Raw genomic sequence first — 115,343 nt, forward strand, 5'->3', positions numbered from 1 at the left:
TTGTACGTGCCGAGAACCTGTCCAAGGAGCTTGACTTGAACCTGTTCTTCAAATATGAAGGCTTGAACCCGACCGGTTCTTTCAAAGACCGCGGTATGGTTATGGCAGTTGCGAAGGCGATGGAAGAAGGCAGCACAACGATTATGTGCGCGTCTACAGGCAACACTTCAGCAGCGGCTGCAGCTTATGCGGCACGCGGCGGTTTGAATTGTATCGTGCTAATTCCGAATAACAATATTGCGCTGGGCAAACTGGCCCAAGCGATTATCTACGGTGCCAAAGTCATTGCGATCAACGGCAACTTCGACCGGGCGCTTGAAATCGTTCGCGAGATTACAGCGAAGCACCCGATTACTCTGGTAAACTCCGTCAACCCTTACCGGATTGAAGGCCAGAAAACAGCAGCATTCGAAGTTGTCGATCAGCTTGGCGGCGAAGCGCCTGACTACTTGGCGATTCCGGTTGGAAACGCGGGCAACATCTCGGCGTATTGGAAAGGCTTCAAGGAACTGCATGCACATGGAAAAATCACTTCGCTGCCGAAGATGGTCGGTTTCGAAGCCGAAGGCGCCATGGCAATCGTGAAGGGCGAACCTATTGCTGAGCCTGAAACGATTGCAACAGCGATTCGGATCGGAAACCCGGCAAGCTGGAAAACAGCTGTTGCTGCTGCGGAAGAGTCACAAGGCCAAATCAACTATGTAACGGATGAAGAGATTCTCGATGCGTACAAGCTGATCGCACGCCGCGAAGGTATCTTTGCAGAACCGGCATCGGCGGCCTCGATTGCCGGCGTTCTTAAGCTGAAGCGCGAAGGTGCATTTAAAGGCGGCGAAACGGTAGTTTGCGTATTGACTGGCCACGGCTTGAAGGATCCTAACATCGCCATTAAGAGTGTACAAGCTGAGCCTATCGTTGTAGAAGACAACGAAGAAGCGGTTATGAATGCGATCCGTCAGCTTGAGGGAGCGGCAAAATGATGAACCGCCGGGTAATGGTAAAGGTCCCGGCCAGCACGGCGAATCTCGGTCCGGGTTTTGACACGCTGGGTATGGCGTTGTCGCTCTATACGTGGATCGAAATGGCGATCCCAAGTGATGGAAACACCGTCATTGAATTGCATGGGGACGGTCTGGAAGGTATTCCAGCCGATAAGTCCAATTTGATCTATAAAGTTGCGCAGCAGGTGTTCGAGGCTGCCGGTATGGAAGTGCCGGAGCTGCATATCGCGATGTACAGCGATATTCCGCTGACACGCGGGCTCGGCAGCAGTGCATCCGCCATTATCGGAGCGCTAACGTGTGCGAATGCGTTGATCGGCAGGCCGCTTAGCGACGATGCGCTGTTTCAAATAGCCAGTGAGCTTGAAGGCCACCCGGATAATGTCGGCGCATCCCTGTTCGGGGGAATCGTCGTCTCGGCGTGGGATGGATCACGAGCGGAGAAGGTGCGGTTAGAACCGCATGCCGATATGGACGTGCTGGTAGCCATTCCATCGTTCCAGCTATCGACAGAGAAGGCACGCCATGCGCTCCCGACTCAAATCACAATGAAGGATGCTGTCTTTAATGTAGGCAGCAGCTCGCTGCTGGTCGCGGCATTCGCAAGCGGCAACTTGGATCTGATCGCTTTCGCGATGCGAGATCGTCTTCATCAGCCATACCGGGCGGCAATGGTTCCGGGTATGGAGGAAATTCTGGATCAAGCTACGGAGCACGGCGCTTTGGGCGTTGCGCTTAGCGGAGCGGGTCCGACGCTTCTTACGCTCGTTCACAAGAACAGCCCGCGTAAGGCGGAGCTGGAGGCTTTTCTCAGTGATACCCTAGGCAAACACGGCATTCAGGCAGAGACCATGTGGCTGAAGCCTTGTGCGGAAGGTCCCGAGATCACGGTGAGCGGCAACCAGCAGGAACAATCATTCATGGAACGGATTAAAGGAGAAGTCAGGGCATGATTAGCGTAGCATGTTTGACGAAAGGCTCAACGTCTGATGAAGCAGCAAGGTACTTATTAAACGGTCATGGTGCCGATATTCACTATTCCTATCATCGTATGATTGCGGATGTGTTTCTCTCCACCGCGGAAGGCAAGACAACCTATTCTATTATTCCGATTGAGAATACGATCGACGGTTCCGTTGGTCTGCATACCGATTGGATCGTGGATGAAGTAAACCTGCCTATTCAAGCGGAATGGGTATACCCTTCCATTCAAAACTTGATTGGCGAAGCGAACGAGCTAACGACTGACGGCGAGCTCGCGTATGACAGGATCGTTAAGGTGCTCAGTCATCCCGTAGCCATGGCGCAATGTACCCAGTATCTGAAGAAACACATTCCGCATGCAGAGCTTGAGCATGTTGGCAGTACTTCGGAAGCTGTGCGCATTGTTCGCGATAATCCGGGACGCGGCTGGGCGGCAATCGGACAAGTATCGGCAGCGGCAGATAATGAATTGGCCGTGCTCGAAACAGCCGTAACCGACCATGACAATAACTTCACTCGTTTCTTGTTGGTGGGATCTGAGCCTTTTACGCTTCGTGACTCACAGAAACATAAGACGAGTATCTTGATTACGATGCCAGAGGATTATCCGGGTGCGCTGCATCAGGTGCTGTCCGCGTTCTCTTGGCGCCGGATCAACCTTTCGCGGATTGAATCCCGTCCAACGAAGAAGCAGCTCGGCAATTATTATTTCTTGATCGACATCGAAATGTCGCTGGATACGGTCCTGCTTCCGTCTGCTATTGCTGAGATTGAAGCGATTGGCTGTCAGGTGCGTGTCCTCGGAAGTTACCCAAGTTTCAAATATGCAGCCTCTGAATAGTCATGATGGCGTGATGATACGCGCAAATTCGTAATTGAAACACCCGGAAAGTTAAAGCTCTGCCTCGTCTAAATGAGGTGGAGCTTTAACTTTTTTTTGTAAGGAAGGGTGACACTCGCCCATCTCATGCATAGGATGTAGGGATTGATAACGGGCGTTTACCACGTCTGCCCAAGGCGTACAAACGTGACAGGAGGTTTTTGACGGGTGAAAATTCATATTGTCAAAAAAGGCGATACACTATACCTCATTGCCCAGAAGTATAATGTTTCGCAGGAAGAAATCATGAAACTGAATCCTACTATCACCAATCCCGACGTGATTGACATCGGAATGAAAATCAAAGTACCGACTTCTCAAACGGGAAATATGGAGTTTATGCACCAGCATGTTGTACAACAAGGTGATACATTGTGGAAACTCTCCAAAGCATGGGGGATCCCGCTCAGTGATATGATTAAAGCTAATCCGCAGCTGAAAAATCCAAACGTGCTGCTGACCGGCGAAGTCGTAAATATACCTAAGCCAGGCTCGTCACATCATATGCATGAGACGCATATGCAAAGTGGCAACAACCAACACGCAAACGGTCACCATCCGCTTCACCCTTCATCGGTGATGCAAGGCGTTCAAGGCTTGATGGGCAAAATGTCAACAGCGCCTTCGTTACTCGGCGGTAAGAAATCGACAGGTCAAAAAGCAAACACAGCGCCGGTTCCGACGCCGATGCCGGTGGCACCGGAGCAAATCGCTCCGACACCGATGCCAGAGCCGGCTCCAATGCCGATGCCGGTGCCTGAAATCATGCCTGCCGTTGAGAAGAAATATCCGGTCTACAATTCCTATGACCAGCATGTCGATTTATTCAAACAATACGGCGTTCCGGCCACTGAGGTTATGTCGCTTTATGATATGCCGAAAATGCCAGAAGCGGTATCACCGGCATCGATGGGCGGCGGCTATGGGCAGCCGACAGCCGTATCACCGGCATCGATGGGTGGCGGCTATGGGCAGCCGACAGCCGTTTCTCCGGCATCGATAGGAAGCGGCTATGGATATTCGACTCCGACAGCGGTATCACCGGCATCGATGGGAAGCGGTTATGGATATTCGACTCCGACAGCGGTATCCCCTGCATCGATGGGAGGCGGTTACGGACAGCCGACAGCGGTATCTCCGGTATCGATGGGAGGCGGCTACGGTTATCCGTCTGCTGTATCTCCTGCTGAAATGGGTCCGCAAGGCGGCTATGGCTATCCATCCGCAGTCAGTCCTGCAGAAGATATGGAATGGTGTCCGCCGGTAACATTGCCATGGGGAGCGCCAAGCTATGGTTGGGGTCCACAGGCTGTATCTCCGGCTGAAATGGGTCCGCAAGGCGGTTATGGTTTCGATCCATCAATGGTATCTCCGGCTGAAATGGGTCCTCAAGGCGGTTATGGTTTCGATCCGTCGATGGTATCCCCGGCCAACATGGGTCCGCAAGGCGGCTATGGTTACTTTGATCCATCAATGGTTTCTCCTGCTGAAATGGGTCCGCAAGGCGGCTATGGTTACTACGATCCATCGATGGTATCCCCAGCGAATATGGGTCCGCAGGGCGGCTATGGTTACTACGATCCGTCGATGGTATCCCCAGCCAATATGGGTCCGCAGGGCGGCTATGGTTACTACGATCCGTCGATGGTTTCCCCGGCTAATATGGGTCCGCAAGGCGGTTACGGCTACATGGGCGGCGGTCAAATGGCGCCTGTCGTAGCAGGAGCTTCAACAGGCAAGAAAAAATGCAACTGCGGCTGCCATGAGAAACGCGATGACGAAGTCGAGCAGTTCGAAGAAGAAGACGCTCTGGTTGCGTCCCCGAGCAAATCGGCTCCACCGCGCAAAACAAGCAAAAAAGTAGTCGTTCGCCAAACACGCACCGTGAAACCGAAACGCCGCGGAAGTTTACCGTGGATTAATCGCTAAGCGATATATCGAAATAACCCCGGAAGTCATTGCACGCATGGATTCATGCGGCGATGATGCCGGGGTTATTTTTGTGAAATGAATAAGACGGCAACATCCGTTTCGACTTAACTGATCAAAATGTGCATAATTCTCCAGCAGAGGTGAGACACTAGCAAAAAAGGTAAAAAGGGGAGTTCCCGATGATGGAATTCAGCCTCTGGAAGAAATTGAAAAAAAGGTTGCTGCGAAATCGACGGCCGATGTGGCAATTAGGCTGTCTGCTTGCTGTGACCTTTCTCTCGCTTACAAGCGTCCGTTCTGTACAAGCTATGAAGCAGATAAATCCGCCTTCCACCGGAGCAGGAACACGAAGCGTAATCGAAGTGCTGGCATCGCCTGCAGAGCAGGTGACCGTCAAGCTGCACCGTATTTTCTTATGCGGCGAAGAGATGAGCACACTTGGACAGATGACCTCGAAAGAAGCGCTTCGTTTGCTCAAGGAGCATCCGGAGTGGACGGCCGTGCTTGATACAGAGGCAGCGGTCGTTATGGAGCAGCGCATTGACGACTTATCGGAAGCCTGCAAGCAAAGCGGCTATATCAGTATGGATAAGGCAGGCAACTTAACGTTATTTGATGGCTCTCCGAAGAAGGAGAAGGTGCTGCGTACTTTTTTTCAACTGGATGTCAACTACATGGAGAGCAGCTTGCCGAAGGAACGGATCGATGAGCTGGTGAACGGGATTCGGATTACGGACAAGGACGAGTACAACAGTGTGTTGTCCACCTTCAGTGATTATGCGGTCGATCGCACGGAGAAAGTAATGAAACGAGACTTCTAACGGCTGTTCCTACCAGCCAAGCCCAATATCCGATCGGACGAGAGACGGACGCAAGCAGCGTCCGTCTTTTATGTTGTTTCGGGAGCGTTCCCGAAAGACAAAACGCGTGTTCTCATCGTGCCTATCATTTGCTATAATAGATGGAAGCCAATTTTTGATCATACTATTTTTTGGCATGGGGAGAGAAGAGGCTTGCGTGTTTTAGGGATAGATCCAGGGATTGCAATCGTTGGATTTGGTTTCATTGACAAAATCGGGAGTAAGCTGGTTCCCGTCCAATACGGCTGTATTCAAACCGAGGCGCATACTCCTCAAGAGGAGCGGCTCAAGCAGGTCTACGAATCTACTTGTGCGCTGATGGATCGCTACAAACCGGATACCGTCGCCGTAGAGAAGCTGTTTTTCAATAAGAACGTGACGACGGCATTTTCTGTCGGTCAGGCACGTGGTGTTATGATTCTGGCAGCAGCCCAGCGCGGATTGCCTGTGACGGAATACACGCCTTTGCAGGTGAAGCAGGCGGTTGTCGGATACGGCAAAGCGGAGAAGAAACAGGTGCAGGAGATGGTCCGCATGTTCCTGAAGCTTAGCGCAATACCTAAGCCGGATGACGTTGCGGATGCGCTTGCGGTGGCCATTTGCCACGCCCATTCTTCCGTTCTGATGGATAAAATTAACGGGGTGAACCGGAAATGATCGATTATGTACGAGGACGCATCGTCCATTTGGATACAGAGTTCGTTGTGGTAGATGTTCGAGATATCGGTTACCGGGTATTTACGCCAAACCCGTACGCTTTTGCCAAGAGCGATGAGCCTGTGACGATTTATACCCATCATCATGTTCGGGAAGACGCGACGCTGCTCTTCGGCTTTGCATCTCGTGAGGAACAGGCTATGTTCCGCAAGCTGCTTGAAGTGTCCGGCATTGGGCCGCGCGTGGCACTGGGAATTCTGGCAGGCGGTAAGCCGGAAACGATCGCGGCTGCCATCCAGCAAGAGAATTTGACGTTTCTGACCAAGCTGCCCGGCATCGGCAAGAAGACGGCGCAGCGGATGGTGCTTGATTTGAAGGATAAGCTTGATGCGATTCCGGGAGGCTTCAGCTTCGCAGCGGCAGGCATCGTACTGGACGATGGCGCAGACAGCGGAACGTTGTTTGGCGGCAATCCGAACTGGAAGGAAGCGCGAGAAGCACTCACGACGCTCGGGTATACGGCAGCTGAGCTGGATCGCGCATGGCAGGGCATGAAGGATGACGCGGCAGCAGATGAATCTGTGGATGCACTGATGAAACGGGCGCTGCAGCAATTGTTTAAAGGCTAGCAGAGAGGGGTAAGCGTGAATGGACGATCGGATTATTTCCGCCAACCTCATGATGGAAGATCAAGCGGTGGAGCTGAGTTTGCGTCCTCGCTATTTGGCTGAGTATATTGGTCAAACTCAAGTGAAAGAGAATCTGAAAGTATTCATCGAGGCGGCAAAGCTGCGCAAAGAAGCGCTGGATCATGTCTTGCTTTATGGTCCTCCGGGGCTTGGCAAAACAACATTATCGAATATCATCGCCAACGAGCTTGGTGTTAATCTACGAACCACAAGCGGTCCTGCAATCGAGAGGCCCGGCGATCTTGCCGCGCTGCTGACGAATTTGCAGGAAGGCGATGTCTTGTTTATCGATGAAATCCACCGCTTGCATCGGACGGTGGAGGAAGTGCTTTATCCGGCGATGGAGGACTTTGCGCTCGACATCATGATCGGTAAGGGTCCCAGTGCACGATCAGTCCGCTTGGAACTTCCGCCGTTCACATTGATCGGCGCTACGACGCGAGCAGGTTTGTTGTCCGCGCCGCTGCGTGACCGTTTCGGGGTAGTAAGCCGGCTGGAGTTCTATTCGGTGGATGAACTTGCCTTCATCGTGTCGCGGGCAGCGGAAATTCTAGGTGTCAGCGTTATTGGAGAAGCGGCGCAGGAAATTGCGATGCGCTCCCGTGGGACGCCGCGGATTGCGAACCGATTGCTGAAGCGGGTCCGTGATTTCGCACAGGTACGGAACGACGGGATTGTTACACATGAACTGGCCCAGTCGGCGCTTGGTCTCATCCAAGTGGATCCGCTCGGGCTAGACAGTATTGATCACAAGATGCTCCGTGCCATGATTTCCATCTATCGCGGCGGTCCGGTGGGACTCGATACGATAGCGGCTACAATCGGTGAAGAAAGTCAAACGATTGAAGATGTCTATGAGCCTTATTTGATGCAAATCGGTTTCCTCCAGCGCACACCGCGCGGTCGCATGGTAACGCCGCTTGCCTACCGGCATTTGGGCCTCCCTGTGCCGCAGCAGCCAGGTGCTGACGCCGATAATGGTGAGGGAGGTAGCTCCGTATAATGGCCAAGAAAGAACGCGGTACGGATGAGAGCAAACGTGAGAAGCTTATTGTCTTGTATGATGGTACCTGCAACTTATGTCTTGGCAGTGTTCGTAAGTTGAAGGAGCTGCAGTCGACTGCCGTGCTGCGATTCATTCCGGTTCAGTCGTTAGACGAAACCTATGAGACCATCCCCGGTCTGGCATCGCTTAATACGGAGACATTATTGACGAAGATGCATGTCGTCGAGGCAGATGGGACGCTGCATGCCGGAGCGGCAGGCGTCATTCGAATCATGCGTACGGTTAAAGGATTGAGATGGCTGGCTTGGCTGTACCGTGTGCCCGGTCTTAGAATCGCGGCAGATGGAATCTACCGGGTCATCGCGGCGAAACGTTATGACTGGTTCGGCCGGACCGATGACAGCTGTCACGAAGGCGTTTGTGCGTTGCCCAAAAAAGATTAATGGCGAGGGGGAATGGATGTTTTGCCGATGAAAGGCATAAACGTCGTTCATGCGAACGAATCCACAGAGCCGGCAGTGAAACGCTCAAGGCTGCCGAAGAAGATGCGAACATTTACGTTGCTGTTGACCGGAGTAATAGGCCTCTCGGTTTGGACATCTGTACCCTCCAGCGGTGCGGCTGTACCTAAACTGGATAATATACGTGTAGCCATCTTCCTGAATACCAGTAAGTATAAGCTGGATACGGCGGCATCGACCTTCAGTTCGGCTGCTGCACTGCAAGTAGGCGTTCGTCAGCCTTCCGGCGTTGTCCCGATGTTTCAAAGTGCAATCGGTGAAACGACAAGATTCACTCTTGACGATTACAAGCCACTGTTGCTGGAGACGTCCGATTATATGACGGCGTTAGCCGCATATAAACGGCTCAAGGCAATGGGAGCGGCAGGTTTCATGACAGCGGCGAACGGCTCCCGCGGTAAGGTGTATCAAATCGAAGAAGGTTCTTATGCCACTGCTGCGGAAGCGAAAGCTGCCGGAGACCGCTGGTTGAAGGATGCAACGCTGGCTGGTTATGCCGGCAAATCGAGTAAAGCAGAACTGATCGGTCCGCTTCATTTGGATACCGGTATGGTCTATGCCTCCAAAGACGAAGCTGTGAAAGCGGCGCAGGCACTCGGCTCAAGCGGGGTAGAGGCTTATGCTGCCATGAAACAGACCGGGATGGATGCAGGTGTTTATACCGTCGTAATCGGCTCAGAGAGCGATCAGACGGCGCTCGGTCAAGTCAAAGCCCAGGCGCAGAAGGTGAACAGTGCCTTGACGCTGCGGCAGACGGATGCGGCATCCGCTTATTTCGTAATCCGGGACGACTACACGACGGTTGATTCAGCTTCGAAACCGCCTGTCTCGCTCTATTCCGTACCAGCCACAGGAGCAAAGCTATGGATTTCTACAACCTCCACTACAGGCATTAAGCTGATGGAACGTTATAATCGGAGCTATCGCGGGCAGTTTGAGGTAAGCGGATTAAACAATAAGCTTGCCGTCATCAATGAATTACCGTTCGAGCAGTATCTGTATGCCGTTGTAGGCGCGGAGATGCCGGCATCCTGGCCTGCCGAAGCATTGAAATCGCAGGCGGTTGCAGCACGTACATATGCGATTTACCAGGGATTTGGCTTTCAAGTTGCACATGTCGTAGACACTACACTCAGTCAAGCCTATGGAGGCATCGGTTCCGAGAAGCCTTCAACGATTGCGGCGGTTGATGCGACAAACGGCGAAGTGGCGATGTACAACGGCAAGGTCATCGAGACGGTATTCTCATCCAGTGCCGGCGGCGTAACAGCCGATTCGAGTGAGATATGGGGCAATAGCATCGGCTACTTGAAGAGTGCGCAAAGTCCGGATTCTTCGTCGGAGAAAGGCTTGTATCAGTGGTACCGGATCGCTCTCCCGAATGGATCGGTAGGCTATATGCGAGAGGATTTGCTTGAGATTACCGATCAGAAGTCTAAGGTCGGACAACCCCTTCTGCGCGTGAATGCGGATGGTGCGAAGCTGCGTCCGATTCCGCTCATTCAAGACAATGTACCGGTCGTGGATCAGGCAAACCGTGGAACAATGGCCGTCCAACTGGAGAAAGTGCCGCAATCCAATGAAATGTCATGGGTAAGAGGAACGTATACGGCCGCAGAGCTATTGGCATTCACGAACGGTAAGCTGCAGAAGCCGATAACAGGCAAGATCGCGACACTGGAGATCAGTCAAAGCGGTCCATCGGGGCGTCCCACTGAGCTGCTAGTGAACGGAGAGAAGCTGCAGGTGAAGTATCCGGATGTATATCGCGCTGCGTTCGGAGGATTGCCAAGCACCTTGTTCAAAATCGATGAAACCGCCAGAATGACCATTGAAGGCGGCAATCATGAAGTAAGAGAACGCCCGACTTTGAATGATAACGGTACGATGTACCTCATTGGCGGAGATGGGGCAACGAAGGAATTGAAGGATCGCAATGTCTTCATCATGAATGGCGAAGGCGAAGTGCGGGCCGCGACGAAAGATCCCGGCTTCCGATTCGTCGGTTCCGGTAACGGACATGGCGTGGGCTTGTCTCAGTATGGAGCGCGCGGATTGGCAGACCTTGGGTATGACTATAAATATATAATGCAATACTATTACAAAGACGTGACGATCGTTAAGGAATGAGAACTAGTCGATGAATGTAAATGAGTTTGATTTTGAATTACCGGAACATTTAATAGCACAAACGCCGCTTGCGGACCGCACGTCCTCTCGGCTGCTAACGCTAAATCGCGAGTCGGGTGCAGTGGAGCATCATACGTTTACGAAGCTGGCGGAGCTGCTTCAGCCGGGGGATACCTTGATCCTTAACGACACTCGGGTGATGCCGGCTCGATTGATGGGGATGAAGTCCGATACAGGCGCTAAAGTCGAGCTGCTGCTGCTCAAGCAGCTTGAAGGTGACCGCTGGGATACGCTGGCCAAGCCGGGCAAGCGCTTAAAGGTTGGCGCGCAACTATCTTTCGGTGACGATGGTAACGGCCAGCCTCTGCTGCGGGCAACTGTGGTAGGGGAAGGTGAAATGGGCGGTCGCGAGATCGAGTTTCATTATGAAGGTATCTTTCCTGAACTTCTGGATCGGCTAGGAGAAATGCCGCTGCCGCCTTACATTAAAGAGCGTCTAGGCGATCGTGAGCGCTATCAAACGGTGTATGCCAAGCATGAGGGATCAGCTGCGGCACCGACGGCGGGGCTTCATTTTACAAGACCGTTTCTCGATCAGCTGGAGGCTAAAGGCGTACATATTGGTTATATCACGCTGCATGTTGGTCTTGGCACGTTCCGTCCGATGTCGGTTGATACGATCGAAGAGCATACGATGCACACGGAATACTACGAATTAAGTGAAGAAACAGCAGCAATGCTTCGATCCGCGAAGGAACGAGGCGGTCGAATTGTTGCGGTTGGCACAACTTCCGCAAGAACGCTTGAAACCGTTGCGGTTCGGTTTACGTATGAGGATATACAGGCTTGCAGCGGCTGGACAGATATTTTTATTTTCCCAGGCTACGAGTTCAAGCTGGTTAACGCATTGCTAACGAATTTCCACCTGCCGAAGTCAACGCTGGTGATGCTCGTCAGCGCTTTAGCCGGACGGTCAGCAGTTATGAATGCGTACAAGGAAGCGATTGAACGGGAATATCGATTCTTCAGCTTCGGCGACGCCATGTTTATTTACTAGGACAGAAAGAGGAAGTGCACGAGTGGCAATCACATACGAGTTAATTAAGACTTGCAAGCAATCGGGGGCGCGCCTTGGACGCGTACATACGCCTCACGGAATTATTGAAACACCCGCTTTCATGCCGGTAGGCACGCAAGCTACAGTAAAGACGATGAGCCCGGAAGAACTGAAGACGATGGATGCTCAGATTATTCTGAGCAACACGTACCATCTGTTTATCCGGCCGGGGCATGAAATTGTTCGCAAAGCGGGCGGCCTGCATAAATTCATGAATTGGGATCGCCCAATTCTGACGGATAGCGGCGGATTTCAAGTATTTAGCTTAAGCAATATGCGTAAAATCAAAGAAGAAGGCGTAGAATTCCGCAGCCATCTGAGCGGCGACAAGCTGTTCTTGTCACCTGAAGTGGCGATGGATATCCAAAATGCGCTCGGCTCCGACATTATGATGGCATTCGATGAATGCGCACCTTACCCAGCCGAATACGACTATGTTAAGAAATCGCTTGAGCGTACAACACGCTGGGCAGAGCGCTGCTTGGCTGCCCATGCTCGTCCGCATGATCAAGGATTGTTCGCGATCGTGCAAGGAGGCATGTATGAAGACTTGCGCCGTCAGAGCGCGGCTGAGTTGACTTCCATGGATTTCCCGGGGTATGCTATTGGAGGATTGAGCGTCGGAGAACCGAAGAATCTCATGTACAATGTGCTTGATTGTACGGTTCCGCTGCTGCCATCTAACAAACCGCGCTACTTAATGGGCGTAGGCTCACCCGATGCGCTGCTCGAAGGCTCTATCCGCGGAATCGATATGTTCGATTGCGTGTTGCCTACTCGAATTGCTCGCAACGGTACTACGATGACGAGCTCAGGTCGACTAGTCATCCGCAATGCGAAATTCACAGAAGATTTCGGTCCGCTGGACCCGGAATGCAGCTGTTACACCTGTACGAATTACTCCCGAGCGTACTTGCGTCACCTGATCAAGGCTGACGAGACGTTCGGAATTCGATTGACTACCATTCACAATTTGCATTTCCTTCTAGAGATGATGCGAGGCGTGAGACAAGCAATCATGGATGACCGATTACTTGATTTCCGTGATGACTTCTTCAATAAGTACGGCCTGCACGAGAACGATAAAGGATTTTAAGGAAAGGGGTGAACTAATATGGGATCAGCAGCATCTTTACTCCCGTTTGTACTTATGTTTGCGGTATTTTATTTCCTTCTGATTCGTCCGCAGCAGCGTAAATCGAAGCAGCGCAACTCGATGCTTAGCTCGCTGAAGAAAGGCGATAAAATCGTAACAATCGGCGGTATGCACGGAACAATTATGGAAATCTCGGATGACGTTGTTGTCCTTCGCGTCAACGATGCGACGAAGATTACATTTGACCGCAGCGCGATTAACACGATTACAACGAGCAGCGCGGCAGTTGCAGCAGCTCCATCTGCGCCAGTGGTAGAGAAGAAAGAAGATCAAGCAGAGAATATTAAAGCATAATCCAGCAGTACTATTGAAAGAAGCCGGAACGAGGGGGGCTATGAGTCCTAATCGTTCCGGCTTCTTTTTATTCCCTCTATGAGGGAGGGCTGACTCATAATTTCCAGCATTTGCGCACATAATGAACGTACGTGCTTGGCGCGATGGAGGTGGAGAACAGTGGGTAATTGGATGGAGATCATGTGGCGGACGTTAATGGCTGTCGTCTTCTTGCTCTTGATGACGAAGCTGCTTGGGAAACGCCAGGTTACAGAGCTATCCGTTTTTGAATATATCACAGGTATCACAATAGGTAACTTGGCAGGGTATATTTCACTTGATACGGATGCGAAATGGTACTTGGGTATGTTGTCCTTAGGGGTATGGGTTGCAGTCTCCCTTGGCATCGAGCTGCTCCAATTAAAGAGCAAGAGAGTCCGGAACTGGATTGACGGGACGCCGACAGTATTGATTCAGAAGGGCAAAATACTAGAAAAGAACTTGAAGAAAGAGCGTCTGACAACCGATGAGCTGATGCAGCAGCTGCGCATGAAAGATGTGTTCAAAGCAGCTGACGTTGAGTTCGCGATCATGGAGGCGAGCGGAGCGATCAATGTGCTCCTGAAGTCCGAGAATTTACCATTAACCCCGAAGCAGCTTGGTATTAAAGTGACACCGGAACGAGAGCCGATGGCAGTCATTATGGATGGCGTGGTGCTGACGGATCCCCTTCAGGTGAGAGGCTTTAACGAGACGTGGCTGGTCAAAGAGCTCAAGAAATCGGATCTTCGCATTGAGGATGTGTTTCTGGCTCAAATTGACGATTTCGGCACGCTGACGATTGATTTGTACGATGATAAGGTCAAACAGCCGAAGAGTCAGAATCAGGCAACACTGCTAGCCGCATTGAAGAAATGCGAAGCAGACATGGAGATGTATGGCCTGCTGACAGCGGACGAAACCGAGAAGCAGAAATATGCAGCCTGCTCTAAGCAGCTCCAGCACTTGATTGATGAGGTTAGACCGCTTATTTATCAATAAAACAAAAAGAGACCGCCGGGTACCCATGCAACCGGCGGTCTCTTTTTTGTTTATTTCGCATCCTCGCGCAGATAAGTCATATTAGCCGCAGGTACAGATCCGTTGCGACGACCACGGCGAAGCGACAAGTTCAATGCGCTTAGACGCATGCCCATGGTGGAAGCGAATGTAGCGAGCACCAGGCCGCCGCACATGTCGATCAGCCAGTGGATACCCAGGTAGAAGATTGCAAAGATAATGATTACGGCACAGATACAGCAGAACCATGCCCATCGTTTGATACCCGAGCGAACGGCCAATATCGCAAGCGTAACCGATATCGAAGTATGCAAGCTTGGGAAGCAGTTATCCAGGCCTGATAAGGCGCGGTACTGGTTCTCGAAATCCGGGAACACGTTTAACATCAGGAACGAAACGTGCGTCGGATCGTGATACCAGACTTCATTAACCGGCAGAAACAAGTAGAACGGGATCGCGATTAAATAGTTAATCATAATCGCGTAGCATAAAGCGTAAAACATGCGTTTATTTTTGCTTCGTTTGGAGTAAATTCCGATTGATGCAATGAGCATCGCTTGGAAGACGACCACGTACATGAAAGCCAGAAAAACAGTTAAATACCGATTCTCAAACGTATGTTGAAGATTGGCGACGAAGTTTCCTTCAATCGATTGAAAGAATGTAGCGAAATCATAAGTGTACGTCATATGATGTTCGATGCGCATCTCCAGCTTGTTGCAGAACAAAATCAGCATCAATGCGCCGAAATGCAGCAAATATTTGCGGTTCAGTGCCATCTCTTTGAGAAATAATCCGCCAACCTTGAACGGGTTCGTTGCAGCTCCATACCAGATTAGAAGCGTCACCGTAATGGCCGAATAGATCGCGACCGTCGTCATGTTGTCAAACAAAGTCATGATACGTTCTTTCCTCCTAAAGCACCTTCGTAATTTCAGCTCGATCTAGTATATCACAATCTATACCCAAGTGAGACCATTTCCAAAAGTGTTCACAAACGGGACAAGCTGTCAGGACCGTTTGGTGTTCACGCCGATCATCCCGCCGAATGCTCCGCAAAGCAGCGTTTCGACCAGCATTGTAAACGTTCTGCCACTGATACCGGTGTTCGTGGAAAGAAAGCTGACAAGCAGTATCAATAAGCCATAGGCGATGCCGAGCATGCCGCCATAATACCACCCACGCATTCCGGATCTTCTGCCGGATACGAAACCGCCCGCAAGGGAGCAGAAGCCGTGCACGATCAAACTGTAAAGCGGCAGCTGGGTCTCCTGCATGCTCCCCCACCTCAGCATAGTCGAGAGCAGAATAGCCCCTAAGGCCAGCCAAATGGATGCATACAAAATGCCTGCGAGCATCGGTGAAGCCATGTGCACTTTAGGAACATTTTTCATGGCGTTGATTGGTTTCATATCGCTATCCCTCCAATTATTTACGCTCGTGTTCACGATTATTACAAGATATGGTCAAGCTGATCAGAATAGTACAAGTAGGCCCGCAGCAGCAGGACCCCGCATGATTACCAAATATTCGAACATCAACCTTCGTATGATGTACTTTGCAACAGGTGACAATAGTTGTACTTTGTGCTGGCATGAAACAACTACAGCTGGCAGCGATAAATCAGCCAGATGCGAATGCGGGGTTGCAGCAGCCTCGCACTACATCCAAGGAGGGCGGCTCAAGTGGAATACTTGACACTGATGTTCCGGACGCTTCTCATCTACTTTATCGTGTTTCTCATTATGCGGCTTATGGGGAAGAGGGAAATCGGTAAGCTTTCCGTATTTGACCTCGTCATTTCCGTCATGATTGCCGAAATTGCCGTTTTCGTTATTGAGGATACGGATCGCCCGATCATGGACGGCGTAGTGCCAATGGTCTTTCTGCTCGTCATTCAGATCGTCATTGCCATCATTTCGCTGAAGAGCCGTAAGCTGCGCATTTTATTCGACGGTAAGCCGGTTGTACTGGTGGAGCATGGCAAGCTCAACCGCGAAGCGATGCGCAAACAGCGATATAATTTAGATGATCTGATGCTACAGTTTCGGGAAAATAAAACGAATATCGCGGATGTGGAGTTCGCCATATTGGAGACAACCGGGAAACTTTCCATTATTCAAAAGGATCGGCATGAGCATCACCATCGGGGGTCATCGAGTGAACAGGGTCAGGGAGGGCAAGGTCAAGGGCAGGATTCCCATTTTCCGAAGCCGTTCCCCAAAAATTATCGCTTCGAAACGCTGCCTGTGCCGCTCATTATGGATGGTGAAATTCAGAAAACGAATTTGGAGCAGCTTGGCAAAGACCGCTTCTGGTTGAATAATCAGCTGCGTCAGCGTGGAATTACAGATGTAAAGCAAGTATTCTTATGCACGATCGACCATCGGGGCAAAATCTTTCTCGACGCAAGACGGGGGAAACATCCACATAAGTAAGCGACTAACAGATGGACACCGGCTTATATACAAGCCGGTGTTTTGTTAGGATTTGAACCATCTGCCGAGATAAGGGATGCGCTCTGCATCATAGCGGTCGATGATGCGCATTAGCACCATAAGGATGAGATAGACGATAATGCCGGCTGTGCAGGCAACGAACAGGTTATGCCACAAGGCAGGCAATACTTGCAGGTTCATCACCCATAATGAGGCAGCTCCCATAATGAACATTGCAGCGCCAACTTTGAGGAAATCAAGGATGTCCATGCTGAAACCAACGGAGCGAACAACGGCAATCCAGTGCAGTACTGTAACAAGTACGATATTTACGTTGATGGCTATCAAGGCTCCGTATATACCAAGGGATGGATCTGATGCGAGCTCAACGATGAGGACAAGCTTCACAACTGCGCCTATAAAGGTGTTCATTAGAGCGGTGGCCGGTTTATCGAGCGCTTGGAGCGCTGCTTGAAGCGGAGCCTGTAAGTAGATGAATAAGCCGACAGGGGCCATCCATTGCAGCATCGGAGCAATTTCAACGTGATTGTAGAGAATACGGCAAAGCGGTTCTGCGAAGAGAACCATGACAACAACGAAGGGAGCCCCCGTTACAAGCGAGAGGCGCATCGACTGATGCAGCCGTTTATGGATCGTTGCGCGGTCGCCTTTGGCTGCTGCTTCTGAGAGGGAAGGCACAAGCGAAACGGCAAGGGAGTAAGTGAGCGCAGTCGGGAGCAAGAGAATCGGAATGATCATCCCTTGCAGGGCACCATATTGGGAAGTGGCCACGCCAACAGCAATCCCTGCCGCGAGCAAAGCACGTGCTGTCAGAATGGATTCCAAGAGGTACGATAATGAGCCGATCATCCGGCTGCCGGTTACCGGAACAGAAAGACTGATCAATCGGCGCATAACCGGAACACGTCTTTTATGAAATGGAATATGGGATTTCAAACTGCCAATGGTTGGCGCTGTACCTTGTGATGCAGTTTCAGCTTCAGAATTCTCTCTGATTACTGCGAGCTTTACTCGTTTGCGATCTATGGCATATTGCCAGAGCAGAACAACAAGACCACCGATCTCTCCGACCACTACGCCGAGCATGGCTCCGGCAGCTCCCCAGGCTAGTCCAAATGGAAGCAGCCACTTCGCGAATAACAGCGCAAATACGATGCGAATCACCGTTTCGAGCGTTTGCGAAAGGGCAGTCGGGATCATGTTCTGCTTGCCTTGAAAATACCCCCGATACACCGATGAGATGCCGATTATAAGCAGAAGCGGGCTCATCATGAGGAACGTCTGATAGACGCGCGGGTCCGTCATCAGACGTGTCGTAATCCATGGCGTCAGCCAAACAAATAAGCAGGTAAGCAGAAGTGATAGCAGCACAGTAAGGGCCATGGCCGAACGGAAGATTTGCTTGACCCGTTTGGAATCGCCCTTGGATTCGGCTTCGGCAATCCATTTCGCCACCGCAAGCGGAATCCCGCCGGTAATGATGGTGAGCAGGACGATCAAAAACGGATATCCGAGCTGGTACAACCCTACTCCCTCTGCACCTATGATGCGGGGAAGCGCAATACGCGGTACAAAGGCAAGGATACGATTCACAATGCCTGCAAGCAGCAGAATCAATGCGCCTTTAATAAAAGATTGCTTCGTCACAGTCGGTTCCTCTCCCTTTACGTTCGATCCCTATCGTTCACTTCCCATTACCAGCAAGACCTGTCCTGTTCTATCCTTATGCTTATGCGCAGCATGTCCGAATCCATGTCATTTTTTCAAGATGCCGATGGGAGAAGCAGGAATGTGAGGAGAAGACATCGAATGAATATAGGATAAAGGGCATAGTAACGTGAGGAGGTCGTGAGTATGACAGGCGAACTATTACCATTAACGAATGAAGAATGGATCGCGACCATCGAGCATTTATGTGATAGCAAAGCGGATGAATTCCGATTGATCGGTTACGAGCATGTAACGGGAAATGATATTTGGCAATGTGTGAAGGACCGGTACACCAAAACAGGCGAACCGGCCATGCATCAGGTCGTCAACGATATTTTGTCGCTGAAAGTGACAAAATTTATGAACTTTTTGACGGTAAGTGCCTATAAAGGGACCCATTTTTAACGAGTGGGCTCTTTTTTTTGACTCGTTTTTCAGGCATCGCTATAATAGGAATGTTGACACAAGAGAATTTAAGGGGGAACTGAGGGTATTATGAATCGTCTGTTAGCATTCGTACTCATCGTCGTGCTATCTGCCGGCGTAGTAGCGGGAACAAGCTCTTGGCTTTTCAACGACGTAAAACTAGGACTTGATTTGAAAGGCGGATTTGAAATCCTGTATGAAGCTCAGCCTATTGAGCCTGGCGGAAAAGTGACGAAGGAGTCTCTGATCGAGACGGCTAAGAGCCTTGAGGCACGTGCCAATGCAACAGGTGTAGCAGAGCCGGAAGTAACAACAGAGGGCAGCAATCGGATTCGCGTGAAGATTGCGGGCGTCTCTGACGAGAACAAAGTAAGGGACATCCTCAAGAAGCCTGCAGAACTGACATTCCGCAGTGCGCGCGGCTGCGCAGCTGATAAAGGATACTGCAAAGTCGAGCTTCACGGCAGCGACTTCAAACAGAACGGAGCTTCGGTTCACCAAACGAACCTGAATGCTTACGAGATTTCAATTAAGCTCAAAAGCGCAAGTCAATTCGCTGAAATCACACGCGAAATTGCTAAGCTGAGCCCGAACAACCAATTGGCCATCTACTTGGATGACAAAGAGTTGTCCGCGCCAAACGTTGCGGCAGAAATTAACAGCAACGAAGCGGTTATTACGGGTAACTACACGCGTGAAGAAGCGAATGACCTTAAAAATACAATCAACTTAGGTGCGTTGCCGCTTAAGCTGACCGAGAAATACACGCAAAGCGTCGGTGCTACGCTGGGTAAATTGTCCCTGAAAGAGACTATTGTTGCCGGTGCTATCGGTACGGTGCTGATTTTGCTCTTCATGATGCTGTTTTATCGTTTACCGGGTCTTATCGCGAGCTTCTGTATCGTTGTTTACATCTGGTTGCTGCTGCTCGGCTTCAACTTGATTGATGCGACGCTCACTTTGCCGGGTATCGCGGCCTTCATTCTCGGAATCGGGATGGCGGTTGACGCCAATATCATTATGGCGGAGCGGATTAAAGAAGAAATGCGCAGCGGCAAGAGCATCCTGTCGTCGCAGAAAGCAGGCTCCAAGAGTTCGTTCCGTACGATTATCGATGCGCACGTTACAACAACAATCGCTGCGCTCGTATTGTTCTTTATCGGTGTCGGTTCGGTTAAAGGTTTTGCAGTAATCCTGCTTCTAAGTATCGTTATCAGTATTTTGACGAACGTGTTCTTCTCTCGCCTGCTCCTTACTTTGATTATCCGCAGCGGCATTGTGAAGAAGAAATCCTACTTCGGTGTCAAGGAGAGTGAAGTACGTGCGCTTTAGTGGATTTGCAGAGGTTTCGGATCGTAAGTTCGATTTCGTGAAGAAGGCTCGATACTTCTTTATTTTCTCGATTATAATTACGGTGCTTGGTATCATTACACTGGGCGTCCATGGCTTGAACTACGGGGTCGACTTCCGTGCCGGCTCGAGCGTTGATATTGCAGTAAAGAAAGATTTGACGGGCCAGAAAGATGAGATCGAGAAGTACCTGAAAGATAATGAGTTTGGCGAACCCGGATTAACGGTTGGTACAAGCCGTGTCACGCTTCGTTTCGACGATGTGCTGACAGATGCGAAGGAGAAAGCGCTGAAGCAAGGCTTTGCCGAGAAATTTGACAAGGATGCTTCCGCCGAAGTGAATACGGTTGACGTTGAAATCGCCAAAGAGCTTCAAACGAATGCCCTATATGCGGTCCTCGTAGCGAGTATCGGCATTGTAATCTATGTCAGCATTCGGTTTGAGTGGCGTTTCGCCATTGCTGCGATCGTCGCTTTGCTGCATGATGCATTTATCGTAATCAGTTTGTTCTCGATCTTCAAACTGGAAGTGAATCTGCCTTTCATCGTGGCGATCTTGACCATTATCGGTTACTCCATCAACGATACGATCGTTATCTTTGACCGGATCCGTGAGAATTTGCGATTTGCCAAACTCAAGAATGCCGCGGATATTGCTAAACTGGTAAATGAGAGTATCTGGCAAACGTTGACGCGTTCCATTAATACGGTTATGACGGTTGTCGTGGCTGCGCTTTGCTTGCTTATCTTCGGCAGCGAGTCCATCAGACTGTTCTCACTGGCGATTTTGTTCGGTCTTGTCAGCGGTGCTTATTCATCCATCTTTATCGCGAGTCAGCTCTGGCTTGTCATGAAAAGGAAGCAAAAACCAAAAACAGCAGTCAAGTCTCCGGCTGCGTCGTAGTATGATTAGTAGAGGGTGGCCGAACCCGGCTCATCCACATGAACAAAACTTAAGCGAATATGCTTGAACAGGAGGCGTCCATGACAGCGACCCAACGTTATGCCAAAGCCGAGTCTGCCGCATGGACCGGACTTATAGGTAACGTCTGTATAGCAGTAATTAAAGGCGGAATCGGTATGTTGTCAGGCAGCAAAGCGTTACTGGCCGATGCTTGCCGTTCCGCTTCGGATGCCGCCGCCTCATTCGTCTCCTTAACAGGTGTCCGTCGATGCAGGCAGCTGGGGTCACCCCATGCACCTGTACCGGCAGCCAGAGGACGTGCGGAGGCAGCAACCGGCGTAGTGGCATCCATTCTGCTTATGATTATAGGTCTGGAAATTGGCATCTCTGCCATCAAATCCATCGCAGACGGTGTTGATGAAGCACCTGGCTGGCCTGCAGCCCTTGTCGTATTCCTTGCTTTCATTCTTAAAGAGGTTCGCTTCCCGATCAAGGAGCGGGGAGCGGACTTATATGCTTCACTTGCAGCGCTTGTCGGAACAGGCGGTGCAATGCTGGGCAAGCCGCTTGGCATGCCTGTCCTGTATTACTTGGATCCGGCAGCGTCACTGATCATCGTTGTGATCGTCTTCTCAAGCGGGTACCGGGTCGCTTCCGCTTCCGTTATGCGCAGCCGGTTTCTGGAAGTCGAACCTGCTGATATGTCGGAGCTCAAAGCTGTCGTGCTTCGCATGGAAGGCGTTATCGGCGTCGAGGTGCTTCGCGCCAGAGAGCACGGTCATTACGCTGTTGCCGATGTGGTCATCAGCGTCAATCCGCGCATTTCGGTGCTGGAGGGCAATGAGATCGCCAAGCGCGTGAAATATTTTCTGATGAAACGGTTTAGTCATATGACGGAGGTTACCGTTCATGTGGAACCGTATGATCCGGGTTATCCGTATAAAACAAATCACGATCCTAGTCAGGAACAACTACCGACGCTACTGCAATAGCAGCAGCGTTGATTTTTTTTGAGAAAAGAGGTGTCAGGCCAATTGATGCAATCCAAAACACGCTGGAGTCTCGCTTCGTTTGATTTGGAGGGAGAGGCTCGTGCAGCCGGCTTAGCGCGCAGCTTGTCCCTTTCACCGCTTGTAGCGAGACTGCTGGTTCAGCGCGGCTACGACCGCGTTGAATCTGCGCGTCAGTTTTTGAACGGGGGCATCGAATGTCTGCATGATCCTTTTCTGCTAAAGGGCATGAATGAAGCCGTAGCACGAATACGAGCGGCGGTGGAGAGCGGCGAACGAGTGAGGATTTATGGCGATTACGACTGCGATGGCGTGTCGTCAACGACACTCATGACGTATCTGTTCACGCGGCTTGAGCTGAATTTTGATTATTATATCCCCCACCGCACATTAGAGGGGTATGGTCTCAACAAAGCTGCCCTACGCGCCGCTGCTGATATTGGCGTTACCCTTATCGTAACCGTCGATACGGGCATTAGTGCGGTTGAAGAAATCGCCTATGCGAACGAGCTTGGCATCGATATTGTGGTAACCGACCACCATGAGCCGCCTCACCAGCTTCCGGAAGCTTATGCGATCGTGAATCCGAAGCAAGAGGATTGCGGTTATCCGTTCAAGGGGTTGGCCGGTGTAGGTGTCGCGTTTAAGCTTGCGCAGGCGCTGCTGGACGAGCCTCCAGTAGAATGGACGGATGTTGTCGCGTTAGGTACGATCGCCGACCTTATGCCGCTTACAGATGAGAATCGCGTGCTTGTTAGATTCGGGCTGGAGCAGCTTCGTCAAACCGACAAGCCGGGCTTTCGAGCGCTTGCCGAGGTTGGGGGCATCGAGCTGGCCTCCCTGCAGTCGTCGAATGTGGCATTTGGGATGGCGCCGCGTATCAACGCAGCGGGCAGACTCGAGCATGCGCAGCAGGCAGTGGCATTACTGACGTCAACAGATCAAGAGTCGGCAGCCGCAAGCGCGATCAGTCTGGATGTGTTAAACCGTCAAAGGCAGCTCATTGTAGAGACGATCGTGCAGGAAGCGCAGGACATGTGGACGGCCAAATGCAAAGCGGCAGCTGAAGCAGGAGTGCCGGAGCCATCCGTTATCGTGCTTGCAGGCGAAGGCTGGAACGTGGGCGTAGTCGGCATCGTGGCATCGAAGTTTATTGAGAAATACTATAAACCGACGCTGATACTCGGCATTGATGCTGAAACAGGCAAGTGCAAAGGCTCTGCTCGTTCTATCGAAGGGTATGACCTGCACGCGGCATTAACCGAATGTGACGCGCTTCTGGATCATTACGGCGGGCATCAAGCGGCGGCTGGCATGACCTTGCACCGAGACAACCTGGAAGCCTTTGAAGCACAGCTTAGCGCGCTTGCCGACAGCTGGTTGACGGAAGAAGACTGGATTCCCAAAACGATGATCGATTTGACCTGCAAAATGGAAGATGCGACGCTGCGCGTCAGGGAACAGCTCGCGCACCTGGAACCATTCGGTATCGGTAACGAAGCGCCGAAACTGCTGCTGACAGGCGTTACACTTGCCGATCGCAAAGCGATGGGGAAAGAGAGCAAGCATTTGAAACTTTCCATAAGCGGACAAGGTAAAATGCTCGATGCGGTCTGCTTCGGCAGCGGGCATTTAACCGAGCATCTGTCCCATGGTGCTGCCATCGAACTGGTCGGGGAGCTTTCAGTTAACGAGTGGAACGGGCAGCGAAAAGCACAGTTTATGGTGAACGATCTGCGTGTACCGCATGTTCAAGTCTTCGATAAACGTGCGGACGCAGGCAACGAATCGCTTCGCGCACTGAGCAAACAGCTTTCTTCAGGAAGTTACCGAGCCCCTGTAGTCCTGGTTCCAAGTGAGGCTTGGCTCGAAGCGGCTCAAGCTTCGCAAGAAGTCGTGACAGACGTATTGTTTATGACTTATGATGCCTTCATACAGCAGCAGAAGGTCGCCTGTTGCCACTTATTCGTGTTTGGCAGGCCGCAATCTGCTGAGAAGCTATCTTATGCTCTTGCAGCCTGTGAAGGACTTGAAGCCGTTCATCTTCATTACGATATAAGCCGAACCGGAGCGGCATTCCCAACCCGGGAGCAGTTCGGGGAAATGTACAAGCTGCTGCGGCGCGAATGCCCGTTGGATGAAGAGGGCATAAGTAAACAATTGGCATCTAAACTCAGCGGAATCTCCGAATCCACCATAGCGTTCATGTTAAAGGTGTTTACCGAATTGCAATTTATTCAGACCGAAGAGGGTTTTGTGAAGCTAAGCCCTGTAACAGTGAAGCGAGAGCTGTCGCATTCAACGGAGTACCGTGAAGCGCAGCGCACTGCCGAACTGAACGAAATCATCAGTGCACCGATCAAAGCGATGACCGATTGGATCACCAAAGAAGTGCAGAACTCATTATTACACCTAAACGAAGGAGTCGTTATTTCATGAATTACAAAGACTACATCCGCATCATCCCAGACTATCCGCAGCCGGGAATCCGTTTCAAGGACATCACTACGCTGACAAACAATGGTCCTGTCTACGCGCATGCCATTGATGCTATTCGGCAAGCGGTTGCCGACAAACAAATCGACCTGGTTGCCGGACCGGAAGCCCGCGGGTTCATTATCGGTGCTCCTCTTGCCGTCACGCTCGGCGCTGGATTTGTTCCAATTCGCAAGAGCGGCAAGCTGCCTGCTGAAGTCATTGAAGCCAGCTACGATTTGGAGTATGGCAATGACAAACTGGCTATTCACAAAGATGCGATCAAGCCGGGTCAACGCGTACTCATTGCAGACGACCTTCTTGCGACCGGCGGTACGATTGCGACTTCGATCAACCTCATCCGTCAGCTTGGCGGTGAAGTGGTCGGTGCAGCATTCCTGATCGAGCTGGGCTACCTGGATGGCCGTAAGAAGCTTGACGGAATCGATATTTTCTCACTAATGACGTATTAATTAACGTGAAGTCACCATGGCGCCGGACACGGAAGGGCATCCTTCTGCTGTCCGGCGTTCTCTATACCTGCCTATGCCCGCATAGCGAGAGGTTGACGGAAAGGCTTTAAAACAGGCATAATAATAGGAAAACTCGGGCGAATCTGATTATCGAAGTTAGGTTCATCACTTTAAATGATTTGGGAAGCAAAACGCGAGGCAGCGTGCTTTTCCGGAAAGGGACATTCATGGGCATAGAGCAGTTACTCGACAAAGCATCGACCTATATGAAGGAGCAAGATCTGACACGGATCAAAGAAGCATACGAATTTGCCGATCAAGCCCATCACGGGCAAGTGCGTAAATCGGGAGAGCCGTATATTTTACACCCTGTCGCCGTAGCTGAAATTCTCGTCAACATGCAGATGGATGTGTTGTCGATCATCGCTGCGCTCCTTCATGATGTCGTTGAAGATACAACTGTCCCGCTTGAAGAGGTCAGAACCCGTTTCGGTGAGGCTTGTGCCGCTGTTGTAGACGGACTCACGAAGCTGGAGAAGATTCAATTCCGCTCCAAGGAAGAGCAGCAAAACGAGAACTACCGTAAAATGTTCGTTGCGATGGCACAGGACATGCGTGTTATCCTCATCAAGCTGGCTGACCGTCTTCATAATATGCGGACGCTGAAATATCAATCCGAAGAAGCGCAGCGTCGTATCGCTTACGAGACGTTGGAAATTTTCTGTCCAATCGCTCACCGGCTCGGGATCTCGGCCATCAAGTGGGAGATGGAGGATATTGCGCTTCGTTATTTGAATCCGCAGCAATATTATCGCATCGCCAACCTTATGAAGAAGAAACGTGCAGAGCGGGAGCAATATATCGCAGATGTTATTACCCGCATCACGGAGAAGCTTGAGGATATGGGGATCGAAGGCGACATTTCCGGTCGTCCGAAACATATTTACAGCATTTATAAGAAGATGACCGCACGCAGCAAGCAGTTCACGGAAATTTACGATCTGCTGGCGATTCGGATCATCGTTGACAATATTAAAGACTGTTATGCAACGCTAGGTATCATTCATACGTTATGGAAACCGATGCCCGGACGTTTCAAAGATTATATTGCGATGCCCAAAGCGAATATGTACCAATCTCTCCATACAACGGTTATAGGTCCTACCGGTGAACCGACCGAAGTGCAGATCCGGACTTGGGATATGCATCGCACGTCCGAATTCGGGATCGCTGCCCATTGGGCTTACAAAGAAGGCGGCGTCGTTCCGGGTGGTTCATTCGAGGAGAAAATGACGTTATTCCGCGAAATCATTGAGCTTCAGCATGAAGCCAGCGATGCATCCGAATTTGTCGAATCGCTGAAGATGGACTTTTTCTCCGATCTTGTATTTGTATTTACGCCGAAAGGCGAAGTTTTCGAGCTGCCGGCCGGCGCGGTTCCGCTTGATTTTGCCTACCGGATTCATACGGAGGTCGGGAATCGCACCATTGGCTCTAAAGTTAACGGCCGAATCGTACCGCTTGATTATAAGCTGAAGACCGGCGATATCGTCGAGATTCTGACCTCGAAGCATTCCTATGGCCCAAGCCAAGATTGGATCAAGATCGCCCAATCGTCGCATGCTCGCAGCAAAATCAAGCAGTGGTTCAAGAAAGAACGACGTGAAGAAAACGTCGTGAAAGGCCGTGACAACATTGAGCGCGAGCTCAAACGTCTGGGACTTGAAGCGTCCGCCTTTATGTCGGATGCCCAGTTGCAGGAAGCGGCTTATAAATTTACGTTTAACGATATCGACGACATGCTGTCTGCTGTTGGATTTGGCGGCATTACCGCTGCGCAGATCGTTACGAAGCTGACGGAGAAAATGCGCAAGGAAGCCGAAGAGGCGAATCAAATCGAGCTTACGAATGAGATGAAGGAGATGAAATCGTCCCCTTCGCTTCGTAAAACCCGTCCGACGCACGGCGTATCTGTTAAAGGAGTAGACAATCTGCTTGTTCGGTTTGCACGCTGCTGCAATCCGGTACCCGGCGATGCGATTGTCGGGTATATCACACGTGGACGCGGTGTATCGGTTCACCGTTTGGACTGTTTGAATGTGAGCCCTAATGGAGATGGGGAAGAAGCCGCTCGCGTAATAGAGGTAGATTGGGAACAGTCTGTCGAGGCGAACTATAGCGTTGATATTGAAATTACCGGCCATGATCGTCCGGGACTGCTCAATGAAGTACTGCAGGCCGTGTCCGAGAGCAAAACAAATATTTCGGCCGTCTCCGGACGTTCGGATAAGAATAAGCTTGCCATGATCCACATGACGGTGCTGATTCGCAATATTGAGCATTTACAATCCGTGGTTGAGCGTATTAAACGGGTGAAAGATATTTATTCCGTGCAGCGGATTATGCAATAAAGGCAAATATGGTAATAAACGCAGATACTTATTATTGATTACGTTTGGGCAGGGAGAGTTTGTACGGGGATGAAAGTAGTTGTGCAACGAAGCAAACAGGCGTCTGTATCCGTAGACGGGGAAACAGTCGGCTCGATTGAAATGGGACTGATGCTGCTCGTAGGCATTACCCATGAGGATAATGAATCCGATATCCGCTGGATGGCGGAGAAGATTGCGGGCTTACGCATCTTTGAGGATGAAGAAGGTAAAATGAATCATTCCGTCAAAGACGTGGGCGGTGCGATTCTTTCGGTATCGCAGTTTACGCTTTATGGCGACTGCCGCAAAGGCAGAAGACCGAATTTCATGGCAGCGGCACGACCGGAGCAAGCGGAAGCGCTGTATGACGCATTCAATAAGCAGCTCCAATTAAGTGGACTAGCTGTGGCGACCGGCAAATTTGGAGCGATGATGGACGTGTCCTTGACCAATTGGGGACCGGTTACCTTGATTATCGACAGTAAAGCTTAACCCAAGTCTCTGTTGGTTTAAGTGTTAGAATAGCTGCGAACGGGAACACTAGCCTTAGAAGTGCACGGCTCTACTCGTGCACGACAACGGTGGAGGGATTCTCGTTATGCATCAGTCGCGTAAGGAGCAAAGTGTCGAACGGGTTTCGCGGAGGCTGCTTCATGCGGATCGCCGTGAAGCACTCATTTTCGCGGAATTGGAAGAAAATATAGAAGCCTCCGCTGACTTCGGCGGCTTCGCTGCAACGCCCAGACGTTCGCCGGTTGGCGAGCATATGTAACGGAACAGGAAGGACGGGCCGCTTCTTCGTCGAAGCGCTCCGTCCTTTGCTGTCGGTTGCTGCGGAAAAGGCGAGAAATCGCTTTATTTTTTGTAACCAAACTGTAATGTGTTTAAAATGATTCTCTAACATGGGCGGGCTATAATAAAAGCCGACCCCCTTTTTTGAATATATTATTTGATGGACCTACAACTTGTTTGTAGGTCCCTTTCTTTTGTGGAGACCCCCTAAATCCCCCTAGAAGGGGGACCCCGAGGGACCCGTCCCTCTGGACACCCGGAATTTGAATAACGTCGGAGTTACAGAGAACCACTCGCGATTATCGTTTGGGTAAGGGCGCGCTTTCGTCCCATACGGGACACGCTTTACTTTTGGCGGGGTTTATCGACCTGGTGTCCCTCACGGGACCATCATAACGTGCCGCCTCAGAGGCGCATGTGATCGGGTGCGTGCTTGTGGGCGCTTTCGTCCCATACGGGACACGCTTTACTTTCGGCGCGGGAAGGGATGGGGGTTACCAGGTGCTCGCGGCTTTGCCGCTCGCACGGTAACCTGGAGGCCCGCTCATAGCCCGCGGGGATGTTAGTGGAGGGATGGTCGCTATCGCGACCTAAGAGCGAAGGGCATGGCCACTATCGCGACCTAAGAGCGAAGGGCATGGCCACTATCGCGGCCTAAGGGCGTAAGGCATGGCCGCTATCGCGACCACAGGGCAAGAGCAAGGGCGAGGTATGTGGTGCTGCGAAATGGGCATAATGGGAAGTGGAAATGATTGTGTGTTGATCTCTTGACACACGGTGAAGTGAACGGTACAATAAAGGTTATATTATGTAGATCCGTTGAAGGGACCGATTCGTTCTACCCGCACCGATTCAGAGAGGGATTCCATGGCTGGAAGAATCCTTGGCGTGCTTGAGCGGACAGACTTCCCAGAGGACATGCGGTGAACCTGCAGGCGTTACGCTTGCTCATTAGCTGTATTGCGTAGTCGGGCGTTAACCGATTGAAGCGAATCAATTGCATTGATTCGGAATGTGGGTGGTACCACGGTAGCTTTGTATTTTACAAGCTCTCGTCCCTTTGCCTTTTTTGAGGCGGAGGACGGGGGCTTTTTTTGATGATCATCTCTGAACGCAGTACTTTTAGGGGGAATGGACATGGGCTTTCAGAAGCCTCCGGGCACGCAGGACTTTTTACCGGGCTCGGTAGAGAAATGGCAGTTTGTCGAGAGCAAAGCGCGTGAGATTTGCCGCCGCTTTAACTTCCGTGAGATCCGCACGCCGATGTTTGAAATGACGGAGCTGTATAAGCGCGGCGTCGGCGAAACGACCGATATCGTGGAGAAAGAAATGTACACCTTCACCGACCGCGGCAACCGCAGCTTAACGCTGCGTCCGGAAGGTACGGCAGGCGCGGTACGTGCGTATGTCGAGAACAAGCTGTATGGCGAGCCTGATCTGACGAAGCTGTATTATATCGGGCCGATGTTCCGTTATGAGCGTCAGCAAGCTGGGCGCTATCGTCAGTTCCACCAATTCGGCATTGAGGCGCTTGGTGCCGTAGATGCTGCGCTGGATGCTGAAGTGATTGCACTTGGCTATACGTTCTACTCCGAAGTGGGATTGAAAGACGTTCGCGTTGAAATCAATTCTGTCGGCACACCGGCTGTTCGGGCAGCGTTCCGCGAGAAGCTGCTTGGTTTCTTGGAGCCCAAACGCGAAATCCTGTGCAAGGATTGCCAATCGCGTATGGATCGTAATCCGCTGCGGGTGCTGGATTGTAAGAATGATCAGCATCATTTTGAAGGCGCGCCTTCCATTCTGGATAGCTTGGATGAAGAGTGCAGCACCCACTTCGAAGCGCTGCAAATGCATTTGACGGGAATGAACATTCCATATTCCATCAATCCACGCCTGGTGCGCGGTCTTGATTATTACACGCACACAGCCTTTGAGTACAAAGCCGAAGGCATCGGCGCCATCGATACGATCGGCGGCGGCGGCCGCTACAACGGGCTTGTGGCCGATATCGGAGGACCGGATCAGCCGGGCGTAGGTCTTGGACTTGGTCTGGAGCGTACGGTTATGCTGCTTGAGAGTCAAGGCGTGCAGCTGGCCAATTTGCATCAGGTCGATGTGTACATGGTAGGTCTTGGCGAGGCGGCTGATCGCGAAGTGACGCGTCTGCTGCACGGACTGAGAATGCGCGGTATTTCCGCGGAGCGGGATTATCAAGGCCGCAAAATGAAGGCGCAAATGAAGTCTGCCGACCGCCTTCAAGTTCGATTTACAGCTATTCTCGGCGACGATGAACTGGAACGCGGGGAGATCATGCTGAAGAACATGACGACCGGTGAACAGCAGTCTGTTGCGCTTGATCAGCTTGCTGATGAAATTTTGAAATAAAGCAACGCCCCATAATTCCATTATAAAAGGAGCCTCTAACCTATCATGATGTTAAAAACTCATTCATGCGGAACACTGACGAAAGCAGAAGTAGGACAAACGGTTACATTGAACGGCTGGGTTCAACGCCGCCGTGACCTTGGCGGAGTATTGTTTATCGATCTGCGCGACCGTACAGGAATTGTACAAATCGTATTCAACCCTGATTTCTCGGGCGATGCACTTGCGATTGCAGACCGTGCACGTAATGAATTCGTGCTTGCCGTTCGCGGTCAAGTCGTAGAACGTGATGCGGAGACGGTTAACAAAAACATCTCAACTGGCGAAATTGAAATCCGCGTGACGGAAATCGAAATTATGAATGCTGCGAAGACACCTCCATTCCCAATCGAAGATGGCGTTGAAGTGGATGAGTCGCTTCGCCTGAAATATCGTTACCTGGATCTGCGCCGCCCTGAGATGCAGAAGACGCTTCTTCTTCGCTCGAAAGCAGCTAAAGTGTTCCGCGACTACTTGGACGGTCAAGGCTTCATCGACGTTGAAACGCCGATCTTGACGAAGAGCACGCCGGAAGGCGCGCGCGACTACTTGGTTCCAAGCCGTGTTCACCCGGGCGAGTTCTTCGCGCTGCCGCAATCGCCGCAAATTTTCAAACAGCTCCTTATGGTAAGCGGACTTGAGCGCTACTACCAAATCGCCCGCTGCTTCCGCGATGAGGATCTTCGTGCAGACCGTCAACCGGAGTTCACGCAAGTCGACATCGAGACTTCCTTCTTGTCGCAGGATCAACTGCTGAACCTGATGGAAGAGCTAGTTGTTAAATTGTTCCGTGAAACGGTTGGCGTTGAAATTCCTACTCCATTCCAACGTATCACGCATGCGGATGCGATGAACAAATACGGCTCTGATAAGCCTGACCTGCGCTTTGGCATGGAGATGGAAGACATTACGGATATCGTAGCTAACAGCGACGTGAAAGTATTTGCATCCGTCAGCGCAAGCGGCGGCGTCGTGAAGGTGCTGAACGCGAAAGGCTGTGCGAGCTGGAGCCGTAAAGAGCTTGACGATCTACAGCCGTTTGCAGCGCGTTACGGCGGTAAAGGTCTTGCTTGGGTAACGGTGAAGGAAGGCGAATGGCGCGGCCCGATCGTGAAATTCTTCAAACCCGAAGAAATCGCGGCGATGACAGAGCGTCTTGGCGTAGAAGAAGGCGACTTGCTGCTGTTCTCAGCGGATAAGAAGAAAGTCGTTGCTGATGTTCTTGGTAACCTGCGTCTCAAAATCGGCAAACAGCTTGGTCTGATCGATGAGTCCAAATTCAAGCTGGAGTGGGTAGTAGACTTCCCGCTGCTTGGCTACGATGAGGAAGCGAAACGTTATGTGGCGGAACACCATCCGTTCACGCGCCCGAACGATGAAGATCTGCCGTTGTTCGAAACAGATCCGGGCGCAATCCGCGCGCAAGCTTACGACCTTGTACTTAACGGCTATGAAGTCGGCGGCGGTTCGATGCGGATCTACAAACGTGACGTACAAGAGCTTATGTTCAAAGCACTTGGCTTCTCCCTTGAAGAGGCGCATGAGAAATTCGGCTTCCTGCTCGATGCTTTCGATTACGGAACCCCACCGCACGGCGGATTTGCATTCGGATTTGACCGCCTTGTGATGCTGCTTGCCGGACGCACGAATCTTCGTGAAACGATCGCGTTCCCTAAAACGGCAAGTGCAACAGATCTGCTCAGCGATGCGCCATCCGAAGTGGATATTTCCCAGCTTCAACAGCTGCATATCCGTACAATTCAGAAGCCTGCGAAACAACCAGAAGTTGCAGCAGCCGGTGCTCCCGCGCAGCCAACTAACTAATCCAAACAGCCGGCTTTCGTCCGCGTGTAGCGGCGAGAGCCGGATTCTTTATGTTTAAAGCAGGTACAAATTTAAGCCAAGAGGTGTATTTCGATTATGCTGCACCAATTTTCACGAACGGAGCTCGCCATCGGTCCGGAAGGTCTGGAACTGATGAAAGGCAGCACGGTTGCGGTGCTCGGTATCGGCGGTGTCGGAGCTATTGCCGCAGAAGCGCTCGCACGGACAGGGGTAGGCCGCCTGATCCTCATCGACAAAGATGTTGTGGATATTACGAATATCAACCGCCAAATTCATGCACTCACCACGACAGTTGGTCAGCCCAAAGCAGATCTCATGCGTGATCGCATCAAGCTGATTAATCCGGAATGCGATGTGATTTCGCTGCGGATGTTCTACACAGAAGAAACGTACGAGAAGCTCTTCGAATATCCGCTCGATTATGTTGTGGATGCTTCGGATACGATATCCTATAAGATTCATTTGATCAAACAGTGTTTGGAGCGCAAAATCCCAATCATCTCCAGCATGGGTGCGGCGAACAAGATGGATCCGACCAAATTCCAGGTGGCGGACATTTCCAAAACCTCGATGGATCCGATCGCACGTGTCGTCCGCCAGAAACTGCGAAAAGACGGCATTAAGAAGGGCGTAAAGGTCGTATTCTCGACCGAAGAGCCGATGAAGCCGCGTGAGGATGTCACGCAGCGGATCGTGCCTGAGAATGCGCCTGAAATTCGTAAAGCACAGCAGCCGCCGTCCAGCAATGCTTTTGTCCCTCCGGTTGCGGGACTTATTATGGTGAGCGTAGTGGTGAAAGACTTGCTCGCTAATGGAGGTATTTCCTAGATGAACGCGGAACTCGTTAACAAATTACGTCTATCGCTCGATATGCGCATTGCGGTACTGGAAGCGCCTGCTCCTTCCTATGAGGAAGAGCTGGGTGTGGAGGACCACGAGCCGTTCGATGAAATGGACGCCGGCACCTATGATTTTGTCATGCTGTTCGCCAAGGACATTGCAAGCTTGAACGAACATGCGCCCAAGGCGCTTAAAGCGGTTAAGAAAGAGGGTCTCCTCTGGATCTGCTACCCGAAAGGGACGGCCAAAATACGGACAGACATTAACCGTGACCGCGGCTGGAAAGTCGTTAAGGAAGAAGGCTGGGAAGGTGTGGCACTCGTTTCGATCGATGAAACGTGGTCAGCTATGCGTTTCCGTCCAGTAGGTATGGCTCAGACTTCAGCGAGAGCAAGCCGTGCTGCCGATATCGGCCGTACGACCACGACTGCAACGAAGGAACTGGTTATTCCGGATGATGTCACTGCAGCACTTGCAGCTAAGCCGGAAGCAGCCGCTTTCTTCGCAGAGCTCGCTCCTTCGCATCGCAAAGAGTATATTCGCTGGATCAATGAAGCGAAGCAAGAAGTGACGCGTGTGAAACGCATCAATGAAATGGCGGAAAAGCTGCAGAAACAGCTTAAACGTCCATCGGATAAGTAACGCGTACAAGCCCGAATTTTGTAGGTAAATCCTACAGATTCGGGCTTTTTTAATAGGGAGTTTTGTCCCAGTCAACAAAAGTTGCCTTTGACAAACTTTTTTGTATGTGTACAATGAAAGTAGGCAACAACAGTTTCACTCCTGCATATGTGTAAGGAGTATACAATACATTTGATGTTTACATGAGGTGAGAACAATGAGTGATCAATCGGCTCCGCTGGCTCCAGAGAAAGGCTGGCGAAATCCAAGAACGTCGAATACACTGCCGGAAGTGTATCGTTCCATGAAGATTCCGAAGACGGGTTCGTGGTTTCGTAAATTTCTAGCATTCGCAGGACCGGGTTATCTCGTGGCTGTTGGCTACATGGATCCGGGCAATTGGGCGACTGACTTAGCGGGCGGCTCAAAGTTCGGCTATACGCTCTTATCCGTTATTTTATTATCCAATCTCATGGCGATTCTGCTTCAGGCACTTGCCGGCAAGCTCGGTATCGTAACAGGACGCGATCTGGCACAAGCTTGTAAGGACCATTACAGTAAACCTGTCGCTATGGGATTATGGGTGCTTTGCGAGCTCGCTATAGCTGCTTGTGACCTGGCAGAGGTCATCGGAACGGCAATCGCGCTGAATTTACTGTTTGGCATACCGCTCATTACGGGCGTCATCATAACGGTACTGGATGTACTGCTCATTCTCCTTCTGCAGAATAAGGGATTCCGATATATAGAAGCGCTTGTTATCGTGCTGATCGTGACCATCGGCGGCTGTTTCCTGGTCGAAATCTTCTGGTCGCAGCCTCAAGTAGGCGAAGTCATGAAGGGATTTATTCCGAGCACGGAGATTATTTCGAACCCGGCGATGCTTTACATCGCGATTGGTATACTAGGTGCGACAGTCATGCCGCATAATCTGTATTTGCACTCCTCTATCGTACAAACGCGTCAAATCGAACAGACCGAGCTTGGTAAACGCCAAGCGATCAAATATGCGACGTGGGATTCCACCATTGCTTTGTTCTTCGCATTATTCATTAATGCAGCTATTCTCATCATTGCTGCGGCAAGCTTCTATGCGACGGGGCATACGGAGATAGCGGAGATCGGCGAAGCATATCACCTGTTAGCGCCGATGCTGGGAACAACAGCGGCAAGCGTCCTCTTCGGAGTCGCGCTGCTCGCGGCCGGCCAGAATTCAACCTTGACCGGCACGCTCGCGGGCCAGATCGTCATGGAAGGCTTCCTGAACATCCGGCTGGCACCATGGCTGAGAAGACTGATTACGCGGCTTATCGCGATCATCCCGGCCGTTATTGTAACGTGGCTGTATGGTGCTAGCGGAACAGCGCAACTGCTTATCCTAAGCCAAGTTATCTTGTCGCTGCAGCTCTCATTTGCCGTCATTCCACTCGTTAAATTCACAAGCGATAAACAGAAGATGGGTAAGTTTGCAAATCCGCTCTGGCTTAAATTACTCGCTTGGATTGTCGCAGTCGTCATTGCGGGATTGAATCTTTACTTGCTCTACCAGACATTTTTCGGCTAATTAACGCCAATCGTATCAGAAGACCTTCTCCGAACAGGGGAAGGTCTTCTTGCATATAGGGGATGCGTAACAATAGCGAACGTTTGTGCTAGTGTGCTATGATAAGCAGGAAAGGAACGGGTGAGCGATGGATTTATTTACCTATCAGAATGAGGAACAAGCGCCAAGAGCAAAGCTGCTCGCAGACCGTATGCGCCCTCAAACGATTGAAGAATATATCGGCCAGTCCGACATTGTCGGGCCGGGCAAGCTGCTTCGACGGGCAATCGAAGCCGATCAGATCACTTCCATTCTGCTGTATGGACCACCGGGCTGCGGCAAGACGACGCTTGCGCATATTATCTCGAAACGCACGCAAGGGGAGTTTGTGAAGCTGAATGCCGTGGATGCGTCCGTCAAGGACGTACGGGAAGTGATTGAGCAGGCAAGGATCACCAAGTCGATGTACGGCCGCAAAACGATCCTGTTCTTAGACGAGGTGCATCGCTTCAATTCGGCGAGGCAGGACGCGCTGCTGCCGGCAGTTGAGCAGGGAATCATCATCTTTATTGGGGCAACTACGGAGAATCCGTTCCATTACGTGAACGGGGCCTTGCTGTCGAGATCGACGCTGTTTCAACTGGAGTCGTTGACGCGGGAGGATGCACTTACCGCCATGCGCCGGGCACTGGCAGACCGCGATCGCGGGCTTGGGTTTATGGATTTAACAGTCGAGGATGAAGCGCTGCAGCACATGGCATCCATGGCAGGCGGAGATATTCGTCGTGCCCTGAACGCGCTCGAGCTGGCAGCCGTGACGACACCTTCACAGCCGGATGGATGCGTAATAGTGACGCTGGCAGTCGCGGAGGAGTCTATTCGCAAGCCGACCATTCGTGCAGACGAATCGACACAATATGACGTGCTGTCCGCCTTCCACAAGAGCGTGAGGGGTTCCAGCGATGCTGCATTATTCTGGTTTCTCTATGCCGTAGAGAAGTTGGGCATGGATCCCATGACATTCATACGGCGGCTGATCGTAGCATGCAGCGAAGATATTGGCCTTGCGAATCCGCAAGCGATGGTTCAAGCGGTAACGGCGATGGACGCTTATCATAAGATCGGCTGGCCGGAAGCGAAGTACAATATTACGCAAGCCATTCTGTTTGCAGTGGAAAGTCCGAAGTCCAATGCCGCTGCAGTGGCGATCGGGAATGCCATGAACGCCATTGAACAGCTCGGAGCAGCCGAAGTACCGCATCACTTGCGGGATACGCATTACAGCGGTGCCGAGCGTCTTGGTCATGTTGGCTACAAGTACCCTCATGATTACCCCGGGCATTATGTGAAGCAGGTGTATTTGCCTGAGCGAATCGCGAAGAAAACCTTCTATCATGCCACCAATCAGGGGATGGAGGACAAGATTCGACAAAATCAGGAGCGGCGGAAATGACGAAAATAACAGCTGAATCCCCAAAAACGTTAGCAGGAGCTAGAAAATAGCGCATAAAGGCCGACCTTTATGGAATAAACATAACTAGAACCGCGAATACGGGCTAGAAGGTGGGATGACGGCATTTGACGTAAAGTTGCTTCATCGACTACTCTAGTATTATAACGTTTCTTTATAATTTTAAGTTCCAGAAGGAGGTGCACCTGTTCGTCGCAATTGCGGCAAACAGGGAATCGTTGAGTAGTGACCCGTTACCCATATTGTTAAACTTACTTTTAATCGTTTTACTCGTTTTTCTGAATGGTTTTTTCGTAGCTGCGGAATTTGCCATGGTGAAAGTAAGAAGCAGCCGGATTGATTCACTGGCGCTGGACGGCAACCGCCGTGCCCATTTTGCATCCAGGCTAACTGGCAATTTGGATGCGTACCTGTCGGCTTGTCAGCTTGGCATTACGCTTGCATCTCTTGGTCTCGGCTGGGTAGGTGAGCCTGCCATTGCGGCGATGATTGAGCCTGTGCTTGAGAAGTTCCATTTTAGCCCGGTTGCCATATCTACGGTTGCGTTTATTATTGCATTCACAATTATTACGGTATTGCACATTGTACTTGGAGAATTGGCTCCCAAAACCTTTGCGATTCGCAAAGCTGAATCGGTCACATTGTGGACGGCTATGCCGCTCATAGGTTTTCACAAAATCATGTATCCGTTTATCTATCTGCTTAACGGTACAGCCAACTGGATGCTTAAGCGCGTTGGTATCGAACCTGCGGCAGAACATGAATCCGCCCATACCGAAGAAGAAATTCGTATCCTGATGAAAGAAAGCCATAAATCCGGACTAATTGATAACACGGAGCTAACGCTTGTCGATAATATATTTGATTTTGCCGAAACCCATGCGCGGGAGATTATGATTCCACGTACGGAAATGACCTGTTTGTATGCTAACCTGTCGTTCGACGAGAACCAGGCCATTGCGCTTAAAGAGATGCATACTCGCTATCCGGTTTGCGACGGCGACAAGGACAATATCATCGGATTTGTCCACATTAAAGACTTACTTAAAGTGACGCATCAAGGCTTGCCCGATATTCGCACGATTACGCGTCCGATGACTACCGTGCCTGATTCCATGCAAATCAGCAACCTGCTTAAGCTGATGCAGAAGAAGAAGACTCAGATCGCCATTCTTATCGATGAATATGGCGGAACGTCCGGACTTGTAACGCTTGAGGATATCATGGAAGAAATCGTCGGTGAAATTCAGGATGAATTTGATGAAGAACGCCCCGATATCGAGCCAAGAGATAACCAATCCCATTCCATCAACGGCATGATGCTGATTGAAGAGGTAAACAGCTTCTTCGGATTGGAAATCGAAAGCGACGATTACGATACGATCGGCGGCTGGTTTTACGCACAGATCGAGAATCCTCCGTCTAAAGGCCAACGTGTCGTGCATCCGGACGGCTTTGAGTTCGTGATCGAAGAGACGGATCACTTACGGATATCCAGAATCATCATCCGCAAGCAAGGAAGCCACGTAGAAGAAGAAAGTATCGAATTGCAAGCAGAAACCGGCTAACCGCCATCATAATACTCGTAAGAAGCTGCCCCAAAAGTGCAAGATGACTTTTGGGGCAGCTTTTGTTTATATCATTTGATCAATTGTATTTTCTTATTACAGCCAGGCGCCAATTCGCGGTTAAGCCAAACAGCAGCATCAAACAGCCGACTACGAGCATAATGGCTCCGGAACCGTACTGATCTGCGTAATACGAGGACAGAACAAGACCCAAGGAAGGCGCTACACCCGTTAGTGAACCCAATGTGCCAAACATGCGGCCCTGCAGATCCTCAGCCACTTCTACGCGCAGAATGATGTTAATGAGCAAAGTACAGAAGGAAAACATAAATCCAATCAACACGATAATTGGAATTGCAGCCGCAGCGGATTCTGTTCTTGCAAGCAGCATGTAGAGCGGACCGAGCAGCATGAGATTGATCATAATCCATTTCCCGCGATGCCGCATACGGCTGCCGAGCAGCACAATCAGGCCGGAGCCGGCCATATAGCCGATCGGGATACAGGCTTCAATAAGACCGAATTCAAAAGGAGAAGCATGCCATACTTTAACGGCCATCACTTGTGTCAGCATGAAAGCAGTCATGAAGAATAGCAGCAAGCTTGGAATGAGAATCATAACCGACTTTGCGAAAGGATTGCTGCGTACGCTGCGCATGCCGTCCATAAAGGCTTCTTTGAACGTCGAGCTTGACTTGTTCATCATCGAATTATTCGGAACCGATGCGGCGGTCAGAGAACCGACGCTCCACACGAGCAAGAACGAGGCTAAATACATCAGAGCATCAATGGAAATGGCCCAAGCCCCGCCAAAAGCCGCAACGAATATTCCGCCGACTGCAAAGCCGACTGTTCGAGCGATATTGTCCGAAATATTCATAAAGCCTACTGCGCGCTGGATATGAGCTTTTCCAACGATAGGTGTGATGGAGGCTTGCAAAGCGGGGGATTGAAATAATCCCAGGATGGTAACAAGTGCTGATAAGACAGCTATGATGGCAAAAGGCGTATGAGGCAATGCAACACAGAGCGCGATGAGCAGCACGACTACAAAGCGCAGCAGATCAGCGACTAGAATGACAGTCCGCCTGTTCATACGATCGGTGACCGTGCCGGCAACCGTTCCAAGCAAAGCGCTGAGCACAAGATTGGTCACCATCATGACGGTCATCAGCTTAGCGCTGTCGGTAACGCTGAGTACCCACAGATTAATGGCGATGCTGTGGAAGGAATTGCCGAAAATCGATAAGGTATAGGCGGTAAAGAGATGAATGAATGGAAGATTGCGGGATAAAGCCGTCGATGTTGACTGTTGAGATGGTTTTGAAGCTTCGGTCGGAATGGACATAGGTTGAAGAATACCTCCTTATTATGAGTCACTTAATCGTTTAAGTAAATCGTAAAAAAATATCTATCGCACGGAAACACGAAAAACAGTTTGTTCTTCATGCATCGTCATTTCACGCTTTGAAAGCAGCATAGCCATGACTGAATAAGCAAGCTCAGCCTTGCTGCTGAAGGTAATGGGAATGATGTCGTTTCTTAGCATTTCCGGGCAACCGCATGTGCAAATAACGGCAAGTTTCTCCATGATCCCCATATTGCAGATATAATTCGCGGTGAATTCATTCATTACGATCGCCTGTTGATACGGCAGCCCAGCATGAAGCAGCGCATCAAGCTCATCCAAGTTTCCAAATATGTAAGTTGGAATTTGAAGGGCAGTCGCACAATCCGCGATGTAGTTCATATAGCCGGAATTATTGCTTTTCCCAATCAATAAACAATGTGGAGCATCAAGCGCTTCAGAAGCCTTAATCAGCGCAGCTTCATGATCATAGGTAACCTGCTTAAACAAGTTATCCGGAATCAGACTGTCTATTAGAATCAGAGGGACGCCCATCCCGAAATTCCCGGATACCGTATAGAAAATATCGTCCATCACATCGAGCAGAAACACGACGTCGAGCTTTCTTTCCGTAATGACATTCAGGGAAGCGGGATCTGTCCCGTCAAAAGTAAGCATGATCATATGGTAGCCTGCAGCTGTGAGGAGGTGCTCCAATTCACTGATGAAAGCCAACTGTTCGAAGGAGGATCGCGGCGTAAGGGATTTGCTATCGCTCTTGTTGATAAGCACACCGGCTAAGCCAGTTTTGTTCTTGATTAGCGAGCGGGCGGCTAAATTTGGCACATAGCCCATTTCCTTGGCGATTTGCAGCACTTTCAACCGAGTGGATTCCGGTATGGACTGATTGTTGGCTTTATTAATAATATAACTGACGGTTGCAACGGAGACGCCGGCTTGCACCGCAATATCCTTCATCGTAACTTTACGCATAAGTCCGAATCATCTCACTTTCATTGGAAACTGTCGCCTTAACTCGCGTTCAAGTAGTAGAATATCATATTCTGCGCTTAACTTAAACGATTAAGTGAAAATCTCCTAGCAGCACAAAAAAGCATCTCCGATCATGAAGATCAGAGATGCCGCAACACGTATAATCAAACTTACTTGTTCACAATATCAATCGTTCCGCCGCCCAGACATACATCGCCGTCATAGAAGACTACGGCTTGCCCAGGTGTAATGGCTTTCTGCGGTTTCTCGAACACGACATCACCTGTTGTGCCGTCTTCGTGCAGTGTCAATGTGACGGCTTGATCGGCCTGTCTGTACCGGAATTTCGCTGTAACCGTTATGGGTCCTTCCGGCATAACCGGAGAGATCCAGTTAATTCCGGTAGCAATCAAGCTCTTGGAATACAAACTTGCATGCTGGTCACCTTGCACGACATACAGAATGTTCTCTTTCAGATCCTTGTCCGCTACGAACCAGGGCTCGCCGTTGCCGGAGCCGCCGATTCCAAGGCCTTGCCGCTGCCCGAGCGTGTAATACATCAGGCCATCGTGACGGCCTTTCGTTTCGCCTGATTCAATATCAATCATGGGACCTGGCTGAGCAGGCAAGTAGCCGCTTAGGAACTCCTTGAAATTGCGTTCGCCGATAAAGCAGACGCCTGTGCTGTCTTTCTTCTTAGCCGTATGAAGACCGAATTCCTCGGCGATTCTTCTTACTTCCGGCTTCGGAAGATGGCCGATGGGGAACATGGCTTTCGCCAGCTGATCTTGACGAAGCGCGTGCAGGAAGTAGGTCTGATCCTTGTTGGAATCTACGCCTCTGAGCAGTTTAGCTTCCCCGTCAGCCGTTCTTTCCAAGCGCGCGTAATGGCCGGTTGCCAAGTAATCGGCGCCAAGCTCCATCGCTTTCTGCAGGAAATCGCCGAATTTGATTTCACGATTGCACATGACATCCGGGTTTGGCGTACGACCGTTACGATACTCATCGAGGAAATAAGCAAACACCTTATCGAAATAGGCTTTCTCGAAATTAACCGTATAATAAGGAATGCCGATTTGATCGCAGACGCGGCGAACATCTTCCGCATCTTCTTCAGCCGTACAATGGCCGAACTCGTCGGTATCATCCCAGTTTTTCATGAAAATGCCGATGACATCATACCCCTGCTGCTTGAGCAGCAATGCAGTAACGGACGAATCCACACCGCCGGACATGCCAACAACGACTCGAATAGAAGAATTGCTCATCTTAAATACCACCGCCTTGATAGTTCAAAGCCGTTCCGGAGAAGCATTTTCGCCGTACGACCGATTCAATTCATCTATTGTAGCATAGATTGCGCATGATTTTCATGAAAGTGTCATGGTTTTTCAACAAATTATGTTTCCGATATGTTAACATAGATATGATATGGGAATACCATGAATTGTAATCCATGATCGCTCCAGCCTTTAAATACGATATAGTTTAGCCCGGGAAGAGGTGTCGCAGTTGAAAATTTCAACCAAAGGCCGGTACGGTCTAACCATTATGATGGAGCTTGCAGGTAAGTTCGGAGAAGGTCCAACATCATTGAAGAGCATCGCAGAGCGGAATCATCTTTCTGAGCATTACCTCGAGCAGCTTATTGCACCACTGCGCAATGCGGGGCTGGTGAAGAGTATTCGCGGCGCTTACGGCGGATACATTTTGTCGAAGGAACCGCAGGAAATTACGTCGGGCGATGTCATTCGTATTTTGGAAGGGCCCATTTCGCCTGTCGATTTCACGGAAGAGGATGACCCGGCTAAGCGGAATTTGTGGCTCAGAATCCGTGATAGCATTGCCGAAGTGCTTGATTCGACAACGCTCGCTGATCTCGTAACGTATAAAGAAGAGGAGCCTCAGGACTCCTACATGTTCTATATTTAAGGATGATTGTATAATGGATCGAGTTTACTATGATCATGCGGCAACTTCACCTATGCATCCCGAAGCAGCGAAAGCGATGCTTGAAGTTATGACCGGTACTTACGGCAATGCTTCGAGCACGCATAGCTTCGGTCGTGGGGCAAGACAGCTCGTGAACCGTTCGCGCGATATAATTGCGGCCGGCATCGGCTGTACGTCCGGCGAGCTGGTCTTTACCAGCGGTGGAACAGAAAGTGATAATACAGCGCTTATTGGCGCCGCCAGAGCTGCCCTCAAACAAGGCAAGTCCCATATCATTACGTCCGCAACGGAACATCAGGCAGTGCTCCAAGCTTGCAAAGCGTTACAGCGCGAAGGATTTCGCGTGACGATTCTGCCGGTGGACGAGCAAGGCCTAGTACACGTCTCGGACGTAGAACAAGCTATCGAAGCGGATACAGCGCTAATTAGCGTCATGTATGTAAACAATGAGACCGGAACGATTCAACCGATTGCAGAGATCGGTGAACTCGCCCGGTCTCGTGGCGTGCTTTTACATGTCGATGCGGTACAAGCGTTAGGAATTATTCCGATCGATTTGCGTCAGCTTCCGGTCGACTTGATGAGCTTCTCAGCTCACAAGATTAACGGGCCTCAAGGTATTGGTGCTCTGTATATCCGTAAAGGCACGGCTGTGGAACCGTTGCTCAGCGGCGGCTCGCAAGAGCGCAAACGTCGTGCGGGGACTGAAAACATCGCAGGTATCGTCGGATTCGGCAAAGCGTTTGAACTTTCTGTGAATTCCATGCAAGAACGGAAACTTTTCATAGACAAGCTTCGTTATACATGGATAGAACGGTTGCGCGAGATTGCGGGGACAGACCGACTTATCATCAACAGTCCCGCTGAACACTGTGCTCCTCACATTCTGAATGTGAGCTTTATAGGAGTAAGCACGGAGTCGATGCTGATGAATCTGGATTTAGCCGGAATTGCGGCATCCGGTGGGTCTGCTTGCACATCAGGAGCCATCGAACCCTCGTATGTGCTCATAGCAATGAATGTTTCGCAAGAAAGACTAGCTTCCGCTGTACGTTTCAGCTTTGGTTTGGGGAATACTATGGAGGAACTCGAACTGGCCGCCAAGAAAGTTGCAACTTTTATGGAGCGCGTTCGTACTAATGCCTAGGAGGCTTTGCCATCGATGTTGCGTTTACAGCATTTGATTGGTCTTCCTGTCATCGAAATGAGTGCCGGCAAGCAAGTCGGACATGTGAAGGATGCATGGTTTGACGAGCATTGGCAGCTTGGCGGAATCATATTGGACGCCGGCAGACGGTTTCTGACTGCGATGAAATCAGTGATCTGGAAGGAAGTTATGGTTTGCGGTGAGGATGCGGTCATTATTATGAATGAAGCATCCGTACGGAAGTCCAAACAAGCCGATATTCAGCGCTCTTTTCATACCGGATCGATCCGATTGAAGGATTTACCCGTCATAACGGTGGATGGAGAACAACTTGGTCGTGTATCTGATGTTTATTTTGACGAGATACAGGGTACACAAATAGTAGGATATGAGCTGACTGACGGATTTATCGCGGATATTATGGAAGGCCGCAAGTGGCTTCCTGCTCCACGGCAAGCTGATGAGGTTATGCTTGGCGAGAATGTAATAATAGTACCGGCCGGAAGTGAGGCTTTTCTCTCACCGGTCGCAGTTTCTGAGTCGGATATAGGGAGAAATGAATTATGAAATGCCCAAATTGTAGTTCGAAGGATATCGGAAAGATCGGATCACACCAGTATTACTGCTGGGGCTGCTTCATTGAATTGACGGTTAACGGTGACAAAATGTCTGTCTATCAGGTGGAAGAAGACGGCACATTGAGCTCACTTGATGATTTGTTTTTTGAAGACGAAATGCCGCAGGTTCATGCGAACTAAGCGGAGTTTAGTGGAAGAGGCGACCTTGCTCAAGGTCGTCTTTTTTGTGTTTACGGCGATGCCGAACAATCGGAAGGATGATTTGAACAACTTGTACATATACTGACAGTAAAGGGTATCGCGAGTCGAGGGGGAGTGAAGCCGTGGAACGGTTTACGAACAACCGTCTGTTTGCATGGCTTGTCTATCTCATATTGGGGCTGACGGCTCTATATCTATTGCTGCTGCTAAAACCGATCATCATCCACATTTACGTTTTTTTGCGTGCGGTTCTGGCGCCGTTTCTGATTGCGATGATTATATCGTACGTACTCAATCCGATAGTCAGCCTTCTGAATGAACGCAAGGTGCCGAGAACGATCGCGGTGCTGCTTATTTATGCCGTTTTCTGCGCGTCGCTTGCGGTCGTGCTTGTGAACGCTATTCCGATGTTTTTGGATCAGCTCAAGGAACTGAACCGGCATATGCCGGACATCACCATGCAGGCACGGAGTATGGTCAACGACCTCAACAACTCGTCCTTTCTCCCGGAAAGCATCCGGTCCGGAATAGAGAAGTCGCTCTATAAGCTGGAGAAACAGGGCTCCGATGCCATATTTGCGTTTATCAACAATATTGGTGAAATGATTAACGTGATTTTCATTGCGTTTATTATCCCGTTCCTCGCGTTCTACATCTTGAAGGATTTCGAGGTGTTTGAACGGACGCTGCTGACTTATGTGCCTAAATCGCATCGTAAGCATGCCGTTCGATTGCTTAAGGACATCGACCATGCGCTTGGCAGCTATATTCGGGGGCAGTTCCTCGTCTGCGTTATTGTCGGTACGCTGGCCTATGTGGGCTACTTGATTATCGGTATTCCGTATCCGCTCCTTCTGGCGAGCGTCGTTGCGGTGACGAACATCATTCCGTATCTAGGCCCGTTCTTCGGCGCAGCGCCTGCGCTTATTGTGGCTTCTACCGTTTCGATCAAAATGATGCTGCTGGTGGCGGTCGTGAACTCCGTCTGCCAAATTCTCGAGGGGAACATCATCTCGCCGCAAGTGGTAGGAAGAACGCTGCATATGCATCCGTTATCCATCATTTTTGCCCTGCTGGTTGGCGGGGAGCTGGCAGGCATCGTAGGCATGATATTGGCTGTGCCGATCTTTGCCGCGGTGAAGGTTATCGTGCAGCATATCTTCGCGTATTATGTTAGGCGAAAGACGATTTGACAGACCATGCCAAAAGTCGCTATACTTATGACAATTACGCCTGACTATCAATAAAAACGTTGATGAAACCGTAGTAGGTCATAGACCGCCAAGCAGAGAAAGAATTCCTTCGCGCATGCCGATTGGGCTTCGCGTTGGCTGAGAGAATTCTAGGGGTGAAGGATGACTGAAGGCTGGTTTCGGAGTGTGAATGAACTTCACCGGATCAGACCCGTTAACGTCTGTCTAAGGAGATCGTTTGTGCCTGCTCATCGTGAGCGGCTAGGGCGATAACCAGGGTGGTACCGCGAATGATTCGTCCCTGTTTTTTAGGGGCGTTTTTTTGTTTTTATTTTAAAATTGGAGGCTGAACCGTGATGAAAGCAAGTGAAATCCGTTCTAAGTGGCTCGCATTTTTTGAGAGCAAAGGGCACAAGATTGAGCCCAGCGCTTCATTAGTTCCTCATAATGACCCTTCGTTGCTATGGATTAACGCAGGGATGGCGCCGCTGAAGTCTTATTTTGACGGCCGCGTAATTCCTGACAATCCGCGGATTACGAACTCGCAGAAGTGTATCCGTACAAATGATATTGAGAACGTCGGTAAGACGCGCCGCCATCAAACGATGTTTGAAATGCTGGGCAACTTCTCCATCGGCGATTACTTCAAAGAAGAAGCGATCACTTGGGCTTGGGAGTTTCTGACCAGCAAAGAGTGGATCGGCTTCGATCCGGAGCGTCTGTCCGTCACGGTTTATCCTGAAGATGAAGAAGCCTTCCGTTTCTGGAATGAGAAAATCGGTCTTCCGGAGAAGCGCATCTACCGTTTGCAGGATAACTTCTGGGACATCGGCGAAGGCCCTTGCGGTCCTTGTACCGAGATTTTCTATGACCGCGGCGAAGCTTTCGGCGATCTGAATGATCCGGAATGCTGGCCTGGCGGAGAAAACGAACGTTTCCTGGAAGTATGGAACCTCGTATTTTCGCAATATAATCATAATAAAGACGGCAGCTATACTCCGCTTCCGAATAAAAACATCGATACAGGCGCAGGACTGGAGCGTATCACTTCGATTCTGCAAAATGTAGACTCCAACTTCGATACGGATCTGTTCCGTCCGATTATCGATCGGACCAGCCAAATCGCAAACGTGACGTACCATACGAATGCGGACACGGACATCGCGCTGAAAGTAATTGCCGATCATATCCGTACCGTCGCGTTTGCTGTTGGCGATGGCGTCATGCCTTCCAACGAAGGTCGGGGTTATGTCATCCGCCGTTTGCTTCGCCGCGCAGTGCGTTACGGCAAAACGCTCGGTGTGGATCGTCCGTTCCTGTATGATCTGGTGAAAGTCGTTGGCGACATTATGGGCGGCCACTATCCGGAGGTTGTGGAGAAACGCGAGTTTATCGAGAAGGTTATCCGTACAGAGGAAGAACGTTTCCATGAAACGCTTTCTGACGGTTTGGCACTTCTGGGCGAGCTTGTGAAGACGGCAAAGGCTGGCGGTCAAACGCTGATCAGCGGTCCCGATGCGTTTAAGCTGTACGACACGTACGGCTTCCCGTTCGATTTGACCGAAGATTACGCGGCTGAGCACGGTATGACTGTTGACCGTGACGGCTTCGACGCTTCGATGGAAGAGCAGCGTACACGCGCACGCGCAGCTCGTCAGGACACTGGGGGCATGAATGTGCAAGGCGGGCCGCTTGCTGATTTCACCGTGAAATCGGAATTTGTGGGCTATCAGGATCTGACGCTGGAAGGCGCGAAGGTAATTGCGATCGTTAACGGAGATGCTCTAGTAGACTCGGCGGTTGAAGGCAGCCACGTACTTGTTATCCTGGATCGTACGACGTTCTATGCAGAGAGCGGCGGTCAAGTGGGGGATAGCGGTACGATTAAGGGCCAAGGATTCTCGCTGACGGTTGAGAATGTGACAAAAGCTCCGCATGGCCAGTCGGTGCATCATGCCGTTGTCTCAAGCGGTACCGTATCGGTAGGCGATCAAGTTCAAGCGGCTGTTTCCACGCAAACCCGCGAGGATACGATTAAGAACCACACGGCAACGCATTTGCTGCACCGTGCGCTCAAAGATGTGCTCGGCGAGCATGTTAATCAAGCGGGCTCCCTTGTTGAACCGGATCGACTTCGTTTTGACTTCTCGCACTTTGGCAGCATCAGTCAAGAGGAACTGACTGAAATCGAACGCCGCGTCAATCAACAAATTTGGCTGGGCACGACGCTCCAAATCGACTACAAATCGCTTGCAGAAGCAAAAGAGATGGGCGCTATGGCACTCTTCGGCGAGAAATACGGCGATGTCGTGCGCGTCGTTCGCGTAGGCGATTACAGCCTGGAGCTTTGCGGTGGCTGCCATGTTACCAGCACAGCGCAAATCGGCTTGTTCAAGCTGGTGAGCGAGAGCGGTATCGGTTCAGGTGTTCGTCGTATTGAAGCTGTAACAGGCCGTAATGCGTACCTGTACATGGAAAGCCAGCTGGATCTGTTGAAGCAAGCAGCCGCACAGTTGAAGTCGAACCTTGCAGATGTGCCGAAACGCATCGAAGCGCTGCACGGTCAAGTGAAAGAGCTGACGCGCGAGAATGAATCGCTGCAAGGCAAGCTGAGCCGTATCGAAGCGGGTTCCCTGGAATCGAAAGCGAAGGTAGTGGGCGACGTCACTCTGCTGGCTGCAGAGGTTAATGCTCCTTCGATGGATGCGCTCCGCGGTATCGTGGATGAGCTGAAAACGAAGCTGGGCAATGCGGTAATCGTGCTTGGTGCGGTTGCAGACGACAAGGTAAACCTTGTTGTAGCCGTTTCACCGGAGCTCGTGAAAAGAGGCTTCCACGCCGGCAAAATCATCAAAGAAGCAGCTGCAGCATGCGGCGGCGGCGGCGGCGGACGCCCGGATATGGCCCAAGCCGGGGGCAAAGAGCCATCTAAATTGGGTGAAGCGCTCCAAATTGCCGAAGAACTGGTTCTATCACAAACAAATGTGATATGATAAGAGTATTAAACGGCTGTTAAGCGGCTTGGAAAGTGAGGTGCTGGCGATGAATTCGATGGACAAGACAATGAAATTCGACGTGAAGGCGGAAGGGCTTCAAGCTTCCTCGAGGGAAATTATGCTGTCTGTATACGATGCGTTGCTCGAGAAGGACTATAACCCGATTAACCAGATCGTGGGTTATCTATTGTCCGGAGATCCCGCATACATTCCACGGCATAACAATGCTAGAAGTTTAATTCGCAGGAAAGAGCGAGACGAGCTTATTGAAGAACTAGTCCGTTCCTACCTGAGTCAGCACAGCAAATAATTACCTTCAAGGAAATGAGGCAATCTGTCGTATGCGTCTTATGGGATTGGATTACGGTGACCGCAGAATCGGCGTTGCCGTCAGTGATGCATTCCGCTGGACCGCGCAAGGTTTAGGCGTCGTTGAGAAACGCCGCGATAACAGCGAAGACGAAGTCATTGCCAAGCTTATGGTTGAACACGAAGTATCCGAGATCGTAGTCGGTTTACCGAAGAACATGAATGGCACCATCGGGCCGCGTGGCGAAATTTGCATCGCATTCGCACAACATTTACAGCAAAAGCTAAATGTACCCGTACACCTTTGGGACGAACGGCTCACGACCGTTGCCGCAGAGCGTACATTGCTCGAGGCAGACGTTAGCCGTAAGAAGCGAAAGTTAGTGGTGGACAAAATGGCGGCAGCGCTAATTTTGCAAAATTATCTCGATTCTAAAACGAAAAGGTGAGGGTAACGATGACAAAGGACAACATGCAGTTTGAAGAGCCGGAAATCATCTACATTCCGGATGAAGACGGCAACGAAGAAGAATTCGAGGTAGTCATGAAGTTCGAGGTAGACGGCTCAGATCAGAAATATATGATGGTGGTTCCGCTCAACGTGGATTCCGAAGACGAGCAAGACGAAGACTCCGATGAAGTCTACGCTTTCCGTTATGAGGAAGACGGCGATGATTTGAAACTGTATACCATTGAAGATGAAGAAGAGTGGAACATGGTTGAAGAAACGTTCAATACCCTTCTTGCTGAAATTGACGATAACGACTAGGATTGGGGTCCATGGGATCCATTTAGTGCCATAGTCGAAGGGAGCTTAACGCACGTGTCTGATGTAAAACGTATTTCCGTCCTGAAGGACATCTACGGTACGGAAGTGGATCTGATCGGAGAAGAAGGCGCTACGGAACCATTCCAAATTATCGCCGAATTCCAAATGGGAGACCACTCCTACGCAGGATTGCAATCGCATGACATGCAGAAAGAAGACGAAATCGCATTCTTCCGCATTACGTTCAAGGAAGGCGCCGACCCGGAGCTGGAATCCATTGAAAGCGATGAAGAGTGGGAGCTTGTTTCTGAAGCTTATGACGATTTGCTGTTCGAAGGCGAAGATCAGCCTTAACATGCACCTCTAGCTTTAAACAGGGCAGCAAGTGCCCGGTTTTACTTATAGGAGTTCGGAAGGGGCGGCGCCGACCGCCCTTTTTCCGCGCTGATATAGAAATGGAGGATAGGTCGCTTGAGAAGAGCAGAGCATCAGATTGCAGAAGATTCACCGGATGAAGGAGCCATGCGGCCCTCCGGACCAAGACGCGGACGCATAACATTCTGGGTGATCGTATCGATACTCAGCTTTATGCTGATTACCGCGGGAAGTCTTTATCTCTACATCTGGAACGGCTTGCGGCCTGCACCGGCAGGCGATGTCGTTCAAGTGGAGCTGAAGAAAGGGACATCTCCATTTCGATTTGCTGAAGTGCTCGAAGATCAAGGGGTTATTCGCAATGCATTTATTTTTAAGTATTACTTGCGTTTGAAGGATGAAGGACCGCGGTTTCAAGCCGGTGTGTACGAGCTGTCGCCGGGGATGGACAAGGATGCGATAATTGCAAAGTTGAATGCCGGAGAGACGTTAAAGGAAGAAACAATTCGTTTCACCATTCCGGAAGGGTTTACGGTTGAGCAAATAGCGGAAACACTAGATAAAGCAGGCTATGCGAAGAAAGCGGATTTCATGGCGCTCGCAGATAAGGACCAAGTATGGAGCGACGCGGATGCCGTGAAGAGCATTCCGAAGAATCCTGATCTTCGCCATCGGTTAGAAGGGTATATGTTCCCGGATACGTATGAGCTTGTGAAAGCAAGCAAGCCGGAGGATATCATCAAACGTCTGCTGCAAGAGCTGGATCATAAGCTGGATACGCTCTCTGAGAATTGGGAGGATTCGCTTGCTGCCAATAAAGTTGATTTTCATGGCATGATGACGATTGCCTCACTTGTGGAGCGTGAAGTTGTCGTGGATGCAGAACGTCCAATTGTTGCAGGCATTATCTACAACCGACTGAAGAAAGGCATGCCGCTTCAGATTGATGCGACCGTGCAATACTTGCTTGATAAACAGAAAGAACGGCTGCTTGTAGACGATTTGCAAGTGGACAGCCCCTACAATACGTACAAAGTTAATGGTCTCCCTCCAGGGCCAATCGCATCTCCGAGCTTGAAATCGATCGAAGCGGCGCTTTTCCCGAAAGAGACGGAATACTATTTCTATGTGACGAAGAAAGACGGCAGCCACGAGCATCTGTTTGCGGAAACGCTCAAGGAGCATAACCGCAACATCGAGAAGAGCAATCAAACGGCTGGACAATAGGAGGATTTACAATGGCAACAAAACCGGAGCTGCTCGTTGATGCGGGTTCTCTTGCGGATATGGAGCGGCTCATTGCTGCAGGTGCGGATGCATTTATACTTGGCGAATCCCGTTACGGGATGCGTCTGTCAGGGGAATTTGACCTAGCCCTGATGGCAGAGGCAGTGAAGCTGGCTCATTCGCATCAAGTTTCCGTGTATGCAGCGGTCAACAATTTGATGGATAACGAAACCGTGGATTCTTTGCCTGGCTACATTCGTGGTTTGGCTGAAGCTGGTGTAGACGGACTGGTATTCGGCGATCCTGCAGTACTAATGACTGCGCGCGTTGAAGCGCCGAACATGAAGCTGCACTGGAATGCGGAGATGACTTCCACGAACTACGCGACGGCGAATTATTGGGGACGCCGCGGTGCAACACGGTTCGTTCTGGCGCGTGAGCTGAACATGGACCAAGTCATCGATGTGAAATCCAATACTACGCTTGAAGTACAGGTTCAGGTGCACGGTTTGACTAATATTTATCATTCCAAGCGTCCGCTTGTTCAAAATTATTTCCAGCATCAGACGAAGGATGGGGAAACGACGGAGGTACCGGTTCATGGCAAGCGGGAAGATGGCTTGTATTTAGTGGAAACCGAACGTCCCGATGAACGTTTCCCGATCTACGAAGATGCTGGCGGAACCCATATTATGAGCTCTGATGATCTGTGCATGATCGAGAACTTACATGAACTTATGGAAGTTAATATCGATAGCTTTCGGATCGAAGGACTGTTAAAATCAATTGAGTACAATGAGACGGTCGTTAAAGCGTATCGTGCCGCAATTGATGCCTATTGCGAGGATCCGGAAGGTTATGCCTTCAACGAAGAATGGTTGGATAGCATTGTGAACGTACAGGATCCGTCCCGTGAGCTTTCGTACGGATTTTTCTATAAGGAACAAGTATATTAAACGTCACCCATGGAAGTTGTGGAGGTGAAGCAGGTGACCACAAAAACATCCCCCCGCTTTACGGGGAAGAGAAATCGTCTAGATAAACCGGAGCTGCTTGCCCCGGCAGGTAATTTGGAGAAACTTAAGTTTGCCGTTCATTACGGCGCAGATGCGGTATACATCGGCGGTCAGAAATACGGCCTTCGTTCCAATGCCGATAACTTCACCTTTGCTGAGATGAAGGAAGGCGTTGAGTTCGCGGCGCGTTATGGCGCGAAAGTGTTTGTTGCAACCAATATTTATGCCCATAACGAAGATATTAGCGGTCTGGAAGAGTACTTGCGTGAGCTGGAAGCGGCCGGTATTGCTGCGATCATCGCTGCCGATCCGATCATTATCGAAACAGCACAGCGAGTAGCGCCTAAACTCGAGGTTCATTTGAGCACGCAGCAGTCGACGCTGAATTGGCAAGCTGTTCAGTTCTGGAAAGAAGAGGGGTTGCCGCGTGTCGTGTTAGGACGCGAGACGAGCCTCGAAGAGATTTCGCAAATTAAAGCGCATGTCGACATCGAGATCGAAGCGTTCATTCATGGCGCAATGTGTTCTTCTTTCTCGGGACGCTGCGTACTTTCAAACCATTTCACCGACCGGGATTCCAATCGCGGAGGCTGCTGTCAGTCCTGCCGATGGAAGTATGATATCTACGAAGACGACCTTCAAATGGTCGGTCCTGAAGCGGATAAATTCACGATGGGCTCCAAAGACTTATGTATGATCGAGCACATTCCGGACTTAATCGAGGTTGGCGTAGACAGCTTCAAGATTGAAGGACGGATGAAGAGCTTGCATTACGTTGCTACAGTCGTGAATGCTTACCGTCAAGCGATCGATTCGTATATGGCCGATCCGGACAATTACGAGCTGAAGCAAGTGTGGCAGGATGACATTCAAAAAGCAGCGAATCGTCCGGTTAATACAGGTTTCTTCTACGATACGCCTGGACCTGAAGACCATATTTATGGACCTGAAGATAAGGCTGCGCCTTACGACTTCGCTGGCGTTGTTATTTCGTATGACGAGGCAACAGGACTTGCGGTTGTTCAGCAGCGAAATCATTTCAAACCGGGTCAAGAAGTGGAATTCTTCGGACCGAACGGTACCTTCTTTAAACAAACCGTTGGCCCATTCATGGACGAGAGCGGCAATGCACTTGATGCAGCCAGACATCCGTTGCAGCACATCGTGCTGAAGACGGAGCATCCGGTGAAACCGATGGACATGATGCGTAAACGAGTTCGTTAATAAGCATTTGGACCCAAATAATCCTAATCGATCGATCGATTAGGATTATTTTTTTTGAGAAAATATTCCCTATTTCCCTAACAATACGGAGATGTGAAGCCGATATTAAGAATAATGCGTGTATTTTGTCGATAATTGGATTTGCGTGACGTAGGCATTTAGCATCTAGTGTAAGTCAACAGACACATACCCACACGAACGCACCAGCTCCACACACGGAAAACTATCCTCAGATTAGGTGGTGTCATGAAGTGAAATTGAAGTTGAATTTGAAGAAAGAAAAGATGAAAACGCAAACAGAAGGTGAAAGTAACGGGGCGAATGTGAAAGCCTTATATTCTTCCTCCATAAATGGAATCAAGAATGTAAAGCTGACGAATCCGATTAAGTCTGTTGGACTTATGTTATTCCTTATTATTTTCAGCGCGATTCTCGTTTGCGTACTGGTAGTCGGGCTGTTCTCCTACTCGACCTCGAAGAGCATCATCAAGAATAAAGTAGCGGATTCCAGCGCGGTGGCAATTGCTCAATCCAAGGGTAAGCTTGATTTAATGTTTAAGAACTATGAAGCTTTGTCGATGCAGATACTGCTCGATAAGATTGTTCAAGACAATTTGTTGAAATACGAACAAACAACGGACGACTACGAGCGTTTCGATGTGATGAAGAAGCTTAGTGATTCTATTCAATCTTACATACTCGGCAACTCGACGATTGTCGGTGCGGCAATCATCCCAATCGGAAGTGATGCGGCTTCGGTAACGGTTGGTTCATCCAGTATCAGTACGGAAGATGCGAAAGATACGGAATGGATGAAGACGATTGTAGATGGCGGCGGTAAATTGATGTGGCTCCCCGCTCAAGTGAAAGGGTACAGCGGCAGTGCATCAGAGCCAACGATTGCGATGGGCCGTGTGATGAAGAACACGGTAACGAATGAAGGCAAATTCATTATGATCGTTGAGATCTATTTGAAAGAGTTCTCTAAACAGCTGGAGGATCTTAAGATCGGCGATAATAGCGATGTCACGATTGTCGATAGCGAGAATAAATTAGTTTACAGCAAAGATCTAGCGCAAATCGGACAACCATCCCCGATTGCGATTTCAGCGAAACAGAAATCCGGATCTACTACGCAGGAAATTGCAAGTGGAGAAGTACTTGCTATGTATAATCAATTCGCAACAGTAGACTGGAAGTTGGTTGGATCGGTTCCGGTAGCTGAGCTTGTGAAGGATGCATTGAAGATCCGGAATGCCACTTATATTATTGCGGGTATCGCTGCATTATTAGCGATTGGCATCGGTTTGCTCGTTATTCGCATGGTTGCTCTTCCGCTCGTTAGTTTGCGCAACCTGATGAACGAAGGCGAACGCGGTAACCTGACTGTTCGTTCGACGATCAATAAGAAGGATGAGATCGGTCAGCTGGCACAAAGCTTCAACCAGATGATGACGCAAATTACCGTGCTCGTCGCCCAGACGAACCAATCCGCACAGGATGTTCTTGCCACAGCAGGCGAGCTGTCTGACGCTTCGAAGAAAACGGCAGTATCTGCTCGTGAAATCGCAGTTGCAACAGAAGAGATTGCCAACGGTGCAACTAGCCTTGCGATGGAAGCGGAGAAAGGCAGCGACCTTACTTCGGAAATCAGTCAGCAAATGCAGCAAGTCATGACTGCGAATCAAGATATGGGCCAAGCTGCAAGCGAGGTGGAAAAAGCCAGCCGCCAAGGTACGGCATATATGAACAGCTTGATCGAGAAAACAGGAATGACAGAAGAAATGACGCGATCGATGGTAGAGAAGGTTGACCGCCTCAAAGAAAGCACGCGTTCCATTCGTAAAATTCTTGAAGTACTCAATAATATGACGAAACAAACGAACATTTTGTCACTGAATGCCACAATTGAAGCTGCTCGTGCAGGTGCGGCCGGTAAAGGATTCATGGTCGTAGCGGATGAAATCCGTAAATTGGCGGATCAATCCCGTCAGTCCATCGATGTTGTTGGTCAAATTACAGAAACGATTCAGAAGGAAATCGACGAAACGGTACATGTTTTGTCTGATGCTTATCCGATTTTCCAAGAGCAAATTCAGTCGGTTAAAGAAGCGAATCAAATTTTCTTGACCGTTCAAGGTCAAATGGGCGATTTCGTTGGCAGCCTAAGCTCGGTAACAGATTCCATTAGCATGTTGGAGCGCTCGCAAGTGGTTCTCTCCGAAGCAATGGGCAATGTCAGCGCAGTTGCTGAAGAATCATCCGCTACTTCCGAGGAAGTAGCATCGCTGAGCAATGAGCAAAACAGCATCAGTGAGGGACTTGTTCGACTATCCGATAAACTGGAGACGGTATCAACAGGCCTTAAAGAAACGCTTAGCCGTTTCCGTACCTAAGGAATGAAGAAAAAGCTGACATTGAGCATTCGATGTCAGCTTTTTCATTTTCACTGGCACAAACAGAAAGAGGCGGGGGACTAGCTCCCCCGCCTCTTTACGATTTCAACATATTATTAATTAATCTCGGCTCTGCGTAAAGATCATAATGTACTTGATCAGCTCTAGCAGTGAAATCAACGCAGCTGCCACATAGGTCAGTGCTGCGGCATTCAGGACTTTCGCTACACCGCGTTCTTCCTCGTTTGTAATAAAACCTTCGGAGATCATAATTTCGCGAGCGCGGCTGCTTGCATTGAACTCTACAGGCAAAGTAACGAGCTGGAATGCTACTGCACAGGAGAAGAACAAGATACCAAGTCCGATCAGCCCGGTGGCTTGAAACAGGAAGCCCGCGATTAGCAAGAAAGGTGCTACTCCGGAAGCAAAGTTAACGACTGGGAAAATTCTGTGGCGCAATGCCAGCATTGGGTAATGCACGCTATGCTGAATCGCATGGCCGACCTCATGACAGGCTACAGAAACGGCTGAGATTGAGTTCTCGTAGTAGACGGGCTCTGACAGTCTTACGACGCGGTGAATAGGGTCGTAGTGGTCAGAGAGCGTTCCAGGCACCGGTTCAACCGGTACATCATGCAATCCGTTGCGATCAAGCATCATGCGTGCGGCTTGATAGCCTGTGAGACCACTGTTAATTGGAATTTCCGACCAGCGGTTAAATGTGCCGCGAACTCTGAACTGTGCCCATACCGATAAAATGAAGGCGATGATGATAAGAAAATCCATTGGGTGAAAAAACATAAATAGTTCCCTCCATTAGTGTTGAAATTCTACATGAGGCCGCCTTTGTTAATAAGAAGCATCAAGGCTTCGACGCATGCGGCTGTTTGAGGCACCAGTCGTTTAAACACCTGCTTGGCCTGCTGAGGCTTCAATTGATTCAGGACGGGTTCGATATCCTGAACTTCACGTTGCAGCTGTTCTAGATGAAGCTGGAGCTCCATTAGCCTGCCGGACACTTGATCCTCTGTTGAGACTTTGCGCCAGCCTGCCATATTTGCCTTGATTTCATCGAGCGTATATTTGTCTTTCTTCAACTGTACTATACGTTTGAGCCGATTCAAGGTTTCATCACTATAGAGACGATAATTTTTGGCTGACCGCCGTTCGGGTTCGATAAGACCCATTGATGTGTAGAAATCGATTGTACGTGGACTTACGCCGGCTAACTTGGATAATTCACCAATCCGGTGCAGCGCATGTTCGGACAATGGAATCACCTCTCTCTTTAAAACGGTTTGGGCTTCATTCTTCTAGTACCTATGATACAGAATCTATAACCATACAGTCAAACGTAATGCTTTGACGAATTTTGTTAGTAGTAAACCTAACATGAGGCTTAGCTACTAGATTGGATAATCGTAATTTATAGGAAGGATGTGACATAGGATAGGAGAGAAAAACGTTCAAAACGCGAAGGATAAGGCGGTGAAATGGCGGTTTTGATGCCTAAACTGTGAAAAAACTTAACATTCGATTCATTTGAAGAAGCGAATGTTAGATTTTTTTCGAGAAAACGAAAAAACTGTATTGTCAAAAGTGGTACTTCTGACTATAATGACATTAAGTCTTTCCTAGCATGTCAAGAAACATTACATTAGGGAGTGGTCGTAGTGGTCAAAAAGTTGATTTTATCTTTAGGTGCTCTTTCGTTGTTATTTCCAGCAATGGCTTTCGCAGACGACCCGTCTGCAGGAACGCTGAACATGGGTTTGAACTCGATCTGGGTTCTGGTCGCAGCAGTGTTGGTTATCTTGATGCAAGGTGGATTTATTCTTCTCGAATCCGGTTCGACACGCATGAAGAATGCCGGACATATTGCCGGTAAAACAATCTTCACATTAGGACTTTGTACCTTGGTTTACTGGGCAGTAGGTTATGCATTTGCTTTCGGCGCGGATAACGCTGAGAATTCAATCAGTAAATTTATCGGATGGGGCAGTTACTTATTCGCTCCTGCAGTATCTGCAGCAGAAGGCGAAGCACTTCCTTCCACAATCTTCTTCGTATTCCAACTGGCTTTCGCCGCTGTATCGCTTTCCATCGCATGGGGCGGTTTCGCAGAACGCGCTAAGCTTTCCGCATACCTGGTCTTTACCGTATTGTTTACGGCACTGATCTATCCGGTCATTTCCCACTGGATCTGGAGCCCATCCGGCTGGTTGTTCGCTGAAGGCGCGCAAGACTATGCTGGTTCCACAGTAGTTCACTTAACGGGAGCAATTGCAGCTTTCGCAGCAACCGTACTTCTGAAGCCGCGTATCGGTCGCTTCAATAAAGATGGCTCCGCAAATGAAATTCTAGGTCATAACCAAGTATTTGGTGCTTTGTCTGTTCTTATACTATGGGTTGGTTGGTTCGGCTTTAACGCAGGCAGCGCACTCGGTGTAGGCGATGGATTCTTCGGATACGTTGCATTCAATACACAACTCGGCGCAGCAGGCGGCGCAGTAGCAGCGCTCTTGATCTCCTGGCTGGTAAACGGCAAGGCTGATATTACAACAACATTGAATGGTGCACTTGCAGGACTTGTTGCCATTACCGCAACTTGCGCATTCGTTGACCCTTGGGCAGCGGTTGTAATCGGTTTGATCGCCGGTGTTCTCGTATTCTTCAGCGCTAAATTCTTTGAGAAAATCAAAGTTGACGATCCGATCTTTGCGCTTTCCGTACATGGTGCAGCAGGGGTTTGGGGTACGCTGGCAAACGGAATCTTTGCTACGGATGTACTTGCGAAGAAACTTAACGTTGGTCAAGGCGGTATTATTGATACAGGCAACTGGCATCAAATGTGGGTACAGCTTGAATCCGTACTCGTTTGCGGAGGCTATGTACTCGTAGTTTCCTTCGTATTGCTAGGAATCATGAAAGTTGTTATGGGCCTTCGCGTTACGGAAGAGCAAGAAATTATCGGTCTTGACCTTTCCGAGCATGGTACATTCGGCTATCCGGAGCAAATGAAAAAAGCGCAACAAAGCATGTAAGCAGTTAGCACAGCCTGAATAAGTTGTTCGATATACTGACATAGGGGTGAGCACGGCATGAGCGATCCGGTTCGTGCGAAGCTGCTTACACGCATCGGGACAACCGATGATGTGGTGACGCTGCGCGGCTTGCGGGATCAAATCCACGAGCAAATGGAAGCTCTGCACGCAAAGCAGCCAATTGAACAATTTAATACGGATCTGAATGAGGTACATGACGCATTCATTCGTCGGGCGATCTCACTTTCGGAAGGGCAAATGGCACGGCTGGGGCATGGTTCCCCACCCGTGCCTTACGCGTATTTATTGTTCGGCAGCGGAGGCAGGGCGGAACAAACGCTGTCAAGTGACCAGGACAGCGGTATGATTTACGACGATCCGGAAGAGGAGTCGAAGCGGGAGCAGGTAACGGTTTATTTTCAAACCTTCGCCGAATTGATTGTCGCGATGCTTCAGAAGCTCGGTTATCCGCCTTGTGAAGGAGAGGTCATCAGCTCGAATCCGATCTGGTGCCAATCGCTCTCACAGTGGAAAGCGAAACTAGACAGCTGGTTTGAAGAGCCGGACTGGGAATGTGTCAGGTATCTTCTCATCGTAGCCGACAGTCGAATGATTTATGGTCAGAATCAGCTACTGCAATCATTGAAGGATCATTATTATACGGATATGTTAAATCACCGTGTCATCGTACGTCACATGCTTAACAATACGATGCGACATAAAGTGCTGATCGGTGTGTTCGGCCAACTGCTTAAAGAACAATACGGCACAGACGCCGGCAGTTTGGATCTGAAATACGGTGCGTATATCCCTATGGTCAATGCGATGCGATTGCTAAGTATACAAGCAGGTGTGCGTGAAACGTCGACAATTGCGCGGATTCATCGATTACGTCAGTTAGGAGTCATAACGGAAGAGGACTGTGTCATGTATACCGGCATATTTCGTCTATTCATGCGACTTCGGCTGATGAGTACGGAGAAGCGAGAAGATGGGTTATATATGAACAACGGCAAACTGCCGCATGTGAAGCTGACGAAGGAATTAATCGAGGAGCTGAAAGCCGGACTCAAAGGCGTAAAGAAGCTGCAACGCTTCGTTCAAAAGCAGGCGACGGGAAGGCTCTAGAGCAGCGGAGGGAGAACCATGAAGGAGCAAAAAAGTGTAGGCAGGATGTGGCATTTATACAAAATGGGCGGAATTACACCGGCGATTGCTTCGATGATGGGCGCTCAAAACGCACAGCAAATGGCCTTCATCCGCTCGATGTCGAAGGAGCAGCGCAAGGAATCGATTATGGACCAGCCGCTGCAAGATATGGAGGTCGTCGTCTTTGATTTGGAGACGACCGGATTCTATCCGACAAACGGGGATGAAATCTTATCGGTTGGCGCTGTGCTCGTGAAAGGGGATCAGCTTGTAGAAGGCGGAACGTTCTACAGCCTAGTAAATCCTAAACGAAAAGTGCCAAAGCATATTACGGAGTTAACCGGGATAACGAATGAGATGGCCCAGGATGCGCCGGATCTGATGCAGGTGCTTCATGATTTCATGGAGTTTGTCGGCAAAAGATTGCTCATCGCACACGCCAGCGGTCATGACAAGCAGTTTCTCAATGCCGCCCTGTGGCGGACATCGAAGGTTAATCTGACACATCGCGTGCTTGATACGATGCTGGTAGGGAAATGGCTGGACCCTAATCGGCTCACGTATAACTTGGACGACATGCTCACATTGAGCGGAATTGAAATAACACAGCGGCATCATGCGCTGGAGGATTCTCTCATGACAGCCAAGCTGTGGGTACATTATTTGAAGCGAATGCATGATCGAAATGTGATTACACTTGAGGACTTATATGCTTATTTGAGTCAACATTAACGGTGTGAAGAGACCGTTCTCCGCCCAATAGGGCTGAATAAGCGGTTTATCCATCTGTTGCAGCGAAACGATCCAATAATGAATGCCCGATTCTGAAGCATGCAGGCCATTCCAATCCGTAATACTTGGGATCGGTTCTGACAAGGGATGGGAGTGAAAGTAGCCGACAAGCGATTGTCGGTTTTTTTGCATGCCGTAATAGACCCGAATCCATTCCTCGGGATCGAACGCGAACCGATTCCTCGGCTGCTGCGACCGATTGCGAATGGCATGAATGCCCGTTACGGTCACGAGAGGCTGCCTTTCTTCCCTGATTGGACCGGTCAGTATCCCGCATGCCTCCTCTGGTAATGCCCTTACGCAGCATTCTACGAGTGCTTGATAGGCACCGGTTGTCATTGTCGCTTGAGTTAGCCCTGCTCTAGCAGCATGAGATTCTGAATCGTTAGCGGCTTTGATGAAGTTGTTCATCTACACAATGCCTCTTTTCATTTCGAAGATCATTGTCTCATTATAGCGATTCCTTTCCTTGGAAGACAATGAGCCGTTTTACTGCGTATCGCCGGCCTTCTTAGGCGGATGCACGAGGAAGATAATGATGAGAAGGGCGCCAAATGAGAGGACAGCGACAACACTGTACAGCAGAGTATCGGAACGTTTGGCCATCCAACCGAATAAGGGAGGTCCAAAAGCGACGCCGAAGAAACGTAAGCTGCTATAAAGGGAGGTGACCATTCCCCGATGCTCACGATCTACCGAGCCGGTAATGAGTGTATTCAAACAGGGAAGCAATAGTCCGGTCCCGGCGCTGCTGAGTGCCGCGAAGCCGATTAACGCATACACACTGTTATGGATGAAAGCAGCGGCTGCCAATGCCAAGCCCATCACGGTTAAACCGATGATCATGAGCCGCCGCATGAGTGCGCCGTTATTTTTGATTTTGCGGCCGGTAACGTAAGCTGTAATGACTAAGAAGAGGAGCGGGATCGCCAGAACGCCACCTTTCGCGACGCCGTCAATATTGTAGGGGGCTTCTTCTAAGACGTCGGATAGCCGGAATAAGACGCCGAACAGGATAAAGAGTCCAAGAGAGCCGGATACGAAGGCAGAGATGAGCCAGCGCCCTTTCTCCTTGAAAACCTTGGCGATACCCGCAATATATTGTTTTACGGGCGTTTTCTCTTTATTTTCTTTGGGCGGTTCCTTGATCAAGAACATCATGGCGAAGAATGACCCTGCACAGAATAATGGAAAGGCAAACAAAGGGGCATACCAAGCCATTAAGGCGAGCAGAGAACCGATAATCGGACTGATGACTTTCCCGGCTCCATTCGAGGCTTCGATTAGCCCCAATGCTTCGCTTTCGCTCCCGTCCTTGTACATGTCGCCGACTAGCGCCATTGCGATGGGAGAGGTACCTGCAGCGCCTATTCCTTGAAGCGCACGTGCGGCAATAAGCAGCCAGTAGGCATGCATAACGGCTCCTATGCCTGCAACTATCCCCGCAATTCCATAGAGAGCGAGAGAAGGCAGAATAACGGCTTTACGTGTGAAACGATCGGATAAGTATCCTGAGATCGGAATGATGAGACCGGCTGCAACCGAAAACAATGTAATAACAAGACTTGCTTGAAACCCTGAGATGCCAAGCTCCTTCTCCATATCCGGCAAAATAGGGACGAGCATCGAATTACCTAGTACGAGAACGAGCGGTACGGTTGCGAGCGCGCAGTATTCAAGCCATTTGCCTTTGCCCTGTTCACCTTGCTTTGGCTTGTTCTTACTGCCGCTGCTCGATTCGCTCGTGCGCAGCTTGCCCGGTTTCCCTTGGGACCATCTGGATTTCGTTGCTTGATTCATTAGAACAGCTCCCATGGCGAATTTGTGTCATCTCGACGGTAATGTTCCCACGAACTTGAGCATCCATTCCCAAGCGTGGTAACATGTAGGAAGGTTGTCCAAAACAAGATATTGCATACGAAAGAAGGCGCAGGGATGAAACGTTCGATCGTACTGATCGTCATCGTGCTGGTATTGGCCGGTGCCGCAGTATACCAAAATAGAGGCAAACATAACGAAGCGCTTGCCGCTTCCAGCGACATGCTCCCCAAACCGGGCTATACGGCTCCCACACTGGAGCTGCCAAACTTAACGGATCAAGCAACAGCCATCGGCGGTAAACGCGAGAAGCTGCTCATGGTGAATTTCTGGGCATCCTGGTGCTGGCCTTGTGAGATGGAGGCGCCGGATATGCAGGCATTATCGGAGAAGTATGGCGATAAGCTGGAGCTCTACGGAATCAATGCAACAAGCTTGGATAAAGAGCGTCAGGCCAGAGAGTTTGTCACCGAGCAGAAGCTTAAATTTCCAATCCTGATGGATCGTGATGGCAAAGCGACAGACTTGTACAAAGTGAACACGTTCCCTACTACACTTTTGATCGACAGCAACGGGATTGTAAGAGAGCGGATAGGCGGGGTCATTTCCAAGAGCAAGTGGGAAGCGATCATCGACAAATGGATTGATGTGCAAGAGGAGCAGCATACAGGCACATAACTACAAACAATGCGTAAAATAAAGAACGCCGTATCAGCCCATTAAGGCGGATACGGCGTTCTGCCGTTTAGTGATTGACCAATCCGAACTGTTCACGCGGTTCATCCATGGCATTATCGATCCTGGACATATTGAGCAGCGCGTAACGAATGCTGTCCACCAGCGCTTCCCAGCTTGCTTCAATGACGTTGTTCGAGACGCCGACCGTATTCCAAGTGTTCTTGAAATCTGTCGATTCCATTAACACGCGGACTTTAGCAGCCGTTGCATCCTTCTCATCAATGACCCGAACCTTGTAGTCGGATAAGTGGAAGTCGTTAATGCTTGGGTAGAACTGCTCCAGCGATTTGCGAAGCGCATTGTTCAGCGCATTAACCGGACCATTGCCTTCAGCCGCCATATAAACGGTTTGGCCTTCGACATTCACTTTAACAATCGCTTCGGCATTCATGTTGTTGCCGTTTGTTTTCTCAACGATCATTTTGAGTGATTCCAGCTTGAAAATTTCTTTCATTTCGCCGAAGGCATCGCGCAGCAGCAGCTCGAGCGATGCATCGGCACCTTCGAATTGGTAGCCTTGATGCTCCAGATCTTTGATCCGTTCCATAATTTCTTTGGTCTTGTCGTTATTCGCGTTAATATCAAGTCCGAGCTCTTGCGCCTTGGAGATGATATTGCTTTGACCGGCAAGCTCAGAGACGAGCACACGCTGCTTATTGCCGACCAGCTCTGGACGGATATGCTCATATGTCTTGGAATCTTTCATAATCGCGGAAACGTGAATGCCGCCTTTATGCGCGAATGCAGCGTTACCGACATACGGCTGTGCTACAGGCATGTGGACATTCGCGATTTCGCTGATATAGCGGGCTGTATTCGTAAGGGACTGAAGCTGATCGTCACTCAGGCAGCGATAGTTCATTTTGATTTGGAGATTCGGGATGATCGAGCATAGATTCGCGTTGCCGCAACGCTCGCCGTATCCGTTGATCGTGCCTTGCACCTGACGAGCGCCGGCCTGTACAGCTGCTAAAGTGTTAGCTACCGCAAGCTCGCAGTCGTTGTGCGTATGAATACCGATCGGTGCGTTAAGATCCATGCGGATACGTGTTACGATATCATGCACTTCGCTTGGCAATGTGCCGCCATTGGTGTCGCAAAGCACGATCCAATCCGCGCCGGCATCTTGCGCTTTACGCAGTACCGAGAGCGCGTATTCAGGGTTATGCTTGTACCCATCAAAGAAATGCTCCGCATCGAAGATCGCTTCAACGTCATTGCGTTTAAGGAAGGCAAAGGAATCGTAGATCATGGCCAAATTCTCTTCAAGCGTCGTCTGCAGAGCGGTATGTACATGGAAATCCCATGACTTGCCGACCAGCGTCGCAGCAGGTACACCGGACTCGACAATGCGCAGCAGGCTGCTATCTTGCTCTGCCAGTGAATTTTTGCGTCTTGTGCTGCCGAATGCGGTGATTTTAGCTCCCAGCTTCAAATGCTTGACACGTTGAAAGAACTCGATATCCTTGCTGTTGCTGCCTGGATTTCCGCCTTCAATATAATGAACGCCAAGTAAATCAAGCTTCTGGGCAATTTTTATTTTGTCGTCTGCGGAGAGGCTGATTCCTTCGCCTTGCGTGCCATCTCTCAGCGTAGTATCGAAAATGGAGATTGTGTTAGCCATCATTTGCAGAAGCCCCCTTCACTAGTAAATCCTATGCGTAGTCATAATTTTTTATTATAGCATTACTTGCGCGGTGCGTAAATGTTAGGTTGCCACTCCCGAAAAGCCGCAAGTTGACTGGCCTTATCGGCAATTGTATGCTGAGGTGAGAAGCGTATTTTGCGGAATAGGAGGAAGTCGGCAATGTCTGCGGATCAACAGAAACCAGCTGCTAAGAACCGGATTATTTTGCATCTGGACATGAATGCATTCTATTGCTCTGTACACGAAGCGGAGGAACCGCATCTATATAAAGGAAAGCCAACAGCGGTTGCCGGCAGCGTAGAGCTGCGCAAGGGCATTATTGTCACTTCTTCCTATGCAGCCCGCAAGCAAGGGGTGAGGACAGGGATGACCGTGCGTGAAGGAATACGCCGATGCCCGGATCTGATACTCATTCGCCCTGACTTTGATCTGTACCGCACCTATTCGCGAGGCTTCATGTCGATTGCCAGGCAATACACGCCATTGGTAGAAGCGATGTCAATCGATGAATGCTATATGGATATTACAGGCTCATCCACTTTCGGAGAACCACTGGAAATTGCGCATGCCATACAGGATCGTATTCGCAACGAATGGAACCTGCCATGCTCGGTCGGCGTCGCGCCGAATAAGCTGCTGGCGAAGATGGCCTCCGATATGCAGAAGCCGAACGGGTTCACCGTGCTCCGCATTCGCGATGTTCCGAAGCTGCTGTGGGATAAACCATGCGACTCGCTGTTTGGAATCGGGCGAAAGACAGCTGATAAACTGACGAAACTCAATATACGAACAATCGGGCAACTGGCGGAAGCCGATGAAGCCATGCTGACGAAACATTTTGGCGTACTCGGTTCTTGGATGAAATCGGCATCGCATGGATATGATCATTCGCCGGTTAATGCAGCCAGAGAACGGAACAAATCCGTCGGTCATACGACGACACTGCCCAAGGACGTGAAGGATCGCGCGGATGTGCACCGGATCTTGCTGAATTTGGCCGATCAAACCGGACGCAGAATGCGTCATCAGAAAATGATGGCATCCACCGTACAGATCGTTATCCGCAGACCGGATATGACTACGGTGAGCAGATCCATTACGCTTCCTGTGCCTACGGATTCCGCTGCAGACATCCATAAAGAAGCTTGTAAACTATTCGATAAGCATTGGCCGCTTGGCGAGCCTGTCAGGCTGCTAGGGATCACACTGCAGAATCTATCATTGCAGGAAGAAACGGCTGTTCAGCTAGACTTGTTCGAGTATAAAGAGCAGCCTAAGAAAGCCGCACTAACGAAAGCTATGGATATGCTTCGCGATAAGTTTGGCGAGGATGCCGTCCTTACGGCCGGCATGCTTGGAGACGATCCTTCGGCATTAATTCGTAACAAACGAATTAGGGGGACATCCTTGCAAACAGACGAGCATATGTTATATAGTGATGAGTGAGGGTTGTTCGCTAAAAAACCACACAATCGTAAGTTTCTTGGCTTACAATTAATAGGAGGGAATACGATGTCGAAGTTTACTTGGGTTGAAAAAGATACGTGCATAGCTTGCGGAGCATGCGGGGCAACGGCACCGGACATTTATGACTACGACGATGAAGGTCTAGCAGAGGTTATTTTCGGCAACGACGGTAATCACGGCAATACAGAAATCCCATCGGATCTATATGATGATTTGCAAGACGCGGCAGACGGCTGCCCGACGGATTCCATCAAAATCGCAGACTCAGCTTTTAACAACTAATTCTGCTAAATAGGATTGTAGAATAATCCCATTTCTTGTTTCGACAAGAGGTGGGATTTTTCTTGTTGTTTCGACATGTTTATATTGCCATATCTTCTGAAGGTGAACTAGAATAGAAGGAAGATTACTAGGAAAAATTTACTGATTTTTGCGGGATTAGGGGGAAATTATGCTCAGGCGGAAGTGGTTGATGACAACAGCCTCAGGGCTGTTAATTTGTTTGTTCTGGACGTTTCTAAGCAGCCTGGGAACAGGCGGCACGCTAGGCCGGCTAGAGTCGATTTTGCAGGATAACATTATGCAAAAGGCAGATGCGGATCGAGCTCCGAACGTGAATATCAAGCTCATCAAAATCGACCAAGCCTCGCTCGACAATTTAGGACAATTTCCATGGGACCGCGGACTCTATGCACAGCTAATCTCGATGTTGGCGGAAGCGGGTGCTAAAGCCATCGCACTGGACGTCGTGCTGGCTGAACCTGGGAATGATCCGGAGAGCGACAAGCTGATGGCAGAGACGATGAAGAAATACCCCAATGTCATCTTACCTGTCGTCTTTAACTTCAAGGCGAGACAAGATGAAGCCGGAGAGCTTGAAACGGAATCGATTTCCTATCCTGCCGAGACAATCGGAGCAGGACCTGATCAATTAGGACATATCAATGTCCTACAGGACAAAGACGGAACAGTCCGTAAGCTAACGATCGGATTGAAAGATGATAAAGGCCAAGTAATTCCGGCATTCAGTGTGAAGCTGGCCAATTATTTGTTGGACCAAGCGCATCAAATAGGGTGGAATGAGGAGAAGAAAAATTGGTATCGCGGAGAGCAGCGAATTCCGGCAGACAGCCGTAATCAAATTGCCACGGAATTCTATACGGAGCCTCGTGAAGAGATGAGCCTAGCGACAGGGTATGATTCACAGTCCTTCTTCGATGTGCTCTCGGGAAATATCCCGGCGGATTACTATCAAGGCGATGTTGTGCTGATCGGACCATTCGCACCCGGCTTGCAGGACGAGTACTTAACTCCGCTCAGCCCGACGCTGAAGATGTACGGCGTTGAGATTCATGCCAATATGATTCAGTCGCTGGTTGCCGGGAAGTTCTCAACGAAAGCAAGTCCTGTTGTGAATTACGCCTTGATCATTCTACTGACGCTGCTTGCAACGCTTTTATTTGAACGGGTTACCGGCAGGAAGGCGTTTGCCGTATATGGAGCGCTCGCAGCAGTATTTATCTTGGTGTGGATAGAGCTTTATCAGCTTAAATCATTCTTTATCACCTTTACATATCCGTTCTTGGCATTAACTACGGTCTTCATATGGTCCGTCGTCAGCCATTATATTACGGAACGAAGAGAGCGCAGCCGAGTCACGAATATATTTGGACGTTTCGTCCCGCGTACGGTCGTGGATGAAATGCTCGCTTCCGGCGAGGAAGTAACGGTTGGCGGTCAACGCCGCGACATCAGCGTTATATTCGTCGACATTCGAGGCTTTACACCGATGTCCGAGAAGCTGGAACCGGAGCAGGTTATTCAAGTTCTGAATGAATATTTGGATATTTGTACGAAGGCCGTATTCAATTGGAACGGTACGCTCGATAAGTTCATCGGAGACGGTGTGATGGCGATCTTCGGCGCACCGATATCGCAGCCGAACCATCCTGAGCTCGCTGTACGTGCCGCGCTGGAGATGAAACGCCAATCGGCGGAGCTCGAGGAACGTTGTTTGCGCGAGATTGGCGTCCCCGTTCGATTTGGCGTCGGCGTGAACAGCGGCCCTGCCGTTGTCGGCAACATAGGCTCTCAGATGCTGCGGCTTGACTATACGGCGATCGGCGATACCGTCAATCTGGCGGCGCGATTGGAGTCTAACGCGAAGCCAGGGCAAATTCTGATCAGTGAAGAAACACTGGCCCGGGTGCAGGGCAAATTCATTACGCAATCGATCGGCGAAGTGAAGGTGAAAGGGAAAGAGAAGCCTGTCCTGGTTACGGAAGTATTAGGCGAGGCAGATGAACATAGCGAAGTGGATACTACGAATAAAGAAGCGATCTAGAAGGATCAGCTGAAAGGGAGAGTAGGAACATGATCAGCACAAACTACCGCAGGCTGCTCACGATGTTATGCTTGCTGCTCGGAATAGGGCCGGCTTCATTTTTTGCAGGTGCGGGCAAGGCTTCAGCTCAAGTGATGCGCGTTACGATCGTAGATTCGATGAAAGGTTCCGTTTCTGTTCTTAAATCGGGCGGAGCTAAGCCATTCGCGGCCTTTAAAAACATGAGCTTAAATGAAGGCGACCAAATCGCAACGAGTAAAGATGGCAGTGTGGTGCTTCAGTTAGCCAGTGATGATGCGGATAAGGATACGATTACGATCGGCCCAAGCTCTCAGGTTACGTTCACGAAATTGAAGGAAGCTAGCGGCACCAAAACCAAAATGAGCGTATGGGCAGGCTCGCTGTGGGTGAAAGTAAAATCCGTTTCCAATGCGAATGATCAATTTGAAGTGGAAACGCCAACCTCGATCATGGGTGTACGCGGAACTCAGTTCTTTGTCGGCGTCAATCCGAGAACGGGGCTGACGAGCGTGTTCTTGGCAGCCGGCGTAATTGAGTCTATTACAGGTGGTATTCGTCTTGGAACAGATGGGGAGACGGAGCAAGATGATACAGTCTTGTTGTATCCGGCTCAGCAGCTAGATGAAGCGAACGATGCAGACGGAGAAGGTTTAATGACCTCCGTTTCGATCATGGATATTACAAACTTCATTAATAACGCTTCTCCGGAAATCATCAAAGCCATCCTTGAGGATGCCGCTAACATTCGCAAGGAGCAAGATGAAATGCTGGAGAAAGCGAAAAACAGCATGGATGATCCGGCGGGCAAAAATAACTTCGGCGGTACGATTAAATCGCAAGAAGATCTGCAAGCAGCAACCGATAATTTGACGAACTTGCTGTCGATTATGGCTCGCGAAGCGGTGGATAAGCAGAAGATCGATAAATCTGTCATTGATCAGATTAATAAGGATGCCAAAGAGAAGCTGCTAGACCTGAACACAGTTGCAGAACTGAAGCTTTCCGAAGCAGATAAGTTGAAGCAGAAAGCAGCTGAAGAGCTTAAGGAGAAGCAGAAGAAGCTTGGCGAAGCCAAAGAGAAGCAATTGCAGGAGCAAAAGGAAAAAATGGCTGAAGCCGTAAAGAAGGCGAAGGAACAGCAGGCGAAGCTGGCAGAAGAGAATCGGAAGGCTTTGGACGAACTAACGAAGAAGCTGGAGCTGCTTTACTTCGAGAAGCTGACTAAAGCAGAGCAGGACAAGTTTAATGCAGACCGCGGGGAAATCGCGAAAGAGCCGATTAAAGAGAATAGTTCAAGCAGCGGTACCAACAATGGTACTTCAACGAATGCGCTTGCCAGCTTGAAATTCAGTCAAATTGCTTATGCTACCTCGCCGCTCATCCTGTCCGGTCCTACGGGAGCGGTCGATCTGGAAGTCGAGTTTAGCGGGTTTAGCGAATCGCGTAAAATCAAAGGGTATCAAATTGAGATCGAATACGATGCAGGGACGGCTACTTTCGATACCGGCAGCTTTGATGGCGCATCAACTTCCCTCAATTATCGCTCCGGTGGAGGCGGTTTCGTGGTTGAGCCTGAAGGAAAGAACGTATCAGGCGCAAACAGCGTAGACGACTATCGGATCGTAGACGGCGAAACGAGCAATACGCTGGTTTATACGGTAGCGAAATTCTCAGGGGATTCTGTTCAAATCAGTAATGCCACGTCGGTCTTGAAGCTGCCGTTCCTTGTCAGAGCGATAATGCCTGGCAATGAAGAAATCGGTCCGGATACATTGGCAACGCCGGTTCACTTCCGGATCAAATCCATTACTGCTGTAGATGCAGCCGGTGTTCCCGTAGCGACTGTTAAGGGACCGGAGCTAACGCTTCAAGTGAAGCCCGCCAAAAATTGACGTAAGGGGAAAAGCAGCTCATGATCAATAAACAGAAAGCTGCCGCGCTTACACTTGCAGCGGCAGTATCGCTAGGTTCATTCAGCAGCAACCTATATGCTGCTTCATCTACATCGACGGTTGATTCCGTGCTTAGAAACAAACCGCTTTATGAGGTGTATACGGCTGCTGGCACCGGCGCTTATGAATTGACTAATGGCAAATCAACGGCAGCAGCATTTCGCGAACCTACATCGCTGCTCTATGATGCCGGCGCCGATGCCTTTCTGGTTGCAGATTCCCGCAATCAGAATTTGCGTGTTGTGACACCTTCGCAGACAGCTACTGCAGCGGGCGTTTACATCGGAGATGACGAGTTCAATTCTCCACTTGGAAGCTTGGAAGATGGTTCCGTAACGGATTCCGCATTTAATCGTCCGTCCGGATTGGCGGAAGATGCGAGCGGTGCCGTTTACATTGCAGATGCCGAGAATAATGCAATCCGTAAAATTTCGAATGAAGGTAAAGTGACAACCCTTGCCGGGAATGGAATCATTGGCTCGGCTGACGGCACAGGTGAAGCAGCGCGCTTCTATCATCCACTGGATCTGGCAGTTACAGGCGAAGGCGTCATTTATGTGGCGGATACGTTAAATCATGTCATTCGCCAAATTAAAGCGGGCAAAGTGACGACGCTGAACGCCGCTTCGACTCGGATTATCGAATATTTCCCCGGCGTAGTCGAAGGCGTCGGCGACTATGCGGACGGCCCGCTCAGCCAGGCGAAATTCAATGAACCGAGCGGCCTTGCACTAGATGCGAAGGGCAATTTATATGTAAGTGATACCGGCAATAATCGCATTCGTTATATTGATTTCAAGACGCAGACAGTTACAACGGTTGCTGGAGGCGTAACGGGTACGGCTGCCCAATATGAAGCCAAAGCTCCATACGCAGAGGGCGGTTATGCCGACGGCAAGGCAGCAGCAGCTAAATTCCAAACGCCGCGTGGATTGACCGTCACACCGGAAGGTGGCGTGCTTATCGCCGACTCGCTCAACCATGTTATCCGTTATTTGAATCAAGGCGTGGTAACGACGGTTGCGGGTACGCCAGGTGAAGAGGGCAGATCCGGCGGAGTAGCGGGAAGTGCGTCACTGAATAGGCCGACCGATGTTGTGTGGATGGGACAAGGCGCATTCGGAATTGCAGATGCAGGAAGCAATACGGTTCGAGTAGTAGTCCCGTATACGGTGCCAGCGCAATTGAAAGTTAATGGAAGCATCCATTTGCTGTATCATCAGAATGTGCTCGACTCCGATGCGGCGCCGATCATTAAGGCGGGAACAACGTACGTACCGCTTAGAGTGCTGACCGAGAAACTAGGTTTCCAAGTGAAATATTCGGGTGGATCGGCTGTTCTTGCGCTTAATGGCGTGAGCTATACGGTGAAGAGCGGCTCCGCTCGAATCGTGAAGAAGCTGCCAAGCGGAGCGTCCGAAACATTGACACTTCGCTCGGCATCATTCACATCGGACAGCAGATTATTCCTGCCGGTTCGATTCTTCGCGGAGGAGCTTGGACTTGATGTGCAGTGGTTATCCGATTCCCGATCCGTCTTGCTGCGCGATAAGAAATTTTAAGATCGTACATTAAAATTTTCACAAAAAAGCTGTGCGGTGCAAACCGTACAGCTTTTTTTGCCGATATAGTAGCTACAACAATTCGAAGAACCGGGGGTTCAGTTTCATGTTCGAGGATCAGAATGACAAATCCTATTTGAAGCGCTACGTACAGAACCATCCAACCAATCGAATGGCGTGGTATCTACTAGGCAAACAATATATGGAAGAAGGCAAGGAAGCGAAGGCCAATTACTGTTTTCTGCAGTCGGGCAGTGTGTATGAAGCCTATGAACGTAAGCAGCATGAGCTGGCTCATGATCCGAGCGCTATGATCGAGCAGTGGAACAAGAAGCGAAGGGTTAGAAATCTATTGACCCGCATCTCAATTGCCTCAGTGGTCTTTCTCGGGATCGTACTGGCAGCGCCTTTCGGGATAGCGAAGGACGAGGCAGAGCAAGAGGCCGGCAAGGATACCGCAGCTGTGCAGAGTCAAACCAATGCGAAAGATGGGCTGAGGGTTGCCTTCATCAAACCGGCAGGAACGAAGACAATAGGCATTGCGCTAGGAGCGTTGTTAACAGGTGGGGGGAATACATCCCAAACCGGATTAGCCGTTATGCTGCAGCGTGATGGGAAATGGAGCAAATGGACAGGGAAGACGCGTATATTGGCGGAGGCGAAACGGGAAACGGAGGCAGATGCTGCCGCGGTCCGTCTGCTTGATCGTCAAACCTGTGATTGCCAGCCGGGAAATACAGCCTCGGCCTACAAAGCCTACACCGAATGGAGCCGCGAGCAAGAAATGCGCTGGACGCTGGGGAGTGCGATTACGCACTATCACGAGCGTACTAAGGCTTGGCCCTCCGGTATGGATGATCTGACGCGCTCTTATCCGAATAATGTCCTGTCCGGAACATCGCCGCAGATGAAGAAGCTGTTTCCGGAGCTGCTGCAGGCAAGTAAGGATCGTGCAGCTGGTAAACCCGCAAGTGGAGGTTCGGCTTCTAATGGAGGGAAAGCCGGAAGCGAAGGCTCAAATTCCAATTCAGCCTCGCAAACCACGGCTTCCGGTTCTTCCGAGACGAAGCTCTCCGATGAACCGCTATCGATTATTGTAGATCCAGACAGCCACCAGCTTGCAGTCGTCTCCGGTGATGTTATTGTCCGCAGTTATACCGTAGGTCTTGGTGGCAAGAAGACACCATCGGGTCAGTTCTTCATCAGTGAGAAGGTGAAGAATCCGAACGGGCGGGATGACAGCGAATTCGGCAGCCGCGGCATGACGCTCTCCAATACCCTTTATGCGATTCATGGGACGGATGATCCGGATAGTATTGGGAAGGATGAGTCACATGGTTGTGTGCGGATGAACAAGAAGGATCTGGAGGAGCTGTACGATCTGGTGCCGCTCGGAACGAAAGTGGACATAAAAAGCGATGTTCTCCCCGGCGCTGCGACTCCGGCTGCTGAGCGTTTCCGCTTGAAGCCGGTGCAGGACGAGACGAACACCGCTGTTGTTTATCGTTGGTTAAGTTAGAACCAGATGCTATTTATTATCAAGAATTAGCAGCACGGCCATCACGATGACGACAACACTGAAAATTGATCCAATCCAAACGAGCGCCTTCTTATTGATTTGTTCTTTGGGCTTGCTCTTCATAATAGGGGGTCTCTTCTTGGCTTGGCTCATGTGGATCAACCTTTCTTTTACTATAAGTGGGTTTGTACCCTTATTGTAATCGTTTTCTTACCTAGATACAACTACTCTACCGGTTGTAAATAAGGGGTTTGCACGCAGGAAAGCCGCGGCAGGCTCTTTCTTTTTCCCTTCTAACACGTTAAACTGTTCGGTAGAGCTAACACGAAGAACGGAGTGAGTTACGTTGTTGTATTCAAAATTGGCCAAGCCTTATTTCTTCCGAATGGATCCCGAGAAAGCTCATCATATGGTCATTGATGGACTACATACCGCAAGCCGTGTTCCGGGAATACCGGCACTGATGCGTGCGATGTACGGTGTTCCGGAAGCGAAAGAGCTTGAAGTCGATCTGTTTGGCCTCCATTTCGCCCATCCGATTGGACTTGCGGCAGGGCTGGATAAGAATGCCAAGGCTGTCGATATGTTCGCGAATATCGGCTTCGGATTTGCCGAGGTAGGAACAGTTACACCTAAAGGACAGATCGGCAATGATCTTCCGCGATTGTTCCGGTTGCCATCCGATGAGGCGCTGATTAACCGAATGGGCTTCAATAATGAAGGTGCGGCTGCGATGGCGGCAAGACTGGCGCAGGATACGAACAGACGTATACCGATCGCGGTCAACATAGGTAAGAACAAGACAACACCAAACGAACTGGCCCACGAGGATTACCGTGCTTGCTTGCAAGCCTTATATACATACGGCGACTTCTTTGTCGTCAACATTAGTTCTCCGAACACCCCGGATTTACGGGCGCTGCAGCATGGTGATGAATTGAGACTTCTATTATCGACCGTAATGGAAGAAATGGCTGTTCAAGCAAAGAAGAACGGCGGTACGCGGAAGGCGGTTCTGGTCAAAATCGCGCCGGATATGACGGACGAGCAGCTCGGCTATACGGTTGATACCATTAAGGCGAGCGGCGTAAACGGCATTATCGCAACAAACACGACAATTAGCCGTGATGGCCTGCAGCATGCGAATGCGAAGGAAACAGGCGGCTTAAGCGGGAAGCCGTTAAAGGACCGATCAACGGAGGTTATTCGCGAGGTCTATCGACAAACCGGCGGAAAACTGCCTATTATTGGTTCAGGCGGCATCTTTACTGCTGCAGATGCATACGATAAAATTCGCGCAGGTGCAAGTCTTGTTGAAATCTACACGGCACTCATTTATCGGGGGCCGGAATTGCTGCGAGAACTTGCGGACGGGCTGAAGGATGCCTTGCGCAGAGATGGATTTAAGTCGATTAATGAAGCAGTAGGAGCAGATCATCGGTCTTAGACAGGAGGCGGCCGGATGGACGGTAGAGACTGGGGACTTTTTTTGCAGCCTTACGAGCAAGCGGTAGAAGAATTAAAGGTGAAGCTGAAGACGCTTCGCACAGAGCTAAAGAATAGGGAAGCTTATTCACCGATCGAGTTTGTAACCGGCCGGGTCAAGCGGATTTCCAGCATTTTGGAGAAGGCGAAACGGTTGTCGGTGCCAATGGAGAATATCGATACCGGCATTGAGGATATAGCGGGCATCCGCATTATGTGCCAATTCGTCGATGATATTCATCGCGTAGCGTCATTTATACGGTTACGGCAAGATTTGAAGCTTGTTTACGAGAAGGATTATATTACGAATTTCAAAGACAGCGGCTATCGAAGCTATCATATGATCGTCGAGTATCCGGTGCAAACGGCAATCGGACTCAAGCATGTATTGGCTGAGATTCAAATCCGTACGCTGGCTATGAATTTCTGGGCGACGATCGAACACTCGCTCAATTATAAATATAAAGAGAGCTTACCGGATGAGGTGCGCGGCCGTCTGAAGAAAGCGGCGGAAGCGGCATCTGTGCTGGATACGGAAATGTCGAGCATTCGCAAAGAAATTCTAAACGCACAGCGGGAGTTTGAAGAGAAGTCGAATATGGTATCCAGCGTGCTAAGCGATATTCAAGAGCTGTATTTCTTCCATCGCGTTCGTGAAGCCGTTCAGTTCCAACTGCGGTTTAATGAGCTGTGGGAGCAAGAAGACGCCTATGGAATCCGGATGCTGTCCGATGAAATTCGAACAGCCATCAATCGGGCGAAGAAAGGCGGCACAACTTAAGTGGGAACGGATCATACGTATGATGAGAGGTTCGTTCACTTTGTAGTGCTGTTTAATGTAGATGAGGATTATTTTGAATGCCATGAAGTGATGGAGGAACTGTGGCTGGAGGAGGGCCGCAATGTCCTCTATCAAGGGCTTCTTCAGGCAGCAGTTGGTCTGCATCACTTCCGTAATGACAATTTCTCCGGTGCGGTTAAGCTATTCACGCAAGCGGAGAATAAGCTTGTCCATTATCCGGACGAGCTGATGGGATTGGACTTAAAGCAGCTGCGGGCAGATATCGCCCAAAGCTTGGCACCGCTTCGTGCGTGGCAGGAGCGAGGTGCAGCGTCCTCTGGCGAGGCACCGCCTGCTTTTGCTCCATTCCGCCTTGCCGTGCTCGATGCCGAACTGCGCGAACTTACGAAAGCGCTTGCGGAAATTCCGTTGGAAAATCGTCTTCATGGAGAGGATTAATCGATGATAGAGGTTCGAGGGTTAACGAAGGTATACCGCGTCCACGTCAGGCAGCCCGGCTTTGCCGCTTCCCTGCGAAGCTTATGGCACCGGGAATACCGGGAGGTGCGAGCGGTAGACGGTATCGATTTTCATATCCCGGAGGGACAGATCGTTGGCTTCCTTGGGCCAAACGGTGCGGGAAAAACAACGACAATGAAGCTGCTAACAGGTCTTCTGCATCCGACTTCGGGTCAGATCAAAGTAGGCGGCTTTATTCCGTTTCAGCAGCAGAATGCGTTCAAGAAACGAGTGAGCCTTGTGATGGGGCAGAAAAGCCAGCTGATCTGGGACATCCCGGCCTCGGAAACGTTTCTCATTCACAAAGAAGTCTACGATATTGCGCCGGCTGACTATCGCCGGCGGATCGATTATTTTACGGAAATGCTGGATCTCTCCGCAGTAATTGATAAGCCCGTTCGTCAACTGTCACTCGGGGAAAGAATGAAATGCGAGCTGGTCGCCGCACTGCTGCACCGGCCCGATCTGGTGTTTCTCGACGAGCCGACCATCGGACTCGATGTGAATATGCAGGAAGCGATGCGCAGGTTCATCTCCTCGTATAACCGTGATTATAAAGCAACCATCCTGCTGACAAGTCACTATATGGCAGATGTATCTGCGTTATGTGAGCGGGTGCTGGTTATCAACCACGGTAAGTTGCTCTATGATGGCGCAATCAGCAAGCTCATTGATCGGTTCTCGCCGCATAAACGGATTTCCCTGGTATTAGGTGATCCGGTTGCGGCAGAAACCGTTCAAGCGGCTGTACATAGCGGCGGCGGAAGGCTTGTATCGTATGTGTATCCACAGCTCGAAGTGGAAGCACCGCGCGAGGATGTGACCGGTTTATCGGCTAAGCTGCTCACTTCTCTGCCCGTCGTCGATTTGACGATTGAGGATCCTTCCCTAGAGTCGGTCATCGGAATGGCTTATGCGAATTCAGAAGATCCGAAGCAGGAGCAGGCACAGCTGCCGAAGGAGATCGGCGTATGATGCTTGCGGCAGGGGCCTTCTGGCGTAAGTATGCGGTCGTCTTCAAAGCGGATTGGGCGATCATGATGGCCTATCGAAGCGAGAGTTTAATCTGGATGTTCGGTGCATTCGTGCAGCCTCTGGTCAGCTTGGCCGTATGGACATCACTTAGCGGCAGCGGCTCTATTGCCGGGTATCGTGCGTCAGATTATGTGCTCTATTTCTGTGCGGTGCTGGTCGTGGACCGTCTCACGCGATCATGGGACGTTTATGAGCTGGACAATGATATCCGGCAAGGGACCTTCTCCGGGAAGCTGCTTCGGCCTTTTCATCCGATCCATTGGAGTATCAATGGGAATCTCGTTTACAAAATCTTCTTCGCGGTGCTGATGATCCCGTCTTGGCTGATTCTTGCCCTGTTCGTTCCCTCGATGCGAACGACAGTCGGGCTCGGGACGTTTGGTCTTGTGCTGCTAGCTGTTGCGCTATCGTCGGCGTTACGGTTTCTGATCGGATACATGTTCGGCTTGCTTGCATTCTGGAGCAATCGGGCGACTGCAGTGTATGCCTTGTACGAAGGTGTTCATCTGTTTCTATCCGGACGGATCGCACCGTTGTCGATGTTTCCGGATTGGGTTACTTATGCGGCTAAGTATTTGCCTTTCTATGTAACAGTCGCGTTCCCTGTTGATCTGCTTACGGGTAGATTGCAAGGTGAGCCGCAGCAAATCTTAGTTGGATTCGTTCAGCAGCTGGGCTGGCTTCTCGCATTGCTGCTCTTATTCCGTGTCATGTGGCGGCAGGGACTTAAACGCTACGGCGCGTCGGGAGGATGATGGCGGTATGAGGCGAGCTTATCGATTGTTTCGAACTTTCTTCCATGCGTGCCTTGCTGAAGAATTTGAATACCGGGCTAACTTTGCCGCAAACTTAGGCTCCACTTTGTTCTCGCTAGCGATGTCGATTCTGACGGTCGTATTATTCTTCTACCGTTCGTCTTCGCTTGGCGGCTGGTCGTTTGATGAAGTACTTGCTCTTCTTGGCGTATTCAATGCGCTGCATGGCTTCGTGGAGCTGTTTCTACAGCCCAATATGTCGCGGCTGGTCGCACACATTCGGCAAGGGACCCTCGACTTCGTCTTGCTGAAGCCGGTGGACAGCCAGTTTTTCGTCAGTTTCCGGCATCTCGTGCTGTGGCGTTTCGCCGATATTGGTCTGGGGCTTGGATTGACAGGTTATGCAGTATGGCGAATAATGGGGCTGCCAAGCTTTGGCGGCGCAGTGATGTTTGGTTTGTTGTTTATGGCGTCGCTTGTTATCATCTATGCGCTCTGGACAGGCATGATGGTCATGTCCTTCTGGGCGGTTAAGGTCGATAATTTGGCGTTCTTGTTCGGTTCGTTATTCGAAACATCGCGATATCCGGTCAGCGTTTATAAAGGCGCGCTTCGATTAGCTCTCTTGTATGTCATGCCGATTGGGCTTGTGACAACGGTCCCCGCCGAGGCATTGATTGGACGTTTCGATGCCTCGCATGCAATCGGCGCTTTGCTGCTGGCGATGCTGTTTCTACTGGCGGCTCGCTTGTTATGGAAGCGGGCATTGCGGGCTTATACGAGCGCCAGCAGCTAAAATGATAGTCCCCGTTTGCGGCAGAATGCCCGCGGGGGCTGTTTTTGTTTTTACCCGGGTGTTGGTCAAGCCAGCGCCTTTATTATACAATGGTTGAAGATGATGCATGTTGGAGGCGTAAAGGGAATGGCAAAACGGATGCGGCTGGATAAGCTGCTGGCAAATATGGGGTTTGGAACGCGCAGTGAAATTAGACGTGCTGTGAAGCTGGGAAGAGTGACCGTGGATGGTGCGGTGGTCAAAGATTTCGGCTTGCAGCTTGATCCTGAAGCAGCGGTGGTACGCTTCGATGAAGAAGAAGTGATTTACCGCGAGACAATCTATGTCATGCTGCATAAACCGCAAGGCGTGGTATCGGCGACGGAGGATTCGCGAGATCGTACGGTGATCGACTTGTTGGATCCCGAGGATCGGGTGCTGCAGCCGTTTCCTGTTGGACGGCTGGATAAGGATACAGAGGGATTGCTGCTGCTGACAAACGATGGGAAGCTGGCACATGATCTGCTTTCCCCGAAGAAGCATGTACCGAAGCTATATGAAGCAATCGTGCACGGAGACGTGGATGCGCGTGATCAAGAGGCTTTCGCAGCAGGCGTGACGCTGGATGACGGCTATGAGACCATGCCGGCCGAGCTTGTTATTGGCGAGAAGGAAACCAAGGAAGACGGCATTTACAGCCGGATTACGCTGACCATTCACGAAGGGAAATTTCATCAGGTGAAGCGGATGTTCGAAGCCGTCGGCAAGACGGTTGTTTATCTTCGCCGCAATGCGATGGGACCGCTTCAGCTCGATCCGGAATTGCCGCTCGGCTCCTATCGTCCACTTACTGAAGAAGAATTAATGCAATTGCAATCCGTTCATAAGAAGGCGGATGCATCCGAAGACTGACAGAGATAAGAGAGGCTGACATAGGATGGGAACAATAAACTACGATATTATCGCATTAGATGTTGATGGAACGCTGCTAACGGACAATCATGAATTGACACCAGCCGTGAGAGAGGCCGTAAGAGAAGCTCACGCACGAGGCGCGGAAATCGTCTTATGCACAGGCAGAGGGCCGGCTAATGCATTGCCTGTACTGGATGCGCTGGGGTTATCGGGTACGATGATTACCCACAATGGCGCAGCTACGATTGATGCGGAGAAGCGTAAAGTGCTGCACCAATATAGCATTGATGCCACTGAAGTAGCCCGGTTCCGTGATTATAGCTTACAGGGCGGGCATCATTTTGACATTAATACCGCGTTTGACATGCTGGTCGAAGGGATAAGTCCGGAGGCGGCAGAGATGTACCGCAAGTACGAAGCCAAACCGGTCATGCGCGATCCGAAGGATCCGTTGCCGGATGGACTTGTGAAATTTACGTTGTTCGGCAGCATTGAAGATCTCAATCTCATTGAAGCGGAATGGAATGGCTGGGAGCATGGGCTGCAGCACATTCGCAGCGGCGACTATTTCATCGATGTTCAGCACAAAGAAGCAAGCAAAGGAACGGCACTGCGGAAGCTTGCCGAAGTGCGGGGCGTCGATCCGAGCCGCGTAATGGCGATCGGGAACTATTTCAACGATGTGGGCATGCTGAAGTTTGCAGGTCTCGGTGTTGCGGTTGCGAACTCGCCGGATGGCGTGAAGGAAGCGGCGGATGTCGTGACCCTATCCAACCAAGAAGATGGCGTTGCAGCAGCACTACAAACCTACGCGTTCGTATAACATGAAAAACCGTCGAGGGGGTTAAATCCCTCGACGGTTTTTGCATATCAGATCGTGGCTATATTCCTACAGGATTAGTACATAAACCCGCGGGATACGATGACCAGCAGTATGAAAAGTACCAGGATCACGCCAGCAGAAGTAAAGCCTCCGTGCATACCGGACATGCAAATTCCTCCCTTAAAGGTAATTTCCGGCGCCAGATTGTGCAACTTGCGGTTGGTTTTCTTGGCACTCGGTATACAGTATTGTATGAAATCCACGTCATAGCGATTGGACAGATGCCCTCGTTCTCTCACAATTGGGCATTTGTCTTAGGGAGAATGTCTTCGGTTTGAGACAGCCGTACCTGAGACAAATGAAGGCGTTACAATGCCTATAGACGTTTGCGGAATGGTCAAGTATGCTAGGAAAAACAGGTAATTAGTGGGAATGGAGGGGCCGTGCATGAACGTTACTTATAAGGAATTTGAAATTAGTGATGACAAAGAGCGCCTGAATCTCGAGACTGTGAAAAGGTTCCTGGAACAAAGCTATTGGGCAAGCAATCGCTCACTTGAGCGCGTGGAGAAGTCGATCTCCAATTCGTTAGTTTACGGGATTTACAAAGGGGATACACAAGTAGGCTTTGCCCGGGCCGTGACGGACGGCGCGACGATGTACTGGTTATGCGATGTTTTCATAGATGAAGCCTTCAGAGGCCAAGGACTTGGCAAGAAGCTGGTAGAAGCGGTAACGGAGTCGGAGCCGCTCAAGGAGCTGATGGGTTTGCTTGGCACACGTGATGCGCATGAGTTGTACGAGCAATATGGTTTCATACGGGACGGAGATCGTTTTTTGCGGAAGCCGTCTTCCTACAGCGTTTAAGGATGGGGAGTGAACATACGATTTGATTACGATTCGAACGGAAGCGCCTGCTGATCGAGAAGCGGTTCGGCGGGTGAATGCGGAAGCCTTCGACAAGAGGGAATACGAAACGAAGCTTGTAGAGTCAATTCGGCTATCTGATTCATTTATCGAATCTTTATCTCTTGTTGCTGAATCGGAGCAGGGCGTTATCGGCCATGCCTTATTCAGTAAAGCAAATATCGTGGTCGGAGAGACGAACCATGAAGTTATCGTGCTAGCGCCGATCGCGGTTCTGCCCGCGTTTCAGAAGCAAGGTGTTGGCAAGAAGCTGATCGAAGAGGGATTAACGCGCAGCCGTGAGCTCGGATATCCGGGAGTGCTGCTCATTGGACATCCGGAATATTACCCTCGATTCGGTTTCCGGCCAGCCCGTACATTTGGGCTAACGCTCAAGCAATTTGAAGTGTCGGATGACGTGTATATGGCAGTAGAATTGACCGATGGAGCCTTGCTTGCTTTAGAAGGCGGGGAATTGAGATATCCTGATGCGTTCTTCGGCAGCTAAGAACAGAAGCAGTAGACCGGCATTTATGAACGAGGTGACTTCGCGGTGGTAACTGTAGAGACGGAAGTGTTGATCGACGCGCCTATTGAGGTGTGTTTTGACTTAGCCAGAGATATCGATGTGCATACCCGCACCGTATGGCGTCATACGAAGGAGAAAGCAGTTGCCGGCGTGACAAGCGGTCCGATCGGGCTGAACGAGACGGTGACCTTCGAAGCGACGCATTTCTTCGTGAGACAACGTTTGACATCGAAGATTACGGAATTTCGTGCGCCGTATTTCTTTGTGGATGAGACGCAGCGCGGGGCTTTCAAGTATTTGCGACATGAGCATAGGCTCGAATCCCAAGAAGGCAAGACGCTTATGAAAGATAGACTAACCTTTGCCGCTCCGCTTGGCCCACTCGGCTGGGCAGTGGAACGACTCGTATTGAAGCGATACATGCGCCGCTTCCTTGAGGATCGGAATATACAGGTGAAACGCATCGCAGAAGAGCGCAGGGAGTGAACGCAATGATCTCTATGATGCCATTTCCAATACTTGAAACGTCGAGACTCCTCCTTCGCCAATTAAACGAAGCGGATGCCGGAGCGTTATATGATTATTTTAGGCTGGATGAGGTTACAGTCTATTATGATCTGGAGAGTTTCACTGATCGGCAGCAAGCCGTGGCGCTTATCGAAAGCTGGAACAACCGTTTCGATCGCTCGGAGGGGATTCGCTGGGCTGTAACTTGGAAAGAGACAGGCGATCTCATAGGAACATGCGGCTATCACTATTGGGCCAAGGAGCATTATAAAGCCGAAATTGGCTATGAGCTTCATCCTGGCTACTGGCGCCAAGGCATCATGACCGAAGCGCTGAAGGCAATTCTGGCTTATGGGTTCAAGGAGATGGAATTGAACCGAATCGAAGCGTTTATCGATCCGGCCAATGACAGCTCACGGAGACTGCTTATGAAGAGCGGTATGCGTGAAGAAGGGATAATGCGCGATTATTTCTATGAGAAGAACAGTTTCGTGGATGCGGTATTGTTTGCGGTACTGAAGCGAGATCAAGCTGTTTAGGAGGCGAGTCGTATGAGATTCATGTCCGGATTCGCGGATAACGACGGTGTGCGCATTCATTATTATGATTCGATCAATCATGCGAGTCTAGATCGCGAGCCCCTGCTTATATGTCCCGGCCTATCGGAAACGGCAGAAGAATATGTCGATTTACTCGCATATCTGCTGCCCAGACGATGTGTCGTTCTTTCTTTCCGAGGCAGGGGAAATAGCGACACGCCGGAGTGCGGCTATCATTTGGACGAGCATGCGAGTGATATCGAAGCTGTCGTTCGAACGCTTGATTTACAGCAATTTCATTTGTTCGGACATTCCAGAGGTGCTTCGTATGCGCTCGGTTACGCCGAAACACAAAATGCGCGGCATATTCTCTCCCTGCTATTAGGCGATTACCCGCCGGAGCATCGGCAAATGCCAAGCGATTGGGCTGACGCGTACATCAACGATTATTTGATCCCGTTTCAGCGAACTTCGAATATACGAACAGAAGCGGTGCGGGGCATTGGGCGAGAATCCAAGCTTGTTGCCCTTGACGCTCCGTCTGTACTGCCGGCACTTATTTTACGAGGAACACTAGAAGGATCGCTTATTAATGATTCAGATTTGCAGCGATATCATGACAAGTTCCGGCATCTTAAAGTAGAGGAATTTCATCGCTCCGGCCATGACCTCATGGGGACGGAGAGGGACGGTTGTTATGCGGCCATTCGAGATTTTATATCAGCTGTAGATTCGGTAAAGGGGTAAAATAGGATGCTTACGATTAGATTCGGTAACCAAGGTGATCTGGAGACCGCTCTGGGCTGGGATCGCCATACGCCAAAACATATCCTGTCATGGAAGCTCGATCACAAGGATATTATTATGGCAGAGCAGCAGAATGAATGTGTGGGATACATCAAGCTGGAGCATCTATGGTCACAGTTTCCGTATATCGGTTTAGTTAAAGTGGAAGAAGGACTGCGGGGAAACGGAATCGGCAAGCAAATGCTCGAATTTGTGCAGGCCCATCTCAAACAGCAAGGAGTGGCGAAGCTTTACAGCTCTTCGCAAGCCGATGAACCCGCACCTCAACTGTGGCATCGCAAAATGGGCTTTATCGAATGCGGCATTCTCAGCGGTATCAATGACGGCGGTGTCGGTGAACTGTTTTTTGTGAAGGAGCTCTAATGTTTGTGAGGGGCATGGAGGCGGTAATATGAATGTTATCATCGTAATTTTACTTCTATTCATCGTTATCTTGTTAATCGAAATAAACAGCAAGCTGCCGAAACGATCGAAACGCGATCCGGGAAAAGAAGCCTTGAACCGGGATTTGCGGGCAAGGCGCAAGCAAGAACAAGAGGACCACTAATCGTAGAGGTGATGATATGGGGACAGCTTATTCATCCATTCTTCCGGAGCATGCCGAATTTATCGCGAATCAGAAAATGTTTTTTGTCGGAACAGCCGCCGCCGAGGGTCATGTGAATCTATCGCCTAAAGGCCATGATGCCTTTCGCATCTTGACGCCTAACCAAGTGGCCTATCTGGATCTAACCGGAAGCGGGAACGAGACGAGCGCTCATCTGTCGGCTACCGGCCGCATTACCTTTATGTTCGTAGCCTTTGAAGGAAAGCCGCTCATTCTGCGATTGTATGGCACGGGACGTGTTGTTCTTCCAAGCTCCCCGGAGTGGGAGGAGACTGCAGCGCCGTTCCATTTGTATCCGGGCTACAGGCAAATTATCGTGGCTGATATTGATATTGTCAAAACCTCATGCGGCTTCAGCATCCCGTATTATTCGTACGAAGGGGAACGTGATTTGCTTCTCAAATGGGCGGTCAATCAAGGAGAAGAGAAGCTGGCGCAATATCGCGCCAACAAGAATAGTACCAGCATGGACGGCTATCTGACATCAATAGGGATGGAGTTCGCAGCAGATGAAGGATGATCATATGAGTTCTCTTAGTGATGTTCAGGCACAATCAGAGTTGGACATAGACGATGAAATTGCACTCGCGGAGCAATTGAAGCTGATATTGCGGGGGAACGAATCACTGATGCAAGATCTTCAGCTCGTTTCGAGCCTGCGGCTTCCGCAATGTTACCTTGCAGCAGGTTACATACGTAATTTGGTTTGGGATCATCTGCATGGTTACCCTTACCGGGCGACACATGATGATATCGATGTGGTCTACTTCGATCAGGAGCATCTCGATGAAGAGAGGGATGGCGAAGTTGAGCGTCAATTGGCGGATTGCACCGGGAATACGAAATGGTCGGTCAAAAACCAAGCCAGAATGCATATTCGCAATGGCAGCGCCCCTTATCTCTCAACGGAAGATGCGCTCATGCGCTGGCCGGAAACAGTCACTTCAATCGGTGCGCGATTGAATGATCGCAATCAATTGGAGCTGTGCTGCCCGAACGGTTTATCTGATTTATTCCAGATGCAGGTACGTCAGAGTCCTTATTTTGAAGATCGGGCGTATTATTTGGAGCGTATTCAGCGGAAAGCTTGGCGCACACTCTGGCCGAAATTAGTAGTTGTGGAATAAGACAATTTGGAAGCAGATGCTCAGCGGTGCGATTTTCGGTTACAATAAGTATAGTTATACGAATATACATCTAGATAGATACAGGGGTCTGACCACATGAGCATGGTAGTAAAAGGAATTATTATTGGATTATCGATTGCAGCACCGGTGGGACCCATCGGCATTTTGTGCATGAAGAGAACGATTAATCAAGGACGCCTGTACGGCGCGGTAGCCGGTTTAGGTGCGGCGACCGCCGATGGCATTTACGGGTTAATTGCCGCTTTCGGATTTGATGCGATTACGACCGGGTTAGTAGCTCAGCAGATGTGGATTCGATTGATTGGCGGGTTGTTCCTTTGTTATTTAGGCTATCAATCCTTCCGCTCCAGTGCGGCGGATGCCAACGTGGAACCGCGAAAGAGCCGTAACGTTGCAGCTGCTTACCTCACGACCTTCTTGTTGACCATTACGAATCCAATGACGATCTTATCGTTCCTCGGTATTTTCGCAGGGCTTAACATTATGGGTTCATCTACTGCGGATTCAGTAACACTTGTAGTCGGTGTTTTTGCGGGTTCTATGCTCTGGTGGTTGTTCCTAAGCGTTGTCATAGGGGCGATTAAACAAACCTTGAATGCCCGTGCCATGCTAGTGATCAATCAAATCTCGGCATCTGTATTACTGGTTTTCGGGGTCTATTCGCTCTATCAGGTTTTCTCGTCGTAGACACAAGACATGGATTTGAACAAAGCAACTAGAAGGATGATGGACCATGAACAAACTAAATGTAACATTGAAGACGAAACATCTTACGCTTCGGATGATTGACGAATCCGATACGTCGAAGGTTTATGATTTTGTCCTGCGGAACAGAGAAGCGCTCATCCCGTGGGAGCCGGTCAGAACCCATGAATATTACACAGCGGAGTATCAGAAACAGCTTATTCAAAGCGATATGCAAAGCATTCACAGCGGGCAGAGCGTGAAGTTCTGGATTTGTAGAAACGATCATCCGAAAGGGGATCTGATTGGGACGGTTACGCTTAACAATATCGTCAGAGGGGCATTTCATTCCTGCCACCTCGGGTATAGGATGGACATCGCTGAGCGCAACAAAGGGTATATGAAGGAAGCGCTGGCCCATACGATTTCGTATGCATGGCAAGAATTGAATCTTCACCGCATCGAGGCGAATATTATGCCGCGAAATACGGCTTCCCTCAAAGTCGTGGAGCAGCTTGGTTTCAAGCATGAAGGGCTGGCGAAGGATTACCTCCGCATAAACGGGAAATGGGAGGACCACATTCATATGGTGCTGCTGAACCCGTCGTGGGATGAGTGATATCGGTTAATCGAAGGCGAGAATGCATCTTAAGGGCATTCCAGTTGAAGCGGGTTTCGTGGTAAAATAAGTAGCATGTCTCCATTGGATATGTAGGAAGCGAAGGTAACGTAGAAATGCTATCACTGATGAAATCAACGCATGAACATATAGCTAATGAGCTGACGGTTTTGAACTCAAATCCGTATTTTAATTCCATTTCCAAAGATAAAGAACAGCTGACGGATGCAGACATTGCTGCTGATTTGAAGGATGCAGCACAAGTCGGAGCTGAACGATATATCATACGTGAGCAAGGAAACGACATTGGTATTCTCGAGTTTCTCATGCACAATCCCAATGATTCCTGTACATGGATTGGTCTGTTAGTCATACATGGCGCTTATCAAGGGCTAGGTTATGGGCATGCTGCATTGGAACTGTTCGATTCCATCATGCGTGAACGCGGCGTGACTTCTCATCGGCTTGGCGTATTGCTTTCGAATGCGGCAGCCCATACATTCTGGAAGCGTAATGGCTGTGTGCAAGTAAAGCCTGCCGTGCTTCCTGACGGTAAAGATATCATCATTTATGAACGAACCGTCCGTTAGTTGGATGAGAAAGAAATTATAAGACGGGAGCATACATACGATGTACAGAACGGCGACGCTTTGCTTGCTGCTAAGCTTTCTTCTGCTGCTTAGTGCCTGTACAGCCAAAGACGAACCTAATAAAGACCAAGGCCCGGTTACCGGTGAACAAATCGACTATCAAGAGACGGGCGCCAACCGCGTCATGAACGCATATGAGGAATCCATGGTCGAGGCGATCAACAAGAAACGGTTCTCTTTGGTGGAAGGCTTGCTGGACCCGGCCGGTCCCCTCTATAAGCAGCAAGAAAGCCTGGTAAGACGGCTAAGCGATAAGAATATTAAAGAAAAGCTCATTCGCTACCAAATCATGAATATCCAGAAAATCAACGGCGAATACAAGTTTTATATTATCGAGAAAATCGGCATCTATTATACGGATGGCCGTTCTTCAATAAATGAGTACAATTGGATCTATACGGTAACGGAGAACACAAGCAATAAGTCGTTTAAGGTATACAGTATTGAACGGTGGGAATAGAACGAGTCGTTAAACATAGGCGGGCAGGTGAAGGCTCCATCTGAGCTGTCTGCCTGCCTTCCTTGCAACTAAATAAGAATCGAATTACGAGGTGCAACTATCATGAGAGAACTAGCGTTTGAGAATTATACAGACCAATATTTGGAACAGGTGCGCCAAACGTACAATTATTTTGTGGAAAATACGACCGTTTCGTTTGATATGCAGCCGTATTCATTGGAGCAGATGAAGCAATTAATCGAACCGACGGCTGATATCTATCGTTCCTATATCGTGAAGCTGGATGGGCAATACGCCGGTTATGCGCTGCTCACTCAGCATAAGAAGCGCCCTGCGTTTCAGGTAACGGCGGATGTAACGATTTATCTTGATCCGGCATTTACGGGCAAGGGGATTGGACGAGAAGCGATGGTGTTTATCGAAGGGGTTGCGAGGGAGTTGAAATTCCATTCCTTGGTAGCGCTGATCTGCACCGAGAACGACAGCAGTATGGCGTTGTTTAAGAAGTTGGGCTACGAGCAAGTCGCATGCTATAAAGAAATTGCTTACAAATTCGACCGCTGGCTCGACTTGGCGTCCTTTCAGAAGATTTTGAGGTAACATATACTCGATAATGATTTGTATGGGCGGGATGCTGTGTGATTCATGGCAATCGAATGAGCATCGCAGTCAGGGCTGCGTTTATAGCCGTTATCATCCTAGCGGCTGCCGGCTGCAGCAATAAGACGGCGGATCTGGAGCAGCAGGTGGTATCGCAGCAGAAGCAGCTAACGGAATTGCAGGAATCAAACAATAAGCTCTCCGCACAGCTGAAGGCATCGGAAGGGAAAGTTGCAGCGTTAACGACTGAGAAGGAGCAGCTTACTGCGCAGGCTGGGGAGCTTATCGCACATGCTGAACTGCTTACCAAGGAAAGTAAGCAAGCGGCACTCATTGATAAGGAAATTCCAGCTGACGTGTTAGCGTTTCTATTTGATTATTTACATACCGTTCAATTAAAGCCAGATGCTTCAGCAAAAGTGTGGGAAGACTACTTTGTCGATAGCGAGAGAACCAAATGGTTTATCGATGCCATTCTTTCGCAACCGGAGCTCTCGTATACCAAGCTGACCTATCAAGGAGAAACAGTCTACAAGAAGCCGGGCAAAACGAACCGAATCATCGGTATCCATGCATTCAAGGCAGATGAGCAGGTTGACGCCTATTCCCTTTCCAATGTGAATAATACGGGCTGGAAGATTGCCGATGTCGATTAATAGGACGGATTTCATGGTGAAGAAGCTGATCGGCCTAATTACGATCCTCTATTTATTGCTGCTCTTCTATTGGATGTTTATCGGCTTTGGCCGCTCGGGAACGCAGTGGTCGGGCTATCGCTATAATCTCGTTCCGATGCGTACCATTAGACTGTATTTCGATCACGCAGACAGCTTTACACCTACGCATTGGCTGGTTAACATTATAGGTAATGTGGCGGTGTTTGTCCCATTCGGACTCTCGATTCCGTATTTATTCCGGGTTCGAATCCTGCGTCTAACGCTGCTTAGCGTCATCGTGCTATTCATACTCGAACTGCTGCAGCTGCTGCTTCATCGCGGCAGCTTCGATATTGACGATATTCTACTAAATACGGTAGGCGTGCTCGCAGGAGCGGGACTCTACAGCATGATTCGAAGGCGGGTGTGCTAGCTGTGTATAAAGCGATTTTGTTCGATTTGGACCAAACCCTGCTGGACTATAATACAAGCGAGTTCGAGTCCATGCAGAGCACCATTATGCATCATAGGCTCCCTGAACTTGCCGGCTTTGAATGGGAAAAATTCCGTTCCTTGTATGCTGCAATCAATTGGACGTATTGGATCGAGCGAACGGAGCGGAAGCTCCATATCTCGGAAGTATTGACCTATTCTTTTCGCGATACGCTCGTGCAATTGGGACATGATGACAATTTATCGATCGATTTAGCCCAGACGTATTGGGAGTTCTTCTGTTCCAACTGCCATCTTATGGACGGTACGGAAGCGCTGCTCTCCACGCTGTATGGCCGTTATCCGCTTGGCGTGATATCGAACGGTGTTGGCGAGGCGCAGCGAAAACGGCTAACGGCAGGCGGTCTTTCGCATTATTTTGACCATCTGTTCATTTCGGATGAAGTGGACTGCCGTAAGCCGGAGCGGCGAATATTCGATCTAGCCATTCAATCACTCGGTGTGAACCGGCAGCAGGTGTTGTTTGTCGGCGATTCCTTAACCGATGATTACATCGGTGCGCAGAACGCAGGAATTGATTTCTGTTATTTCAACCCCGGAAGAGGGTCGTTTGATCCGATGATTCGACCGACGTTCATGATTCATTCTTTAGCTGAGCTGCATGCACTATTGGAAGTGCCGAACGAGTAGTAGAGAGAGGAAGAGGACATCCGTGAAATTCAGACCTTGTATTGATTTGCATCATGGCAAAGTAAAACAAATTGTCGGGGAAACCCTTGGCGCGGGCAATAAGCAGGTGGTCGAGAACTTTGTATCCGAGCATGAATCGGACTATTACGCAGCTATGTTCAAACGGGACCAGCTGACCGGAGGACACGTGATCATGCTGGGCGGCGGCAACGAAGAAGCGGCTTTATCCGCATTGCGCGCTTATCCGGGCGGTTTGCAAATTGGCGGAGGCATTCACGCAGAGAATGCTGCTCAATACTTAGAAGCGGGAGCCACACACGTCATCGTAACCTCTTATATATTCCGAGACGGCGAGCTCGATATGAATCATTTGCAGCGGATTGTCTCTGAAGTAGGCAAGGAGAGGCTCGTAATCGATTTAAGCTGCAAGAAGCGGGATGACGAATGGTTTGTAGTGACCAATCAGTGGAAAACATTCAGCGAGTTCCGAGTCAATGAGTCTCATCTTCGCGAGCTGGCTCAATATTGCGACGAGTACTTGGTCCATGCGGTAGACGTAGAAGGCAAACGTACAGGTATATTGGCAGATTTGGCGCAGCAGCTTGCCGGTTGGGTGACCATTCCAACGACGTATGCCGGCGGAGCCAGGTCGTTTGAAGATTTAGAACTTTTCCGTTCGCTTACGTCAGGTAAGCTTGATATTACAATCGGCAGTGCTCTCGATATATTTGGCGGCAGTTTATCCTATGATGAAGTTGTAACCTACTGCGGCAATCGCTCGTAATAGAGGTATATTCTAACAATGAAGGAGAGGTGATCAAATGGGTTCGATGGATCCTTTTACAGCAGGCGATCGTATGTTCAGCTTCATGAGTATTATTTTTCCGTTGATGTTTCTACTTGTGTTTGGTTTGATCATCTACGGCATCATTGCCTCTATTCGTCAATCGCAGCGGAATAATAAACAGCCGATCTTGACCGTTCAAGCGAATATCGTCAATAAGCGGACGAATGTGAGAAGCAGTTCAACCCATCATCACAACAACGATGGCATTCTCAATCATTCTTCCAGCACGAGCACGGACTACTACATTACGTTCCAAGTGGAGAGCGGCGATCGCATGGAATTTGAAGTGAGCGGTCAGGAATCCGGCATGCTGGCTGAAGGCGACATCGGAAGATTGACTTTTCAAGGTACACGGTACCTAGGCTTTCAACGGTAAGTAAAGTAGGATGTAACCGATTCGATTAGAGCGGCCCGAACCTCACATGTGAGGCTCGGGCTTTTTTATTTTGCGTACTCACGTACTAACACTTTCCAAATAAAATCGCCGCAATATCACACAATTCAAACGACGATTAAGAACTTACCAAATATTTAGGTTCTATAATCAGTGTAGTGGTAATTCGAAGGAGGTATGCAATCTTGATACAGGAGAGCATGCGTATAGGTGAACAGATATGAAGCTGCTGGATTTCTATAAAGACCTGTTTGATGAAGCTACGGGTCGATTTGAACCTGTATGGCAAGTCGACGAAGACTATACGCATGGATTCCGATGGACCAAAGAAAATTACCCCATTCATGAGCAGTTTCGCATAACGGATATGGGGGATGAGCCGCCGATTGTGATGTTTTCGGTTGCATTGCCTGATATGTATGCCGAAACGAATGTGTTTGATGAGGTATACCGCTATCCGACGCACAACGAGATGTCGATTGTCATCATGAACCAGAAAATTTGGGTCAACGCCTCGTTATGTACCAGCAAGATGGAGCATTCCATATTGGGTTTTGTGCATAGCGCCAGAAGCGAGATTATGAACATATTTGATTGTGCCATATTGACAATTGACGTTGTTCACATGAAAGAATCCGAGAGATACTTGCCATAAACAACCCATTAAAACCAGTAGGAGGTTCAGACGGTGTCGAATTATATCGTAGTAGGGTTGAATGAAGAGAAGTTTGCACTTCCGATCACAGCTATTCAAGAAATCATAAAGGATATGCCGGTTACGGAGATTCCGGCTGCGAGGGCGCATGTCAGAGGGGTCATTAACCTGCGAGGGACGATTGTGCCGGTCATCGGTCTTCGATCTAAATTCCGAATGATGGAGAGTGCTCCTTCAGCTGCTTCGCGAATCGTAATCGTGCAAACACCGGATGGAGAGCCGGTAGGACTATATGTCGATCGTGTAGAACAAGTCGCTTTCTTCTCGGAAATAATGCCTACTCCGGACGGCATCGGCGGAGCGAACGCCGGCTATTTGTCAGGGATCGGGAAAATCAATGAGCAATTGGTCAGCATCCTCCACTTGCCGGCCATTCTTAATACAGGAGGTGGACTTGGATGAGTGAATCTTTCGCAATGACCTATCTGGGCGTATTCCTGGATGAATTGGAAGAACAGCTGCAGGTGCTGGATGAATCGATTCTGGAGCTGGAGAATGGCGGCAATTCGCCGGAGACCATACAAACGATCTTCCGGGCAGCACATACATTGAAAGGTTCATCCGCCGCGATGGGCTTCCACTCCATGAAAGAAGTGACGCATAAGGTTGAAAGTGTATTCGAATTGCTACGGCAGAATCGCCTGCTTGTCAGCAAGTCGCTAATCAACGTATTGTTCCAATGCATCGATTATTTGAAAGCGAAGAAAGAAACGCTGCGCAAAGGCGATTTCAATGATGAACCGATTGAAACGCTTGTTGAACTGCTTGATGGTATTATGAATGACCAGCCTGAAACGGTTAGTGTAGCGCCGGGTAATAACACGGGGAATGAAGCCAAATCGCAGCTTTTCCAAGGGTGGAGCGAATCGGAGATCGCACTTCGTAACGAGAAACAGAGCGAAGGCATTCCTTCCTACGAAGTAAGTATTACGCTGGCTGAACATGTGGACATGCCTACCGTGAAAGCGATGGTCATTCTGCGAAATCTCGGGGAGCTTGGCGAAGTAATTGGAACGACTCCGCCGATTGGCATGTGGGAGCAGGAAGAGCTGCTGCGCTCCGAACCGATTTACTTCTTGCTTGCGACGGTATCCTCGGAATCGGACATTATTCGTAAAGTAGAAGAAGCATCGCAAATCTCCGAGTTTAGCGTGAAGTCGCTGATGGTCGAAGGAGCGCAAGCTGCAAGCCCGACGAAGGTCGTGAATCAGCCCATCCTCAGCGCGGAGCAATCTACAATGGCAGGCGCATCATTCACCGGAGATCAGACGGCCGGCGCTGCGCAGTCAGATGCCAAAGTACAAATTCAACATACGGTGCGAGTAGATGTCAACCGTTTGGAGCATCTGCTTAATTTGGTTGGAGAACTGATTATCGACAACACAAGAATTAGGGAAGTGCGCAGACGGTTCGAGGAACGCTTTAAGCTGGAGCCGGAAACGGTGTTATTAGGCGAAATTACGGATCATCTGGGCCGAGTGATCGCTGAGCTGCAAGAAGGCACGATGAAGACAAGAATGATGCCGATCGAACAGCTGTTTAATCGATTCCCCCGGTTGGTGAGAGACGTTGCCGACCAATCCGGCAAAGAAGTGTCGTTTATTCTGGAAGGAAAAGAAACAGAGCTGGACCGCACACTCATTGAAGAAATCGGCGATCCGCTCATTCACATTATACGGAATGCGATTGACCATGGCTTGGAAACGCCCGAAGCCCGTGAGAAGCTTGGCAAGAACCGCAAAGGTAATCTGCTGCTTCGTGCCAGTCATCAAGAGAATGCCATCGTCATTACGCTCGCAGATGACGGACGCGGGATTGACCTGACTCGGATCAAGCAGAAAGCGATTCAGAAAGGATTTATTTCGGAAGATGAAGCGGCGCGGATGTCGGATAAAGAAATCATCGGTTTGATTTTCCACTCGGGCATGTCGACCGCGGAGCAAGTGACAGAGCTGTCAGGACGCGGCGTCGGCATGGATATCGTTCGGTCTCATATTGAGAAGCTGAACGGTATTATCAATATAGAGACAACACCCGGCGAAGGCACAGTATTTACCATCAAACTTCCGCTTACTTTAGCCATTTCCCGATCGCTGCTTGTTCAGTTGGGCAAGCATACATTGGCCATTCCGCTTACGAATGTCGTAGAAACGTTCCGGTTAACGCCGAATGATGTGCAGATCGTCAATGGTGAGGAAGTGTGCGTCGTTCGTGGTGAAATATTGCCGCTTGTCCGTATGCATCGTCGCCTAGGTACTTCGGAGAATGAGAGCAGTGCCAAAGGTTACGCCGTTATGATCGGTCTTGCCGAGAAGCGAGTTTGTCTGTACGTGGATAAACTGATCGCAAACCAAGAGATTGTCATGAAGTCATTAGGCTCCTATTTGGGACAAGTCGCCTACGTTTCCGGTGCAACCATTCTCGGTGATGGCAGAATCGCCTTAATTCTTGACGTGAATGCCGTCATTCGCGATTCCGGCGCAACGATCAGGAAGAGTGATAACAGCGAACAGCAGGCTTCCAGCCGCAAGGTTAAACTGGTTACCTTTGATTTGGAGAAGGAACATTACGCCCTTGATATCAACCGGGCCAAAGAGATCATCAAGGTGCCGTCGATCCTTAGAATGGCAAACGCTCCTGCTGAGGTGCTCGGTCTGATGAATTTGCGCGGAGAGCTGCTTCCGGTCATCGATATTAAAACCTGCTTAGGCATGTATTCTACTGAACCGGATCAGCATTCCCGGATCATTATCTTGAACGAGGATGGACGCGACATCGGTATATTGGTTGATCGCGTGAAAGAAGTACTGCACGTTCGGCACAACCAGATAGAATCAGCCCCTAAAGATTTCGCGATGATATCGGAACAATATATTGGCGGCATTTGTAAAACCGATGACCAACTTGTGATCATTTTGAAACTCGATAGAATGCTGCGGTTGAGGGGCTGGGATCTAATCCATGCGTAAATTTCTAGGCTTGATGGAACGACCGGAGAAATACGGCGTATTGGTCGTTGATGATTCTGCCGTGATGCGGCGAATGATCATAACGCTCATTGAGAAGGACCCTAAACTATGGGTCATGGGTACGGCTGCAAACGGACAGGAGGCGCTCGACCAATTGGTCGAGCTCCAGCCTGATCTTGTGACGATGGATATTGAAATGCCTGTGCTCGATGGCCTTACAACCTTGAGCCAATTAATGATCCATTATCCTATCCCCGTGATCATGCTTAGCAGCTACACCGATGAAGGGTCATCACCCGCGTTGGCGGCACTTTCGAAGGGTGCCGCAGATTTTTTTCATAAAGACACACTGTTTCAATTTCCTCACAATGAGCAAGTCGAAGAGGAATTTCTGCTTCGTTGCCATGCGGCGATCGAAGCGAAACCATTCTGGAAGAAGCTTGAGCAGGATGAATTGACTAATCGGGAATTCAAGCTGCTGCTGGAGTTTATGACTGGCTGTCTCGTTGGTGAGAATACGATTCATGAAGAATTGAACCGTACGATGAGACTCTTGAATGGGATATATGCTTCGGTGATCAAGGTTGACGGACAATTTACGTTCATGGACTTTAAAGGTGAGTTGCTTTACCGGTTTGGAAAGTCCAGCCAAAGTTTTGTCGGGCAGCCGATTGATCGTGTATTCCAGCCTGAAAATGCGGCGATTCTAAATGAGCAGTTTCAGCGGGCATGGAATGGCGATCAGTGCACCAGCTTTGAGATGGAATGGAAGAAAGCTTGTTTCCTGCTCGTTTTACGGCCTCTGCGAGTAAATGGGATTGTGAAGGAGCTTATCGGCGTTTGCTTCGAAGTGACGGATCAGAAGCGCATGGAAGAGAAGGTTCATTTTCTGCTTAATCATGATCAGTTGACAGGTCTGCCCAATCGGAATCAGCTTCAAGATGAGATGGAGCGAGTCAATACGCGGTATGATCGATTCGCTGTGATGTATTTTAATTTCGATCACTTTAAATTAATTAATGATTCTATCGGACATCAGAAGAGCGATTCCCTGCTTCAATTATTCTCGAGACGGCTGAAGCGGATTACAGATGATAAAACGATGATCATTCGGGCAGGTACTGACGACTTTATTTGCATTATTGGAGATGCCTCCGCGGAAATTACGTACCAGAAGGCGCAGAATCTATTGGATACGATTAGGACGCCGGTTATGCTCGACGGTCAAGAGATTCATATGACGGCAAGCATTGGGATCAGTCAATACCCGGGGGATCATCGAGATAAAGAGATGCTCATTCGTTATGCCCATATGGCGATGAATATCGCGAAGAGCGATGGCGGCAATCGTCTTCAATTTTATGAGCCGCGTTTCCATGAACAAATCCATCGTAAGATGGATATTGAGAACCGGCTTCGCAAAGCGATTGAACGCAAGGAGTTTCTGCTGCATTTTCAGCCCATCCTCAATGGCAGAGATCGTCTTATAACAGGCCTTGAATGTTTAATTCGCTGGCAAAGCCCGGAGCTCGGCCGCGTATCACCGGCAGAATTCATTCCGATTGCAGAAGAGACCGGACTGATTCATTCGATCGGAGAATGGGTGCTGCTGGAAGCTTGCCGGCAAAACAAACGCTGGCAGGAGGAAGGGCTGCCGCAAATTCCGATTGCGGTTAATTTATCGACGCAGCAGTTTAACGACGGTAAAATCATCGAACGCATTGAGAATATATTGAATGAGACCGGGCTGGAAGCGCAGTACTTGGTGATCGAGATTACCGAGAGTATGACGATGAATAAGCATCATGCCCTAACGTTATTGCGGAACTTGAAGAATCTTGGCGTTTCCATTGCGATCGACGATTTCGGCACAGGCTATAGCTCTCTTAGCTATCTTAGCGAGCTGCCGATCGACAAGCTGAAAGTAGATCAATCCTTCGTGAAGGGGATGGACCTGCACAATGTGAATGCCTCGATTGTAAATACCATTATTACAATGGCGGAGAACTTGAAGCTGCAGGTTATCGCTGAAGGGGTCGAAACGGAAGAGGAGTGTAAGCTGCTGCTTCAATATGGCTGCATGACGATGCAAGGTTACTTGTTTGGGCATCCGATGGGGCCGGAAGCCGTTAAAGAACTGTTGACCATGGAACAGCTTGTCTAGAGCGCAAATTAGATAGGCCGTATACGAGAAGAATCCAGTAACGGTACGTTACTGGATTCTTTGTTGTAAGGACGGCAACAGCGTATTCGTATGTTACATGATTAGTTTATAGCCAACGCCCCAAACGGTCTTAATAATTTCGGGCTGCTTCGGATTCTCTTCTATCTTCTTACGTAAATTCGTTACATGGAAATCAATGGAGCGTTCGTTAATGAAAGAATCATAGCCTCGCAAGCTATTGACGAGGGCTTCTCTGCTAAAGACTTTCCCGGGAGAGTGGAACATCAGGCGCAAGATTTCAAATTCGGAGAAGGTCGTCTCGATCATATCGCCATGGATGAGAATATGTCTGCTGTCCATATCCAAATTGATACGTTTCAAGGTATCGCCGGACAATCGGTCATTGTCCGCTTCAACAGGCTTGGGCGAGGTTCGACGAAGGACCGTTTCAATGCGGGCTTTCAACTCCTGCAAACTGAAAGGCTTGCATATGAAATCATCGGCTCCTTCGGTTAACGAATGAATCTTCATCGAAACTTTCGTTTCGCTGGAAATGACGATGATGGGGATTGTCGTAAATTGTCTAAACAAAACACAGGGATTAGCATCCTGGGTATCCGGCAGAATCAGATCAAGCACGATGAGATCCGGCGGGTCAGACTGCAGGGAAGCAATTCCACTCGCGGCAGTCGACATCCGCGTCACGTTATAGCCTTCTTCTCTTAAGTAAAGCGAAAGCATATCGCCGAAAATGATATCGTCTTCAACAATCAACAAATTCGTCAAACAATAACATCCCCTTGCAAATAAACATAGTCTTGTATTTTTCGGACAGGTTAAGTATCGTTGTAAGTATCATTATATATTGTCGAATCGTGTCAGTCTATCTCCTTTCGCGTCGAATAAGAGGAGGGAATTTCATGTATAAGGATTTATTGTTTAATTTTACCTTACTCGGCCTATGTGTTTTCCTCGTCACGCGCTTATATGTCAAACTAAAGTCCGGCTCCCGCTTGCGGCTCATTATCGTCATGGGTATTTCTAACGGCTTGGCTGCGATTCTCTTAGGCCAGTTTGGCTATGATATTGGTCATGGGATATCAGTCGATCTGAAGACGATTGCGATCTTCATAGCCGCTGAGCTTGGTGGACCGTTTGGTGCGATCATCACTTTTATCGCAATGATGGTGTTCCGAGCAGCACATGATGCCATTTACTTCTACCACATCGCCAGCGTCGGTTTCTTCATTCTCTTAATCTGTATCGTTCTGCACCGCTATGTCGCAAATTATTGGACACGATGGTGCCTGATGATCCTATCTCCCCTCCTTTGTATCCTCATTTATGATTTGTTATTTGATGCAATCACGTCTGAATCCGAATTAATGCTCTGGTCTTGTTATGTCATGTTAGGTGGTGCGCTTGTCGCGGCTTTCCTGCAATATCTGCTGAGCTCAGATGCCTATCGATCGGAGCTGCAAGGTGTCAAAACCGATTTATCCGAAATGTTGAACAATCAGCCGGGATTCTCCTTTAAGTTGATTCGCCGAAAAAACAGTTTTATCTTCTCCGTCATGGGAGGGCAGCTGCTGCCGCATATCGCATTAAAACCTTCCGATTTCTTGGGTAAATCGATAGAGGAAGTGACAGCACTCTCGAAAGAAACAAACCGGTTCCTTGAAGAGCGTTATGTAGATGCCTGGAAGGGAACTATGCAGACCTACGAACTGAGTATTGAAGACAGAATTTTCATGACAAGGCTGTGCCCCGTCTATACCCATGGTGTTGTTACAAGTGTAATTGGCTCGGTCACCGATATTACAGAGCTGAAAGCAGCGCAAAATCGAATTCAGGAGAGTGAGGAGCGCTACAAAGTTATTGTAGAGAGCTCGCAGGATTGCATCGTTAGTTTAACACCTCAGGGAGAGATTATTTCCATTAATGCTAAAGGACTGAGTGTGTTCGAATGCAATGAAATGCCGCAGCTGAGCAGTTTGCATGAAGTGCTCGATATCGAGGATTGGATCGGCTGGGACGCCAAGTTTGCAAGCGCATTATCCAACCTGCAGGTAGAAGTGTTTGAGGCAAAAATAAGAGTGAAATCAGGACAAACGATCGATTATTATGTGACGCTCTCGCCGATTGTTGGAACTGAGCTGGAGGTTGTAGGCTTGACTGCAACCTTGCATGATCTATCTGCACTAAAACGAAGGCAAGAAGCCGATCAAGCCAATAAAGCCAAAAGCCAGATTATGGCCAAGGTGAGCCATGAAATTCGCACACCGCTCAATGGGATCATCGGCCTCTCGCGCTTGCTGCTCAATACGGAGTTGTCATTTGTCCAGAAGGATTACACGGATAAAATTATAACTTCCTCGCATTTGCTGCTTGGATTGATTAACGATATTTTGGACCTTTCCAAGCTCGAAGCCAGCAAGATGATGCTGGAGCAAAACTCGTTCAATTTGGATGACATGCTCTGTGAAATTACAAATACACTCAGTGTGTTAATGGACAAAAAGCAAATTGAAATTATTTTGGATACACCTGCGGAGCTTCCGGACCTTGTGCTTGGTGATCCGCTTCGGATGAAACAGACATTGCTGAACTTATGCAGCAACGCGATTAAGTTTACGGAGCTTGGCTATGTTCGCATTCAAGTAAAGCTTGTGAAACAGACGGACAGTACATTGTCGCTTCGTTTCCTGGTTGAGGATACCGGAATCGGGTTGTCAGAGGGGCAGATCAGCAGGCTGTTTGAACCGTTCTGGCAGGGTGATTATTTAAATCAGCACAGCGGAACCGGGCTTGGCTTGTCGATTGCCTATCAGCTTGTCGGCTTGATGGGCGGGGAGCTCCAAGTGGAGAGTATGTGGGGTGTCGGCAGTAAGTTTTCGTTCATGCTGGAGTTTCCGATTGTGCAAAATTGCAACCCGGACAGCTGGGATTTGACGCTTATCGGCGGGCAGCTGCATGTCCTTGTAGTCGAGGATCATGAGGTCGCCCAAGAAAGCTTGAGTCAGATGCTGGAATCCTTCTCCTGTATTGTCAGTACGGCGAACAATTGGAACAGCATGTTCAAGAAGCTGGAAGAGAGTAATGAGGTGCTCGGCCCAATTACATGTATCGTTCTGGACATGGAAATTGACGATATGTACGGTTATTATTCTTGGGAAGAGCTAATACGCATCACTAGAAAACGAGGTATACATATGATTACGTTATCGACAGCCTATGCGAGAGAAGAGCTGCTGTCGATGATGAAGGACGATTATCCCGATGACATGCTCATCAAACCGATTAGCCGCAAAGAGCTTTTCCGAACAATGAACTCGCTTCTCTATCCATCGCTGAAGCGTCGGTCAGGCCTTAGCGATTCATTCACCGTGAAGAGCAAGTCGATCCATTTGCTGCTCGTGGAAGACAACTTTATTAATCAGCAAGTAGCTCGTGAAACACTGCTTATGCATGGTTTTCAAGTAACCGTGGCGAGTTCCGGCCAAGAAGCGCTAGAGCTGCTGGAAACGACAAATGTGGATCTGGTGCTGATGGATATTTTCATGCCGGAGATGGATGGCGTAGAGACGACCATGCAGATTCGCTGTAATGATGCTTATAAACAGATTCCAATCGTGGCTCTGACGGCTAATATGCTCAAAGAAGATCATGATACGTACATTGCGGCCGGGATGAATGAAGTGATCCTCAAACCGCTAGATAGTAACCAGCTTCTGTCCGTGATCCAGAAATGGCTGCCAATGAAGGCTGCTCCCGCAGGGATTCCGCTGGATAAATTACGAGAGCGACTGGATGGAAATACAGCCATTATGGATCATGTGCTGAAGCTGTTTAAGAAGGAATACGAACATTTTACCGGACATGCCCTCATTGATCTGGAAGAAGGAAACGTTGTGAAAGTGAAACGGGATGTACATACGTTAATTGGCGTAGCCCGTAACTTAATGGCGGACGAGCTTGCGCAAGCTGCAGCGCTATTCGAGGAGGTGTTGATCGAGGACGCGGCAAACTGCAAAGGCCAATTGCTAGAGGTTCAGCGCATATTACGCCAGACCATTGATTCCATTCCTGAAGAAGTACAGTACTAAACAGTCAACAATAGGGGGTATTGGGAATGAATATTCGTACGAAGCTGCTAGGGTCTTTTGCACTTGTTATCGTTCTGATGGTCGCACTGGGTTTGCTGGCTTATACGCATATGACGCAAACGAAGACATCTTATACGGAGATGCTGCAGGATGGGGATGTTCGCTATCAGCTCAAATCCTTGCAAAATACAATAACCGGTATGTCTAACGATGAGCGTGCTTTGTTACTGTCAAAGGACAAGCAGTTCGAAAGTGAAATCGCGGATAAGAATAAAGCAGTTGAAGATTTGCTTGCGAAGATTCTCTCCAATCCGACTTTGGATGAAGAGAATAAACAAACGATCGAACAAATCAAAGTAGTGTTCGCAAAGTTCCATACCGCTAGTACACAAACATTGGAGCTTATGAATGCGGGGAAGAGCAAGGAGGCGCTGGCGCTTCATTTCGGAGAGGAACGGTCGTCGCGCAAAGAGATTGAGAAGATTAACGATGCATTGCTTGCCAGTGTCGATGAAGAGATGGCAGCTGACGTCATTGACCGTGATCTAGAGGCGAAGACTCAAAATTTATGGATGATGAGTTTATTCGCTGCAGCGCTGCTCGCCGCAATCATCCTGGGTTTGCTGCTCACGCGCTCCATTACAAGACCGCTAAAAGTAATCAATAAGCAGCTCCGTGAAATTGCCGATGGCCGCGGCGATTTAAGCCGCGATCTGGAGATTCGTACCCAGGGTGAGCTTGCTGAACTGGCGACATCCTTCAACCTCATGATTGCGAATTTACGAATGATTCTGTCCAGAGCCATGGGTACCGCGAAGCAGGTGTCGTTCTCCTCCGTACAGCTTAGTGAGAGCGCGGAACAGACAACGCGGGCAACGGAGAATATCGTAGAAGCGACGCAGTTTATCGCTATTCGTGCAGAACAAGAACAGGAGCAGCTGGCCTCTGCTATCGACGCGATTTCGCAAATGTCCGAAGGAATCGGCAGCGTGTCGGAAGCGAATGAGGAAGTAGCCAAGCTTGCATCCGCAGCCTCCGAATCTTCTGCGCAAGGGACTCAATCTATTAAAGAAGTGCTTCATGAGATGAAGGAAATTCATGAACATGTGCAGGATGCTTCCGGAGTTATTCTATCTCTTGAGAAACAGTCCCAAGAGATAGGCGGAATTACGGGCATGATCTCAGAGGTGGCTAACCGAACGAATCTGCTAGCGCTAAATGCGTCGATTGAAGCTTCGCGTGCGGGGGAGCATGGCAGAGGTTTTGCAGTCGTTGCCCTTGAGATCCGGAAGCTGGCGGAGCAGTCTAAGGTTTCCGCGCAGCAAATTACAGAGCTGATTCAAGAGATATTAAGTCGTGTGAATCAGGCTGTTGTGAGCATGAACAACGTATCGAAGAAGGCGAGCAGCGGGCTTGTGAAAACAACACAGGTAGATCGCTTGTTTCAATCGATCGAGACGAGCATTGAAGCGGTATCGACGCGAGTTCAACATACGTCCGAGACGACGAGTGAGCTTGCGGAATCAAGCCGCAGCATTGTTCGGATGGCCGAGACCGTTGCCGCGGCGAGCAACGAAGTAGCCGCGTCTTGCCAGAACAATTCGGCGGCAACAGAGGAGCAGCTGGCTACGATGGAGGAGATTTCATCTGCTTCCTTGGAGCTGACGAAGCTGGCTGATGATTTGCATGCCGTACTTAATGGATTTAAGCTTAGTTGATCCATGGAAATGAAGTAAATCAATGACTAAGGGAGCTCTCGTAGAGAGCTCTCTTTCAGTGTAAGATAGAATCAGTTATATGACGAAAAAGCGCGAACGGAGTCGATTGGGAGCGATGAAGCTACAACCTTATAGGAGCGGAATTGAGCATTGGAGTGATGAGCTTCGTAAGCTTGACTTGATGATTACCTTTAAGCTGCAATGCAAAATCGAGCTGGAGGACGATGAGAATCCGCTGGATCCGATGCGAGGACTGCTCATTACGGATGATGAAGTGCAGCGTCTCCTTCGTACAAATGGTCAAGGTGGAGTCGGGAGCATCGGCGTACTTCCGCCGTCACTTGCCGGGATGCAAGACGAAATTACGGAGCTTAGCGCGATCATTGCTGCACGGCTCCGACTAGCCGAAGAATCCACTGGCGGCTGGCAGCCTGCATTGTTGCGACTTGCGACTCGGTTTAATCTTAATCGGTTTGAGCTGGCGGTAGTCGTTATGGCGCTTGCGCCGGAGTATAACCGGAAATATGAGAAGCTGTACGGTTATTTGCAAGATGATGTGACATGTAAGCTGCCGACAGTTGATTTGGCACTGCGGCTGTTATGCGACAACGAGTCGGAGCGCTATGCTGCAAGGACTGCCTTCCAAGCGGAGCAGCCGCTGCAGCGCTGGTTGCTTGCAGCTGATGAGGGGGATGCAACATCGACTCTCGCTCGGCCTCTGCGACTGGATGGACGAGTTGTCTCATTCTTGCTCGAAGCGGAATCCTTTGACGGACGGCTGGAAGGATGGGTCGATCGCTTTGAAGTTGAAGCGGGTGGAGAAGGGGAGGAGCTTCAACCGCTACTAATCGGGGCTTCCAAGCAAGGGGAGATGCGCAGATTTGCAGAGCTGCAAATTGAAGCAGGAAACCCGGCCGTGCTTCATCTGTATGGTGCCGGCGGATCCGGAAAGCAATTGCATGCGAAGCATTTGGCCGCATCGTTGAACCGGCCGTTGCTGCTACTGCAAGGGGATAGCCTGGAAGCCGAGCGCAGCATGCCAGTCACGGTGCTGCGTCAATTGTTCCGTGAGGCGAAGCTGACAGACGCCGTTATCGGGATTGCAGGCGGTGATCACTTCATGTCGCCGGATGGCAAGCTGGCGATGTATCGAACCGTGATGGAGCAATGGATTCGTCGAAGCGGCGGACTATTGCTGTGGCTATCGCGGGAACGTGCACATTACAGCGGGCTGCCCGTTCCGGAACAGTCAGTCATCTATCAAGTTGAGCTGACTCCGCCAACGATTGAAGAGCAGCGCATGCTGTGGCGGATCTGGGGAGAAGAGAGCGCCGCAGCTTCGGATTCGGCGGAAGCGATGGCCGATAAGTTTCGACTGTCACCGGGGCAAATCAACCGTGCTGTTCACGAAGCCAAGAGGCTTGCCGAGCACGAAGGCGCCGATTATACGGATGAGCTGCATTTCGAGCGAGGAGCTGCTGTGCAGTTGAACCACGAGCTTGAGAAGAAGGCGAAGAAGCTGAACCCGCGCTATACGTTCGAGGATCTGATCCTCCCGCACGAGCATCTTGATTTGCTTCGACAGGCTTGCAATATGATGAAGTACAGACGTGATGTGTATGGAACTTGGGGATTTGATCGGAAGCTTTCCTATGGCAAAGGACTCAGTATGATGTTCGCCGGACCGCCCGGAACGGGCAAAACAATGGCGGCAGAAGTTGCGGCCAATGAACTGCGACTCGAAGCCTACAAAATCGATCTCTCCCAGGTCATCAGCAAATATATCGGGGAGACCGAGAAAAACCTGCATGAAATCTTCAAGGAAGCCCAGCGAACGAACGCGATCCTGTTCTTCGATGAGTCTGATGCCCTGTTCGGCAAGCGATCTGAGGTAAAAGACGCACATGACAAATATGCCAACGTGGAAACCGCCTACCTGCTGCAGAAGATGGAAGAATACGAAGGCGTCTCTATTCTGGCAACGAACTTTCAGCAAAATATAGATGATGCTTTTCTGCGAAGAATCAACATTGTCGTTAAGTTTCCGTTTCCGGATGCCGAACACCGGGAGAAGCTGTGGCGTACGATGTTCCCAGCAGCGACACCGCTTGCGAGCGATGTCGATTTCGCTGCACTCGCTTCAAGAATTGAAGTCGCAGGCGGTAATATCAAAAATATCGTGCTTACGGCAGCCTTCATGGCGGCAGCGGCGGGACGCTCGGTTGGGATGCGAGAATTGGTCGCTTCCGCGCGCCAAGAACTGAAAAAAACAGGGAAAATTCTGGTGAACAGTGAATGGGACAGCTTTTTTTAATAATTGCCAGCAATCTAGTAAATTTACGTGGTCATCCGACATTTTAAACGATATAATAGGAAAATAGTTTGGTATATTTTGATGAACTTTGTTGAATATTGACGAATTACATATAAAGCCTCATACGGCGGCTACGGAGGGATAGTTATCGGGACTTATTCCGCGATCGCAGATGCCGGCGCATCGCTGCTCAAGCTGCTGCGAGAGAATATGACACCGGAGCCGGTCGCGCAATCCGAATTGATCGGAATGGCTTCCCCTGCAGACAAAGGCGACCTTGTTCTATCGCTCTATCTCTACCGAATTACGGAGAACAGCGAGGCAAGGCGCAACGAAATGCAGGCTCGGGGAAGCGGCATGATGCAATTCCCGCCGATGGCAGTAGATTTGCACTATATTGTTACTCCCTATTCAAGCGCAGATTTGCACTCCAGGACGCTTGATGAACATGTCATTATTGGACGTGCCTTACAGGTGCTGCATGATCATGCAATAATACGCGGGGGTTATTTGCAAGGGTCGCTGGCAGAAAGCAACGAAGAGCTGCGGGTAGTCGTGGAATCGCTTCCCGTTGATATTCTGACAGGACTTTGGAATTTCGGTGATATGCCTTACAAGATGTCATTGCCGATTCGAGTAGGACCGGTGAACGTAGACTCAACCAGATTGAAATCGACTACGCGCGTCGTGGAGCGTCATATCAAGCTCGAAGAGAAAGGCTAAGGAGGGCGTTTCTTTGGGAATACACAAGACGCGCTGCTCTGTAGTGCTTCTGCTGCGAGATGCATACACAGGCTTGAAGCCTGCTCCTTCTTCTGTTTCGATTCAAGTAGAAGGCTCACATTTCGCTAAACCAATTGTGAAATTGGAAGAAGGGTTATGGGTATTTACCGATCTGGTTCAGGATCCGGCTATCATCACTATCGAATCGCCGATCTATTGCAAGCAAACGCTCACGATCATATTAGCTGAGCTTAATCCGCTTGATCCGATCGTTACGGTCTCCCTGCTCCCGGGACGTTCGTATCCGCTGCCTCCTGATGCCACAGTGCTGACAGGGCGATTGCTCGGCGCAGCAGGCATGTCCCTTGAAGGCATTACCGTGCGGGCCGCTCTCTGTGACGAGCGCGGCGCGAAGGCCAGACTTACTGCTGATGCATTACCCGGTTCAACCGAGATTGAAACAGCTCCTATACTGGGGAAAGTTTCCGAAGGCGATCATTATACGATTCGCAGCAGGGAAGGTCAAGTGATAGAAGAATGCCTGCTAGCAGGCTTCGGTACGGATAGACGGAAATTCAAGTTAACCCATCCGCTTCAATTCGCTGTCCCGAGAGGTAGCTTACTGCTGCCGATTGTAACCGCCATCAGCGATGCCTCAGGCGCGTTTCGAATCGTGTTTCGTTCTCCGATGCCGAGCTCCGCATTTAAAGTTGAAGTCAGAGCAAGCTTTATGCAGCTTAAGCACGATAGCGCGCACGTCCTTCAAGCAGGGGTTAATCAGGTTCAAGATCCATTCATTCTTACATAGAGCAACATCTGACATGTGTGTAGGTTCATTGATGCCGTCCAGTGCCCGTGGGTGCGGGGTATCAGTTTATCTTAAATAAAGTTCAACAAGCGGGAGGGGCATATGGCAGAATATTTGTCGCCTGGAGTGTATGTCGAAGAGTTTGAGAGTGGTGCTCAGCCGCTTGAAGGGGCTAGCACAAGCACGGCCGGATTTATTGGTCTTGCGCAACGCGGAGCCGTGGAAGGCTTGCCGCAGCTCGTAACAAGTATCGCTGAATTCCAGCGTGTGTTCGGCTCTTACTTGTCCGAGAATGCTTTCGGATCGTATCGTTTTCTAGCTTACGCAGTCGATCAGTTTTTCACGAACGGCGGTTCACGTTGCTATGTCATGCGCGTAGCACCTTCGGATGCTAAGCCTGCCAGCAACACGACACCTGAATCGGCAATTCTTGCGCTTACTGCCAAGAACCCCGGTGCTTGGGGCAATCAGATTCGCGTTGGAATCGTTCCTTCAAGCAAAGCAAAGACACAAATTTATGAAGTGCTCGGTACGCCGGGCGAGTCGAAACGTTACCGCGTCAAGAACAATGCCGGTTTTAATCCCGGCGATGTTGTTGCATTCGATGACGGCACAGGCAAGCAATACAACCGCATCCTCTCCTCACAAGACAACCTAATCGAGCTTGAATCGCCGCTTTCCGGCGAAGCAGAAGTTGTTGACAACCAACTGCTTCCGACTAAAGTGCTTACGACAAGCGAGTTTACGATTCATATTTTCTCCGGCGACGAAATCGAGACCTTCGAGAAGCTGTCGCTGAACGTTTCCGCTGCTAACCATGTTGACAAAATTCTTGCTCGTTCCGGTATTGTTACGGCGCAAGATTTGAGCCAAGGTACGGCAGGAGAAGCTATTGCACCTTTCACTGTTATCAGTGGACTGCCGGAAGAAGCAGGCAAATACGATGTTATCTTCGGCGGTGGCAGTGATGGCTCCCTTGCTAATCTTAGCGCAGGCGACTTTATGGGTGAAGACCGCGGTCCGGGTAAGAGAACGGGTATCCAGGCGTTCATCGATAATGACGTAGTCAGCATTATGGCTGTACCGGGTGTAACAGATCCTAACGTACAACTGGCACTCGTTGCCCATTGCGAGAATCTTGGCAGCCGTTTTGCAATTCTTGATATCCCGCGCGAGAAAACAAAAGTAGCTGACGTGATGACGCACCGGAATATTTTCGATTCCAGCTATTGTGCGATGTACAATCCTTGGCTGCAAGTGTTTGATCCGCTGGACAAACGCAATATCTTCATTCCGCCATCCGGTACGGTTGCAGGGATTTACTCCCGTTCCGACCAGACGCGCGGCGTTCAGAAAGCTCCTGCCAACGAAGTGCTTCGCGGCGTAGTGGGCTTGGAAGTGCAGTACAACAAAGGGGAACAGGATATTTTGAACCCGGCCGGCGTTAACTTGATCCGTCACTTTACAGGTCAAGGCACGCGCGTATGGGGTGCACGCACCTGTTCGTCCAATGGCTTATGGAAATATGTCAACGTACGCCGCTTGTTTATTTTCTTGGAGGAATCCATCAAGAACGGCACGAACTGGGTCGTCTTTGAACCGAACAATGATCAGCTGTGGGCACGTGTACAACGGACGATTGACGCTTTCTTGACACGCGTTTGGCGTGATGGCGCTTTGCTTGGTAACAGTGCATCGGAAGCGTTCTACATTAACATTGGACGCGAAACGATGACGCAGGATGATATCGACAACGGCCGACTGGTTTGCGTAATCGGCGTCGCTCCTGTGAAACCGGCAGAGTTCGTTATTTTCCGTATCACTCAGAAAACCGGCTCCGAGTAGACGATTGGTGCAGTTCAGATCATTTTGATGGAAGGGGATAACCATGCCAGGCGAACGTAATGATCCATATCGCAATTTTAGATTCCGAATTGAAATTGAAGGCATTCAACAAGCCGGCTTCAGCGAAGTATCCGGATTTGAAGCGTCTCTTGACGTCATCGAATACCGTGAGGGCAATGAAGTCATCACGCCGCGCAAACTTCCGGGACTAGCGAAATACGGTAACATTTCGCTTAAATGGGGCGCAACAGATTCGATGGATCTGTACGATTGGATGCAGGAGTGTATTGAAGGCACGATTGAACGCAAAACCGTAACGATTATCGCCATCGATGAAGAAGGCGGCGACGTTGCTACATGGCAGGTTATTGAAGCATGGCCGGTCAAATATTCCGCACCAAGCTTTAACGGTACAGGCGCTGAAGTAGCCATTGAATTCGTGGAATTGGCTCATGAAGGCATGACACGCACAGCGTAACAGCAACGATCATACAGAAGCTTTTTGACGAGAACAAGGGATGGTTGCGGACGTATATACGTTCCGCTCATCTCTTGTTTTCCGCTTCTGCCTCGTTCATGGTGTATCTTGGCAATTCGCATTTTGATGAAAGATAACGGAGGGAACCAAGCATGGCGTTTCAAACGGAATATGAATTTGAGCTCCCTCGGGGCTATGTGGATGACAATGGCACGCTGCACAAGCGTGGGGTCATTCGGCTTGCTACTGCAGCTGATGAAATTTTACCGATGCGCGATCCGCGCGTTCAGCAAAACCCGGGTTATTTGACTGTAATTCTACTTGCTCGAGTCATTACGCGATTAGGTGATTTGAAGCATATTGATACGAAAATTATCGAGCGGCTGTTCACGGCTGATCTCGCTTACCTACAGCATGTGTACCGCCAAATCAATGATATGGAAGCGCCGAAGGTGCATACCGCTTGCCCGAAATGCGAGCATGATTTTGAGGTGGACGTGGATTTTTTGTCCGTAACGGAAAGCCTTTAACGGGCTATCCGATCGAGAAATTGTATGAGGAATCCGGCTTTATCGCGTATTACTTCCACTGGCCGCATGACGACATCATGAATATGGAGCATCGGGAGCGGCGCAGATGGTGTGAGGAAATTTCGCGAATTAACCGGAAGCTGAATGATGATTCCGATAAACCGAACGTATTTGATGTGTTTAAGAAGAGGTGACGATAGCGGTTGAGCGGTGCAGCGCATGGCGTTAATGTCGTTGGAGGCGTGTTTCGTTTCTGGGTAGAGCTCGATGGCATTCTTGCAGGCGGTTTCACTGAGGTCAGCGGTTTAGAGGCTGAGGTCGAAATCGAAGAATTCCGCGAAGGCGGCCAGAACGGTTTCATTCATAAGCTGCCAAAGTCGACCCGATTCTCACCTATTATGCTAAGACGCGGCATTACAAGCTCTAGCAGCTTATGGGATTGGTATGCGGGCGTTATGGCAGGCAAAGTGGTACGTAAGAGCGGTTCCATTATTTTGCAGCATTTGTCGGGTGAAGAGCTGTGCAGATGGAATTTTTTCGATGCCTATCCGGTCAAATGGAGCGGGCCGACATTGAATGCCTCGCAAAGCGATGTTGCGATTGAAACGTTGGAGCTCGTCCATAATGGGTTGAAGACCATTTATAAGAAGTAAATCGTATTGGAAGATAGTCAGCACGTGCAGGCCGGAAGGGGGCGAGCGAATGAGACGAGAACAGAGCGGAGGTATAAGGAAGCCACTCCAATTGCGACAAGATGGGGCAGAGGCGCATCAAGCTTTCGGAGCTGCAATCCGTGATAAGTATCGTTTCGTGCGCCGCGATCAGTGGGGACGGTTACCGTTAACGCTGCGAGAGCCTGATTCCGGTGGCGAAGCCCTTCCTCTATTGCCGCCTACGATTGTGCAGCAAATTGCTTTGAAGCTGCAGCTGCTCATGCCGCTCAATGTGCAGTGGGAAGCCAAAGAGCGCGAATGGCTGACGCTGGCGCAGAAGATTATCCGCCAGGCTGCTGTGCAAGTTAGGCAGGAGTCTGAACGGAAGGCGATTGCCAATCATGAAGCGAACGAGCGGTTGATTACGGGGTCAAACGCGACGAGAATGGATGTTCGCAATCAGGATCGTAGATCGGAGCGTACGAGAGCGGAAGTTCGCGATGTCGGTTCCGGTGCTGATGCTATGGCGAGGACTGAACAGGCTAGCGCGGAGCGGACAGGCGTGAACAACGCTCATGCATCGCAGTCGCGGAGCGATTCGTCTAGGGAGGAAGCGTCGCGGTTGGAGCGAGCTCGTGTAGAACCGGAGCGGACTGGGCATTCGAAGAGCGATGTGTCGCGGTCGGAGCAAGTTCGTTTAGAGGCGGCGCAGGCGCAAGAGGATATTGCGAAGGCGAAATCGGCGCGAGCTGAGCAGACGAAGTCGGAAGAGGCAAAGTCGGAAAAGGCGAGGTCGGAAGTGGATTTGGCTGCGCGAATACGGACCGAAGATACCCGTATAGAGCGTGCTGGGTCAGCGAGGGCCGAACTTCGAGGTTCTGATCGAGCCAGGGATGATGCTCGCGGGCGCATGTTGGATGAGCAAGTGGAGCTTGAACAGGACAATCGTGTAGCGGATTTGTTCGGCGATGTGCTGGACTGGACGGAAACGAAGAGAATGGCAGGAAGACTCCGAGCATTAGCAGCTTCTCCGGTATCCGGTCAACGTTTGGCACAGGAGAATGAAGGGAAAGCTGCTGTACTTTTGCTTCAAATTGGTTCATTGCTTAACCGATACAGCGAAACGGGAATGTCTCTCTCGCCACATAACCTTGTAAGTGAAAGGCCTAGTCCTGTCTTGAAATCTGATGACCAATCAGAGGTTGAAGTTGGAAGAGCTCGCGGAGAACTGAATTGGCAGACGCAGAAGCCGTTATGGCAGCGCGATGCCAGTGGCATGGTTTGGCGGATGACTTCTATCGGCGAACAACATCGACAGCCGAATTGGATGGAAGGTGCGGTTCGCGTATTGCTTGGGCGCATCGGAGATGCGGGATTGCCTTTAGCTGCAGCGCTGGCCTCGCGTGATCAGAAAGCGAAACAAGCACAGCCTGCGGTTCGAGAAAGACAACAAGCTGCTGCTAGAACTACTCGATCAGCCGCTATACCAATTCAAGATGCTCAACAAGCGTTGGTACCGCAAACAAAAGAGAGTAATCTAGTGGCGGGCAATAGACAAGCAGCTGCCGATACATCCAAGAAGGTGCCAAATGATGGCATAGCACTTCCCGATGGGATGCAACTGCTAATTTCTACTGCTAAGCGTGAGCGAAGACCAATTCGCAAACCGGTAACGATGACACTCCGCAGAAGGTTGGAGGAGTCTGACTCTACCAACCACGATTTGGCGGCTGAGAGGCTGTCGATGGTTCGCAGATCTTTGAAACAGCTTCATGTAGATAGGACTAATCGCTCTAATCGCACTACTGCCCTTAGGCTTTCGGATGTAACCAATCAAAATAATTCTCCGGTTCAGCAAGCGAATAGCAATAGAATTGCTGAGCGAAGAGTTCATCCTGCTTCTGAGATTATACAGCGCAGAACAGCAACCAGATTAGACAGCCCTGTTGCACTGCCTGTGTCCGGAAAGCACATCCGAGTTCTTCAGGCTGTTTCGCCTCGAACGGATACGGCGCTTAAGGATTCAGTACTTCATGAAGCTGTTCGTCGTGAGCTACAGACGGTTCATGGCAAATTGATCATCTCAGAAATGAGAAGAATCGCTCCAACGCATATCCTTCATCGTGATCGACCTATGGGGAGCCGTTCCTTCTCGGTAAATCGCGATAACCCGAAGTTGCCTGCTGTAATATCAGGTCCAGTTGAACAAGGCGCAAGTAATACTTCGGCAAACGGTTCCGAATTTAGTGCCTCTAATCAAGTCATTAGAGCAAAATCGAGCGGATCCAGTGCTATACAGAGATTCAATCTACCGAACAACTCTAAACAACAAATTTCCAGCTCTCTTACTGCCGATGAGACACCTGCAAGACAAATAAACGCAGGGCCTTCGGCAAAAGGGGCAATAACGGGTGGAGCAAAATGGGGCACGATCCTGTTTGTCAATCGCCTTCGCTTATTAACAGTGACAACTCCAACAACGCCGGGGGGCGTTCGTACGGAACGGATTGTCAATCGACTATTAGCGGGCAACAATACGGCACCGAAATCAATACATATAGATTCAGCACGCTCAGATGATGAGAAGATGCAGAACAAAACAACAGATTTCGATCGTAGAGACAAACAGCAGATCGTGGAAGCTCCATCCTTAGCTATCACAGGCAAGAAGCAAAGTAGTAGGGTACCCAATGAAGCTGAAGGACAGAACAAGCATGGAGAACCGGAGATCGGGTTGGATCGTGCTCGCGGTACGCTTGCAGAAAGAGTGAGACAAGCTGGAGATCAAGGGTTAATCCTGGTACAACGGCGGAGTTCCGCTGCACCGTCTAATGAGCAATCACCAACTTTCAGATACAGTCTACAAGCATCACCGCCTTCAAGTGTACTTAGTCAACAAGCAGTAGGTGACCAAACAGTTTCGGGATTGAAGCAATCGCAGGCTCGGGCTGCTTCTTCTAGTAAACAGAAGTTCAATGGCGGTATAGAGATAAAAGCAGCATCTGTGCGAGGTTCATTAGTTAATCGTGCTCGTAGCGCGGGAGATAAAGCGTTGGCTTTGATACAGCGCCGTCTGTCCACTCAGGCAAGTGCGATCACACCTGTCCTTGCGACGAAGCAACGGAGCATAGCCTCTTCGTCTGGCGATTCTATTCAGCAGATTCAACGAATCGTTCAACCAACTGATGCTAACAAGGCATCCAGATTGGAGCTTCAGGCTCAGGGGAAGCAAAACAGCGATGTTCGAACGAATGTGCAAGTAAAGCCCGACTCAGCTTCAATTCTATCGGCTTCGGACCCGGCTGTGACACTTGTTCAGCGGCGTGCAAATGCAGCGAGTGCAATTGACATTGAATCTGAATCTTCAGGCAGAATCGTTTATAGATCCGGTAAGTTTATGCAATCTTTCTTTACGGAGCAGCGTAACGAAACCAATCAATCCGCCGCACCTAAATTTACAGGTAGACTTGTGCAGCTTCGACAGAGGAATGTCGACCTACAAACAGGTGCCACAGCACGTGGTACCTCACGATCAATTCTTGTACAGCGCCGCCAAACGGTGCCAGTTTCGAGAGAAGCGACTCCAACGGAAGCAATCTCCGCGAGTCCGGCATCACAGGTTGTCTATCAATCGAAAACGGGGACAACGCAAAGTGGTTTTCAACCAAGAAGTCAGCTAATACAGCGACGTGCGGTTGCACAATCAGACGTTAATACTGTCCCTGAGATTCGGGGCCAAGCTCTATCGA

Annotated in this window: 110 protein-coding genes (2 of these 110 only partly in view); 97 read left to right on the forward strand and 13 right to left on the reverse strand. The window is 49.8% G+C overall.

Annotated elements, in window-relative coordinates; translation table 11 throughout:
• The 14 genes from thrC to AC6ESO_RS01050 all read left to right on the forward strand — a co-directional run.
• On the forward strand, nucleotides 1-980 hold the 3' portion of the coding sequence (gene thrC / locus AC6ESO_RS00985; protein WP_497089786.1) for a threonine synthase. It extends 94 nt beyond the left edge of the window; the window shows 980 of its 1,074 coding nt (coding positions 95-1,074); the start codon falls outside the window, past its left edge; its stop codon occupies nucleotides 978-980.
• A complete protein-coding gene (gene thrB, locus AC6ESO_RS00990) occupies nucleotides 977-1,954 on the forward strand; it encodes a homoserine kinase (RefSeq protein WP_497089787.1) in 978 nt (325 codons plus the stop codon). Before thrC ends, thrB begins: the two co-directional genes overlap by 4 nt.
• Nucleotides 1,951-2,826, forward strand: a complete 876-nt coding sequence (gene pheA, locus AC6ESO_RS00995) for a prephenate dehydratase (RefSeq protein ID WP_497089788.1) — start codon at nucleotides 1,951-1,953, stop codon at nucleotides 2,824-2,826. Before thrB ends, pheA begins: the two co-directional genes overlap by 4 nt.
• 207 nt (nucleotides 2,827-3,033) lie before the next feature.
• Entirely contained in the window at nucleotides 3,034-4,794 is a 1,761-nt protein-coding gene (locus AC6ESO_RS01000; protein ID WP_497089789.1) for a LysM peptidoglycan-binding domain-containing protein, read from the forward strand.
• 182 nt (nucleotides 4,795-4,976) lie between these two features.
• Complete coding sequence (locus AC6ESO_RS01005) at nucleotides 4,977-5,618, forward strand: BofC C-terminal domain-containing protein (protein ID WP_497089790.1); 642 nt, start codon at nucleotides 4,977-4,979, stop codon at nucleotides 5,616-5,618.
• Between the two features lie 192 nt (nucleotides 5,619-5,810).
• A complete protein-coding gene (ruvC, locus tag AC6ESO_RS01010; protein WP_494816974.1) occupies nucleotides 5,811-6,314 on the forward strand; it encodes a crossover junction endodeoxyribonuclease RuvC in 504 nt (167 codons plus the stop codon).
• Entirely contained in the window at nucleotides 6,311-6,943 is a 633-nt protein-coding gene (gene ruvA, locus AC6ESO_RS01015; RefSeq protein ID WP_494816975.1) for a Holliday junction branch migration protein RuvA, read from the forward strand. Before ruvC ends, ruvA begins: the two co-directional genes overlap by 4 nt.
• A 19-nt stretch (nucleotides 6,944-6,962) precedes the next feature.
• Complete coding sequence (ruvB, locus tag AC6ESO_RS01020; protein WP_091214847.1) at nucleotides 6,963-8,006, forward strand: Holliday junction branch migration DNA helicase RuvB; 1,044 nt, start codon at nucleotides 6,963-6,965, stop codon at nucleotides 8,004-8,006.
• Complete coding sequence (locus AC6ESO_RS01025) at nucleotides 8,006-8,452, forward strand: thiol-disulfide oxidoreductase DCC family protein (protein ID WP_497089791.1); 447 nt, start codon at nucleotides 8,006-8,008, stop codon at nucleotides 8,450-8,452. The genes ruvB and AC6ESO_RS01025 overlap by 1 nt, the downstream gene beginning before the upstream one ends.
• 27 nt (nucleotides 8,453-8,479) lie before the next feature.
• Entirely contained in the window at nucleotides 8,480-10,660 is a 2,181-nt protein-coding gene (locus tag AC6ESO_RS01030) for a SpoIID/LytB domain-containing protein (protein WP_497090464.1), read from the forward strand.
• A gap of 10 nt (nucleotides 10,661-10,670) precedes the next feature.
• The gene (gene queA / locus AC6ESO_RS01035) at nucleotides 10,671-11,717 is read left to right on the forward strand and encodes a tRNA preQ1(34) S-adenosylmethionine ribosyltransferase-isomerase QueA (protein ID WP_497089792.1); all 1,047 of its coding nucleotides are present in this window, start codon (nucleotides 10,671-10,673) and stop codon (nucleotides 11,715-11,717) included.
• Nucleotides 11,718-11,739: 22 nt separating this feature from the next.
• On the forward strand, nucleotides 11,740-12,873 hold the full coding sequence (tgt, locus tag AC6ESO_RS01040) for a tRNA guanosine(34) transglycosylase Tgt (protein ID WP_497089793.1): 1,134 nt from the start codon (nucleotides 11,740-11,742) through the stop codon (nucleotides 12,871-12,873).
• An 18-nt stretch (nucleotides 12,874-12,891) separates the two neighbouring features.
• Complete coding sequence (yajC, locus tag AC6ESO_RS01045; RefSeq protein WP_494816980.1) at nucleotides 12,892-13,227, forward strand: preprotein translocase subunit YajC; 336 nt, start codon at nucleotides 12,892-12,894, stop codon at nucleotides 13,225-13,227.
• Between the two features lie 159 nt (nucleotides 13,228-13,386).
• On the forward strand, nucleotides 13,387-14,247 hold the full coding sequence (locus AC6ESO_RS01050) for a DUF421 domain-containing protein (RefSeq protein ID WP_497089794.1): 861 nt from the start codon (nucleotides 13,387-13,389) through the stop codon (nucleotides 14,245-14,247).
• A 50-nt stretch (nucleotides 14,248-14,297) separates the two neighbouring features.
• Here the strand turns inward: AC6ESO_RS01050 and AC6ESO_RS01055 are convergent, their stop codons facing one another.
• Complete coding sequence (locus tag AC6ESO_RS01055; protein WP_497089795.1) at nucleotides 14,298-15,164, reverse strand: phosphatase PAP2 family protein; 867 nt, start codon at nucleotides 15,162-15,164, stop codon at nucleotides 14,298-14,300.
• A gap of 111 nt (nucleotides 15,165-15,275) precedes the next feature.
• The gene (locus tag AC6ESO_RS01060; protein ID WP_497089796.1) at nucleotides 15,276-15,677 is read right to left on the reverse strand and encodes a TIGR04086 family membrane protein; all 402 of its coding nucleotides are present in this window, start codon (nucleotides 15,675-15,677) and stop codon (nucleotides 15,276-15,278) included.
• Nucleotides 15,678-15,950: 273 nt separating this feature from the next.
• On the opposite strand from AC6ESO_RS01060, the gene AC6ESO_RS01065 reads away from it, so the two are divergent.
• Nucleotides 15,951-16,703 (forward strand): YetF domain-containing protein, encoded by a 753-nt coding sequence (locus AC6ESO_RS01065; protein WP_497089797.1) that lies wholly within the window; start codon nucleotides 15,951-15,953, stop codon nucleotides 16,701-16,703.
• A gap of 45 nt (nucleotides 16,704-16,748) precedes the next feature.
• Here AC6ESO_RS01065 and AC6ESO_RS01070 read toward each other — a convergent pair whose 3' ends face one another.
• Entirely contained in the window at nucleotides 16,749-18,371 is a 1,623-nt protein-coding gene (locus AC6ESO_RS01070) for a putative polysaccharide biosynthesis protein (RefSeq protein ID WP_497089798.1), read from the reverse strand.
• A gap of 207 nt (nucleotides 18,372-18,578) precedes the next feature.
• Here AC6ESO_RS01070 and AC6ESO_RS01075 point away from each other — a divergent pair, with 207 nt between their 5' ends.
• The 16 genes from AC6ESO_RS01075 to AC6ESO_RS01150 all read left to right on the forward strand — a co-directional run bounded on the left by AC6ESO_RS01075 (nucleotide 18,579) and on the right by AC6ESO_RS01150 (nucleotide 38,608).
• Nucleotides 18,579-18,839, forward strand: a complete 261-nt coding sequence (locus AC6ESO_RS01075; protein ID WP_494816986.1) for a post-transcriptional regulator — start codon at nucleotides 18,579-18,581, stop codon at nucleotides 18,837-18,839.
• A 90-nt stretch (nucleotides 18,840-18,929) separates the two neighbouring features.
• The gene (gene secD, locus AC6ESO_RS01080) at nucleotides 18,930-20,192 is read left to right on the forward strand and encodes a protein translocase subunit SecD (RefSeq protein WP_497089799.1); all 1,263 of its coding nucleotides are present in this window, start codon (nucleotides 18,930-18,932) and stop codon (nucleotides 20,190-20,192) included.
• Entirely contained in the window at nucleotides 20,182-21,114 is a 933-nt protein-coding gene (gene secF / locus AC6ESO_RS01085; RefSeq protein WP_497089800.1) for a protein translocase subunit SecF, read from the forward strand. Before secD ends, secF begins: the two co-directional genes overlap by 11 nt.
• A gap of 80 nt (nucleotides 21,115-21,194) precedes the next feature.
• A complete protein-coding gene (locus tag AC6ESO_RS01090) occupies nucleotides 21,195-22,106 on the forward strand; it encodes a cation diffusion facilitator family transporter (RefSeq protein WP_497089801.1) in 912 nt (303 codons plus the stop codon).
• Between the two features lie 45 nt (nucleotides 22,107-22,151).
• Nucleotides 22,152-24,563 carry a single-stranded-DNA-specific exonuclease RecJ gene (gene recJ / locus AC6ESO_RS01095; RefSeq protein WP_497090465.1) on the forward strand — a complete coding sequence of 804 codons (2,412 nt, stop codon included), beginning with the start codon at nucleotides 22,152-22,154 and terminating at the stop codon, nucleotides 24,561-24,563.
• Entirely contained in the window at nucleotides 24,560-25,072 is a 513-nt protein-coding gene (locus AC6ESO_RS01100) for an adenine phosphoribosyltransferase (protein ID WP_497089802.1), read from the forward strand. The genes recJ and AC6ESO_RS01100 overlap by 4 nt, the downstream gene beginning before the upstream one ends.
• A gap of 227 nt (nucleotides 25,073-25,299) precedes the next feature.
• Nucleotides 25,300-27,483, forward strand: coding sequence for a RelA/SpoT family protein (locus AC6ESO_RS01105; RefSeq protein ID WP_494816992.1), 2,184 nt, complete (start codon nucleotides 25,300-25,302; stop codon nucleotides 27,481-27,483).
• Nucleotides 27,484-27,552: 69 nt separating this feature from the next.
• Nucleotides 27,553-27,996, forward strand: a complete 444-nt coding sequence (gene dtd, locus AC6ESO_RS01110; RefSeq protein ID WP_497089803.1) for a D-aminoacyl-tRNA deacylase — start codon at nucleotides 27,553-27,555, stop codon at nucleotides 27,994-27,996.
• 106 nt (nucleotides 27,997-28,102) lie between these two features.
• The gene (locus tag AC6ESO_RS01115; protein WP_497089804.1) at nucleotides 28,103-28,276 is read left to right on the forward strand and encodes a hypothetical protein; all 174 of its coding nucleotides are present in this window, start codon (nucleotides 28,103-28,105) and stop codon (nucleotides 28,274-28,276) included.
• A 1,157-nt stretch (nucleotides 28,277-29,433) separates the two neighbouring features.
• Nucleotides 29,434-30,681, forward strand: coding sequence for a histidine--tRNA ligase (hisS, locus tag AC6ESO_RS01120; RefSeq protein ID WP_210654768.1), 1,248 nt, complete (start codon nucleotides 29,434-29,436; stop codon nucleotides 30,679-30,681).
• 45 nt (nucleotides 30,682-30,726) lie between these two features.
• Nucleotides 30,727-32,544: an aspartate--tRNA ligase gene (gene aspS, locus AC6ESO_RS01125; protein ID WP_497089805.1), complete on the forward strand. Its 1,818-nt coding sequence runs from the start codon at nucleotides 30,727-30,729 to the stop codon at nucleotides 32,542-32,544.
• Nucleotides 32,545-32,640: 96 nt separating this feature from the next.
• The gene (locus AC6ESO_RS01130) at nucleotides 32,641-33,393 is read left to right on the forward strand and encodes a tRNA threonylcarbamoyladenosine dehydratase (RefSeq protein ID WP_497089806.1); all 753 of its coding nucleotides are present in this window, start codon (nucleotides 32,641-32,643) and stop codon (nucleotides 33,391-33,393) included.
• Nucleotides 33,394-34,047, forward strand: a complete 654-nt coding sequence (locus AC6ESO_RS01135; RefSeq protein WP_497089807.1) for a YdeI/OmpD-associated family protein — start codon at nucleotides 33,394-33,396, stop codon at nucleotides 34,045-34,047.
• Nucleotides 34,048-34,243: 196 nt separating this feature from the next.
• The gene (locus AC6ESO_RS01140) at nucleotides 34,244-35,590 is read left to right on the forward strand and encodes an Nramp family divalent metal transporter (RefSeq protein WP_497089808.1); all 1,347 of its coding nucleotides are present in this window, start codon (nucleotides 34,244-34,246) and stop codon (nucleotides 35,588-35,590) included.
• A 127-nt stretch (nucleotides 35,591-35,717) separates the two neighbouring features.
• Entirely contained in the window at nucleotides 35,718-37,022 is a 1,305-nt protein-coding gene (locus AC6ESO_RS01145) for a replication-associated recombination protein A (protein ID WP_497089809.1), read from the forward strand.
• A gap of 236 nt (nucleotides 37,023-37,258) precedes the next feature.
• Nucleotides 37,259-38,608 (forward strand): hemolysin family protein, encoded by a 1,350-nt coding sequence (locus AC6ESO_RS01150; protein ID WP_497089810.1) that lies wholly within the window; start codon nucleotides 37,259-37,261, stop codon nucleotides 38,606-38,608.
• Nucleotides 38,609-38,687: 79 nt separating this feature from the next.
• Here AC6ESO_RS01150 and AC6ESO_RS01155 read toward each other — a convergent pair whose 3' ends face one another.
• From AC6ESO_RS01155 to mnmA, 3 genes are all read right to left on the reverse strand, one after another.
• A complete protein-coding gene (locus AC6ESO_RS01155) occupies nucleotides 38,688-39,956 on the reverse strand; it encodes an MFS transporter (protein ID WP_497089811.1) in 1,269 nt (422 codons plus the stop codon).
• Nucleotides 39,957-40,019: 63 nt separating this feature from the next.
• On the reverse strand, nucleotides 40,020-40,949 hold the full coding sequence (locus AC6ESO_RS01160) for a LacI family DNA-binding transcriptional regulator (protein ID WP_497089812.1): 930 nt from the start codon (nucleotides 40,947-40,949) through the stop codon (nucleotides 40,020-40,022).
• A 170-nt stretch (nucleotides 40,950-41,119) separates the two neighbouring features.
• Nucleotides 41,120-42,217, reverse strand: coding sequence for a tRNA 2-thiouridine(34) synthase MnmA (mnmA, locus tag AC6ESO_RS01165; protein ID WP_497089813.1), 1,098 nt, complete (start codon nucleotides 42,215-42,217; stop codon nucleotides 41,120-41,122).
• 244 nt (nucleotides 42,218-42,461) lie between these two features.
• On the opposite strand from mnmA, the gene cymR reads away from it, so the two are divergent.
• From cymR to AC6ESO_RS01235, 14 genes are all read left to right on the forward strand, one after another.
• Nucleotides 42,462-42,881 (forward strand): cysteine metabolism transcriptional regulator CymR, encoded by a 420-nt coding sequence (cymR, locus tag AC6ESO_RS01170; protein WP_090983150.1) that lies wholly within the window; start codon nucleotides 42,462-42,464, stop codon nucleotides 42,879-42,881.
• A 13-nt stretch (nucleotides 42,882-42,894) separates the two neighbouring features.
• Nucleotides 42,895-44,049: a cysteine desulfurase family protein gene (locus tag AC6ESO_RS01175; protein WP_497089814.1), complete on the forward strand. Its 1,155-nt coding sequence runs from the start codon at nucleotides 42,895-42,897 to the stop codon at nucleotides 44,047-44,049.
• Nucleotides 44,050-44,064: 15 nt separating this feature from the next.
• Complete coding sequence (locus tag AC6ESO_RS01180) at nucleotides 44,065-44,616, forward strand: PRC-barrel domain-containing protein (RefSeq protein WP_494817006.1); 552 nt, start codon at nucleotides 44,065-44,067, stop codon at nucleotides 44,614-44,616.
• Nucleotides 44,613-44,807 (forward strand): YrzR-like zinc ribbon domain, encoded by a 195-nt coding sequence (locus AC6ESO_RS01185; RefSeq protein WP_494817007.1) that lies wholly within the window; start codon nucleotides 44,613-44,615, stop codon nucleotides 44,805-44,807. Before AC6ESO_RS01180 ends, AC6ESO_RS01185 begins: the two co-directional genes overlap by 4 nt.
• A 143-nt stretch (nucleotides 44,808-44,950) precedes the next feature.
• On the forward strand, nucleotides 44,951-46,021 hold the full coding sequence (locus AC6ESO_RS01190) for an AI-2E family transporter (RefSeq protein WP_497089815.1): 1,071 nt from the start codon (nucleotides 44,951-44,953) through the stop codon (nucleotides 46,019-46,021).
• Nucleotides 46,022-46,377: 356 nt separating this feature from the next.
• Complete coding sequence (gene alaS, locus AC6ESO_RS01195) at nucleotides 46,378-49,014, forward strand: alanine--tRNA ligase (RefSeq protein WP_497090466.1); 2,637 nt, start codon at nucleotides 46,378-46,380, stop codon at nucleotides 49,012-49,014.
• Nucleotides 49,015-49,063: 49 nt separating this feature from the next.
• Nucleotides 49,064-49,327: an IreB family regulatory phosphoprotein gene (locus AC6ESO_RS01200; protein ID WP_090983162.1), complete on the forward strand. Its 264-nt coding sequence runs from the start codon at nucleotides 49,064-49,066 to the stop codon at nucleotides 49,325-49,327.
• A gap of 31 nt (nucleotides 49,328-49,358) precedes the next feature.
• On the forward strand, nucleotides 49,359-49,775 hold the full coding sequence (gene ruvX / locus AC6ESO_RS01205; RefSeq protein WP_090983164.1) for a Holliday junction resolvase RuvX: 417 nt from the start codon (nucleotides 49,359-49,361) through the stop codon (nucleotides 49,773-49,775).
• Between the two features lie 8 nt (nucleotides 49,776-49,783).
• Nucleotides 49,784-50,095, forward strand: a complete 312-nt coding sequence (locus AC6ESO_RS01210; protein WP_090983166.1) for a DUF1292 domain-containing protein — start codon at nucleotides 49,784-49,786, stop codon at nucleotides 50,093-50,095.
• 54 nt (nucleotides 50,096-50,149) lie between these two features.
• Nucleotides 50,150-50,449, forward strand: a complete 300-nt coding sequence (locus tag AC6ESO_RS01215; RefSeq protein ID WP_494817009.1) for a DUF1292 domain-containing protein — start codon at nucleotides 50,150-50,152, stop codon at nucleotides 50,447-50,449.
• A gap of 117 nt (nucleotides 50,450-50,566) precedes the next feature.
• Nucleotides 50,567-51,697: an endolytic transglycosylase MltG gene (gene mltG, locus AC6ESO_RS01220; protein WP_497089816.1), complete on the forward strand. Its 1,131-nt coding sequence runs from the start codon at nucleotides 50,567-50,569 to the stop codon at nucleotides 51,695-51,697.
• Nucleotides 51,698-51,708: 11 nt separating this feature from the next.
• Nucleotides 51,709-52,653, forward strand: a complete 945-nt coding sequence (locus AC6ESO_RS01225) for a peptidase U32 family protein (protein WP_497089817.1) — start codon at nucleotides 51,709-51,711, stop codon at nucleotides 52,651-52,653.
• Between the two features lie 33 nt (nucleotides 52,654-52,686).
• Nucleotides 52,687-53,937, forward strand: coding sequence for a peptidase U32 family protein (locus AC6ESO_RS01230; protein ID WP_497089818.1), 1,251 nt, complete (start codon nucleotides 52,687-52,689; stop codon nucleotides 53,935-53,937).
• A 401-nt stretch (nucleotides 53,938-54,338) separates the two neighbouring features.
• On the forward strand, nucleotides 54,339-56,333 hold the full coding sequence (locus AC6ESO_RS01235) for a methyl-accepting chemotaxis protein (protein ID WP_497090467.1): 1,995 nt from the start codon (nucleotides 54,339-54,341) through the stop codon (nucleotides 56,331-56,333).
• Between the two features lie 120 nt (nucleotides 56,334-56,453).
• On the opposite strand, the gene AC6ESO_RS01240 is transcribed toward AC6ESO_RS01235, so the two are convergent.
• Nucleotides 56,454-57,134, reverse strand: coding sequence for a zinc metallopeptidase (locus AC6ESO_RS01240; protein ID WP_497089819.1), 681 nt, complete (start codon nucleotides 57,132-57,134; stop codon nucleotides 56,454-56,456).
• A gap of 29 nt (nucleotides 57,135-57,163) precedes the next feature.
• The gene (locus AC6ESO_RS01245; RefSeq protein WP_494817014.1) at nucleotides 57,164-57,604 is read right to left on the reverse strand and encodes a MerR family transcriptional regulator; all 441 of its coding nucleotides are present in this window, start codon (nucleotides 57,602-57,604) and stop codon (nucleotides 57,164-57,166) included.
• A 402-nt stretch (nucleotides 57,605-58,006) separates the two neighbouring features.
• Here AC6ESO_RS01245 and AC6ESO_RS01250 point away from each other — a divergent pair, with 402 nt between their 5' ends.
• Genes AC6ESO_RS01250 through AC6ESO_RS01260 form a run of 3 tightly spaced genes read left to right on the forward strand, consistent with a single transcriptional unit; the run spans nucleotide 58,007 to nucleotide 61,258 of the window.
• A complete protein-coding gene (locus tag AC6ESO_RS01250) occupies nucleotides 58,007-59,377 on the forward strand; it encodes an ammonium transporter (protein WP_494817015.1) in 1,371 nt (456 codons plus the stop codon).
• 57 nt (nucleotides 59,378-59,434) lie between these two features.
• The gene (locus AC6ESO_RS01255) at nucleotides 59,435-60,505 is read left to right on the forward strand and encodes a DUF294 nucleotidyltransferase-like domain-containing protein (protein ID WP_497089820.1); all 1,071 of its coding nucleotides are present in this window, start codon (nucleotides 59,435-59,437) and stop codon (nucleotides 60,503-60,505) included.
• Between the two features lie 18 nt (nucleotides 60,506-60,523).
• Nucleotides 60,524-61,258 carry an exonuclease domain-containing protein gene (locus AC6ESO_RS01260; protein WP_497089821.1) on the forward strand — a complete coding sequence of 245 codons (735 nt, stop codon included), beginning with the start codon at nucleotides 60,524-60,526 and terminating at the stop codon, nucleotides 61,256-61,258.
• On the opposite strand, the gene AC6ESO_RS01265 is transcribed toward AC6ESO_RS01260, so the two are convergent.
• Together AC6ESO_RS01265 and AC6ESO_RS01270 are read right to left on the reverse strand one after the other, a co-directional pair.
• Nucleotides 61,232-61,729 carry a M67 family metallopeptidase gene (locus tag AC6ESO_RS01265; RefSeq protein WP_497089822.1) on the reverse strand — a complete coding sequence of 166 codons (498 nt, stop codon included), beginning with the start codon at nucleotides 61,727-61,729 and terminating at the stop codon, nucleotides 61,232-61,234. The genes AC6ESO_RS01260 and AC6ESO_RS01265 overlap by 27 nt on opposite strands.
• Nucleotides 61,730-61,807: 78 nt before the next feature.
• Entirely contained in the window at nucleotides 61,808-63,118 is a 1,311-nt protein-coding gene (locus AC6ESO_RS01270; protein WP_497089823.1) for an MFS transporter, read from the reverse strand.
• A gap of 135 nt (nucleotides 63,119-63,253) precedes the next feature.
• On the opposite strand from AC6ESO_RS01270, the gene AC6ESO_RS01275 reads away from it, so the two are divergent.
• Nucleotides 63,254-63,814 carry a redoxin domain-containing protein gene (locus tag AC6ESO_RS01275; protein ID WP_494817020.1) on the forward strand — a complete coding sequence of 187 codons (561 nt, stop codon included), beginning with the start codon at nucleotides 63,254-63,256 and terminating at the stop codon, nucleotides 63,812-63,814.
• Between the two features lie 67 nt (nucleotides 63,815-63,881).
• Here AC6ESO_RS01275 and cimA read toward each other — a convergent pair whose 3' ends face one another.
• Nucleotides 63,882-65,498 (reverse strand): citramalate synthase, encoded by a 1,617-nt coding sequence (cimA, locus tag AC6ESO_RS01280; protein ID WP_497090468.1) that lies wholly within the window; start codon nucleotides 65,496-65,498, stop codon nucleotides 63,882-63,884.
• A 183-nt stretch (nucleotides 65,499-65,681) separates the two neighbouring features.
• On the opposite strand from cimA, the gene AC6ESO_RS01285 reads away from it, so the two are divergent.
• The 14 genes from AC6ESO_RS01285 to AC6ESO_RS01350 all read left to right on the forward strand — a co-directional run bounded on the left by AC6ESO_RS01285 (nucleotide 65,682) and on the right by AC6ESO_RS01350 (nucleotide 81,475).
• Nucleotides 65,682-66,968, forward strand: a complete 1,287-nt coding sequence (locus AC6ESO_RS01285) for a DNA polymerase IV (protein ID WP_497089824.1) — start codon at nucleotides 65,682-65,684, stop codon at nucleotides 66,966-66,968.
• 66 nt (nucleotides 66,969-67,034) lie between these two features.
• Entirely contained in the window at nucleotides 67,035-67,271 is a 237-nt protein-coding gene (locus tag AC6ESO_RS01290) for a ferredoxin (RefSeq protein WP_090977858.1), read from the forward strand.
• Nucleotides 67,272-67,461: 190 nt separating this feature from the next.
• Nucleotides 67,462-69,333, forward strand: coding sequence for a CHASE2 domain-containing protein (locus AC6ESO_RS01295; protein WP_497089825.1), 1,872 nt, complete (start codon nucleotides 67,462-67,464; stop codon nucleotides 69,331-69,333).
• Between the two features lie 29 nt (nucleotides 69,334-69,362).
• Complete coding sequence (locus AC6ESO_RS01300) at nucleotides 69,363-71,246, forward strand: FecR domain-containing protein (protein WP_497089826.1); 1,884 nt, start codon at nucleotides 69,363-69,365, stop codon at nucleotides 71,244-71,246.
• Between the two features lie 20 nt (nucleotides 71,247-71,266).
• Complete coding sequence (locus AC6ESO_RS01305) at nucleotides 71,267-72,868, forward strand: NHL domain-containing protein (protein WP_497089827.1); 1,602 nt, start codon at nucleotides 71,267-71,269, stop codon at nucleotides 72,866-72,868.
• Nucleotides 72,869-72,974: 106 nt separating this feature from the next.
• Complete coding sequence (locus AC6ESO_RS01310) at nucleotides 72,975-74,387, forward strand: L,D-transpeptidase (protein WP_497089828.1); 1,413 nt, start codon at nucleotides 72,975-72,977, stop codon at nucleotides 74,385-74,387.
• A 346-nt stretch (nucleotides 74,388-74,733) separates the two neighbouring features.
• A complete protein-coding gene (locus tag AC6ESO_RS01315; protein ID WP_497089829.1) occupies nucleotides 74,734-75,834 on the forward strand; it encodes a quinone-dependent dihydroorotate dehydrogenase in 1,101 nt (366 codons plus the stop codon).
• Between the two features lie 15 nt (nucleotides 75,835-75,849).
• Nucleotides 75,850-76,653, forward strand: coding sequence for a GTP diphosphokinase (gene yjbM / locus AC6ESO_RS01320; protein ID WP_494817027.1), 804 nt, complete (start codon nucleotides 75,850-75,852; stop codon nucleotides 76,651-76,653).
• Nucleotides 76,654-77,112 carry a DUF309 domain-containing protein gene (locus AC6ESO_RS01325; RefSeq protein ID WP_494817028.1) on the forward strand — a complete coding sequence of 153 codons (459 nt, stop codon included), beginning with the start codon at nucleotides 76,654-76,656 and terminating at the stop codon, nucleotides 77,110-77,112.
• A 3-nt stretch (nucleotides 77,113-77,115) separates the two neighbouring features.
• Nucleotides 77,116-78,147 (forward strand): ABC transporter ATP-binding protein, encoded by a 1,032-nt coding sequence (locus AC6ESO_RS01330; RefSeq protein WP_497089830.1) that lies wholly within the window; start codon nucleotides 77,116-77,118, stop codon nucleotides 78,145-78,147.
• Nucleotides 78,144-78,962: an ABC transporter permease gene (locus AC6ESO_RS01335; protein ID WP_497089831.1), complete on the forward strand. Its 819-nt coding sequence runs from the start codon at nucleotides 78,144-78,146 to the stop codon at nucleotides 78,960-78,962. Before AC6ESO_RS01330 ends, AC6ESO_RS01335 begins: the two co-directional genes overlap by 4 nt.
• Before the next feature lie 7 nt (nucleotides 78,963-78,969).
• The gene (locus AC6ESO_RS01340) at nucleotides 78,970-79,758 is read left to right on the forward strand and encodes an ABC transporter permease (protein WP_497089832.1); all 789 of its coding nucleotides are present in this window, start codon (nucleotides 78,970-78,972) and stop codon (nucleotides 79,756-79,758) included.
• 126 nt (nucleotides 79,759-79,884) lie between these two features.
• On the forward strand, nucleotides 79,885-80,649 hold the full coding sequence (locus AC6ESO_RS01345) for a pseudouridine synthase (RefSeq protein WP_497089833.1): 765 nt from the start codon (nucleotides 79,885-79,887) through the stop codon (nucleotides 80,647-80,649).
• A 25-nt stretch (nucleotides 80,650-80,674) separates the two neighbouring features.
• Nucleotides 80,675-81,475, forward strand: a complete 801-nt coding sequence (locus AC6ESO_RS01350; protein WP_497089834.1) for a Cof-type HAD-IIB family hydrolase — start codon at nucleotides 80,675-80,677, stop codon at nucleotides 81,473-81,475.
• A 74-nt stretch (nucleotides 81,476-81,549) separates the two neighbouring features.
• Here the strand turns inward: AC6ESO_RS01350 and AC6ESO_RS01355 are convergent, their stop codons facing one another.
• Nucleotides 81,550-81,642: a sporulation protein YjcZ gene (locus AC6ESO_RS01355; protein ID WP_090977881.1), complete on the reverse strand. Its 93-nt coding sequence runs from the start codon at nucleotides 81,640-81,642 to the stop codon at nucleotides 81,550-81,552.
• Between the two features lie 280 nt (nucleotides 81,643-81,922).
• Here AC6ESO_RS01355 and AC6ESO_RS01360 point away from each other — a divergent pair, with 280 nt between their 5' ends.
• The 23 genes from AC6ESO_RS01360 (at nucleotide 81,923) to AC6ESO_RS01470 (ending at nucleotide 98,419) form a co-directional block, all read left to right on the forward strand.
• The gene (locus tag AC6ESO_RS01360) at nucleotides 81,923-82,342 is read left to right on the forward strand and encodes a GNAT family N-acetyltransferase (RefSeq protein ID WP_497089835.1); all 420 of its coding nucleotides are present in this window, start codon (nucleotides 81,923-81,925) and stop codon (nucleotides 82,340-82,342) included.
• 22 nt (nucleotides 82,343-82,364) lie between these two features.
• The gene (locus AC6ESO_RS01365; RefSeq protein ID WP_497089836.1) at nucleotides 82,365-82,889 is read left to right on the forward strand and encodes a GNAT family N-acetyltransferase; all 525 of its coding nucleotides are present in this window, start codon (nucleotides 82,365-82,367) and stop codon (nucleotides 82,887-82,889) included.
• A gap of 45 nt (nucleotides 82,890-82,934) precedes the next feature.
• Complete coding sequence (locus AC6ESO_RS01370; protein ID WP_497089837.1) at nucleotides 82,935-83,396, forward strand: SRPBCC family protein; 462 nt, start codon at nucleotides 82,935-82,937, stop codon at nucleotides 83,394-83,396.
• A gap of 5 nt (nucleotides 83,397-83,401) precedes the next feature.
• On the forward strand, nucleotides 83,402-83,956 hold the full coding sequence (locus AC6ESO_RS01375; protein WP_497089838.1) for a GNAT family N-acetyltransferase: 555 nt from the start codon (nucleotides 83,402-83,404) through the stop codon (nucleotides 83,954-83,956).
• Between the two features lie 12 nt (nucleotides 83,957-83,968).
• A complete protein-coding gene (locus tag AC6ESO_RS01380) occupies nucleotides 83,969-84,703 on the forward strand; it encodes an alpha/beta fold hydrolase (protein WP_497089839.1) in 735 nt (244 codons plus the stop codon).
• A 6-nt stretch (nucleotides 84,704-84,709) separates the two neighbouring features.
• Nucleotides 84,710-85,126, forward strand: coding sequence for a GNAT family N-acetyltransferase (locus AC6ESO_RS01385; RefSeq protein WP_497089840.1), 417 nt, complete (start codon nucleotides 84,710-84,712; stop codon nucleotides 85,124-85,126).
• 28 nt (nucleotides 85,127-85,154) lie between these two features.
• Nucleotides 85,155-85,310, forward strand: coding sequence for a hypothetical protein (locus tag AC6ESO_RS01390; RefSeq protein ID WP_497089841.1), 156 nt, complete (start codon nucleotides 85,155-85,157; stop codon nucleotides 85,308-85,310).
• 16 nt (nucleotides 85,311-85,326) lie between these two features.
• On the forward strand, nucleotides 85,327-85,890 hold the full coding sequence (locus AC6ESO_RS01395) for a pyridoxamine 5'-phosphate oxidase family protein (protein WP_497089842.1): 564 nt from the start codon (nucleotides 85,327-85,329) through the stop codon (nucleotides 85,888-85,890).
• Nucleotides 85,880-86,497, forward strand: a complete 618-nt coding sequence (locus AC6ESO_RS01400; RefSeq protein ID WP_497089843.1) for a nucleotidyltransferase family protein — start codon at nucleotides 85,880-85,882, stop codon at nucleotides 86,495-86,497. Before AC6ESO_RS01395 ends, AC6ESO_RS01400 begins: the two co-directional genes overlap by 11 nt.
• 96 nt (nucleotides 86,498-86,593) lie before the next feature.
• Nucleotides 86,594-87,205 (forward strand): LysE family translocator, encoded by a 612-nt coding sequence (locus AC6ESO_RS01405; protein ID WP_497089844.1) that lies wholly within the window; start codon nucleotides 86,594-86,596, stop codon nucleotides 87,203-87,205.
• A gap of 46 nt (nucleotides 87,206-87,251) precedes the next feature.
• Complete coding sequence (locus AC6ESO_RS01410; RefSeq protein WP_497089845.1) at nucleotides 87,252-87,821, forward strand: GNAT family N-acetyltransferase; 570 nt, start codon at nucleotides 87,252-87,254, stop codon at nucleotides 87,819-87,821.
• A gap of 170 nt (nucleotides 87,822-87,991) precedes the next feature.
• Nucleotides 87,992-88,411, forward strand: a complete 420-nt coding sequence (locus tag AC6ESO_RS01415; RefSeq protein ID WP_497089846.1) for a GNAT family N-acetyltransferase — start codon at nucleotides 87,992-87,994, stop codon at nucleotides 88,409-88,411.
• A 40-nt stretch (nucleotides 88,412-88,451) separates the two neighbouring features.
• A complete protein-coding gene (locus AC6ESO_RS01420) occupies nucleotides 88,452-88,931 on the forward strand; it encodes a TcaA NTF2-like domain-containing protein (protein WP_497089847.1) in 480 nt (159 codons plus the stop codon).
• A gap of 102 nt (nucleotides 88,932-89,033) precedes the next feature.
• Nucleotides 89,034-89,531, forward strand: coding sequence for a GNAT family N-acetyltransferase (locus AC6ESO_RS01425; RefSeq protein ID WP_494817046.1), 498 nt, complete (start codon nucleotides 89,034-89,036; stop codon nucleotides 89,529-89,531).
• Between the two features lie 38 nt (nucleotides 89,532-89,569).
• Nucleotides 89,570-90,187: a hypothetical protein gene (locus AC6ESO_RS01430; RefSeq protein WP_497089848.1), complete on the forward strand. Its 618-nt coding sequence runs from the start codon at nucleotides 89,570-89,572 to the stop codon at nucleotides 90,185-90,187.
• On the forward strand, nucleotides 90,177-90,620 hold the full coding sequence (locus tag AC6ESO_RS01435; protein WP_497089849.1) for a VanZ family protein: 444 nt from the start codon (nucleotides 90,177-90,179) through the stop codon (nucleotides 90,618-90,620). Before AC6ESO_RS01430 ends, AC6ESO_RS01435 begins: the two co-directional genes overlap by 11 nt.
• Nucleotides 90,621-90,622: 2 nt before the next feature.
• Nucleotides 90,623-91,330 (forward strand): YjjG family noncanonical pyrimidine nucleotidase, encoded by a 708-nt coding sequence (locus AC6ESO_RS01440; RefSeq protein ID WP_497089850.1) that lies wholly within the window; start codon nucleotides 90,623-90,625, stop codon nucleotides 91,328-91,330.
• Between the two features lie 22 nt (nucleotides 91,331-91,352).
• Entirely contained in the window at nucleotides 91,353-92,114 is a 762-nt protein-coding gene (hisA, locus tag AC6ESO_RS01445; RefSeq protein ID WP_497089851.1) for a phosphoribosylformimino-5-aminoimidazole carboxamide ribotide isomerase, read from the forward strand.
• Nucleotides 92,115-92,151: 37 nt separating this feature from the next.
• A complete protein-coding gene (locus AC6ESO_RS01450; RefSeq protein ID WP_497089852.1) occupies nucleotides 92,152-92,553 on the forward strand; it encodes a DUF2500 domain-containing protein in 402 nt (133 codons plus the stop codon).
• A 238-nt stretch (nucleotides 92,554-92,791) separates the two neighbouring features.
• A complete protein-coding gene (locus AC6ESO_RS01455) occupies nucleotides 92,792-93,226 on the forward strand; it encodes a hypothetical protein (RefSeq protein WP_497089853.1) in 435 nt (144 codons plus the stop codon).
• A gap of 33 nt (nucleotides 93,227-93,259) precedes the next feature.
• Entirely contained in the window at nucleotides 93,260-93,688 is a 429-nt protein-coding gene (locus AC6ESO_RS01460) for a chemotaxis protein CheW (protein ID WP_497089854.1), read from the forward strand.
• Nucleotides 93,685-96,255, forward strand: a complete 2,571-nt coding sequence (locus AC6ESO_RS01465) for a chemotaxis protein CheW (RefSeq protein ID WP_497089855.1) — start codon at nucleotides 93,685-93,687, stop codon at nucleotides 96,253-96,255. Before AC6ESO_RS01460 ends, AC6ESO_RS01465 begins: the two co-directional genes overlap by 4 nt.
• Nucleotides 96,248-98,419 (forward strand): EAL domain-containing protein, encoded by a 2,172-nt coding sequence (locus AC6ESO_RS01470; protein ID WP_497089856.1) that lies wholly within the window; start codon nucleotides 96,248-96,250, stop codon nucleotides 98,417-98,419. The genes AC6ESO_RS01465 and AC6ESO_RS01470 overlap by 8 nt, the downstream gene beginning before the upstream one ends.
• A gap of 93 nt (nucleotides 98,420-98,512) precedes the next feature.
• Here AC6ESO_RS01470 and AC6ESO_RS01475 read toward each other — a convergent pair whose 3' ends face one another.
• Nucleotides 98,513-99,205: a response regulator transcription factor gene (locus AC6ESO_RS01475; protein WP_497089857.1), complete on the reverse strand. Its 693-nt coding sequence runs from the start codon at nucleotides 99,203-99,205 to the stop codon at nucleotides 98,513-98,515.
• Between the two features lie 134 nt (nucleotides 99,206-99,339).
• Here AC6ESO_RS01475 and AC6ESO_RS01480 point away from each other — a divergent pair, with 134 nt between their 5' ends.
• From AC6ESO_RS01480 to AC6ESO_RS01530, 11 genes are all read left to right on the forward strand, one after another.
• Nucleotides 99,340-102,525 (forward strand): PAS domain-containing hybrid sensor histidine kinase/response regulator, encoded by a 3,186-nt coding sequence (locus AC6ESO_RS01480; RefSeq protein WP_497089858.1) that lies wholly within the window; start codon nucleotides 99,340-99,342, stop codon nucleotides 102,523-102,525.
• 26 nt (nucleotides 102,526-102,551) lie between these two features.
• Nucleotides 102,552-104,243, forward strand: a complete 1,692-nt coding sequence (locus AC6ESO_RS01485) for a methyl-accepting chemotaxis protein (protein ID WP_497089859.1) — start codon at nucleotides 102,552-102,554, stop codon at nucleotides 104,241-104,243.
• Nucleotides 104,244-104,358: 115 nt separating this feature from the next.
• Nucleotides 104,359-106,557, forward strand: coding sequence for an ATP-binding protein (locus tag AC6ESO_RS01490; RefSeq protein ID WP_497089860.1), 2,199 nt, complete (start codon nucleotides 104,359-104,361; stop codon nucleotides 106,555-106,557).
• Nucleotides 106,558-106,743: 186 nt separating this feature from the next.
• Nucleotides 106,744-107,280, forward strand: a complete 537-nt coding sequence (locus tag AC6ESO_RS01495) for a Pvc16 family protein (protein WP_497090469.1) — start codon at nucleotides 106,744-106,746, stop codon at nucleotides 107,278-107,280.
• Nucleotides 107,281-107,293: 13 nt separating this feature from the next.
• Nucleotides 107,294-108,088: a hypothetical protein gene (locus AC6ESO_RS01500; protein ID WP_497089861.1), complete on the forward strand. Its 795-nt coding sequence runs from the start codon at nucleotides 107,294-107,296 to the stop codon at nucleotides 108,086-108,088.
• Between the two features lie 102 nt (nucleotides 108,089-108,190).
• Entirely contained in the window at nucleotides 108,191-109,933 is a 1,743-nt protein-coding gene (locus AC6ESO_RS01505) for a phage tail sheath subtilisin-like domain-containing protein (protein WP_497089862.1), read from the forward strand.
• A 43-nt stretch (nucleotides 109,934-109,976) separates the two neighbouring features.
• Nucleotides 109,977-110,411 (forward strand): phage tail protein, encoded by a 435-nt coding sequence (locus AC6ESO_RS01510; protein ID WP_091215083.1) that lies wholly within the window; start codon nucleotides 109,977-109,979, stop codon nucleotides 110,409-110,411.
• 152 nt (nucleotides 110,412-110,563) lie between these two features.
• A complete protein-coding gene (locus AC6ESO_RS01515) occupies nucleotides 110,564-110,941 on the forward strand; it encodes a hypothetical protein (protein WP_090977939.1) in 378 nt (125 codons plus the stop codon).
• 20 nt (nucleotides 110,942-110,961) lie between these two features.
• Nucleotides 110,962-111,135: a DUF6760 family protein gene (locus tag AC6ESO_RS01520; RefSeq protein WP_495460606.1), complete on the forward strand. Its 174-nt coding sequence runs from the start codon at nucleotides 110,962-110,964 to the stop codon at nucleotides 111,133-111,135.
• A 9-nt stretch (nucleotides 111,136-111,144) separates the two neighbouring features.
• Nucleotides 111,145-111,594, forward strand: a complete 450-nt coding sequence (locus AC6ESO_RS01525; RefSeq protein WP_497089863.1) for a phage tail protein — start codon at nucleotides 111,145-111,147, stop codon at nucleotides 111,592-111,594.
• Between the two features lie 49 nt (nucleotides 111,595-111,643).
• On the forward strand, nucleotides 111,644-115,343 hold the 5' portion of the coding sequence (locus AC6ESO_RS01530) for a hypothetical protein (protein ID WP_497089864.1). 746 nt of this gene lie beyond the right edge of the window; the window shows 3,700 of its 4,446 coding nt (coding positions 1-3,700); it begins with the start codon at nucleotides 111,644-111,646; its stop codon lies beyond the right edge, outside the window.

The organism is Paenibacillus rhizoryzae, from assembly GCF_059686995.1.

Excerpts from the sequence above, each read along its gene's own strand:
- thrB (WP_497089787.1), top strand. The coding sequence starts at position 977 with ATGATGAACCGCCGGGTAATGGTAAAGGTCCCGGCCAGCACGGCGAAT.
- pheA (WP_497089788.1), top strand. The coding sequence starts at position 1,951 with ATGATTAGCGTAGCATGTTTGACGAAAGGCTCAACGTCTGATGAAGCA.
- AC6ESO_RS01005 (WP_497089790.1), top strand. The coding sequence starts at position 4,977 with ATGATGGAATTCAGCCTCTGGAAGAAATTGAAAAAAAGGTTGCTGCGA.
- ruvA (WP_494816975.1), top strand. The coding sequence starts at position 6,311 with ATGATCGATTATGTACGAGGACGCATCGTCCATTTGGATACAGAGTTC.
- ruvB (WP_091214847.1), top strand. The coding sequence starts at position 6,963 with ATGGACGATCGGATTATTTCCGCCAACCTCATGATGGAAGATCAAGCG.
- AC6ESO_RS01025 (WP_497089791.1), top strand. The coding sequence starts at position 8,006 with ATGGCCAAGAAAGAACGCGGTACGGATGAGAGCAAACGTGAGAAGCTT.
- AC6ESO_RS01030 (WP_497090464.1), top strand. The coding sequence starts at position 8,480 with ATGAAAGGCATAAACGTCGTTCATGCGAACGAATCCACAGAGCCGGCA.
- queA (WP_497089792.1), top strand. The coding sequence starts at position 10,671 with ATGAATGTAAATGAGTTTGATTTTGAATTACCGGAACATTTAATAGCA.
- yajC (WP_494816980.1), top strand. The coding sequence starts at position 12,892 with ATGGGATCAGCAGCATCTTTACTCCCGTTTGTACTTATGTTTGCGGTA.
- AC6ESO_RS01055 (WP_497089795.1), bottom strand. The coding sequence starts at position 15,164 with ATGACTTTGTTTGACAACATGACGACGGTCGCGATCTATTCGGCCATT.
- AC6ESO_RS01060 (WP_497089796.1), bottom strand. The coding sequence starts at position 15,677 with ATGAAACCAATCAACGCCATGAAAAATGTTCCTAAAGTGCACATGGCT.
- AC6ESO_RS01075 (WP_494816986.1), top strand. The coding sequence starts at position 18,579 with ATGACAGGCGAACTATTACCATTAACGAATGAAGAATGGATCGCGACC.
- secD (WP_497089799.1), top strand. The coding sequence starts at position 18,930 with ATGAATCGTCTGTTAGCATTCGTACTCATCGTCGTGCTATCTGCCGGC.
- AC6ESO_RS01090 (WP_497089801.1), top strand. The coding sequence starts at position 21,195 with ATGACAGCGACCCAACGTTATGCCAAAGCCGAGTCTGCCGCATGGACC.
- recJ (WP_497090465.1), top strand. The coding sequence starts at position 22,152 with ATGCAATCCAAAACACGCTGGAGTCTCGCTTCGTTTGATTTGGAGGGA.
- AC6ESO_RS01100 (WP_497089802.1), top strand. The coding sequence starts at position 24,560 with ATGAATTACAAAGACTACATCCGCATCATCCCAGACTATCCGCAGCCG.
- AC6ESO_RS01105 (WP_494816992.1), top strand. The coding sequence starts at position 25,300 with ATGGGCATAGAGCAGTTACTCGACAAAGCATCGACCTATATGAAGGAG.
- dtd (WP_497089803.1), top strand. The coding sequence starts at position 27,553 with ATGAAAGTAGTTGTGCAACGAAGCAAACAGGCGTCTGTATCCGTAGAC.
- AC6ESO_RS01115 (WP_497089804.1), top strand. The coding sequence starts at position 28,103 with ATGCATCAGTCGCGTAAGGAGCAAAGTGTCGAACGGGTTTCGCGGAGG.
- hisS (WP_210654768.1), top strand. The coding sequence starts at position 29,434 with ATGGGCTTTCAGAAGCCTCCGGGCACGCAGGACTTTTTACCGGGCTCG.
- aspS (WP_497089805.1), top strand. The coding sequence starts at position 30,727 with ATGATGTTAAAAACTCATTCATGCGGAACACTGACGAAAGCAGAAGTA.
- AC6ESO_RS01130 (WP_497089806.1), top strand. The coding sequence starts at position 32,641 with ATGCTGCACCAATTTTCACGAACGGAGCTCGCCATCGGTCCGGAAGGT.
- AC6ESO_RS01135 (WP_497089807.1), top strand. The coding sequence starts at position 33,394 with ATGAACGCGGAACTCGTTAACAAATTACGTCTATCGCTCGATATGCGC.
- AC6ESO_RS01140 (WP_497089808.1), top strand. The coding sequence starts at position 34,244 with ATGAGTGATCAATCGGCTCCGCTGGCTCCAGAGAAAGGCTGGCGAAAT.
- AC6ESO_RS01145 (WP_497089809.1), top strand. The coding sequence starts at position 35,718 with ATGGATTTATTTACCTATCAGAATGAGGAACAAGCGCCAAGAGCAAAG.
- AC6ESO_RS01155 (WP_497089811.1), bottom strand. The coding sequence starts at position 39,956 with ATGTCCATTCCGACCGAAGCTTCAAAACCATCTCAACAGTCAACATCG.
- AC6ESO_RS01160 (WP_497089812.1), bottom strand. The coding sequence starts at position 40,949 with ATGCGTAAAGTTACGATGAAGGATATTGCGGTGCAAGCCGGCGTCTCC.
- mnmA (WP_497089813.1), bottom strand. The coding sequence starts at position 42,217 with ATGAGCAATTCTTCTATTCGAGTCGTTGTTGGCATGTCCGGCGGTGTG.
- AC6ESO_RS01175 (WP_497089814.1), top strand. The coding sequence starts at position 42,895 with ATGGATCGAGTTTACTATGATCATGCGGCAACTTCACCTATGCATCCC.
- AC6ESO_RS01180 (WP_494817006.1), top strand. The coding sequence starts at position 44,065 with ATGTTGCGTTTACAGCATTTGATTGGTCTTCCTGTCATCGAAATGAGT.
- AC6ESO_RS01185 (WP_494817007.1), top strand. The coding sequence starts at position 44,613 with ATGAAATGCCCAAATTGTAGTTCGAAGGATATCGGAAAGATCGGATCA.
- alaS (WP_497090466.1), top strand. The coding sequence starts at position 46,378 with ATGAAAGCAAGTGAAATCCGTTCTAAGTGGCTCGCATTTTTTGAGAGC.
- AC6ESO_RS01200 (WP_090983162.1), top strand. The coding sequence starts at position 49,064 with ATGAATTCGATGGACAAGACAATGAAATTCGACGTGAAGGCGGAAGGG.
- ruvX (WP_090983164.1), top strand. The coding sequence starts at position 49,359 with ATGCGTCTTATGGGATTGGATTACGGTGACCGCAGAATCGGCGTTGCC.
- AC6ESO_RS01210 (WP_090983166.1), top strand. The coding sequence starts at position 49,784 with ATGACAAAGGACAACATGCAGTTTGAAGAGCCGGAAATCATCTACATT.
- AC6ESO_RS01225 (WP_497089817.1), top strand. The coding sequence starts at position 51,709 with ATGGCAACAAAACCGGAGCTGCTCGTTGATGCGGGTTCTCTTGCGGAT.
- AC6ESO_RS01235 (WP_497090467.1), top strand. The coding sequence starts at position 54,339 with ATGTTATTCCTTATTATTTTCAGCGCGATTCTCGTTTGCGTACTGGTA.
- AC6ESO_RS01240 (WP_497089819.1), bottom strand. The coding sequence starts at position 57,134 with ATGTTTTTTCACCCAATGGATTTTCTTATCATCATCGCCTTCATTTTA.
- AC6ESO_RS01255 (WP_497089820.1), top strand. The coding sequence starts at position 59,435 with ATGAGCGATCCGGTTCGTGCGAAGCTGCTTACACGCATCGGGACAACC.
- AC6ESO_RS01260 (WP_497089821.1), top strand. The coding sequence starts at position 60,524 with ATGAAGGAGCAAAAAAGTGTAGGCAGGATGTGGCATTTATACAAAATG.
- AC6ESO_RS01265 (WP_497089822.1), bottom strand. The coding sequence starts at position 61,729 with ATGAACAACTTCATCAAAGCCGCTAACGATTCAGAATCTCATGCTGCT.
- AC6ESO_RS01270 (WP_497089823.1), bottom strand. The coding sequence starts at position 63,118 with ATGAATCAAGCAACGAAATCCAGATGGTCCCAAGGGAAACCGGGCAAG.
- AC6ESO_RS01275 (WP_494817020.1), top strand. The coding sequence starts at position 63,254 with ATGAAACGTTCGATCGTACTGATCGTCATCGTGCTGGTATTGGCCGGT.
- cimA (WP_497090468.1), bottom strand. The coding sequence starts at position 65,498 with ATGGCTAACACAATCTCCATTTTCGATACTACGCTGAGAGATGGCACG.
- AC6ESO_RS01285 (WP_497089824.1), top strand. The coding sequence starts at position 65,682 with ATGTCTGCGGATCAACAGAAACCAGCTGCTAAGAACCGGATTATTTTG.
- AC6ESO_RS01290 (WP_090977858.1), top strand. The coding sequence starts at position 67,035 with ATGTCGAAGTTTACTTGGGTTGAAAAAGATACGTGCATAGCTTGCGGA.
- AC6ESO_RS01295 (WP_497089825.1), top strand. The coding sequence starts at position 67,462 with ATGACAACAGCCTCAGGGCTGTTAATTTGTTTGTTCTGGACGTTTCTA.
- AC6ESO_RS01300 (WP_497089826.1), top strand. The coding sequence starts at position 69,363 with ATGATCAGCACAAACTACCGCAGGCTGCTCACGATGTTATGCTTGCTG.
- AC6ESO_RS01305 (WP_497089827.1), top strand. The coding sequence starts at position 71,267 with ATGATCAATAAACAGAAAGCTGCCGCGCTTACACTTGCAGCGGCAGTA.
- AC6ESO_RS01310 (WP_497089828.1), top strand. The coding sequence starts at position 72,975 with ATGTTCGAGGATCAGAATGACAAATCCTATTTGAAGCGCTACGTACAG.
- yjbM (WP_494817027.1), top strand. The coding sequence starts at position 75,850 with ATGGACGGTAGAGACTGGGGACTTTTTTTGCAGCCTTACGAGCAAGCG.
- AC6ESO_RS01330 (WP_497089830.1), top strand. The coding sequence starts at position 77,116 with ATGATAGAGGTTCGAGGGTTAACGAAGGTATACCGCGTCCACGTCAGG.
- AC6ESO_RS01335 (WP_497089831.1), top strand. The coding sequence starts at position 78,144 with ATGATGCTTGCGGCAGGGGCCTTCTGGCGTAAGTATGCGGTCGTCTTC.
- AC6ESO_RS01340 (WP_497089832.1), top strand. The coding sequence starts at position 78,970 with ATGAGGCGAGCTTATCGATTGTTTCGAACTTTCTTCCATGCGTGCCTT.
- AC6ESO_RS01345 (WP_497089833.1), top strand. The coding sequence starts at position 79,885 with ATGGCAAAACGGATGCGGCTGGATAAGCTGCTGGCAAATATGGGGTTT.
- AC6ESO_RS01350 (WP_497089834.1), top strand. The coding sequence starts at position 80,675 with ATGGGAACAATAAACTACGATATTATCGCATTAGATGTTGATGGAACG.
- AC6ESO_RS01355 (WP_090977881.1), bottom strand. The coding sequence starts at position 81,642 with ATGTCCGGTATGCACGGAGGCTTTACTTCTGCTGGCGTGATCCTGGTA.
- AC6ESO_RS01360 (WP_497089835.1), top strand. The coding sequence starts at position 81,923 with ATGAACGTTACTTATAAGGAATTTGAAATTAGTGATGACAAAGAGCGC.
- AC6ESO_RS01375 (WP_497089838.1), top strand. The coding sequence starts at position 83,402 with ATGATCTCTATGATGCCATTTCCAATACTTGAAACGTCGAGACTCCTC.
- AC6ESO_RS01380 (WP_497089839.1), top strand. The coding sequence starts at position 83,969 with ATGAGATTCATGTCCGGATTCGCGGATAACGACGGTGTGCGCATTCAT.
- AC6ESO_RS01385 (WP_497089840.1), top strand. The coding sequence starts at position 84,710 with ATGCTTACGATTAGATTCGGTAACCAAGGTGATCTGGAGACCGCTCTG.
- AC6ESO_RS01390 (WP_497089841.1), top strand. The coding sequence starts at position 85,155 with ATGAATGTTATCATCGTAATTTTACTTCTATTCATCGTTATCTTGTTA.
- AC6ESO_RS01395 (WP_497089842.1), top strand. The coding sequence starts at position 85,327 with ATGGGGACAGCTTATTCATCCATTCTTCCGGAGCATGCCGAATTTATC.
- AC6ESO_RS01400 (WP_497089843.1), top strand. The coding sequence starts at position 85,880 with ATGAAGGATGATCATATGAGTTCTCTTAGTGATGTTCAGGCACAATCA.
- AC6ESO_RS01405 (WP_497089844.1), top strand. The coding sequence starts at position 86,594 with ATGAGCATGGTAGTAAAAGGAATTATTATTGGATTATCGATTGCAGCA.
- AC6ESO_RS01410 (WP_497089845.1), top strand. The coding sequence starts at position 87,252 with ATGAACAAACTAAATGTAACATTGAAGACGAAACATCTTACGCTTCGG.
- AC6ESO_RS01420 (WP_497089847.1), top strand. The coding sequence starts at position 88,452 with ATGTACAGAACGGCGACGCTTTGCTTGCTGCTAAGCTTTCTTCTGCTG.
- AC6ESO_RS01425 (WP_494817046.1), top strand. The coding sequence starts at position 89,034 with ATGAGAGAACTAGCGTTTGAGAATTATACAGACCAATATTTGGAACAG.
- AC6ESO_RS01435 (WP_497089849.1), top strand. The coding sequence starts at position 90,177 with ATGTCGATTAATAGGACGGATTTCATGGTGAAGAAGCTGATCGGCCTA.
- AC6ESO_RS01450 (WP_497089852.1), top strand. The coding sequence starts at position 92,152 with ATGGGTTCGATGGATCCTTTTACAGCAGGCGATCGTATGTTCAGCTTC.
- AC6ESO_RS01455 (WP_497089853.1), top strand. The coding sequence starts at position 92,792 with ATGAAGCTGCTGGATTTCTATAAAGACCTGTTTGATGAAGCTACGGGT.
- AC6ESO_RS01465 (WP_497089855.1), top strand. The coding sequence starts at position 93,685 with ATGAGTGAATCTTTCGCAATGACCTATCTGGGCGTATTCCTGGATGAA.
- AC6ESO_RS01470 (WP_497089856.1), top strand. The coding sequence starts at position 96,248 with ATGCGTAAATTTCTAGGCTTGATGGAACGACCGGAGAAATACGGCGTA.
- AC6ESO_RS01480 (WP_497089858.1), top strand. The coding sequence starts at position 99,340 with ATGTATAAGGATTTATTGTTTAATTTTACCTTACTCGGCCTATGTGTT.
- AC6ESO_RS01485 (WP_497089859.1), top strand. The coding sequence starts at position 102,552 with ATGAATATTCGTACGAAGCTGCTAGGGTCTTTTGCACTTGTTATCGTT.
- AC6ESO_RS01490 (WP_497089860.1), top strand. The coding sequence starts at position 104,359 with ATGAAGCTACAACCTTATAGGAGCGGAATTGAGCATTGGAGTGATGAG.
- AC6ESO_RS01505 (WP_497089862.1), top strand. The coding sequence starts at position 108,191 with ATGGCAGAATATTTGTCGCCTGGAGTGTATGTCGAAGAGTTTGAGAGT.
- AC6ESO_RS01510 (WP_091215083.1), top strand. The coding sequence starts at position 109,977 with ATGCCAGGCGAACGTAATGATCCATATCGCAATTTTAGATTCCGAATT.
- AC6ESO_RS01515 (WP_090977939.1), top strand. The coding sequence starts at position 110,564 with ATGGCGTTTCAAACGGAATATGAATTTGAGCTCCCTCGGGGCTATGTG.